Here is a 115,343-nt window from a genome sequence, read left to right on the forward strand (position 1 = left end):
GAGCGTTATAACTTTCCTTACCCTCTGGCAGGAAGCGGGTTGACATTCCTGTCATGATCTCCAGTTCCGTGTTAATGGTTCCTCCGCCAAAAATATGGGTAAGAAGCTCGCCTGACGAATGTTCCTTTGTCAGAGATCTGTAATAAGGAATCGGATCCTCTTCAAATGATAGATTCTTCAACAGTAATGGATCCCAGAACGCTTCCGCGAGGACGACAATTACGTTTGGTTTGAAGTCTTCGTCCACACCTTCCGTTTCAGGCAGGGATTCCACGATCTTATTGATTTCTCGCTTGCTGTATTCAGTCGGATGGACCACTTTTGACTCTTCCTTCAGGTTCAGGAAACCGCCAACCAGCCCAAGTTTCTGGTATTCCTCAACATTGCCGACAGCCGAGGCTCTTATGGAAAATACCGTTGGATTCAACAATATCGCTGCTGTTCCGGCAATCGCGATCACAGAGATCATTAGACGAATTTTCAACTTCAACGGCTCTGTGATTTTCATTAGATAATAGACTGCCCCAAAAATGAAAGCCAAAACAATAATAGCCACCATGGCCATTTTGACTGATAAAAAGCCGTCTAGGACGTTTGCGAAGGCTGCACCTTCCTTTACGAGGCCGAGGTCAGTTGGTGTAAGATAATCCCCTCTAAGCTTGAACTTCTGGTAGCTGCCAAACGCAACGACAGAAAAGAAGGCTAGCTGCAGGATGATGAATGGGATGAATAATTTCTTCGGAATAAACAATACTGTTGAAATAAACAGAAGGAAGAATAAATAGGAAATGACAAATGCTGCACTGCTTTCCTGAATCCATTTTAACGCCGCCGCAAAAGATCCGCGGTGGATCGATTCGATCGCCAATAATGATACGAGCGGGGCGAGCAGCAATAAAAGGATGTACCATATTTTAGCTTTATTAAGATTAAGTCGGTCAAATACTTTTTTCATAGCAAGGTAATCCTTTCTTTCATATTTGTAATCTATTAAATCAATGATAAGTGCAAAACTATATATATTTATCCAAACAGCAACTGGATAAACCGAAAGGACGATAAATATCTATCGTCCTTTGGATGTCTTAATGTTTCAGTTGTTTAAGCCTGTGGAAGGCAAATCCTAAGGCCAGGAAGTAATAGAGCATGAACGTATCATTTTCAAGGATGTTATAGACCAGGCCCCCGACCATCATTGTCACGAAGAAGAAGACAAGGGTAATCGCCAATGGGCGGTCTGACTGCTTATAAATTTTAATAGTAATCAGCAATAAATAACCAATGAAGACAGTCAGGATCAACACGCCGACAATGCCTGTTTCGGCAAGTGTCAGGATATATTGATTATCTGAGTAAAAATTGAAGCCAATTTCATATTCATCATAGATTGGTGATGAGTAAGCAAGTGTCGCTGCTCCTCCGAATGTTCCAAAACCAGTTCCGATAATTGGATGGTCCTTGAAGACTTCAATTGCCTTTGTCACATAATAAATCCTGCCGTCCGCGCTGCTTTTGCCAATTGTATCCTCAGAAAAAGCCTCCTTATAACGGTTGTAGCCTGTTTCCTCTTTGTTTTTGTTAGATGAAGTGTCATCCTCCTCATCAAGACCATCGACGTTATCGACTGCATACAGGACATTGTCCTGATAGAAATCTGCTGTGGCTGTTACTGCATAAAACAAGCCAGCCGATACAAAGGTCACCATCAAAATAGGCACCAATCTCTTCAGGTTACGGAAAAAGACGAAATAAGCAATAACGAACACAAAAAGTGCAAGGAAAGCTCCGCGTGAATAAGTCAGCAGGAATGTTGCACCAATCGTGGACAGGCCAGCTAAAAATAGCCACCTTTTGTTTCCTTTAAAATGATTGAATAAGGCAAGTGAGATCAAAAATGCAATTGCCAGATACAGAGCCAATTCGTTCGGTCCTTTTAGCAGACCATAGACACGGATATGGTTTGTATTCGAGAGGCTCCAATTCTGCCATGCTTCTGGCATGAAAGCTGTCTTATCGGATATCTTTTCCACAAAACCATGAATAGACAGGATCACAGCAGTGACGAATGTCAGCAGGATTGCCCTTTTCTTGAATGCTTCAGTAAGATCCATTCTCTTGATAACATAGTAGACCAGGTAAAACAGGATGTAAGCACGGACCTGCAGGATGATCGCCATCAGTTCGACACCGGTAATCAAAGCGGAAATGATACCCACCGCCAGGAAGGCGAAGAACGCCAGCTCGAACACCTGGAATTGGAATAGGTTTTTCAAGTTTTTCCGATTGTCATAAGCTGTCCAAATCAAGAGGGCAAATATAATTAAGTCACCCGTGATCTTTAGCCCGGAATTCATTTCGATTAAAAAGGGCCTCAATGATACAAATAAAATGAGGAGCAGAAGTCCCGCCTGCCTGTTCATCAAAGTGAAGAGGGCGAGGATGACAGATGCAGCCAACGCAATGTAGGTGTTGCCAACCAAGATGCTAAAAGTAACAAGTAAGACAGACAGCAGCAAAACCAAGCTGTCTTTGCGTAGTATATTCATCATTTACCAACCTCTATATTTATTTAAATATCTGGCTGCGCGGATTGTTCGCTAAGATGTTCACTGTTCCCATTCTGCCATGCTATACCGCAGTTAGCCGGTTTTTTAGTCTTCAGGAAGTGGTGCCATCTGCTGCAATCTTGCATTTTTATACACAGGCAAATATTTTTGGATTTTTCACTTAAACCAGCATCTATGATAACTTTTTTTGTCGAATTAATCAAGATTCGATGACTTCCAATTTTGTGTTAGATTTTTTATTCTCTATTATGTGATTTACATTTAATAGGTAATCATATAGAATACTATCCGTTGAAATCATCTTTACTGAAGGGAAGCATAAGCGAATGCTGTTTAATTCATATACTTTTATTTTCATTTTCCTTCCTATTGTATTTATCGGTTATTTTGCGTTGTTGCGGATCAAGCCGGTCATAGGGAAAGCATTCCTCGTTTTGAGTTCTTTATTCTTTTATGGTTATTGGAATGAATCCTATCTTTTCCTGATCATCGGATCGATTCTTGTAAACTTCTACTTCGGCAAGATCCTGACTCGGGAAAATATCAGTCACATCATCAGGAAGCTTGTTGTTAGTGTCGGAATTGCAATCAATATCGCGCTTCTTGGATATTATAAGTACTCTGACTTTTTTATCGAAAATTTCAATTCGCTGTTCAGCCTTGACCAGAACCTGCTGAACCTTGCGCTGCCGCTTGCAATCAGTTTCTTCACTTTCCAGCAGATTGCCTTCCTTGTGGACAGCTACCGGTTGGAAACGAAGGATTATAACATTCTAGATTATTCTTTGTTCGTTACCTTTTTCCCTCAGTTGATTGCCGGGCCAATTGTCCATCATAGCGAGGTCATGCCCCAATTCAACGATAAGAAAAATTGGAAGCTGAACTATGCGAACATCTCCCGCGGGCTTTATATATTTGGGATAGGTTTGTTCAAGAAAGTCATCATTGCGGACACCTTTGCTCTATGGGCAAATGACGGTTACAGCAATATGGCATCACTGTCACTGTATGACAGCTGGGTTACAACGCTGTCCTACACCTTCCAGCTGTATTTTGATTTCAGCGCTTATTGTGATATGGCAATCGGAATCGGCCTACTTTTCAATGTTGTGCTGCCAATCAATTTCAATTCACCATATAAGTCTTTGAACATCCAGGAATTCTGGAAAAGATGGCATATCACTCTGGGAAGGTTCTTTACTCAATATGTCTATATCCCTCTGGGCGGAAATCGGAAGGGACAGGCTAGGACCTATTTCAATCTGTTTTTGATTTTCTTCATAAGCGGCTTTTGGCATGGGGCAGGCTGGACATTCATTGTCTGGGGAGCGATGCATGGGTTTGCAAGCATTCTGTACAGATGGTGGAGCCGGACAGGTTTTTCTTTCCCAAAAGTGGTATCCTGGTTCATCACCTTCATGTTCGTCCACGTTGCATGGGTGTATTTCAGAGCAATCAGCATTGACCAGGCGAATGTCATGATCAAGAAGATGTTCAGCTTCCATACGTTGACCCTGCCAGAAGGATTGGCTCAATCTGTCCTTAACCTTACTGGGCGGTCTTATCCTGTTGCAACGTACTTCTTCAGCCTTGATCTGGCTATTGTGCTTGCAATAGGGTTGCTTGTCGTTTTCTTTGCAAAAAATTCAATCGAAAAGATGAACCTGTTCCAGCCATCCATTAAACATGCAGTGGCAACAGCGTTTTTCTTTGTCGTATCAGTACTATACCTGAACAGGGTAAGTGAATTCTTGTATTTCAACTTCTAAATTGCACGAGGTGCGAATCATGCGCGAGAAATCTTTTATTAAGCTATTTTTCCTTTGTTCCATACTGTTGGCCTCAATCGTAGCCGTTTTCATTTATATAGTAGACCCTTTATTCTATTATCGGGAGCAAACCCTTTATCGGCCGCAATATCTGGCAACCGAAAGGTACCAGATGCCTGGATTGCTGAAAAATAGGGAGTACGAAACATTGTTCACCTCCACTTCGATGGGTAGGAACTTTGTCGAAAGTCATGCAGATGAAAAAATGGAAACTGTTTCCTTCAACGGTGCTTTGCCGGCATCTACGGCAAGGGAACAAGCGATGGTCGCCGACCTCGCTATCAGGCACCAGGATTTAAAGACGATTATTTGGGAAATCAATTATTATTCTTTTGCCGAAGAACCGGACTGGACCTTGGAACCTGAGAAAAATTCCTTCCCGCACTTTTTATATGATGATTCCAAATGGAACGACATCAAATATCTGTTCAACTCGTATTCCTTTGAAGTGCTGTATGATAACATTTTAGCCAACAAGGAAGGCGACGAACGGAAGAGGGATGTGGAAACATTATATAAATTCGGTGGCGGGGTGCCGCCGCAATCAATTGAAAGCATGGCGGCCAAGCTTGATGGACTGGAGCAAAGCAGCCAATTGCCGAAATATGAACATGTAGAAAATATGATGAAATCGTTTGAAGCGAATGTGATCCCTCTCGTGAAAAATAACCCTGATATCACATTCAAACTGTTCTATGCGCCTTATCCAATTGTCAACCATGTCTCGTTTTACCGGAAAAATCCACAGTATCTTGAGGAGAGGGCAAAATTCAAAGCGGCAGTATTCGAAAAAATAAGCCAGTATGACAACGTCCAGCTTTACGATTTCCAAACAGAATCATCCATTACGTATGTTGCGAAGAACTATATGGACAGTGTCCATTATTACCGCTATATTAACGACTGGATGATTGATTACATGGCAGAATACAATGGTATTTCCTCTAAAGAAGAGAATGATAAAATCATTGAAGAATTCCGGAATCAAATTATCAACTTCGATGTTGCACAGCTAAAGTGAGGTTTTTCAAAGGCCAGTAAATTTTTGCTGGCCTTTTTCTGTGCCAAATTGACTGTATCTCTGTGTCTGATGATGAGAGCATTCCTAGTATCGGCTGAAATGATTGAGTAAGAGATTCAATATTTTTACAGAAAATGACCATTTTCGAGTTTACTTTCAAATTTTGAACTGATATGATTAAATCGTTCAAAAAATGAATGATTAATGACTGATTATATAAATATTAAATTGAGAGGACGATTCGTTTGTATAACTTCTATATTTTAGAAACTATATCCAAATTCCCTGATTTAAGCCAAAAAGCGATAGCGGAAAAATGCAATATTTCAGCTGGGAAGGTAAATTATACGATTAATAAGCTTCTTGCTAACGGATTATTAGACATAAACAAGAACGGCAAGAAGTTTCAATATACAGTCACTGAATCTGGCAAGGAGTATCTTAAACAGGAGCTGGAAGAGTTCCAGTCTACTAAGGTCACTCTTCATACTAGCGGAAAAAAGCGCATCAAAAATGCAGTGATCCTTGCTGCCGGGGCTAAAAACGATTTTCAAGAGCCTGTTTGCCTGGTTCCTATTGATGAGATCACCTTGATTAACAGAACGCTGGATATCCTATCAAGGAATGGTATTGAAAATATTGTCATAGTCACGGGTTACAAAGCCTGGGCATTTGACGCACATCCTTCAATTGCTAATCGCCCTGGTATTCACTTCGTTCATAATGCGGATTATTTATGGACAGGCTCGATGGCTTCTCTTGCTGCGGCAAGGGAATTTATAAATGATGATTTTATATTAATTGAGGATGATATTTTAATAGAAGAAAATGCAATCATTGAGTTGCTCGACCAAAAAGAGAGGGATTGTATCCTCGTTACAAAAGAAAGTGGGTCTGGTGACGAAGCATATATTGAAATCAGGAACGGCTATTTATATAAGATTTCAAAGGACATCCATCAAATGAACCGTATAGATGGAGAGATGATTGGAGTTACGAAGGTCTCAATCGATGTATACAGGGAAATGCTGCGACAGTTTGAATTTAACAAAAATCCTTTCATGAATTACGAATATATGCTCCTTGATATCTCAAGGAAAATAAATATAGGCTTCTTAAAAATCTCAGATATGATCTGGGCTGAGGTTGATAATACAGCTCAGCTGCAAGCTGTGATTGATAAGACTTATCCGATGTTAATAAGGAAGGAAGCGCTGTTTAAAGAATACGAACTACGGCAAACAATTGCTTCAGCACTTGATATGGATGAGAATATCATCACAGAAGTAAAGCCCTTTGGAGGGATGACCAACAAAAACTTCAAAGCCACCATTGGTGATGAAGAGTATGTTGTCAGGGTTTCTGGCGCAGGCACACAGGATATGATAAACAGGATTGAGGAAAAGAAAAATACAGAGTTGGTATCCGCACTCGGAATCAATCCTGAACAGCTATATTTTGATGAAACGACCGGATTGAAGATTGCCCGATTCATTACAGATGCTGAGACGTTGAATCCGAAGACTGCGAAACGGCCTGAAAATATCAGGCAGGTAGCAATGACCTTAAAGAAGCTGCATTCTTCAGGCATTGAAATGGTTAATGAATTTGATACATTCAAAACACTGGCGGTTTATGAACTGCTGACTGATAAAGCTGGCGGAACTTATTTCGAGGATTATGAAGAAGTAAAGGACCAGGTTATTGAGCTTAAAAATTATTATGAAAAAATGCACGTGCAACCTGCACCATGCCATAATGACACGGTTCCAGAGAACTTTGTCAGAAGCACGAATGACACCCTTTATTTAATTGATTGGGAATATAGCGGGATGAATGACCCGCTATGGGATTTGGCTGCTTTCTCAATGGAGTGCGGTTTTGATGAAAAAGAGGAAGAGCTTTTTCTAAAGCAGTATTTTGACGGAACGCCAACCACACAGGAAAGAGAACGAATTATAATAAGCAAGATATTCCAGGATTTCCTGTGGAGTGTTTGGACATTATTGAAGGAAGCATGCGGTGACGATTTTGGGCCGTATGGACTAAACCGTTACAAACGTGCGAAAGAGAACATTCAGCTATTTAAACAAAAGTTCGGGGAGGCAGCCAAAATTGAACAGTAAAACCATCAAGGGAGCATCCCTCGGTATATCGTCTGGTCTTTTTTGGGCTATTGATACGATTTTAATCGGATACATCCTGGCATCGGCGACATTTATGTCTTTTGCAGAAATCGCACTTGCAGCCCCATTGATCAGTACCTTCCTACATGATTTAATGTCTTCCATCTGGATGATGATCCTGCTAGGGGTGAAAGGGGAGCTTGGGTTAACATTCAAGAAACTTAAAACGAGAAGCGGCCTTTTCGTCGTCCTTGCAGCAACTCTTGGCGGACCGGTCGGAATGACCTTTTATGTGCTGTCTGTCCAAAGTATCGGTGCTTCATTCACTGCCACGATTTCATCGATTTACCCAGCAATCGGCGCATTCTTTGCCTTTATCTTGCTGAAGGATAAATTATCCCTGAAGAATTGGGCAGGCTTATTAACAAGTATCTTGTCCATTACCTTGCTAAGTTACTCAGGAAACCTGATCAGCGGCAGCACCGTCTCCATTGGCTTGATTTTTATCCTGCTCTGCGTTTTTGGCTGGGGAATGGAATCCGTAATTGTAGCTTATGGAATGAAAGATGACCAGGTTTCTCCAATTCAGGCTTTATTGATCAGGCAATTCACTTCTGCCGTCATATTTGGTCTCTTGATTATTCCGATTTTCGTCGGTCATTCAGTGACTGGGCAAGTACTCAGCACGAATGCTACTTGGCTGATTGCTTTAATTGCCTTAGCTGGTACGCTTTCTTACATCTTTTATTATCAGGCAATCAATCTTGTCGGGCCTGTACGCGCAATGGGCTTAAACATCTCCTACGCTGCCTGGGCGATCCTGATCGATGTGCTGTTCCTTGGCGGAGACTTCTCGTTCAAGAACATGGTTTTTGCTGCATTAATCATGGTCGGCTCGATCTTCACGGTTATGGAGAATAAAAAGAAGCTCATTCGTGATGATGGAGATTTAATGCGTGGAAATCCTGCCTCGGCTTTTAATAAATAGTAGTTTCGGAGTTACTTTCCATAATATACAGAAATTTTCCATGGATAAAAACATATTGATTCGAGAAGATAGACCTATTGACTGTTTAGGTCTATCTTTATTTTTGAATTTTTAGATAATTACCCTCAAAGTTTTATCTTCTCTAAAACGGGAATTCTATTTGCAATGGATATAACCTGTGTTATAATTCCTCATGATACATTTGTCGATATTAGTCTATTAAAAATTTAATCTATAAAATTAGAAACTTATTTTGTGTTTCATCGTCGAATACTTTGTTGGATTGAATTTACTTGTTTTCTTTATTACGTCTATGGGCAAGATACATTTGAGGAGGATCTTCATGGTTTATGTAACCTTAATAGTATGTTTTATCGCTTCCATCCTTATAACTCCTTTAGTTAAAAAATTGGCTTTGAAAATTGGTGCGACTGATGCACCTAATCAGCGTAAAGTGCACGCAAAAGTAATGCCGCGCCTAGGCGGACTTGCCATATATATAAGCTTTGTAATCGGTCTTTTGATACTTCGTCCAGAGGCCGAGTATAATACAGCCATTATTTTAGGAAGCTTGATCATCATCATCACTGGCGTACTGGATGACATGATGGAACTATCTGCTAAAATCAAGATGCTTGGACAACTTGCCGCAGCAGGCCTTGTAGTAGTCTGGGGCGGAGTGCAAGTTACATTCATCAACATTCCATTCATCGATTCCCAAATTCAATTTGGATTCATGAGCATACCGATCACTATTTTCTGGATTGTTGGTATTACGAATGCGATTAACCTGATTGATGGGTTGGATGGGCTAGCAGCTGGAGTTTCATCTATCGCCTTGATTACCATTTCTGGTATGGCGATCATCATGGGTGACCAGTATACAGTCATGCTTGCATCCATTGTTTTAGCATCAACGCTTGGCTTCTTGATTTATAACTTCCACCCAGCAAAAATATTCATGGGTGATACAGGTGCTTTGTTCCTTGGATACATGATTGCAGTCTTATCATTACTGGGGTTCAAAAACGTAACATTCATTTCGTTCATTGTCCCGGTTATTATACTCGGAGTACCAATTTCTGATACATTTTTTGCGATCATCCGCAGGATTGTCAATAAACAGCCGCTTTCTGCGCCAGATAAATCACATTTGCACCACTGCTTGCTTCGCCTTGGTTATACACATAGACAAACAGTGCTAATGATTTATGCAATGGCTGCATTCTTCGGATTAGCAGCAGTCATCTTTTCACAAGCAAAGCTTTGGGGATCTTTTGTACTGATTGCGATTCTCCTTCTTCTTATTGAGATCATTGCTGAAAGCATTGGACTTGTCGGTAAAAACTACAGACCATTATTAAAAATATTCAGGACAGTGAAATATTCGCAAGCGAGAGACCGCTAAATATGAAATAACCCTTTGCCCCAAGGCAAAGGGTTATTTTTTTAGGTTTGAAATACTAATACAGTGGTAAATGGATTAGAAAGGAGTAACTAATAAAAAAACCCTTCTTAATTAGAAGGGTCTTGTGAAGCAGTTTCGTTTGTATTGATTGATGTCGATTCAATCGCTGATGAATCAGTACCAGCAAGGTTAAGGTGGGTTTGCAGCTTAAGCTTCGTTTCTTGGAGTGCAGCTTCATCAAGTTGATAGTAGTAAGCTCCGCCGAGGGTTAAATCAGAACCTGCAAGTGTTAATGTTTCAGTGTTAAGATTTTTTCCTGCAGTAGCAAACTCAATGAATGACTTCATTTCATCAAAGCTTAAATCGGTGGTCATATTGTCACCGACTGCCTCGATAACATTCGCATATTTTGTAACAGATCCAGCAGATGCAGCTTTAGAAATAATCGCTTTAATAATTTCCTGCTGACGTTTGCCGCGTTCAATATCGTTGTCATAGTGCCTAGTTCTTGCAAGTGCCAATGCTTCTTCGCCATCTAAAGTTTGTAATCCTTCTGTAAGCCTGATTGCTCCGGCACGGTCGTTTGAATCCTGTTCAACAAGGTTGTAAGGAACGTTCACTTCAATACCGTTTAATGCATCAATAACGTCAATGAATGCATTAAAGTTCATTTTTACATAATAATCAATAGGTACATCCAATAAATCTTCCACTGTTTCAAGGGTCAATTCAACTCCGCCATAAGCATGGGCATGGTTGATTCTCGTTTTGTTTGTTCGGCCAGGAATGGATACGTAGGAATCGCGTGGAATGCTCAACAGTTTAATTGACTTGTCATTTTGGTTGAAAGTCGCAAGCATCAATGCATCTGTTCTTGAGCCTTTCTCGAACTTCCTATTCTCGCTGTCATCTACTCCGATAAAGAGAACAGAAATATTCTCTTCGAATGGATCCACATCTGGACGAGTCTTTTCACGTTCAATTGGTTTGTACGATTTTTCCATAACGGTTTCGGCTTTTGTATATAAGAATGCTCCATATCCAGCAGCAGCCACAAAAATCAATAGTATAGGCATCAAAATCCAACGGACAAGTCTTTTTCTCTTCCTTCTCTTGCTATTAAGAGAAGAGCGTCGTTCAGAAACCATGATATTCTCCTTTTCCTTAAATAGGTATATGTGTCTAAAAACTTTGGGAATTATTAATTCGCCTAAACTTCATTTTACAATTTATTTCTTCTATAGTAAATTCAAATTTTTGTCAGAGGTCTTCCTCCATATAAATAACCTCTCCATCATGGATTTCTGCCTGACCATTAGTTAGTTCGACCATCCATTCGGTAAACTCGCTTTTCTTTGCTTCCTCAACATAGGTTTCCAATGTTACTGTATCAATATAATGGATATCTTTTAATTGATAAACTGATGATCGAAGTTCATTTTCCACTTTTCCAAGCAGGGTATAGTCAATCGTCGTGTGCATCACCTGCATCAGCTTCCGTTCAACAATACCCGTTGCAGCAAGTCCCTCGGAGGTTGCTTTCCCATATGCGCGAATCAGACCGCCTGCCCCAAGTTTTATACCGCCGAAATATCTAGTTACGACAACGACCGTATCTTTTAATTGTTTCTTTTTAAGGACTTCGAGAATGGGAACGCCGGCAGTGCCGCTTGGTTCGCCATCATCATTCGCTTTCTGGATTTGATCATTCTCTCCGATCAGATAGGCTGAGCAGTTATGGGTTGCATTCCAGTTCTTCTTTTTTATGTCCATGATAAACTGCTGTGCTTGTTCCTCTGTTTCGGCCCTAGAGATATACGCAATGAACCGAGACTTTTGAATCTCTATTTCGTTGATTCCATGTCCTTTTACAGTAAAGTAGCTAGGAAGCATGTCTCCTGCTCCTCTCTATTAAAAATTTTCCCAATAGATTGCGGCCACCTTCACATCGATTTCTATTTTCCCGAAACGGTGTTAATGCTACAATTCATATAATCATTATAAGTATCAAGTTAGCCACAAACAACATGTCTTATGATTGTAATATAACTTTAATACAGGGCAAGTGTTTGAATGTTATAATAGTTAGTGGTCTGACAGCCTTTCATTGTTGCGGAAACATTATTTGGAAGAAAGTTTTTTGTATGCAATTGGAGGTTTATCTCCTAGAATTATAGGATATAAGACTTAGAATGAAAAATCAAAACTATGTCTTTATGACGATTTTTGTTAAAAATGGCATGATTTTCTTGTTGATATTAGTAACAAATAACTTTTCACGCTAAAATATCATTAAGTGCCACCCGTGGGGGAGTTATTCATGGTGATTAAACAATTCGACAGCAAAACACTGGATATCATTTTGGAAAAAATGATAGAGACTGTCGGTAACAGCAAAGATGAAATCTTCCGAATTGGAGAAGAATGCAGGAATGACTTTGAATCTATCACTCAGGAGCTCCAGGAAATCAAGCGAAAAGTCGCACAGATCATTAATGAGGGCGATAAGCTTGAGGCGCAGGTAAGGTCTGCAAGAAAGCGGCTTTCTGAAGTGAGCAAGCATTTTAAAGATTACACTGAAATACAAGTCAGGGAAGCATATGAAGTTGCTCATAAGCTTCAGATGGACCTGACATTGAACCGACAGACAGAAAAACAGCTCCGTGAAAAACGCGACGATCTAGAGCGGAGATTAATTGGTCTAAACGAAACGATTGAACGGGCAGAACATCTTGTTTCCCAAATCTCTGTAGTCATGAACTATATGATGAGTGATATAAGGAAAATGGGTGAAGCGCTTGAAACCGCAAAAGAAAAGCAGGACTTCGGACTAAAAATCATTGAAGCTCAGGAAGAAGAGCGTAAACGCCTTTCACGTGAGATTCATGACGGTCCAGCACAAATGCTGGCAAATGTGATGATGCGCTCGGATTTGATCGAAAAGGTTTATAAAGAGCGAAGCGCAAACGAAGCAATCAAAGAAATCAAGGATATGAAAAAAATGGTGCGAAGCGCACTATATGAGGTCCGAAGAATCATTTATGACTTAAGGCCAATGGCTCTTGACGACCTCGGTCTTGTTCCTACCCTCAAAAAATATTTACAGACAATCGAAGAGTATCATAGTTCCACAAAAATTGAATTCATAAATATTGGGACCGATCATCGACTCCCTGCTAAGTATGAAGTTGCGCTGTTCCGAATGGTTCAGGAATCGGTTCAAAATGCGCTCAAGCATGCGAATGCACATTTGATCCAGGTGAAGCTGGAGATTAAAAAAGACAATGTTATGGTAGTCATTAAAGACGATGGAAATGGTTTCGATATCAACGACAGAAAACCTGAGTCTTTTGGCATCCTTGGTATCAAGGAAAGAGTCGAACTGCTTGAAGGTGAGCTCGCCATTCATTCAAAAATTAGTGCAGGGACGCTGGTTATTATCCAAATACCATTGAATCATTAAAAAGAGCAATTGCGGCTGTAGCCGCCACTAGAGATAAAAAAATAGAGACAAAAGCCGTAAGGGAGGGCGAATGTATGACAACCAAGATTGTCATTATTGACGACCATCAATTATTCAGAGAAGGGGTAAAACGGATCCTGGATTTTGAACCGTCTTTTGAAGTAGTTGCTGAAGGAGACGATGGCAGCGAAGCAATCCAGCTAGTTGATCAGCATCAGCCGGACGTTGTCATTATGGATATCAACATGCCTAACACAAATGGAGTGGAAGCGACAGCTAACCTGATTGAAAAGTATCCAGAGTCAAAGGTTATCATTCTATCCATCCATGATGATGAAAATTATGTAACCCATGCACTTAGAACTGGCGCAACAGGTTATTTATTAAAAGAAATGGATGCCGACGCATTAGTCGAAGCTGTAAAAGTAGTTGCAGATGGGGGCTCATATCTGCACCCGCGTGTAACCCACAACCTGGTAAAAGAATACCGCCGTCTTTCTGAAGATGAAAACGGACAAGATAAGTATGTTTCCCCTGTGGAAATACGACGTCCGCTTCACCTGCTGACACGCCGTGAGTGTGAAGTCCTCCAGCTTTTAGCCGATGGAAAGAGCAACAGAGGAATTGGTGAAGCGCTGTTTATCAGTGAGAAGACAGTCAAGAACCACGTAAGCAACATCCTGCAAAAAATGAATGTAAACGATCGAACCCAGGCAGTAGTCGTAGCCATCAAAAATGGCTGGGTAGAAGTTCGATAACAAAAGAAACCACATTTGTCGACATGATGAATGTGGTTTTTTGTCGTTTTATGTTGGAAAAATACGACAAAAAAACCGCCAGAGATTTACAAACTCTTAACAAATTCCGATATAATTAGGGAACAGTAAATCGAAGGGGTGGTCAAAATATCTACGCTATTGGACTTAACAGATGAAAAATTACTAGAAGCTTACCAAAAGGCTACTCTGTTAAATTTGGATGTAACCTTTATTGAAATGCTGGCAGAAGAAATTAATAATAGAGGATTGGAAAGTTCAATTCGTTCATATGTCTCTTAAATTTGTAACGCTGCGCAATCGATTGCCAGCGTTTTTTTAATTTTATCAGAAACGGATTTAAGGTGATTGGCCGGTGGAAAGTGATATAGAAGCCTGTAATCCTGATATTTGTTGCAGAACTACTTGAATTTTGGCTGGGAAAAATCAGCTGTTTTTTCCAGTTCGCTATAAAATCGAAAAAGTCGCTATAAAAACAAGAAAGTCGCTATATAAGTGATAAACTCGCTATAAAAACAAGAAAGTCGCTATATAAGTGATAAACTCGCTATAAAAACAAGAAAGTCGCTATATAAGTGATAAACTCGCTATAAAAACAAGAAAGTCGCTATATAAATGATAAACTCGCTATAAAAACAAAAATGTCGGTGTAAAAAATATTTTTCTTTGATAAAATTTTCTGCCACCACTTTTCGTGCGAACCTAATCAAGGGCAACCTGCAGGGAAATGAGTGCAAACGACAAAAAGGTCATATAGAAACAATATGAGACACGAAAACTGCACTATCCAACCAGTTTCCGCACTTCCAAAATTCTTTACCCAAATAGTTTCCCTGAAAGAATGCAATTTGCGGGAAGTTCATATAAAATGGGATTGTACATACTGTAGAGAAAAACATAAGGATGGTAATAAAATAATGAAAACGGCAGTTATCACGGATAGCACTGCTTACATCCCGAAAGAGTTGCGGGAGAAATGGAATATCCACATGATTCCGTTGAGCGTGATTTTCGATCATGAGACATATAGAGAAGAAATAGACATCACCGCTGGAGAGTTTTATGAAGAAGTGAAGCAGCGCGAGCTACCGACGACGTCAATGCCTCCAATCGGCGAGTTCGTCGAGCTTTTTGAAAAATTGGCCAAGGATTACGATTCGGTCATCAGCATCCATTTATCCAGCGGGATCAGCGGCACGTATCAGGGTGCGGTTAGCGCAGGTGAAATGGTTGAGGGGATAAAAGTATATCCGTTCGATTCTGAGATCAGCGCCATGGTTCAGGGATTTTATGCTCTTGAAGCCGCAGAGCTGGCAGAGCAAGGAGTTGAACCTGAGAAAATCATCGAGCGCTTAAATGAAGTGAAAAAATCCATCCGTGCTTACTTTATGGTGGATGATTTAAGCCATCTTCAGCGAGGCGGCCGGTTGTCCAGTGCCCAGGCACTGATTGGAAGCCTGTTGCAGGTGAAGCCTTTGCTCCATTTTGAGGATAAGAAGATTGTTCCGTATGAAAAGGTGCGTACACGTAAAAAAGCAATGAACCGTGTCGTTGAATTGCTTGCGGAAGATGCGAACAGCGGCGGTGAGTATCGTGCGGTCGTCATCCATGCCAATCGTGAAGCAGAAGCACTTGAATGGAAAAGTGAGCTAGAGGCTCAGTTCCCGAATGTCGAATTCATGTTAAGCTACTTTGGCCCAGTCATCGGAACCCATCTTGGAGAAGGATCGATGGGCATGGGCTGGTATAAGAAATAACTACGGAAAAGTTCTAACAACAATGATGAAGCGTCAGATCCGTATGAGGAATTGGCGCTTCTTTTCAGTGTCCAGCTCCAGCGTCTAGCCCCTCGAGTCGCTTCGGTCCGCCCAATGAAGTCAAAGAACGAGTTCAACGGTCGGCCCTCCAGCGCTTGTCGGGGCTGATCAAGGCGCTTGCGCTTTTCTGATTGTCCACATAAAAACAGTAGTTATCAACAAAACGATCCACTTACTAACAGGCATTTTACAAACAACTTCTATTTATCCACAGGGAAAACCGCTTACATTAACTCAAACAGACACTTACCAACAAATTAACCCACATTATCCACATAAAAACCATGTTATCCACATATAAATCCACAAAAGGCTGTGATTAACTTTGACAAAAGTAGAAAGTTTAATCCCCAATACCGATTATTCTGTTGATGAACCGGTATTCACCGATGTGAATACTCCTCAGTTTCCTTCGTTATCCACAAATTGCTCTTTCCACTACAATCCCGAACTGCAAAAAATGCTGGCTGGTAAACAACTGCTCATGGAGGAACTGTCCTTTCCGATGGAGGAAATACAAAACCACCATGAACATGGTTATTTAGCTTACCGCAAGGGAGTCCTCCAGAAGCCACTGTCTTGTACAAGATGTGACACGACAGATCCTTCCTGGTTTTCGGAGTTCCCATGCTCCCGTTGTGGAAAAGTGGAGTTCTATTGCCGAAAGTGTTTGATGATGGGAAGGGTGAGTGAATGCACGCCTCTTATCAGCTGGGCGGGACCGGAACTGGGATTTGATCAAGTGACGGAGCCACTTCAGTGGAAAGGTGAATTGTCAGAAGGGCAGAAGGCTGCTTCCCGGCGAGTTGTGGAAGCTGTGGAAAACTCATCAGAACTGCTTGTCTGGGCAGTTGCCGGGGCAGGTAAAACGGAAGTCTTATTTGCCGGGATTGCGCAGGCTTTATCCACAGGAAAGCGGGTTTGCGTAGCTACTCCTAGGACGGATGTGGTTCATGAGATTGCGCCTCGTTTTCGAAAAGTGTTCCCGGATATTAAAATTGCTGCTCTCTATGGCGGCAGCGATGAACGCCATGAGTATGTACAGCTTTCCATTGCCACCACACATCAGCTTCTTCGCTTTTACAGGGCGTTTGACGTCATGATTGTCGATGAAGTCGATGCCTTCCCATATTCTATTGACGAAACTCTCCAATATGCCGTGCAGCAATCCAGAAAACCAACTTCCTCTTTGATTTACTTAACTGCTACACCTAAAAAAAAGTGGCAGAGAGAGTGCCGACTTGGCAAAAGAGATTATGTCACGATTCCTGCCCGCTTTCATCGGCATCCGCTGCCAGTACCGCAGTTTGTGTGGGCTGGAAACTGGGAGAAGCAACTCAGTAAAGGGAGACTGTCAACACCAATAATAAAATGGATAGAATCCAGATTAGTCAGCAGAAAACAGGCACTGATTTTTGCCCCGAAAATCACCTCCATGGACAAAATCCTCATCATCCTTCAACAATTGCATCCTCTTATTGATTCCGTCCATGCTGAAGATCCTCACAGAAAAGAAAAAGTGATGAAGTTCCGGAACAATGATATCCCTATCTTGCTTACAACAACTATTCTTGAACGCGGTGTTACGATTCCTAATATCGATGTTGCTGTCATTGGATCGGAGGATAAAATTTTTATCGAGAGCGCTCTCGTTCAGATTGCCGGCCGGGCAGGAAGAAGTGCTGGGTATCCGACAGGTGATGTTACGTTTTTTCATTATGGAAAAACAGAAGCGATGCTCAGTGCCCGCAGGCAAATTATGTTGATGAACAAAGAAGGGATCAAGAAGGGACTGATTGATGTATGAAAGGGAGCCATTGTTTGATCTGCCATGAGGAGATAGAAGCTGTATTGTCATGGAATATTCTTTTTGGCAAAGAAAAGACACCAAAGATATGCGGAGAATGCAATGATAATTTTGCTCCTATCACAGGTGAAGTATGTGAGATTTGCGGCAGGCCATTTGCCTTTTTGGAAGCGGAGTATAGAGTGGGTAATCTATGCTTCGATTGCAAGCGATGGGAGGAAGATGAGCACTGGAGTGGGAGCCTCGATCGAAACCGCTCACTTTATCGGTATACCGATTTTACAAAAGATGTGGTGGCGAAATTCAAATTCCGTGGTGACTATGTACTTGGGGAGATTTTTGCGGAAGATATCCGACAGACTTTGCAAGCTTTCCAATATGATTATATTGTCCCTATCCCGCTCAGTGAAGAACGACTCTATGAAAGAGGATTTAACCAGGCGGAAGCCCTAATCACCACTGCTGGTTTCGAACCAACCCAACTGCTCTCCAGAGTCCATACCGAAAAACAGTCAAAAAAATCCCGTTCAGATCGAATTCATCTACAGCAGGTCTTCAAATTCGATTCAGACCTAAATCTAAACAGTAAAACAATTTTGCTGATTGACGATATATATACTACAGGCTCAACGCTGAGGCATGCAGCCAAAATTTTAAAAGAAAACGGAGCTGCCAGGGTGTATTCGTTCACTTTGGCACGCTGATTGAGATAAAATTGGAGGAGGAAGGACCTTGGACCTTCAAAATTGCCCGCAATGCGGCGAAATATATATGGTAAATAAATTTCGGGACGTTTGCGAAAAGTGCTGGAGAAAAGAAGAAGCGGCATATGATACCGTCTCTAAATATATGAGAAAACGTGAAAACCGGGCTGCGACTATGCTGCAAGTGGTTGAAGCGACAGGTGTTTCGGAAAAACTGATCCTGAAGTTCATTAAAAATGGCAAGCTTCAAATCGCGCAATTCCCAAACCTCGGTTATCCTTGTGACAAATGCGGGAAAGTGATAAGGACTGGAAGACTCTGTGAAGGCTGCGCTGATGAACTCAGGACCGATTTAAAACACCTGGAGCGGGAAGAAGAGTTCAAACAAAAGTTGAATAGCCATAAGGCGACTTATTTTACTAAAGAATAAGACTAAAGTCGTTATTTTACATTGTTACTAAATATACCGGGTAAATATCCGATATTAAAGGAGTAGAATCCTCAACTTATTGAAAGCGAGGGATAATTAATGAAAATCAATAATTTTGGAACGAATCGAATCAACCCATATAACCGACAGATTAATAAGATGGATGAACTGAAGAAGACTGAAAAACCAGTTGATAAGGTAGAGATTTCATCAACAGCAAAGGCGATGCAGCAACTGTCAGAAGTTGAACAGCTGCGCCAGAAAAAGGTAGAAGAGCTGAAGGTCCAGGTGGAGAATGGGACTTATAAGCCTAATCCAAAGGATATCGCAAAAAGCATCCTTGATTTTTATGGAAAAAAATAATGCCGGGGGAACACAATGAGCATCCATCTTTTAATTGAGAGCATGCAAAAGCTTTTAAAGCTGCATAAGAGCTTGCTGGAATTATCATTGAAGAAGACGGGGATTTTGGAGACAGAGGATATCCAGGCTCTTACCCAGTTATTAAAAGAAGAGCAGGCTCATATCCTGGCGATTGAGAAAATTGAAGTAGAGCGGAGGAGAGCTGCTTCTGACCGAAATTTAAGTGACCTCCTTGAGGAAATGCCTGAACCCCACAAGGGAATTCTAGAAGGAATTAGCAAGGAACTCCGGGATGTCATAACAAAAATCCAGGAACAGAACGATTTGAACACAAGTCTCATTTCACAATCCCTGAAATTCATCTCTTTTTCAATGAGCATTGTGGAACCGCCGCAGGATGATTATAACTATGGACCGAACGAGACAGGTGGTCAGGGAAAGAGCCTGTTCAGTTCCAAAGCGTAAATTTCACACTGGAGGAAGTCTTACATGCGATCGACCTTTATGGGATTAGAAACAGCAAGGCGCGGAATGTTCACTCAGCAGACCGCTTTACATACGACAGGACATAATATTGCCAATGCGAACACGCCTGGCTACACGAGGCAGCGGGTTAATTTTGCCCAGACGGAACCCTATCCGACGGCCTCCATTAATAGACCCAACATTGCAGGTCAGGTTGGAACAGGTGTAAAAGCTGATTCGGTGCAAAGGATTCGTGAAAGTTTCCTGGATATCCAGTATCGTGGCGAGACGAATAAACTAGGTTACGCATCTTCCAAGGCTGAGTCTTATGCAAAACTGGAGCAGATCATGAATGAACCTTCTGATTCGGGGCTTTCCAATACAATGGATCAGTTCTGGCAGTCATTGCAAGACCTTGCAGTGAATCCGAATAACGAGGGAGCGAGATCAGTTGTCAGACAGCGAGGGGCTGCAGTAGCAGATACATTCAACTATTTGCATAACTCCTTGGTGGCCGTCCAGAAGGACCTTGGCAACCAGATCAATGTGACTGTCGATAAAGTGAACTCTATTTTAAGCCAGATTAACGGCATCAATGATCAAATCGGCGGCGTTGAACCGCACGGTTTTTTGCCAAATGATCTGTATGATGAGCGCGACCGCTTGATTGATGAGCTTTCATCGATTGTGAATATAAAGGTAGATTATGCTGAAAGCGGCGGCAAAGCCCACCCGAATGCCGAGGGGAAGGCGGTCATCAAGCTTGTCAGTGATGATGGCAAGCAGCATGCGCTTCTTGTAGGGGCAGCAGGATATAATAAACTTACTGCCAATAAAGATGGTGCAGGAGGTTCAATCAAATCGGTGACCGTCGGCGAAGTTAAGCTCAATTTTAACGAAATAAAGTCTAGCGGAGAATTACGCGGTCTAATTGATGCCTTTGGCTATGAAAATAAAGATGGTCAAGCGACTGGGATCTATGCAGATATGCTAAAGGAACTTGACAACCTTGCTTTTACATTTGCGAAGGAATTCAATGCGGTACATGAATCGGGTCTTAGCCCGAATGAAATCAAGGATGAAAAGGCAGAAGATATTGCATTTTTTGCTGATTCCGAGTCTAGTGCGATTGATGAACGGGAAGGATTTGCAGGGCGGATTACTGTGGACCAACGAATTCATGACAGCCTTGACAATATTGCATCGGCAACAGGTACGGACCCGAAACTGGCAACAGTGGGTGATGGCACGAATGTCCTGAATCTCGCGAATGTAATCAATAAGCCTTTTGACTATGGGAATAAATCCGAGCTCTCGGACTTCCGCGATTATTATGAGGGAGTCATTGGCGGCATGGCGGTTCAATCACAGGAAGCGAACCGGATGACGATGAACGGCCAGGCACTCCAGCAAGCGGTAGAAAATAAACGCCAGTCAGTAAGCTCCGTTTCCCTCGATGAGGAAATGACGAATATGATCCAGTTCCAACATGCTTATAACGCATCAGCCAGGATGATCAAGCTGCAGGATGAAATGCTTGATAAAATTATCAATGGCATGGGAACAGCCGGAAGGTAAGGTGAAGTAAATGCGGATCACACAATCGATGCTCTCCTCCAACTCGCTTAAGCATCTTAGTGAGAGTTACCGGAGAATGGGACAATATGAGGACCAGCTCGCCACTGGCAAAAAAATCACAAAACCTTCGGACGACCCGGTTGTCGCGATGAAGGGGATGTATTACCGTTCCAACCTGACAGAGGTGGAACAGTATAAACGGAATCTTTCTGAGCTTTATTTATGGATGGATAATTCCGAGGCAGGCATTGACCAGGCGAACAGTGCGCTGCAGCGTGTACGCGAGCTGACGATCCAGGGGCAGAACGATTCGAATAGCCCTGATGATCGCAGAGCGATAGCGCGCGAGGTTGAGCAGTTGAAACAAAGCCTTGCAGCTACAGCGAATACACAGGTTGGCGGTAGGTATATCTTCCACGGCACAGATGTCTTGGAGCCAACCGTTAAAGTTGGGGACAAGATAGAGGTTGCTGAAAATCTGTACAAGGATGAAATCAATAACTATCAAGTTGAAGTTTCCCGCGGCGTATCCATGAAAGCTAATGTCAATCCAGCCAATGTGTTCAACCAGGAAATGTTCGATACAGTCCAGAAAATCCAGGACCAATTGGACAGCGGTAACCCGCAGGAGTTGGACAAGCTGCTGAATGATCTCGATAAGGTGATGAATACCTTGTCAGCAGAACGTTCCGAGCTTGGAGCACGCTACAATCGCCTCGAAATGATGGAAAATCGACTCGGTCAGCAGGAAGTCATGGCAACCAAAATCCTATCTGACAATGAGGATGCCGACATCGAGCGCGTCATCATGGACCTCAAGTCACAGGAAAGCGTCCATCGTGCGGCCCTAAGCGTCAGCGCACGAATCATCCAGCCGACATTGATGGATTTCTTAAGATAACTTAAATGAAGCCTTATCAAGCTATTTGATAAGGCTTTTCTATTAATTTAATAATTTAAATGTTTTAAAATTCGAGAAGTGTCCAGCTCCAGCGCCTAGCCCCTCGAGTCGCTTCGGTCAGCCCGATGAAGTCAAAGAACGACTTCAGCGGTCTGCCCTCCAGCGCTTGTCGGGGCTTACCAAGGCGCTTACGCTTTTCTAATAGGAGGGAACCTATGAATATTCCTCAAATCAGGATGGAATCTACTTTTGCTAGAATTGGCATGGATACCAGCCGTGGTGAAGTGCAAATTGAACAGCGGCATGCGGATATGAGCATTGAACAGCCGCGGCCGGAGATGATGGTAGACCGTCGTCCTCCGAGATTGACGATTGATCAGACGCAAGCCTTTGAGGAAGCGAACCTGAAAAGTGTTTTCAGGATGATTGAAGATACTACAAGACAAGGGTATCAACAGGTGATGAACATGATCGCCACCAAGTCACAGGAAGGCGACGAGCTGATGATGATCGAAAATGGATTCTCGGCTATCAGAAGCCAGGCCGAACGGAACAGCCTGCCGCCACAGTCAGACTTTAATATTGGGTGGATTCCGTCCCATAATAGTGTCAAAATAAATTATGACCCAGGTGAGACAAACATCCGTTGGAATGTTCGCCCGGTGAATATAGAAGTTACACCGAATAAGCCCGTAATCAGCTATTATCCAGGCAAAACAGATATCTTTTTGGCACAAAAAAATTCATTGAATATAGACTTTGAGATTTAAAGGAGATTCTGAGATGAAATTAAACACGAAATACCATAATGAAGTTGAGATAAGAGAAGAAGAAATATTACATTTTGAAAAAGGGATTCCCGGGTTTCCGGATGAAATGAAGTTTGTGATCCTGCCATTGAATGAAGACGGATCATTCTCAGTGTTACAATCGGTTGAAACTACAGAACTGGCATTCGTCATTGCGAGCCCGTTTTCATTTTTCCAGGACTATGACTTTAAATTAGAAGATTCCGTTGTGGAAGAATTAGAATTAAGATCCGAGAACGATGTCACGGTCTATTCAATCCTGACAGTACAAGATCCATTTGAAAAAACAACGGCAAACCTTCAAGCTCCAGTGATCATCAATAAAACCACCAACAAAGCCAAGCAAGTAATCCTTGTCGACGAAAAATACAAAACAAAGCACAACCTGTTCGGCAAAACAGAACTCCACAAGGTAAAGGGGTGACCGGTATGCTAGTACTGACACGCAAAAACGGCGAAACCATCAAAATCGGCGACGACATCGAAATCACCATCGTCTCAGCCAAAAACGACCAAGTCAAAATCGGCATCAAAGCACCCAAAAACATCGAAATCCTGAGGAAAGAAATCTACGAACAAATCCAGGAAGAAAACCAGCAGGCGTCAAAAGATATCTCGAGCCTGCTCATGAATCTAAAGACCCAAAAATAATTTCGAAAAATTTATTTAAAATCTATTAAACAAATAAACCCTCCGACGATATATAAATTGTAAGGGAAAATAAGGACGGCCGCCTTATCAACCCGAACCAATTCAACAGGTTCACAAGGAAGTGAACCTACACATTCAAGGAGGAAATTTATAATGAGAATTAATCACAATATTGCTGCGTTGAATACGCACCGTCAATTAGCTTCTGCTTCTAATGCACAATCTAAATCTATGGAGAAGCTATCTTCGGGTCTACGTATCAACCGTGCTGGGGACGATGCTGCTGGACTTGCTATTTCTGAAAAAATGAGAGGGCAAGTTCGTGGACTAGAACAAGCATCACGTAACTCTCAGGATGGTATCTCGTTAATTCAAACGGCAGAAGGCGCTTTGAACGAAACACATGACATTCTTCAACGTATGCGTGAGTTAGTAGTTCAAGGTGGAAACATGGGAACGAATGAAGGAGAAGACCTTCAAGCTGTTCAAGACGAAATCTCACAATTAGCTGATGAAATCACTAAAATTAGTGAAAGAACTCAATTCAATGGTAAAACATTACTAAATGGAGATTTTACAACTGGTACAGCCGATTTAGTATTCCAGATTGGTGCCAATAATACCCAACAATTAACGCTTAATATTGACGCAATGGATGCAACAACTTTAGGGGTTGATACAGCAGCTATTGATGTAACAGCATTTGCAGCAGGAACAGATACTGATGCTGCGCTAACAGCAATTGACGGTGCAATCGATACTGTTTCTGCTCAACGTTCTTCTTTAGGAGCAACACAGAACCGTTTAGAGCATACAATTAACAACCTAAACAATGCTTCTGAAAACCTAACTGCTGCGGAATCTCGTATCCGTGACGTTGATTATGCTTTAGCTGCCTAAGAGCAGTAACAAGCACAGTCGTCCTGGCTGGTAACGGCCAGAGATCATAATCGGGTGAATTGCTGGAAACCCCTTAGAGCTTTTCTTGCCACAACGTAGTTGGAAACGACAAGCGTGATGGTTAGAAAAAAGAAAAGATTGGGCAATCAGCAGCCAAGCTCCTGTCTCGAAAGAGTGGAGAAGGTTCAACGACTAGGATAGGCCATCTAAGGCGAAAGCTATGATGATGAAATCCGTAGGTGAAACAATGGTCATCAGCATTGTGAATCCGAAGTGCCCGGCCCCTACTAGGATGCTAGAGGGTGAAGATATAGTCTGGTCATTTATGAAAGTAAATGTTCGCACGATGGCGAAGGAAATGATGAACCAAACTAAAAACTCAATTCTTGCTCAAGCATCTCAAGCTATGTTAGCGCAAGCGAATCAGCAACCGCAAGGAGTTCTTCAATTATTACGTTAATCTTAATTAAAATTTAAAAAAGAGATCCTTCTAACGGATCTCTTTTTTAGTAGTTTTTTAGTGGGTCTTTAGACTCAAAAATGATAGAGGATCAAAAAGTAATTTTTTCTCAAGTTGAAAAGTACAGTCTTAAAATTGCAAAATAAAAGGGAACTGTTTCAACAGTCGTTTTTTTAATTATAGATATTCATTCAAAACTCTTAGTAAAAGGGAGGAAGAAAAGTTGCTATTATCTAAGAAAACTATAAAAAAAACAATGATTGTTTTCTTTATTTTTATACTTTGGATTGCTCCTGTTCTAGCCAATGCAACAGATGTTATCATCGAAGGGCCCACGCCCGACACGACAGCACCTGAGCTTAAAAGCTTAGAGATTTCAGCCAACGAAGCAACACCCGAAAATTCTGTGAAACTCATTGCAGAAGTAACTGATGACCTTTCAGGTGTGAGATCAGTCTCAGGATATTATCGTTCCCCGAACAACAATAGTAAGTACTTAACATTTTATTTAAATCAAACTACAAATAAATATGAGGCTACTGTAAGCTTTTCACAATATGATGATCCAGGTGAATGGGAACTAAACTATATTTCTTTATATGATAATAAAGATAATTCGGCTTACGTCTATGATATTAATAGTAGTTATTCCAGTACTCAAAAATTTGATTATGCTCCTTATGTCATTAATGTAAGTGGGGTTACACCTAAACCACCTGAGCCGCCTAAAGAAGATTTCACTCCACCAGTCTTGAATGAAATTGAGGTTATAAATCAAACTGCTGTTAAGGCAAATGAATCTGCTACAATTGTCGCAGATGTAACAGATGATAAATCTGGAGTTTCGAGTGTTTCTGCAAGATTTGTAAAGCCGAGTGGCAGAACGCAAAATGTGTACCTTTACTATAATCAAACATCTCAAAAATTTGAAGGTAAAATACATATTGATACTTTTGAAGAAATAGGAACATGGAAACTTCAATACGTTTATATGTATGACAAAGAGTACAATAGTAAAACAATCTATGATTCTACTTTATACAGTTCTAGCAATTATGAGAAAAGAGATTTTAGTAGCTGCATCTTTGAAGTAGGCGGAACTACTCCAGACCTCATTGGACCAATTTTTAAAGACTTAGCTATTGAGGTAGTACAACTTTCTAAAACAGAAGCATTAGTGAAATATACTGCTGAAATTGTAGACAGCCTTTCCGGAATAAGCAGTGTATATGCAAACTTCAGCAAACCAAGCGGCAGAACGTTTGGTGTGAATTTCAGTAGGCAGTCAGACAAGTATATAGGAACTGTAAAAATTGATAAATTTGATGAACTAGGCCTGTGGAAAATCAATTATTTTAGATTAATCGATAATAAAGAGAATACAAGGTATATTAGACAGTCTGCTATAGGTGCGAATGATGGTGTATGGGACCTGAGTAAGTATTCGTTTAATGTGCGTGGCTTAATAACGATTGCTCCTGTTTCTCCGTCTAGTCTAGAATTATCTCCAAAAGATTTAATTATTGAGCCTGGTGAATCTGTTCAACTTCAATCAGTTCTAAAAATGACGGATGGTTCTTCAAGTGATGTGACTTCCTTAGCTGGAACAACTTACTTATCAACTAATCCAGAGCAGGTACTAGTTGATGAAAATGGGCTAATCACTGTATCTCCAGATGCAGAGCCAGGTTTTGTGTATATTCAAGCACAAAATGGAGCAGTGGAAGATGGTGTGAAAATTACGATACCAGGAGAAATTAGTGAGTCGTTTCTCAGTTTAAAGCCATTTTCATTATCTTTTTCGCCAGGACAATCGAAACAACTTTATGTAGAGGTTTCAGAAAATGGTGTTATAAAAGAAATCACTTCAGGTTCATCGGGTATTAAATATGTAAGTGATAATTCGAGTGTAAGTGTTGGTGAAAATGGTTTGGTTTTTGCTTCACATGAAGCTAACCCTGGTACGGCAACAATTACAATTAACTATAACGGAATACAATCAAAAGCTGCTGTCACAGTAACTGGACCGCCTACCGTTCAGAGTCTTGCCATGTCACCTTCCGAAGGAGCAGTACCTGCAGGAGAAACGATACAATTAATGGTCAGGGCAACGATGTCTGATGGTTCATCCAAGGATGTAACCGATAGCTTAGAGGGAACAACATACGTATCCTCAGATTCCAGCAAAGCAATTGTAAATGAAAGTGGTTTGGTTACTGTACCTGCATCAGCACAAAATGGTGAAGTTATAATTACAGCAAAGAATAATGGGAAAATTGTTAAAAGCACTATCATAGTGAGCAGTCCAGTATTGAAGGAATTAGAAGTTTCCCCTGCCACTAAAGAATTACATCGGGGTGATACTGTATCATTAGCAGTTAAAGGGTGGTTCAGTGACGGAGAAGAAAGAAATATGAAATCAAGCAATTCGGGAACAACATATGTAAGTTCAACTCCGAGTAGGGTTTTAGTGGATCAAAATGGTAATATTAACATTCCTGGCTCAGCTACATATGGTGAAGCTGTTATTACCATTAGGAATGGTACCATAGAAGCCACGGTTATAATTATTGTGAAAGAAGACCCAAGTGAAATTCTTACTGACATAATAACAGAATCAAATAGTTATACAGTGAATGCAGAAGATAAAATTCAACTTGTAATAACTGGAGTATATTTAGATGGGGCAGTAAGAGATATATCATCATCAAAAGAAGGGACTACTTATGGAAGTTCGGTCCCAAGCAGAGCGGTTGTAGATTCCACTGGATTAATTTCCATACCTGCTACCGCAACACCAGGGAATGCGACTATTAATATAACCAATGGTTCTTTAAGGACAACAGTAATTGTCACCGTAGAAGATATTCCCATTAATGAGTTAGTTGAATTAAAAGCTGAAATACCTAATAATTTTTTTCAAATTGGTGATGTCAGTCAGTTAATTATTAGAGGAGTATATTTCGATGGAATGTCAAAGGATGTTACCGAATCAACTGAAGGAACAACGTACACAAGTTCAACACCAAGCCGTGCAGTTGTAGATTCTAATGGAAAAATTACCATACCAGCAAGCGCAACCTATGGGCCTGCCACCATTACTGTAAGGAACGGTGATTTGTCCACGACGATTGTGATCACAGTGGAAGAAGATTTAAGCGGAAAAATAACAGATATCCAGGTTCATTCAGTATCCACAAGTGGATATCGAGGGGAAGAAATACAGCTGAAGGTAACAGGCACTTTAGGAAATGGAGAGACAAAAGACATAACTTCAAGCTTGAACGGAACAACGTACACAAGTTCAACACCAAGCCGTGCGGTAGTAGACTCTAATGGAAAGATTACCATACCAACAAATGCAACCTATGGGCCTGCCACCATTATTGTAAGAAACGGTGATTTGTTCACGACAATTGTGATCACTGTGGAAGAAAATTTAAGCGGAAAATTAATGGATATCCAGGTGGATTCGGCATCCACAAGTGGATATCGAGGGGAAGAAATACAGCTGAAGGTAACAGGCACTTTAGGAAATGGAGAGACAAAAGACTTAACTTCAAGCTCGACCGGAACAACGTACACAAGTTCAACACCAAGCCGTGCAGTAGTAGATTCTAATGGAAAAATTACCATACCAACAAGCGCAACCTATGGGCCTGCCACCATTACAGTAAGGAACGGTGATTTGTCCACGACGATTGTGATCACAGTGGAAGAAGATTTAAACGGAAAAATAACAGATATCCAGGTTGATTCAGTATCCACAAGTGGATATCGAGGGGAAGAAATACAGCTGAAGGTAACAGGCACTTTAGGAAATGGAGAGACAAAAGACTTAACTTCAAGCTTGACCGGAACAACGTACACAAGTTCAACACCAAGTCGTGCAGTAGTAGATTCTAATGGAAAGATTACCATACCAACAAGCGCAACCTATGGGCCTGCCACCATTACAGTAAGGAACGGTGATTTGTCCACGACGATTGTGATCACTGTGGAAGAAGATTTAAACGGAAAAATAACAGATATCCAGGTTGATTCAGTATCCACAAGTGGATATCGAGGGGAAGAAATACAGCTGAAGGTAACAGGCACTTTAGGAAATGGAGAGACAAAAGACTTAACTTCAAGCTCGACCGGAACAACGTACACAAGTTCAACACCAAGTCGTGCAGTAGTAGATTCTAATGGAAAGATTACCATATCAACAAGCGCAACCTATGGTCCTGCCACCATTACTGTAAGGAACGATGACTTGTCCACGACGATTGTGGTCACAGTGGAAGAAGATTTAAGCGGAAAAATAATGGATATCCAGGTTGATTCAGCATCCACAAGAGGATATCGAGGGGAAGAAATACAGCTGAAGGTAACAGGTACTTTAGGAAATGGAGAAACAAAAGACTTAACTTCAAGCTCGACCGGAACAACGTACACAAGTTCAACACCAAGTCGTGCAGTTATAGATCTAAACGGAAAGATAACTATACCGGTGTCTGCCACGTATGGAGATGTTACGATTACAATTAAAAATGGTACAGTATACCAGAAGTTTATCTTAACGGTAGCACAAGATTTGAGCACGTTAATTACCAAAATTAATGTCGATGCAGGGTCTACTTATGTAAATAAAGGGTCCACCAAACAACTAGTGGTTACTGGGATATTTGGCGACGGTGCTCAAAAGGATATTTCACATTCGACTCAGGGAACAACGTATAGTATTTCAACTCCTAGTAGGGCCATTATTGACTCCAACGGTTTAATAACGATACCTACTACAGCAAGTTCGGGGAGTGTTACAATTACAATAAAAAATGGAACGTTAAAAACAACTATTGTTCTAACTGTTATTTAAATCTTAAAGGAGTAACTACTTTGTTACTCCTTTCTTAGTAGAAATAACCGGTTGATAGGAAAATAGTCTTTGTTAATATTGACGTTCTATTTGTTTGCTAATAAAATAGTAGTATATATGAAATATCTAGTGAAAAAGGCAAATCATAGGAAACTATGAGACGCAAAGCCAAGGGCCTGAACCACATATGTGGATGGCAGCCGGTTCCCACAAGGTATTTAGCGGAAGTATGCCTAAATATCTTTAGGCATTTTTTTGTGCCTTTTTCGCGGAAAAGGAGGATGAATATGAACAAACAAACTAGAAGAATCTCTGTATTTATGACTATTTTACTAGTTCTTCAAATGGTCATGCCGTTGTTAAAACCTTTGGCTGAAGAAATTATCCCACAGCCTCAGAATGTCAAAGCTGTCGAATATTCTCCGGCTAACGTTCGGATAACTTGGGACGCAATCTCTGGGGTAAATGCTTATAGAGTATACGAACTGAATAGTGATCAATGGGAAATGATTGATGAGCGTGTAACAACCTCAGCTTACATACGAAATGTACCAGAGGGGAGTTATACTTACGCTGTGACCGCAGTTAAGGGTACTTCTGAATCAACTATCATAGACAGTGTGAGTGTAAATATAACTTATCCAGAGTTGCAATCACCTGATGAGTTAACTGTTAAAGTGTTAAACGGAAATGATCTTCGTTTAAGTTGGTCGTCTGCCCCTAATGCGTCGGAGTATAATATTTATCTAGTGACAGATGGGGTTAGGGAACGTGTTAAAACTCTAGATAGTTCCTATACAAGTTACACAGTTAGGAAGTTATCAGAAGGGAAATATAACTTTGAAGTTACATCTGCGCATCCCTTATTTGGTGAGTCAATCACACCTTCTCAGCTTACTTATGAATTGATTCATCCAGAAATGCAGCCACCGGGTGACTTGATATTCAAAGTTTTAAATGGAAATGACCTTCGTTTAAGTTGGAACGAATCAGAATATGCTTCAGAATATAATGTTTACCAAAAAATAGACGGAAAAAGAGTGCTAGAACGAACAATGGATGGCACCTCTTATACATTCAGAAATCTTCCGGAAGGTAACTATGAATATGAAGTGACTTCAAACAGCGATAGATTTGGTGAGTCTGCAGAGGCATCTAATCTTTCATACACTTTAAAGCATCCGACTATGCAGGCACCAGAAAATCTGTCTTTAAAAGTTTTAAATGGCAATGATCTTCGTCTAACCTGGGAAGAATCAGAATTTGCAGCTGGTTATAATATTTATCAAATTATTGATAACCAAAAAATATTGGTAAAGCCTATTGAAGGTTCCAGCACTGGGTATACGTTCAGAAACATGGTTGAAGGATTGTATGAGTTTGAGGTAACTTCTTACAGTGACCGATTCGGGGAATCTGAGTCTGTCTCTGATTTGACCTATCAACTTATGCATCCTGTAATGGCCCCGCCAGAAAACTTAACTGTTAGGATTCTAAACGGAAATGACATCCGTTTAACTTGGAATGGTTCAGAATTTGCTACAGGGTATAATATTTATCAAGTTATTAGTGGAGAAAAAGAACTTATTCAAACTACAGATGGTACAAGTTATACCTTTAAAAACCTACCTGAAGGTTCTTATGATTATGAGGTGCAATCTCTTAGCGATCGCTTTGGGGAGTCACCTATATCATCAAATATTTCTCACCAATTAGTACATCCAATCATGCAAGCGCCGACTCAGGTAAAAAATACTGTGAGAAATGGTAATGACATCAATGTTAGCTGGGCAGCATCTGAATTTGCAACTGGTTATTACATTTATCAAGTTATTGGAGATCAAAGAACTTTAGTAGATACAGTCATAGGTTCTACATCTCTTACCTTGAGGAATATGCCTGAGGGCGAATATTCTTACGAGGTTTCATCCTACAGCGACCGTTTTGGGGAATCGGTAGAACTAGGTCAAACTAGCTTAACACTCGTTTTCCCGGAAGTGGAAATACCGGTATTAAAACTTAAATCATTAGTTGGACAAACTGCAACATTGACATGGAATGTGATTAATGGCATAACATCATTTAATGTTTATGAAATGAAAGACGGAAATGCTGAGTTTATTGGAAAAACAGATAAAACGTCTTTAGCAATATTTAATATTGATGATGGTACACATAGTTATGTTGTAACAGCAAATCACGATCGATTTGGAGAGTCAAATTACTCCAATGTGGTTCAAGTAGAAATTCAATTGGATAAAATCCCGCCAGTTACAACATCTAATATTCCTTCTGAATGGGTTAAATCTAATTTTAGCCTTCAATTAACTGCGGAAGATGAAAAGAGCGGTGTGAACAAAACCTATTATTCTGTTAACAATGCATCTTTTGCCGAAGGTTCTTCTGCTTCTATTTCACAAGAAGGCACCCACCAGGTTTCTTTTTATAGCACAGATAAGGCAGGGAATGTTGAGCAGGTTAAAACAGAAACAGTGAAAGTAGACAAAACAGCTCCGGTAACATCTGCAGATTTAGAGAGCGGTACGTATAAAGAAGCAAAAGTACTAAATTTATCTGCAGTTGATAATTTTAGTGGAGTGAAAACTACCTATTATTCGATTAACGGATCGGAGTTTACTGAAAGTACAACTATTGAATTAGCTCAAGGTGATAGAAAAGTTTCCTTCTATAGTGTGGATATAGCCGGAAACGAAGAAGAGGTTCAAACAATTGTATTTACAATAGATGAAGCGCCGCCAGTTACTGTTTCAGATATTGAAGAAAAATGGAATCAAGAAAGCGTTGCTGTTAAATTATCTGCAACTGATAATCTAAGTGGAGTTTCACAAACCTTCTATTCTATAAACGGGTTAGAATTTGTAGAAGGAACAGAATTCTCTATTTCAGGTGATGGGCTTCATAATGTTGCCTATTATAGTGTAGACAACGCGGGCAATGAAGAGGAAGTTAAGACAGAAACGGTTAAAATCGACAGTCAGGCACCCCTTACTACATCTAATATTGAAGAAGGTTGGGTAAGTGGAGGTTTTAAAGTTAGTCTTAAAGCCATTGATGAGTTGAGCGGAGTTTCCAAAACCTATTATTCTATTAATGGTGAAGAATTCACGGAAGGCACAAGTGTAGTGTTCCCTGATGATGGAAATTATGAGGTTTCCTATTACAGCATTGATATTGCCGGAAACGAAGAAGGAATTAAAACAGAAAAAGTAAATGTAGACAATCAGGCTCCTGTTACAGTTTCCAACCTTGAAGAGAAATGGTATAAGGATCGTGTTGAAGTTGAATTATCTGCAACAGATAATCTAAGCGGTGTTGAGGCAACTTACTACTCCGTCAACGGTTCGGGTTTCATTGAAGGTAATTCCCTAATGATCAAGGAAAAAGGGAAATATGAAATTTCTTACTATAGTGTCGACAATGCTGGAAATGTAGAAGAAGTGAAAACAGAACTTGTAAAAATGGACAACCAGGCACCGGTGACAACTTCTAATTTCGATGATGAGTGGTATCAGAGTGAGATGAAAGTCGTGCTGACTGCAACTGATGATTTAAGTGGAGTTAAGGCAACTTACTATTCATTAGATGGTGAGAATTTCACTGAAGGAACAGAAATCTCGCTTGAAGCAGACGGTATTTACGAAGTTTTCTATTACAGTGTAGACAAAGCAGGCAACATTGAACAAACTCAAACTGACACTGTTAAAATTGACAGTGAAGCACCTGTGACTTCAGATAATGTTTCAGATATTTGGTACAACACAAGCTTTGAGGTTGTATTGAATGCGGATGACAACTTAAGCAAAGTAGACAAAACATATTATTCAATCAATGGCTCAGAGTTCATTGAAGGTGCAAGCTTCGAGGTATCTGAAGAAGGCATTATTGAGGTTGAATATTACAGCATCGACAAAGCTGGCAATAAAGAAGAAGTTAATAAAACTCAGGTTAAAATCGATAAAACAGCACCAACGATTTCTGTGGATGTGCAGGAAGAGTATAAGCTTGGTTCAGAGTTCGCCATTTCGTATACTGCTGCCGACGGACATTCAGGCATTGCAAGTGAAGAAGTGACCATCAACGGTGTTGCCTACAAAAATGGCGATAAACTGACTCTTGACCAGCCAGGTGTTTACAAACTAAACATTACAGTAACTGACCATGCGGGCTGGATTACTACGGTTAAAAAAGAACTCGTTGTTTACATCCCGGCAACTCTAGAGGTTCTGCCAAAAGTCATTAAAGGCAATAAAGGCATCTTCACTGTAAAGGCGAACCTCCCACGTGAATTTGCGGGTTCTTCATTCGATGTTCCAACAGCGACATTAAATGGAGTGGCTCCTAAGGTTGATAATAACGGCTTGTTTAAACAAGCGGATAAAGGTCATTTCAAATTCGAGCGTGAGGATTTTGACTGGAAGCCAGGTAAAGTAGAATTGGAATTCAGAGCATATCTTGATAATGGTTACCTTGTGATAGGTTCGACTCTTGTCGATGTAAAATAAACAGGTAACAGCAAAGGCTCCTCGGAATGAGGAGCCTTTCTTTTAGTCTTCAGGATACATGATCCTGAAAGCTTCATCATTTAGGTTCATCTGTTCTCGTAAATATATCTTGAGATTTCTGTCATCAAAAATCAACCCAAATGATTGGGCGTCGCGAAGGAATCTTAATCTTGCTTCCGGAGTAGCTGTCTTGAAAAATTCCTCAACCTGCTCTAGTTTTAAATCTCGATCTCTGCTCACTTCCATCACCGGATGGCTGCCGTTGCCGGAAATCGTATTGACAATTCCTATTCCGTCATCAGTTTCAAGGAAAGTCTCTTCCGCTCGTGCCTCTTTCAACCTTTGAAAGTAAGTAAGTAAATCCCCGGTAGGCTCCAAATTGAACGAATCTTTAAAAATGTCCCTTACTTCCTGGGATACTTGATATTCCTCAGCATCCTCTTCGAATCTTTTAAAATCTTCTTCTGCCGTATTCATATCCAGTACTTCCAAAGAGGCAGGATAAGAGTATAAAAGCTTTAAAAAATCATTTAAGTTCCTGGCGACGATTTTTACAGGGTCATCAAAATCCATTGGTGACACGCGGACAATATATGCGTCTTCTAAGTCTGCCGCCATTCCAAAATCAGTTAGGAAGCCAAAGTGGATGCCATCCGATCCCGGACGGGCAAATGAAATTAAATCGATTGGTGTGTTCAAATAACGCTGGTCAATTTCGTCTATTGAAAAGTACAAACCTAATAAATCCCCGTAAGGAAGCATGCCTGATTGTTCAAGTTCCTTTTGCAAACTAATCAGATTTTTTAATGTGTCTGGGACAGGATATTTCCCATAATTACGATTAACCACTTGGCTACACTCCATTAATTCATTTTACCTTTTATTATTCTTCAGATTCTTACCCTTTCCTTCCTGACTGGATCAAAAGATTGCAAACATTCCCAGCAATCTAGTCAAAAAACCTCATTCAAAAAATACCACGCAAGCCGATACAAAGAGTAGATTTATATGTTCGGAGTGTGTTGAGATGATGCAGGTAACAAATCATTCGGTTTCAAGACAGATTAATGAGAGCCAGAATCAGGTTAAGTCTGGGGATGTTACCCCTGTGATGATCAAGGAGAGGTCGGGGGCCAATGAGGCGACGGTGCTTCTGAAGGGTCAGGAATATAAAGCTCAATTTGAAGGCCCTGTTCCTGCTTCTGACCGCATGCTTGCTGAAGTTGTCAGCATGCCAGAGAAAGGGAAGGTTGTTTTGAGACAGGCATCTGCTCCTCCAGCACCTGTTAAAGCACCGGAATCACAGTCCATCGATGCCCGTCTGTCCAGGACCGGAATCGATCCAGCTAAAAACATAGAGTTGAAGAATGCGGTAAAAATTCTTGATGCGAAGTCTATCCCGTTAACGAAAGATAGCCTTCAAGTTTTACAGAAATTCATGAATGAAGCACCTGGTTCAGTTCAGGAAAAAATAGAAACGATAAAAGTGATTGCACAAAAGAATTTGCCTGTGACCACAGAGCATTTAAAATCCATCCACTCAGCGATGCATGGACCTGCATTGAAGGATGCGTTGCAGGAACTTACCGCTGGCAGAGAAATTAAATTCGATGTGCCGCAGCATGTACCGAAGCAAGAAGTAACAAAGGGAGTTCCCGAAAGACAGTCTGTTAGCAGCAACTCTTCTACCCCTTCAACACAAAAAATTGAACAAGTACTCCGGCAGATTAACGATGGAACCGTTTCTTCTGCTGAAATTAAAAAGTTAGTTGCAAGCACCGGAAACACACCGGCAATCCAATCGCTAAAACAGGAAATCCTAAAGGCACTGCAAATTCATGATGCGGGATCAGAACGCATACTACTGGCGAAAGAGAGCGAACCGGCCAAAGCAGCGCAATTAGTGACAGATGGCCAGAAGCTGCAGCAAATATCCGCTGCAAGGCTCGCTCAATCCCTTGCCAGCCTGGCGGACGTTCTCGAATCAGAAATAGATCAAACAGGCCAGGAACTTTTAAAACTGCACTCTATTTTAAAAGATGCTCAAAAAGAATCTGCTGTTGAAAAGATGCTGAAAACGGTTGGGAAGGCTATTGAGAGTTTTGAAGACTCAACCGATCTAGCACAATTAAAGTCTTCTTTTGAAAAAGCACAGCTCCTTTCAGAACAGGGCCGGGAACTTGCAGCCCGCAAAGTGATGGCAGAAGCAGTCAGCCAGCTTGAGAAACAGCACCCGTTTTTACAAAAAAGTGCCGACCCGCTTGCACTTACAGATGCTGAACAGTACGCCATCAATGAGTCATTGCAAACATTGGGACTCCAGTCAAAAGCCATTTTGGTGACGGAAATATCCAAAAAGCTCTCGCAGATGGCGATCGATTTTAAAAAGATCAAACAGGACATCACGAGAAATTTGGACAATGTCTCGAACATGATTGATCAAAGCGGCAGCAAAGCAACTGCCAGGCAGATGCTTGATACCACCATAAACAAGCTCGACAATGCGATACTAAAAAGCAATTTCATGCTTTATACCGATATGCTCACGGAGAAAAAGATGCTGAACGCAAGCTCGCGTTTAAATGAAGCGAGGAACCTCCTGGCAAAAGGTGATTTCACCCAGGCAAGCCAGATTGTCAAAGAGGTCAAAAAGGTTCTCGACCAAATTATTTTTAAGCCTTCGACCACAAGAGTCCAGAATTTTGTCAGTGAACAAAGCTTCTTAAAGTCAGCGCCAACGCTGGATGAGCAGCTGGCCTACGGGATCAAGCAGGCAGTCAGGCCGATGCCTGACCAGGATTATTCGTCTCGCCAGGTGTTTGAATCACTGAAACGATTGGGTCTGACTCATGAAAATGATGCGGCAAACAACCTGGTTTTCGGTTCAAAAGGGGAACGCGATGAACTGAGTCCTAACTTAAAATCTCTGCTGATCAAAATGAGCCAGGAAGGCGAAGGGCAGGCGAAAGCTGAACAGGCTCTCTCTAACCTGACTGGCCAGCAGCTGCTGAATAAACAGGATCCTTCAGGAATGCAGAACCTGTTCATGCAAATGCCTTTCCTCCTGAATCAAAAAATGGAGAATATCAAGGTATTCATCAACTCACAGAAATCGGGAGAGAAAATTGATTGGGAGAATTGCAGCCTTTATTTTGTCCTTGAAACGAAGAAACTCGGTGAGGTAGGTATCCTGGTAACGGCCCAGAATCGCAATATCTCGATCACTTTTAACAGCAATAAGGACGGACTACAGCAAAAATTGGTGCCTTTAACTGAGGTGTCTGCAGAACGCCTACAGGAAATTGGCTATAAACTCGAGGCCTTGAAATCAAAGAAGCTCTCTGAGAACCACAGCGACACAACTGAGGAAGAGAAACAAAGTATAACCCCTGCTTTTACAGAGAAAGGGTATGATTTCTCGATATGAATAATCTTTATTTTAACCAGATCAATCGCAGAGTGACGAACGGGCCTTCTGCGGCTGTCATTAAATACGATGAAGAGCAAGGGAAATCGCCGACGATCGTGGCCCAGGGCAGCGGGCAGGTGGCTGAGAAAATCATTGAACTTGCAAAGAAGAACAATGTACACCTCCAGGAAGATTCTTCTCTGCTGCAGGACCTGCTTGATATCGACCTTGGAGATTCTGTTCCGCCACAACTGTATGGAGTTGTCGCTGAGATTTTCATTTTGCTGGAAGAATTAGAAAAAAACTATTAAACTTCGGCGGGTATTGCCGATAAATTCAGTAGTTACCATTTACGGAGGTATATGATGGAGGCACTGACAAAAGACGTCATCTTCAAGAAAAGCCCCCAGGAATTAACGGCTCTCCTTTATGAAGGAATTATCGATAACCTGGAACAGGCAATTGAGCTGATCAATGAGAAGTCCTATGTGCAGGCAAATGCCAAACTGCAGCGGACAAATGATATTTTACATAGGCTTGGAGTCGGGTTGAAGTATGAAGCTGGTCCAATCGGCCAGCAGCTCGATATGCTATACAACTACATGGCCGATCAGATTGTCCAGGCGAATTTGAGGAAGGACACATCCCTTCTAAAAGAAATGATTAATTTGATCCAGCCAATCGCACAGGCATGGAACGATGTTTTGAAAAAGAAAGTGAATGTATCCCAGTCAAGCACAGTAAGAAAAGTGACTGCCTATGAAAACAGCATCATGAGAGTCCAAAATTAAGAGAGATAGAGGGAGAAGAGAATGAGAATCAACCATAATATTTCTGCACTGAATGCTTACCGCAATCTTGCGGTTAACAATACAAATACAGCAAAGAGCCTTGAAAAATTATCATCAGGCCTTCGCATCAACAAAGCTTCTGACGATGCAGCAGGCCTAGCAATCTCTGAAAAAATGCGCTCACAGATCCGCGGTTTGGAAATGGCTGAAAGAAACGCGCTAGATGGCATTTCTTTGATTCAGACAGCTGAAGGAGCACTATCTTCTTCTCATGAAATTTTACAACGGATGCGTGAATTGGCTGTACAAGCAGCAAATGATTCTTATACAGACACAGATCGTGCGGAGATTCAGAAGGAAGTAAACCAATTAACTTCTGAGCTTAATAGAATCGGGAATGCAACTGAATTCAACAGTGCTTCTCTTTTAGATGGCAGCAGGGTGAATGCTCTCTCAACTAATGGCAAAGCATTCGCAGATGGAGCATCAAGCCAATTTGATGCTGCAACTGGTATGGATTTGACTGTGGGCAGCGAGCTTGAACCTGGCAATTACACAATCAATGTATTCAAGTCACCAGCAGGAGCTTACTTTCCAAATGGAGAAGAATCTCAGGTTGTTGAGCTTTCTACAAGCGACCTGACTGTAACTGGTACAGGGACACTTACGTTTACTAGCAATGGCATCGCTTATGACCGCAGCCAGGGAAATCCTGCTCCAGCTGTGAATGATACAATCACACTTGAAATGCTGGATGCTACTACTTTTAGCGTAAAAGATTCTTCAGGAACAATCAATGATACTTACACAATCGGTGATCAGTATAATAATCACGGGATCACTTTCCGTATGGAAGATGCAGCAGGATTTGTGGCAGGGGACAAAGCGGAGTTCACAATCGATGCTGACTCTGGAACAGCAGGAACACTGCAGCAAGGATTTGCAGCAGGTAATACAGGGAATAATGATGCAGCATTCACGCAACCGATTACTGTTACAACTGCAGCAGAAGCTGGTGATTGGACCCTTACAAGGAATGGTACAGACTGGCAAGTAGAATTCACTCCAGCAGGCGGAAGCACGGCAACTGTCTCAGATACAGTGGGTGAAACAGCACTTTATAACAATCACGGCATCTCATTCCAATTTGCCTCAGTAGATATGGCTGACGGAGATAAAATCACGTTCAGCACACCTGCAGCTGAGCCATTCTACAAGTATTCAATTGAAATGGGCGGCGTGGAGCAAGAAGTAGCAGCGAAGGTTGCAGACGGAGTGGACCCAGTCGTTCTTGCTCTTGATGTAACTGAAGGTTTAAGTATGAATAGCCTTGCTTTGAAGGAAGGGTCTTTCAGCTTTGAAGTGAAGGAAGTGGCAACTGGCAATGACGGTTCACTGAACTTCCAGATCGGTGCGAATGCTGGACAGTCCGTCACTTTGGAAGTTAACGACATGCGTGCACAGGCGTTACAGGTAAGTGCTGACGCTGCCGGAGAAAAATCAGTGACCATGCAGGACGGCACTGTTAAGCAGGTTTGGTATACAGAAGTTCCATCTGTCACAGACGGCGTTTCTGCAAGCAACACAGAATTTGCAGTTGACCTAACATCTCACGAAAAGGCACAGGCAGCAATCACAGTATTCTCTGATGCAATCCAGCAGGTTTCTTCTGAACGTGCCCGTCTTGGTTCAATCCAGAATCGTTTGGAGCACACGGTTAACAACCTGAGAACGATGACTGAAAACGTGACATCTTCCGAATCACGTATCCGCGATCTTGATATGGCGAAGGAAATGTCCACATTCACAAAGAACAACATTCTGAATCAGGCAGCACAGGCGATGCTTTCACAGGCAAACCAGATGCCTCAGGGAGTTCTTCAGCTACTTAAGTAATATCTCATAGGAGAGAGGCAGTAATTGCCTCTCCCTTTTTATGTTAAATATCGGCTATAATGGAATTAATAGATTAGTATAAGGGTGTGTACGATGGATATACAACGTGTTACCAAGGCTTCGGTCAATAAAACCGGCATGAAGGAGCAAGTCGCCAAGGATTCCATCTCATTCAGTGAAGTAGTCAGCCAGCGTCGCAATGATGTTACTTTTGGGCGTTTGAGCAAGAAAATGAAAGAGATTGAGGATCAGGGAAAGAAACTGGTAGATACCAGGTCGGTCGAGAACCTGAAAAAATATAAAAAGCTTGTTAAGGACTTTATGGAGGACGCGGTTAAAAACGGACTTGAGCTGAAAGAGCACCGGGGCTTCAGCCAGCGTGGTTCCTCAAAAATTTACAAGCTAGTAAAAGAAGTGGACAGCAAACTTATAGACTTAACGAACAATATCCTCGATAAAGAAAAAAACGGCCTCGAATTATTGGGACTTGTCGGCGAAATCCAGGGCATGCTTATTAATATTTATACGTAAAGCTTTCTCTATATGAGGAAGCTTGTTTTATTTTCCAGTGATTTGGAAGACGGTGCAATAATGGTGGATTACGGTGCAATTACGAAAGTTAACGGTGCAATAATGGTTGCTTACAGAGCAATTAAGCCTGTTAACGGTGCAATTATGGTCTTCTACCGTGCAATGAAGAGTTCTCGAAGCATTTAAGACCAATTACCGTCCGCAATTATCCAGCATGTTCGTGCAATTAACGACTCAAATGCTAATGAGCCAATTATCACAGTGCATTTACGACAGGTAAATATTACTTTCCGGTCAACCCTTCTTTATTTTTCACAAAAAGTTAAAGAGTTTAAGCAGGCAGACCGATATATTAAATATAATATGAGCTTTAGAGGAGGCAATAGCATGATTAACCGTCTCTCTTCTGATACACCTAGTACATACATCTATGAAACGATTAAGACGAAAATTGATAACATCGGTGCGCAAGCCGAACCCGAAAGGAATCCTAGCCCTGTTCCTGCTGAGGAAGGGTTACAGGCTGTTCCAAAAGAAAAACTCGAAGGCGTAGTAGAGGGACTGAATAAATACCTCCAACAAAGCCAAACTTCATTAAAATTCCAATATCATGAGAAGCTGCAGGAATACTATGTCACTCTCGTGGATGAAAAAACAAAGGAAGTCGTCAGGGAAATCCCGCCGAAGAAAATGCTAGATTTTTACGCGGCGATGACAGAATTCCTGGGACTAATAGTAGATAAAAAGATTTAAAGGCAGGTGCAGAAATTATGGTTAGAATCGGCGGCCTTGCGAGCGGCATGGATATCGACTCGCTTGTTGGCGACTTAATGAAAGCTGAAAGAATCCCATTGAACAAGCTGCATCAGAAGAAACAGATTATTGAATGGCAGCGTGATGATTACCGGGCGATGAATAAATTGCTCGCAGATCTTGATACATCCATTTTTGATGGCGTATTCCGGCAGTCAACGTTTACGAAGAAGAAAGTGACGACTTCGAATGAAGCCGCGGTTTCAGTACGTAACATCAATGCGACTTCAAACCTGAACTCAAGTATTAGTGTAAGCAGGTTAGCTGAATCAGCAAATATGGTTAGCTCGGCAAGAATCGGTAATGCAAGCTTCGACCCTAACGGAAAGCTGGCAGACCAGAAGGATAATTTCAATACTCCTTTTGTGCTGACCGATAATACGATAACAATTGAAGCAATCGGCAAGGATGGCAACATGCCTGCAGCTCCGGTTGAAATCACGATTGATCCAGCTAATGATTCACTGAATTCGATCATTGATAAAATCAATAATTCCAATGCTGGAGTCGTCGCTTTCTACGATTCAGTTGAAGGAAAAGTATCTCTTACTGCTAAAAACTCTGGAGATAACGTAGGAGATGCAGAAATAAAGCTTACTGGCAACTTTTTCACAAATCAGCTTAATCTCGATGCAAATAGTGATCTTGCAGCAGGAGCATCAAGGGGGAAAGCGGGTACAAGTGCTGAATTCACCATCAATGGACTCACCACTACACGTCCAACAAACACCTTCGTCATCAATGGATTCGAATACACCCTGAAGCAAACAACAGGCACAAACACTGTTGCGGTCAACTCAGCCACGGATGAAGAAGCTGTTTTTAAATCAATTACCGATTTTGTGAACAAATACAATGAAACAATTGCAGGGATTAATTCCAAGGTCACCGAGGAACGCTACCGCAAATATCAGCCGCTTTCTGATGAAGAACGGGAAGGGATGACCGAAAAGCAGGCTGAGATGTGGGATGAAAAAGCGAAAAGCGGGATGCTTAGAAACGATTCCATCTTATCTGGCGCTTTAAACAAGATGCGAACCGATCTTTATGGCCGGGTCGGCAATGACACGGACGCTGTGAATGATAATTTTGACCAGTTAGCGGAGATTGGGATTACCACTTCAAAAAACTATCTTGACCGCGGAAAGCTTGTCATTGATCCAAATAAATTGCGTGAAGCCATAAAAAATGATCCGAATGCAATCTACAAACTTTTTACGAACGAAAGCACAGTAGAAAGTGAACAAGGAATCGCAAGAAAGCTGCGAGCGACCATTAAGGATACAATTTCAACAATCGAAGGCCGTGCCGGCAATGCAATGCGTACGAACGCTCAGTTCACACTCGGCCGGAATCTGACTTCGATTGACAAGCAAATCGACCGTTTTGAAGACCGTTTGATAAAAGTCGAAGACCGCTACTGGCGTCAATTTACCGCGATGGAAAAAGCGATCCAGAAGGCAAATGAACAATCGGCTTATCTGATGTCGCAGTTCTATAGCGGCTAATGCTAGAAAGGACGTGGAATGATGGCAATACCAAATCCATATCAATCCTATAAACAAAATTCCGTCAACACTGCCTCACCAGGCGAATTGACTTTGATGCTTTATAACGGATGTTTGAAGTTTATACACCAGGCGAAAAAAGCGATAGGTGATAATAACATCCAGGATAAGAACAATAGTATTTTACGAGCTCAGGACATCATCCGCGAGTTGATGGTCACGCTTAATCCCGATATCGAGGTTGGAAAACAAATGATGAGCATGTACGACTACATGCTTAGAAGGCTTGTTGAAGCAAATATTAAGAATGACCTTGAAATCCTGGATGAAGTGGAAGGCCTGGTGACGGAATTCCGTGATACTTGGAAGCAGGTCATCCAAATCAACAGACAAAAGCAATTCACCCCGGACGGAAGAGTATAATGAGCCCGTTGGTAAGGTTTTACGAAACAACAGCAAAGCTAGTCCAAGTGCTTGAAGGCACATTTGATCGGGATGAGAAAATCCTGCTCCTGGATAAGCTGCTCGCTGAGCGGGATATTTTATTGAAAGAAATTAAACGGCCGAATCCTGAAGAAGCCGAGCTGGCTGAAAAAGTTATCAAACTCAACCAAAAGCTCGATGTGCTTTTAGCAAAAGAAAAAACACTGATCCAAAAGGATTTGAAAGATCTGAAGAACCGTAAGGAAAAATCAGATATGTACCAAAACCCATATGCTTCCGTTTCCGTTGATGGAATGTTCTACGATAAACGCAACTAAACCGCCTATTCGGGCGGTTTTTTTGTATTAGGACAAGTTCCTACAAATTATCCACTATTCCGACGGTAAAAACAGACATAAAAATGTCAAATCTTCAGACTGTTTTTGCAGGAGTTCTTTGGGGTAAAATAGAATTAGTAATACATAGTCATATCCCAAAGGAGGAGTCCACTATGAACTACAACATTCGTGGAGAAAACATTGAGGTAACGCCAGCAATCAGAGAGTATGTAGAGAAAAAGGTTGCGAAGCTTGACCGGTACTTTACCGAGTCACCCAATGCCAATGTGAACGTGAACCTGAAAGTTTACCAGGATAAAAAAGCAAAAGTTGAAATTACGATTCCGATGAAGGACCTTGTGCTTCGCGCAGAGGAGCTTCATGAAGATATGTATGCTGCGATCGATTTGATCACTGATAAGCTTGAGCGTCAAATCCGCAAGCACAAAACAAAGGTCAACCGCAAGTTCCGTGAAAAGGATAGCCTGAAGGATTACGCTCCGATTTTCACAGAAGTCGAGCAGGTGGAAGAAGATGAAGATCTTGAAGTTGTCCGTACTAAGAGCTTCGACCTGAAGCCGATGGACAGCGAAGAAGCGATCCTGCAGATGAACATGCTGGGCCATAGCTTCTACGTGTTCACAAACGCTGAAACAAACCAAACAAACGTTGTTTACAAGCGTAACGATGGCCGTTATGGTTTGATTGAAGCTCAATAATAATCTTAAACTCTACCCACAGTCAGAAATTGGCTGTGGGTTTTAATTTGGTCTTTTGAAGGAAATATTATACCGGGTGCCGAAATAATTTTACAGGAGGCGATACATATGACATTTTCAATCGTAGGTTATGACCCACAGGAAAAAGAGTGGGGAATTGCCGTTCAATCTAAATTTCTTGGAGTAGGGGCAGTTGTTCCGTTTGCGAAGGCGGGAGTTGGTGCAGTGGCGACGCAATCTTATGCGAATACAGCATATGGTCCGCATGCACTTGAGTTGATGGCCCAGGGGAAATCAGCTGAGGAAGTGATGGAGCTGATCACGAAGGATGATCCTGACAAGGAGATGCGCCAGGTTGGCTTGATTGACGCAGAAGGAAACGGTGCAACTTTTACAGGTACATATTGTTATGACTGGGCAGGCGGAGTGACAGGTAAGCACTTTGCGGCGCAGGGTAATATTTTAGTAGATGAAAATACTGTGAAGGCAATGGCAGAGACATTTGAGTCGACAGAAGGCTCGCTCGCGCATCGGCTGCTTCAGGCACTCAACGCCGGACAGCAAGCTGGTGGTGACAGCAGGGGCCAGCAGTCGGCGGCTCTCCTTGTCGTCAAGGAAAAGGGCGGATATGGCGGCTACAACGATCGTTACATCGATCTCCGTGTAGATGATCATCCGGAGCCAATCACTGAATTGATCCGCATCTACGGCTTGCAGCAGCTTTATTTTGCAAAAGCAAAGCCAGAGAATGTAGTGGCAATTGAAGGTGAAATCAGGGAAACAATCGTCCAGCACCTCAAGCGTCTTGATTACCTAAAGGCTGATCCATCTGATGACGAAGAGCTCCACAAAGCGCTCACTGCCTACATCCACACTGAAAACTTCGAAGAGCGCGAGCAGGAGAAGGGCAAAATCGACCTCGAAGTTTTGGAGTTTATGAAAAATCAATAATATATGGTCCCACTGTCAGCCGACAGTGGGACTTTTAACCTTTTCGATTGGTTGTCACCCCCATTTGTAAGTGGTAGAATAGTAAGAAGAAATAAATCGAATTTTTCTAAAAGGGATTCGGTGCGTTTACAGCGAATCTTTTTTCTTTGGGACAATTTTTAACAATCGAAATCAACTAGATTCAATAGATAAAAGGAGCGTCTGTATGGGGATTTTAACGAAAATTTTCGACCAGAATAAACGCGATATCAAGAAATTGACGAAAATGGCGGATCAGATCGATGCGCTTGCAGGCGATATGGAAAAGCTGTCTGATGACCAGCTGAGGGAAAAGACAGAGGAGTTCAAAAGCCGTTACCAGAACGGTGCATCTACTGATGACTTGCTGATTGAAGCTTTTGCTGTCGTACGTGAAGGTGCGAAGCGTGTCCTGGGCCTTTACCCTTATAAAGTTCAGTTGATGGGTGGTATCGCCCTTCATGAGGGGAATATCTCCGAGATGAAGACTGGTGAAGGTAAAACCCTTACAGCGACAATGCCGGTTTACCTGAACGCGATCACTGGTCGCGGCGTGCACGTCATCACGGTCAACGAATACCTCGCAAGCCGTGACGCCGTTGAGATGGGCAAGCTGTATGAATTTCTTGGCCTGTCAGTCGGCCTCAACCTGAACAGCATGACGAAGGAAGAGAAGCAGGAAGCATACCGTGCTGATATCACATATGGTACGAACAATGAGTTTGGCTTTGACTATCTTCGCGACAATATGGTGCTTTACAGTGATCAGAAGGTTCAACGTCCTCTGCACTTCTGTGTCATCGATGAAGTTGACTCCATCTTGATCGATGAAGCGCGTACGCCATTGATCATTTCCGGGTCTGCGCAAAAATCTGCTGCGCTTTACATTCAGGCGAATGCATTCGTTCGCAATTTGAAGCGTGAAGAAGACTACACTTATGATGAAAAAACGAAGGGTGTCCAGCTGACGGAAGAAGGAATCACGAAGTCCGAGAAGGCTTTTGGCATCGAGAACCTTTTTGACATTAAGCATGTGACATTGCTTCACCACATCAACCAGGCGATGAAAGCCCAGGCGAGCATGCACAAGGATGTGGATTATGTCGTACAGGATGGCGAAATCGTCATCGTTGACCAGTTCACTGGTCGTCTGATGAAGGGTCGCCGCTACAGCGAAGGCTTGCATCAGGCAATCGAGGCAAAAGAAGGCCTTGAGATCCAGAACGAGAGCATGACGCTTGCGACAATCACCTTCCAGAACTACTTCCGTATGTACGAAAAGCTGTCCGGTATGACAGGTACAGCGAAGACTGAGGAAGAGGAGTTCCGTAATATCTACAATATGAACGTTGTTGTGATTCCGACGAACCGTCCGATCGCCCGTGACGACCGTCCAGATTTAATTTATGCGAGTATGCAGGGCAAATTCAAGGCAGTGGCCGATGACATCGCCGAGCGTCACAAGGCTGGACAACCTGTTCTTGTTGGTACGGTTGCGATTGAAACGTCGGAAATCATTTCTGCGTTTTTAACGAAAAAGGGAATTAAGCATAATGTATTGAACGCGAAAAACCATGAGCGTGAAGCGGAAATCATCGCTGAAGCAGGCCATCAAGGCTCGGTTACAATCGCGACGAACATGGCAGGCCGTGGTACGGACATCAAGCTTGGCGAGGGCGTCAAAGAAATTGGCGGTCTTGCGGTTATTGGTACGGAGCGTCACGAGAGCCGTCGTATCGACAATCAGCTGCGCGGGCGTTCCGGACGTCAGGGAGACCCAGGTGTGACGCAGTTCTATCTTTCCATGGAAGATGAACTGATGCGCCGCTTCGGTTCTGACAATATGAAAACAATGATGGAGCGTCTTGGTATGGATGATACCCAGCCAATCCAGAGTAAGATGGTGTCAAGAGCCGTTGAATCTGCGCAAAAACGTGTTGAAGGCAACAACTTTGATGCTCGTAAGCAATTGCTTCAGTACGATGATGTTCTTCGCCAGCAGCGTGAAATCATCTACAAGCAGCGTGATGAGGTTCTTGAATCTGAAAACCTCCGTGAAATCGTAGAAAGAATGATCAGATCTGCATTGGAGCGCAATGTCTCTGCCCATACTCCGGCAGGCGAGGATATGGAAAAATGGGACCTGAGCAGCATCATCGACTACGTGAACGGTAACCTGCTACACGAAGGCGACATCACTGCTGAAGACCTTCGCGGCAAAGAAGCAGATGAAATCATTGAAGCCATCATGGCGAAGGTGAAAGAACGCTATAATGAAAAAGAAGAAATGCTGACAGACGAGCAAATGCGCGAGTTTGAGAAAGTTATCGTGCTTCGTTCGGTTGACTCAAAGTGGATGGACCATATCGACCAGATGGACCAGTTGCGACAGGGTATCCACCTGCGTGCGTACGGCCAGATCGATCCACTGCGCGAATACCAGCATGAAGGCTTCGCGATGTTCGAAAACATGGTGCTTTCCATCGAAGACGACGTTGCGAAATATATCATGAAAGCTGAAATCCGCAGCAACCTTGAGCGCCAGGAAGTAGCAAAAGGCCACGCGGTGAATCCGAAGGAAGACGAAGGCGGCAAGGTAAAGAAGAAGCCTGTTGTCAAGTCAATGGATGTTGGCCGTAATGACCCATGCATCTGCGGCAGCGGCAAGAAATACAAGAACTGCTGTGGCAAGGCTGAATAACTTAAGTGAATTTCAATTAAGAGGGCCGGATTTCGGCTCTCTTTTTCCTTGGAACATACAATACGGTATAATGGAAAGTAACTTATTTATGAGGTGAATGATATGGAATTAGCAGATATCAGGAATGAGCTTGAGAAAACAGCTAAGAAATTAGCGGACTTCAGGGGGTCTCTTTGACCTCGAAAATAAAGAAGCGCGAATCGCAGAGCTAGAAGATGGCATGCTTGCGCCGGACTTCTGGGATGACCAGCAGAAGGCACAGGTTGTCATCAATGAAGCAAATGCGCTTAAAGAACAGGTTAATGTTTTTAACGAGCTGAATGAGACTTACGAAAATCTCGATTTGACTTATGAGCTTGTAAAAGAGGAAGATGACGCGGATCTTCGTGAAGAGCTGGAGAAGGAACTTGTCGAGTTCAAGGATCGCATGAGTGAGTTCGAGCTTCAACTATTGTTGAGTGAAGAACATGATAAAAATAATGCCATTCTTGAATTGCACCCAGGCGCTGGCGGAACGGAATCCCAGGACTGGGGCTCTATGCTGTTGCGTATGTATACGCGCTGGGCGGAAAAACGCGGCTTCAAAGTTGAGACGCTGGATTACCTGCCAGGAGATGAAGCGGGAATCAAGAGTGTTACTTTGAAGATTAACGGACACAATGCATACGGTTATCTGAAAGCGGAAAAAGGCGTACACCGTCTCGTACGTATTTCGCCGTTCGACTCTTCAGGCCGACGTCACACTTCATTCGTATCCTGTGAAGTCATGCCGGAATTCAATAACGAAATCGAAATTGAAATCCGTACGGAAGACTTGAAAATCGATACGTACCGTGCAAGCGGTGCCGGCGGTCAGCACATCAACACAACTGACTCAGCCGTGCGAATCACCCACTTACCGACCGGTGTTGTTGTTTCATCACAGGCAGAACGTTCACAGATCAAGAACCGTGAAACATCGATGAAGATGCTGAAAGCAAAGCTTTACCAGCGTGAAATCGAACAGCAGCAAGCCGAGCTGGACGAAATCCGCGGTGAGCAAAAAGAAATCGGATGGGGCAGCCAGATCCGCTCCTACGTATTCCACCCGTACTCCATGGTCAAGGACCACCGCACCGGTGCCGAATCAGGCAACGTACAAGGCGTCATGGATGGGGATATTGATATGTTTATTGATGCTTATTTGAGGTCAAAGTTGAGTTTGAGTGAGTAAACCGAGCTCCATATGAGTTTTAGGAGTCCCCCGCCGGGTTGGCGGGGGACTTTTGTGCTTAATGAGCTGCTAGTTTGTTTGATTATGAGTTAATTGCACGGTCAAACGCCATAATTGCGCGGTAAGCGAAGCTAATTGCACCGTCATCCTAATAATGGAAAAACCTCCTCGCCCAAAGGGAAGAGGAGGGTATAATCATGCTTGATAATATACTCTATTTTTCGTACTTCCTGTATGCTGTAGGCTCATATTCCTCAACAAGATTGTCGAAGTACTCCGTGACGGCAGGCGTAAGAAACCTCTCAATTGCTTATTTGTCATCGTCGGCCCAATCAGTAAAAAATAATCAAGAATAGCCTGTTCATGAACATTAGTTGAAGTGGTGCCACAATGGGGGCAGTACCATTTTCTTGAGATTCTCTCCATGAGAAATTGCTCGCACGTTGGACATTGAATACCGGGGATGATGTCAGACGGGGATAGATTATACTTGCTAATATCAGCTTTCTCTGGCTCGTGGCTTTTCATCAGAAGTTTTGATAATTTTTTTACATCCTTGCTAGAAAGAACTTCTCCTTGATGACGATTTTGAAACTCGTCTACTTTAAAGACCAATTGTCCTCCTTTGCAAACTCGATTATAAATCTCTTGGTTTTTACTGGGGTTTTGAAGAATGGAGCCCTGATTGCTGTAGGTGACGAGGAATTCTAGAGGAAGAGAGTTGATATTGTTTTTCTTCAGCCAGTTCCTGAATTGATAGACTTGTCTTTTTACCTGGTCAACCGGGCAGTCGTATACCTCCGTATTGTCATTATACGTTCGGAAAACTTGTTTGAAGGCAGGATCAAACTCTATTATTCCAGGCATATTCTTATTTTCGATCAGCAGGGCAAATTTGGTTGATAAAAGAAGGAAATCAATTTGGAAGTAGTTAGTGCCAAGTGGAATGCGGAGATCCTGGAGGATGATAAAATCGTTTTCGTTCAAGAGGCTGAGGTAATAATCCATATCCTGTTCGCCTTTGAATCCCGCTTTTTTAATCAGCAAATCTTTAAGAATATCTGGCCTCTTTGGATGGTTTGGAGGAAGTCTGCGCAGCAGTGCTTCATTAACGAGGATTCTCCGTGGGGTCGTTCTGCGTTTAACTATCAAACATTTTCACTCCTTTAGGTTGATGAGTGTATATTCGACATATATCGGTAAAAACCCTGTTAAAGAGTGAGATGTTTTTCCACGTTTATTTTTTTTGTAAAATTTTCCCTACAATTCAAGTTCTCAATTACCTATTTACAACAACCCCAGGAACCCGGAGAGATGAACTGATCCAGATAAGGGCAAGAATTAGCTGGCGAGCCCAAAACAGATAAGGAGTAAAAAGGTAACTTTAAACTAAACAACAGTTCACCCCTTAATTACCTATTTACAACAACCCCAGGCACCCGGAGAGATGACTGATTCAGTAAAGGGAAAGAACTATTAGGCTAGCACGAAACAGATAAGGAGTAAATAAGGTAACTTTTAATTAGTATCTCGATGTTTCCTCTAAAAAACTCTTGAAAACCTACAACGCGCAGTACGTAATTCGTTTTTGTGCAGGGCGAAGGTAGAAACAAGGTCCAAAAAGTAAACTTACTAGTGAAATAGCTGTTTATTGGAGTCAACTTTGCTACTGGAAAAATTATTCTGTTAGTAAAATAAGATAATTGCACCGTTGTTTAATGTAATTGCACCGTTTTTTGAAATAATTGCACGGTCCTCCTAATTAATTGCACCATTAATCGAGATAATTGCACCGTCTTCCTAAATAAGGAAAAATAAGAAAGCAGCCCTCCTAAGAAGGCTGCTCCCACATATTAGATAAACAAATTCAATCCAGAATCCTCTGCATCACCAAGGTAGGCTGCTACGCCGCCGATTTCGACTCCGTCGATGAGTTCTTCTTTTGCGATGCCCATGATGTCCATGCTCATGCCGCAGGCTACTAGCTTGATGCCGGCGTCCATGGCGTTTTTCATCAGGGTTTCTAAGCTGTCGACGTTTTTATTGGCCATGACGGTCTTGATCATCTTGGAACCCATGCCGCCCATGTTCATCTTGGATAGTGGCAGGTCATTTGCGCCCTTGGGCATCATCATGCTGAACATCTTCGCCATCATGTCTTTCTCGGTGGCTGGCGCGTCGCTGCGCTTCAGGATGTTCAGTCCCCAGAAGGTGAAGAACAAAGTTACTTCTTTCCCCATCGCCGCGGCACCGGATGCGATGATGAAAGTTGCGATGGCTTTGTCTAGGTCACCGCTGAACACGACCATAGTCGCACCATTTTTAGCCGGAGCAGCAGTCGGCACGCCAGTCGGGACCTCAACAGGAGCTGCCATCATAGGCACGACCACATTGCCTTTCATGATCTGAGCTTTGAACTTCTTATCCTCAAACTTGTTGCTGATCAGCTTGTTGCCTGTCTTTTCACACCATGCTTTGATGTCCTTCGCGAAGCCTGGATCTGTTGCGTGGACTTCCATCACCTCGCCGTCCTGCAAATCGCCAATTGTCTTATACACCTTCATGATCGGACCTGGGCAAGACAGGCCGCAAGCGTCAAGCGTAGCCTTCACAGTCGGCGGGGCAGCTTCCACGGGAGATACAGCCGAAGCAGGAGCGGTAGGTGCCTGAGCAACAGGGGCCGCCTCAACTGCAAACCCAACACTGGACTGGGCAGCACCCGCAGCAATCTCTTCCATCGCAGCATTACGCTGTGCCACGCCATTGTCGCTGATTGGTGTACCGCAGTTCTCACTCGCATCTGGCTCGAACACACAAGAGTAAGTCTTGTAGCCGCCATCCAGATTACGAACCTTGAATCCAGCCTGCATCAGGATACGGGATGCTAGATAACCACGAAGGCCGACCTGACAATAGACATACACTTCTTTTGTAGGGATTTCGCCAAGTCGTTCGCGAAGTTCCCCAAGAGGGATGTTTACAGAGCCTTCGATCATACCCATGTCGCGTTCAATCGGCTCACGAACGTCAATCAGGTAACCACCATTAGCTAAAATATCATTGATTTCATGCCATTGAACAGTTTCAACTAAACCTTCTGCGATATTCTTCGCTGCGTAGCCAGCCATATTGACAGGGTCTTTTGCAGAAGAGTAAGGTGGTGCGTATGCCAGTTCAAGGTCCGGCAGGTCAAAAATCGTCATGCCACCCTTGATGGCAGTCGCTAGAACGTCGATGCGCTTGTCTGCGCCATCATAAGATACTGCCTGTGCACCAAAGATTTTTCCTGTTTCACGGTCAAAGATCAATTTTAGCGCGATTGGGAACGCGCCAGGGTAGTAACCAGCATGTGAGCTTGGGTGTACGTGCACAACATCATAAGAGATGCCAAGGCGCTTCAGTGTCTTCTCGTTATTTCCGGTTGCTGCAACGGTCATATCGAACACCTTCGCAATGGATGTGCCAAGAGTGCCCTGGTATTTTGAATCGATGCCATTGATATGGTCAGCAACGATGCGTCCCTGGCGGTTGGCCGGCCATGCAAGCGGGATATGAGTCGCCTGTCCGTTGATATAGTCTTTCACTTCGATTGCGTCGCCAATTGCGTAGATGCTTTCGTCAGCTGTCTGCAGGCGCTCATTGACACGGATGGCACCGCGAAGGCCAAGCTCCAGTCCAGCTTCCTTAGCTAATTTATTTTCAGCAGCAACACCAATCGCAAGGATAACGAGATCAGTATCAAGTTGCTTACCGCTGCTGAGGTTAATGATCTTACCATTCTTCTCAAAAGATTTAACGCCATCTTCAAGTACAAGATTCACGCCTTTTTCACGGAGGTGTTGGTGTAAAATAGAAGCCATCTCGAAGTCGATTGGCGCCATGATTTGGTCAGCCATCTCGACGAGTGTCACTTCGACACCACGTTCCCAAAGGTTTTCGGCCATTTCGACGCCGATGAAGCCACCACCGATAACTGTCGCTTTCTTCGGCTGTTGCTCATCAACATATGCCTTGATTTTATCAGTATCAGGAATGTTGCGAAGCGTAAATAAAGCGTCAGCTTCATTAATGCCCGGAATCGCAGGCTTGATTGGGCTCGCACCTGGTGATAAAACAAGCACATCATAGCTTTCCGCATAAGTTTCGCCAGTTTTCAGGTTCTTGATCTCCACCACTTTGCGTTCACGGTCAATGCGTGTGACTTCGCTAAGGTTGCGTATGTCCATGTTGAATTTTTTTGACATACCTTCAACCGTCTGCACAAGCAATGCGTCGCGTTCCTGAATTGCACCGCCAATATAATAAGGAAGGCCGCAGTTTGCAAAAGAAATGTATTCACCGCGCTCGACCATCACGATTTCGGTTTGTTCATCCAATCTTCTTAAACGAGCTGCTGTTGTAGCTCCGCCAGCCACTCCACCTACGATTACCACTTTTTTAGCCATGTTCATTACCCTCTTTCTTAAAAATTTATATAGTTTCGATTTGATTTTTGGTCAATTATTTACATGCTCGGCTTACAATCCGTAATCTCCAGACTGGCCAGATGCTAGGTACGGATATTGTGTAATGGTGAGCATGTAAAATATTAAAAAAATGTATTTTTCTTTTTTACAGGAAAGACTAATCATGTGATCGCCTCCTTATACGTGAAATATATCACAAAGTACGACTAGGGGTAAGGGTATTTGATAAAGCGTCAAAAACTGTTCATAATTTCACAAACTTAACTAAGTCCTGCGATTGTTTGCTTGCAAAATAAGCTGGACGAAATGTTTCTATATTATAGGTTCAGTTTTTAGAACGTAGTGCTAGTAAAGATTCACGGTTTTGTAAGGAGTGTTAGTAAATAGAGGTGAAATTATGCCATAAATACCACCTACACAAAAAAGGATGCAAAACCAACTTTCACCCTTTAACACGGCGCACTGCTAGCGTTTACAGGAAATTCGACACGTGCTATACTCACTGACGGCATTAAAGGAAAAAGGGGATAGGACTGTGAAAAAACGGCGTAATCATACGATAAATCCAACTTTAGAAAAGCTGATTGAATATGTATATGTGTTGATAGGTTCTGGCATTGTGGCCATTTCTTTCAATGTATTCTTGCTGCCAAACCGGGTTGCTTCCGGTGGGGTCAGCGGGATCAGTACGATTTTGGATGCGACGCTCGGCTGGGAGCCGGCGTATGTGCAGTGGGCTTTTAATATCCCTCTGTTTATTGCAGGGGTTGTTTTACTGGGGCGCCAATATGGGTATAAAACTCTTGCAGGGACCATTTTTCTTCCATTTGTCGTGTTTTTGACAAATGACGTAAAGCCTTGGACTCTCGATCCGTTGCTCGGATCGTTGTTCGGCGGAATCGGTGTGGGCCTTGGTCTTGGCATTGTTTTCAGAGGAAATGCATCGACTGGCGGAACCGATTTGGCGGCGCAGATCATCCACAAGTATACGGGGCTCTCACTTGGCACCTGTGTGGCACTCATTGATGGACTGATTGTATTATCTGCAGCGATTGTATTTGATATTGAACGCGGTCTTTACGCTTTGATTGGGCTGTATGTTACTAGTAAAACCATCGACTTAGTGCAGGTCGGAATTGGGCGCTCGAAGATGGCAATGGTCATTACGAACCGCCAGGATGAAGTTCGTGAAGCCATTTTGAATAAAATAGACCGCGGAGTGACAAAACTATCAGCATACGGCGGCTATACCGACCAGGAACGGCCAATTATCATGTGTGTTGTGGATCAAACGGAGTTCACAAAATTGAAACAATTGGTCCAATCCATTGACCCTGCTGCATTTGTCATTGTAATGGATGCTTCAGAGGTATTGGGCGAGGGTTTTAAAAGAGCTTGATATTGGTATAAAATAGTCGTGTATGCAAAATTTTCTTAGGGGGAGTTATGTTGAAGAAGAAATTATTAGCTCTATTAATGGGAACCTCCTTGGCACTGGCAGCTTGCGGTGGCGGCGGTGATGAAGCTGGCGGCGGGGACACAGCTGGTGCGGATCCGGAAAAGCTTTTTAACCAAAAATGTTCAAGTTGCCATGGCGGCAATCTTGAAGGCGGCGTAGGACCAAAATTAAGTGATGTAGGTTCTCGTCTATCTCAGGATGAAATTGAAAGTGTAATTGCGAACGGCCAGGGATCAATGCCTCCGAAACTGCTTGAAGGCGACGATGCATCAGCAGTAGCTGAATGGCTGGCAAACAAAAAATAATACTTATAAGGAAACGTCCTCAATCTCAGGGCGTTTTTTTTTTGCTCTTTTTTCCAATCATACTTAAGCATAATTGCTGTCTTTATGCATTTCTGTAAAATCGCCAAATTATTTAGCAATTCAGCAAGCTTCACAATTTGTACATACAGAGTTTGAAAAAATATCGTTACATATTAGTAATAAAACTAAAAATTCTACTAAATTACAAACAAGATAATATAAGGATTTTCCTTGGTAAATAGCTAGCTTGTAAGGCTATCACACATTCGAACAGCTAGACAGAATAACCTTTTCAGGTATTTAATGGAATAAAAATCTATATTTGAAAAGAAACTGTAATATATAAAAGGGTTTTTTTGATAGATTGAGATGCTATAATAGGTTTGTTACAAATTGTCGAAGTTTAGCCATGTGTTTTAAGACAAACTATCTAAGGTGATACAAAAATGATAGATATGCAAGATGTGTATAAGACCTATTCCAATGGCATCGTAGCTGCTAATGGGATCAATGTTCATATAGATGCAGGTGAATTTTTATACGTAGTAGGGCCCAGCGGTGCTGGGAAATCTACTTTTATCAAAATGATGTACCGTGAAGTTAAGCCTTCACAAGGTTCAATCATTATAAATGGTGTTAATCTGGCAAAGCTAAAGGACAGCAAAGTACCATTGCTGCGCCGCAATATTGGCGTCGTGTTCCAGGATTTTAAATTGTTGAACACTCTTTCAGTCTATGAAAATGTCGCTTTTGCGATGGAAGTGATCGAGGAACAGCCACAGTATATTAAAAAGCGCGTCATGGAAACCCTGGAACTGGTAGGACTTAAGCACAAAGCAAGAGCACTTCCTACTGAGCTGTCAGGCGGGGAGCAGCAGCGTGTTGCTATCGCTCGTTCAATCGTGAACGCACCAAAAGTGGTGATCGCTGATGAGCCTACGGGAAACCTTGATCCGGATACTTCATGGGAAATCATGAACATATTTGAAGAGATCAACATGAGGGGAACCACGATTGTCATGGCCACCCACAACAAAGAAATCGTCAACACAATCAAGCATCGCGTCATCGCGATCGAGAACGGCAGAATTGCCCGTGACGAAATGAAAGGTGAATACGGATATGAAAGCTAGAACATTCCGCCGCCACGTTCGTGAGAGCTTTAAAAGCTTGGGCCGAAACGGCTGGATGACATTCGCATCCGTAAGTGCCGTTACAGTTACCCTGCTTTTGGTCGGTGTCTTTTTCGTCATTATGATGAATTTAAATAAAGTTGCAACCACAATCGAGGAGGATGTTGAAATCCGAGTCCATGTGGATGTAGCAGCGAACGACAAAGATAAAGAGGTATTGGAGCAGCAAATAAACCAGATTTCTGGTATTAAGAATGTAACCTATTCATCAAAGGAACAAGAACTTGAAAGTCTTATAAAAAGTCTTGGAGATGAAGGGGAAGCCTTCCAGCTGTTTGAACAGGACAATCCTTTGAACGATGTGTTCGTCGTAAAGACGAAAAACCCTACTGACACAATGAGAGTTGCCAAGCAAATTGAGAAATTTAATTTTGTCACTTCCGTAAAGTATGGACAAGGCAAGGTTGAAAAATTATTCAGTTTTATAAAAGTAAGCCGTAATGTCGGGCTCGTCCTGATTGTCGGACTACTTTTCACCGCCATGTTCTTAATCTCTAACACAATAAAAATTACGATCATGGCACGAAGACGAGAAATTGAAATTATGAGACTTGTAGGTGCTACGAACGGTTTCATCAGATGGCCATTTTTCCTTGAAGGCCTCTGGCTTGGAATCCTTGGGGCAGTGGTGCCGATCGGAGTAGTTTCCGCAGCCTATTATTATGCTTACGACTTCATTAACGATAAGCTGAAAGACCATTTTATCAAATTGCTTGAATTTAATCCGTTTGTTTACCAGTTATCAGCAATTCTGATCATAATGGGAGCAGCAATTGGAATCTGGGGAAGTCTCATGTCCGTCCGTAAATTCTTGAAAGTGTAATGGGATGAATTTCCGGGTTTTACCTGGAAATTCTTCTAAACACTACATAGCCAATAGACGATAGATAGAAAGACAAAGTTACGAAACTATCATGAGTAAGAGAGGGGAAAGATCTAGTGAAAAAGCAGATACTCTCACTAGCAGTAGTCAGTACTTTAAGCCTGGGTTCTTTGCTTAGCCCATTATCAATAAACCAAGCAACAGCAGCAAGCATTTCGGAAATGCAAAAACAGAAGGAAGAGCTTGAACAAAAGCGTTCAGGCATTTCTTCTGAAATTAATGAGAAGGAATCCAAAATCGGTGAACTGCAAAATGAGCAGCAGGTGTTAAATGACCAAATCAAGAAGCTTGATTTTGCCGTAAATGATGCCGAACAGAAAATTGCAGCAAAGAACGCTGAAATTGCGCAGACAACTGAGGAAATTGAGCAACTAAAAGTTGAGATTGCTGAATTGGTAAAGCGCATTGATCAACGTAACGAACTGTTAAAGGACAAGGCACGCTCTCTTCAGGAAAACGGTGGCTCAGTAAACTATATTGATGTATTGCTAGGAGCAAATAGTTTTAGCGACTTCATTGACCGAGTGAGTGCCGTAACAACTATTGTACAAGCTGACAAAGGTATCCTTGAACAGCATGCAAGGGATAAAGAAGAGCTTGAAGCGAAACAACAAGAAGTTGAAACCAAGCTTAATAGCCTTCAAGAAATGAAAAAAGATCTCGAGGCGTTAAAAGTTAAATTGAATGCGCAAATAGAAGAAAAAAATAAGTTAATGAGTTCGCTTAAACATGAAGAGGAACAGATGCATGCGGAAAAGTTAGACTTGGCAGAAGCTGCGGATGTCTTGGCAGCACAGGAAGCAGCCATGGCTCAGGCAATTAAGTTGGCACAGAAACGTGAAGCTGAAAGACAGGCGGAACTTGAAAGACAAAGAAAAGCAGCAGCAGAGGCGGCGGCGGCACAGAAAAGTAGTGGCGGCAGCACTAGCTCAACTCCAGATCCTGCACCAGCTGTTTCTGCACCATCGTCTGGTGGTATGATTATCATGCCGGCCAGCGGTCGAATCACCTCAGGTCTAGGTGCTCGATGGGGTTCATTCCATGCGGGTATGGATATTGCTAATAGGGCAGCTAATGTGCCAATTTATGCTGCTGCAGATGGCGTCGTTATCCGTTCATATTATTCTTCAAGCTACGGAAACGTAATCTTTGTTGCACACTCCATCAATGGGCAAACATGGACAACTGTTTATGCACATATGAGCTCAAGATTGGCTGGAAACGGTGCAGTCGTTTCTCGCGGGCAACAAATTGGTGTAATGGGCAATACAGGACAATCATATGGCCAGCATTTGCATTTTGAGCTTCACAAAGGCTCTTGGAACGCGTCTAAGTCGAATGCTGTGAATCCACAAGCATATATGTAATAAATCCAGGAAGAGACCTCCAAGTCTCTTCCTTTTTATTTTTCCCGATTAAACCTCTCAGAAACTTGTAAAATATAACCATAATAGCCATGCCTCCAAAATTAATCCTTCATACCCTGTCCCTCTTCGTCATATAATGGGAATCATAGAAATTTTTACGGCGGAGGAGCAGTTGATGCGGTAAACGGGGAGGAGTTTGGCAATGGAACGTAAGTGGATTGCCATTTTGATGGCGGGCTCGCTGCTGACTGGAGCGGGGAGTACATACGCCGGCATGCAATGGTATGAAAGCAAGGCGGGGGTTCTGGAACGCCAAATCGTGCCTCTGAAAAATCAGGTGGGTGCACAGGCTGGCGATGCTAGCAGTCTCGAAAAAGTCGAGCAGGCATACAGTTTAATTTTTAACAGTTACGTTGAAAAGGTGGAAGAAGAAGAGCTGATTGAAGGCGCGATCCAGGGAATGCTTTCAAAGCTGGAGGATCCTTACTCTGTCTATATGGACAAGGAGACGGCCAAACAATTCAATGAGACGCTCGAATCGTCTTTTGAAGGGATTGGTGCAGAGGTCAGTACAGTCGATGGAAAAATCGTGATCGTTTCTCCTTTTAAAAATTCACCCGCAGAGAAGGCGGGACTGAAGCCGAATGATCAGATTTTAAAGGTCGATGGCGAGAGTATCGAGGGATTGGATTTATATGAAGCGACGTTGAAGATTCGCGGTAAAAAAGGGACGCCTGTTATGCTGGAAATCGAGCGTAAAGGCTTGAAGGATCCCCTTATGGTAAAAGTGATTCGCGACGAAATCCCGCAGATTACCGTTCATGCTGACATGAAAAAGGTAAATGGCGAGAAAATTGGCTATATGGAGATTACCTCGTTTTCAGAAGATACCTCCAAGGAGTTCAACAAGGAGCTTAAGGCTTTTGAAAAAGAAGGAATGGATGCGCTGCTGATCGATGTGCGAGGCAATCCTGGGGGGCTGCTCTCCAGTGTCGAAGAAATTCTGCGTGAGCTTATTCCTAAAACGAAACCACTTTATCAAATCGAGGAACGCAGCGGCGATAAGACTCGTTATTTCTCCAATCTGGAAAAAGCGAAACAATATCGTGTTGCGGTGTTGACAGACGATGGCAGTGCATCTGCATCGGAAATTCTGGCTGGGGCTTTGAAGGAAGCAGGCGGCTATCCAGTCATTGGCGAAAAGACATTCGGCAAAGGGACAGTCCAGCAGGCTGTGCCGATGGGGGATGGCAGCAATATCAAGCTGACACTGTTCAAATGGCTTACGCCTGATGGCAACTGGATTCATAAAAAAGGTATCGAGCCGACTGTCGAGGTCAATCAGCCTGCGCTGTATGATACCCATCCTATCCAGGCTGAAAAGCCGCTCAAGCTCGATATGAATAACGAGCAGGTGAAAAACGCGCAGGAAATCCTCGCAGGTCTCGGATTTGAGCCGGGCCGTACTGATGGCTACTACAGTGGCATGACCGAAATTGCCGTCAAAGCATTCCAGCGGAAAAATGACATGACCGTAACAGGTGTCATTGACGCAAAAACAGCCACCTCACTCGAGGATGCAGCGAGAGAAGCGATGAAACAAGAAGAAAACGACTTACAGCTGCAGACCGCATTGAGGCTGCTGGCGAAATGAGCAAAAGAAGCTGTACTCGAGATTAAATCGGGTACAGCTTTTCCTTATTTTGGATGAAGGTGCAATTAATGAAGGTGAAGGCGCAATTACGGTTAGTGAACGCGCAATTATCAGTCGCCTCTGTGCAATTATTAATGATGAGCGTGCAATTATCGGGTTGAACGAACAGAATAATTTTTCCAGTGCATCTTTAAACCCAAATAACACCCTAATCTGATGGGTTTTCGTGAAATCAATGCACTCAAATAAGCGAATTAGACCGAATCTACCTCAATAGAACCTGAATCTACGGCATAATCACCCGCAATAGATCCACAAGAAAAAAATCCCATCAATATTCCTCAACTATTGATAGGTTTTACCATCCAGATTTGATAGAATAAGCTTAATATCATGTAATTTTTGAAGGCTGGTGACATAGGGGTGGCACAGGATTGGTTCATTGAACTTTTGAAAGGGACGGGCAGGCTTCTGCTTCACCCTGTGTTCTATTATTCTTTTATTATAGCGGCGGTCCTTGGTGTTTCGCGTGTGAGGCGGGAGCGGAAGAACTTCACGGTGCGGGCGCAGGATGCTTATTTTGAACTCAGGCAGCTGGTTCCGTTGGGATTGCTGGTGGGTCTCGTTATCTCCATCATCGTCATTGCGGCGGGAATTGCGATTCCGTTCGCAGCCATTGCTTTGGTTGCCACAGCAACTCTCCTGTTGAGTCTGCTAACAAAAGTCAGGCTGCTTACGCCTGCCTATACGATCGGTGCGGCGTTTTTCGCATTAATCTTCCTATCAGGAAAGGAAATCGACCTTCCATTAGCAGGCGATTTATTCTCAACCCTTGATGAAAAAATCTATCCATCGATTGCGATTTTATTAGCATTATTGACGATTGGCGAAGGTTTCCTTATTTTACGAAATGGGAAAAAGGGGACTTCACCTAAATTGAAGAAGAGCAAGCGCGGCCAAACGGTTGGTGTCCACGAGGTTAAACGTCTGTGGGTGATTCCGGCATTCATGCTTGTGCCGGGCAGTGTGCTGACGCTGCCATTCGAGTGGTGGCCGGTGTTCGCCCTCGGAGACAATACATATTCATTGATTCTTGTGCCGTTTGCGATCGGTATGCATCAGCAAGTCCAGGGGATGCTGCCTAAAGAAGCGGTCCAACAGCTGGGCAGCCGTGTAACAGGCCTTGGAATCCTGATTACGCTGGTTGCAGCAGCAGGTTACTGGTATCCAATCGCTTGCGTGGCTGCTGTGTCGCTCGCCATCATCGGGCGAGAAGCCCTGACATTGACACAGCGGATGCAAGAAGAGAGCAGGCCGTTCTATTTTTCGAAAAAGAACCATGGCGTGATGATTCTCGGTATCCTACCAGAATCTCCTGCCGATAAAATGGCTCTTGGTGTAGGCGAGCTTGTCACCAAGGTCAATGGCACGAATGTTCATGATGAACAATCATTTTACGAGGTTTTATCCCGAAACAGGGCGCATTGCAAGCTGGAAGTCCTCGATACGAACGGGCAAATCCGCTTCGTGCAAAGAGCGTTGTATGAAGGCGATCATCACGAATTAGGCATCCTTTTTGTACAGGATGAAAAGAAGTGGGACAGTGAAGTCGTGTAAAGCGGGAGACCTATTAAAGGCCTCCCGCTTTTGCTTTGCATGAATCGTCTACTCCACTACCCCGGTCCTCACAATCTCCAAATCAATCTTCACATTGACTTTGCTTTCGGGATACATCTCATGCCATTTCTCGGCCGTCATGTTTGACTCTCTGACGCTTTTGCGATAAATATCTCCGAAGCCGAAGGGGTCTGTACCGAGTTCTCTTGTTTTTGCGAGGAATTTTCCTAAATCATCTTCCATTTTTTTACTCAGTTCTTTATCGATTTGCTTCAGATTGGCAGGATTCTTGAGATCCACCGCCTGGTTGATTTCCATTAGCCTTGTGTTCAGCTTTATTTTCAATTCAAATTCAAGCTGTTCTTTGTTAATGAGATTGATATGGCTTCTGCTTTTGATCGTATCTAAGACGACGATTAACTTATCAGTTCCTTCCGGTTCCTGAAGATATTGTATTCCTTCATTGCTGATTGGCATTTCAATCGAACCAACAGTATAGCGGTCGTTGATCAATTTTAAATAAAAGGATTCTTCAATGCCGACTTTACCGACCATCTTGTCTCTTTTAATCAGGGCCATGCCGGTGATTTGTATTTCCCCATTGATTGTTTTTAAGGTAGGCATAGATGGATCGATACCTTCAGAATAGTAATCATGCATGACTTCCTGCAGTGTTGCTGAAGGGATGGTTTCGCCTTTTATGTTTTGATCCAATTCTTTATAAATCAGCTGGCTTATATCCGAAAACTTCTTGTTCTCCATATTTAGCATTTTATTCACATTTCCTTCAACAACAGCTAAATAAGTAAGATCGCTGATGGCGGGATCCCGCGCAAGGGTGTCGGCCAGAGTGACAAGGCCTTTCTTGACGACTTCCTCACTGAAAAGGGCAACCCTCAGCTGGCCGGATTGCAACTTTTTCGGGCTCTTCAGGTCAGCCTTAATTCTGGCCCCTTTGGTGGTATCCGCTTTCGTGGTAAGGACAGCAAAATTTTGTGGAGCTTCGGGATCGATCTGAAGCAACACCATTGTAGTCAGGATTTTTCCATTCTCCGTAACGTCATAACCAATGGTTGTTATCAGCCCCATTCGCTCAAGTGTCTTTGGTTCAGCGCAGCCTATGAGCAAAATGGGCACTAGCAGCAAAGCTGTAAGTCTACTGATGATTTTCTGCATTGGCCCCACCCTTTTTTTTGAAAAATTTCTTCTTGACTAAAACAGCTGCATAAAGGAGGAATGGATATCCAAAGATGAGATAAAATGCTCCTTTGGCAAAATAATCATTCATCATGTTGATTTGGGTCCTGTTCAATGGATATACCAGGGTAATATAAATAAGCACCAGCAGGAACCAGCCGACCTTCTTCTCCTTTTTATTCAGCATTCTTGACACTCCGCGTGTTGCAGCCCACAAATACAGCATGAGGTTTGGGAGAATCAGCAAGATCCAGAAGGTGATCGCCACATACTCGAAACGTTCAATAAAAGGGAATCGGACGATTTTAAAAAGGGAAAGTGTGCCCCAAATCGTCCGTTCCAGCTGGCCTCCGCTGAAATAAGCCAGGGAGACGACCATCAGCGCAAGATATAAAACGGTGGTGAATAGCAACCCTAATTGCATATGTTTTTGGACCTTCTCTTTTTCTTTTAAAAAAGGAAAAATCACCAGGATGATCTCAAAACCGATTGCTGTAAAGGTCATTTGTTTTGCTCCCATTGCGATTTCTGTCAGGCTGGATTCCAAAATCGGGAATAAATAATCCCAATTGGCAAACTGAAATGGATAGGCGAGCATGAGGATCAGCCATAAAGATAAAACCACGCTGAAGAAACTGACGCCGACAATTGTCCGCAGCCCGCCGTTCAGGCCGTAATACACAAGATAGACAATTGTAAATGCCAGAAGCCAGTTAGGGACTTCAGGGAAAACCCATGCCTGTATCACTTCGATATAGTTGCGGATGATGATATGGAAGGCGCCAAGAAAGTAAAGGACGAAAAGGAAATTCAGCAAATTGCCGATCCATTTCCCCATTGCATCATATTGAACCCCAAAAAGGTCTGAGGATTCATAGGCAGCCATTATTTTCACCATGACAAAGCCGACTATGGCAGTGGCGATTCCGCCGAGGATAACGGAAATCCAGGCGTCATGCTTTGCTTCCAGATAGATGATTCGCTGGAAGCCTTGAATGCCCACACCAATCTGCATGGAATGGACAATAAAAAACAGCAGGAAAGTATTGACCATTGTATGAGGTTTTGGCTCGATTAACACCTTCATCTGTAACACCACAACTTTACTTTTTATCAGATTCGCGAGCATCGTATTTCAGTTTGTCCTGTGGCCTCGATTGTGCTGGTCTTGTATTTGTCCACCCTATTGGCATGCGGATGATGCTATCCCGCCAATCGGCAAGCCGGGGCGGGTAAAATGGTGCAAGAAATGGGCTGCCTAAGCTTGATTGCCTGATTAAGTGAATCAGAAGGAAGCAGAAGCCGACCATTAGCCCGTAAAAGCCCCAAAATCCTGCAAGGATAATCAATGGGAATCGTAATACCCTGATGACATTGCCCATCATATAACTTGGGGTCGTAAAGGATGCAAGCGCACTAACGGCTATGATGATAATCAGGATATTACTCGTGAAACCAGCGTCCACGGCAGCTGTACCGACAACGATACCGCCTACGATACCCATTGTCTGGCCGACTTTTGTCGGCAAGCGGGCTCCAGCTTCTCTCAAGAGCTCAATCATCGTTTCCAGCAGCAATGCTTCGATTATAGGCGGGAAAGGAACCTTGGACCTTGATTCACCCAGAGGGATTAGCAGGGTCTGGGGGATGATTTCGTAATGGAATGTCAATGAAGCAACGTAAATGGGCGTGAAGAATATAGAAACAATCATTGAAAAAATCCTTAATCCACGAAGGAAGGTAGCGATTTGCCACCGCACACTTTGATCCTCCATGCTTTGGAAAAATTCAATGAAAGAATGGGGCGCTCCAATAACTTGTACGCTTCCGTCCACAAGGACAACTAGTTTACCGTTAAGCAGCCATGCACAGGCGCGGTCAGGCCTTTCTGTCATCAGCATTTGCGGAAAAATGGCCAATGAATTATCCTCTATCAATTGAACCAGGATCGAACTGTCAAGAATGCTGTCAATTTGAATGTTCTTGATTCTTTCACGCATCCTGTCAACCATTTCTTCATCAGCAATTCCTTTCATATAAAGAAGCGAAACTCCTGACCTCGTTTGTTTTCCTACAGTAAAGCTTTCATTGCAGATATTAGGGTTGGTGAGATACCTGCGGATAAGGGAGATATTCGTGGCCATGCTCTCATTAAAGGCGATTTGCGATCCCAATACCTGTGACTCATTTTCTGGCCGCGTCAATGATCGGTTTTCCTGTGTGCCTACCATTGCGGTAATGATGACTGGGTGTCCTGGCGAATGGACGGCCACTGCTCCGTGTAAAATCGAATCAATCACATCTTCTATATATTTCTGTTTGGAAGTGCTGGAAACGGTAATATGCTTAATCGCATCGTTTGGTGAAGCTTGTGCATTCTCGAGACGAGCGAGTACATCTTCATTCATCATCTTCTTATCTGTTAAAGTATCGAAAAAAATCAAAGTATATCCATTCGGGAGTTCCTTAACATTTAAATCCGCACTATCATGGAAGTGCTCCTTCATCTTTTGGGTGAATTCAGCCCCATTTACAGGGATTAATTCCTTGTCTTCGAGGTTTTTTTGATTCATGCTGGTGCTGGCTTCGGCTTTCTTTTTCTTGAAGAACATCAAAAATCCCTCCGATGCAGTCATCTACTCAAAAGGTTTTGCCTTAATGGGAAAAATTATACTTCTGATAGTTTGAATGGCTGCTTGAAGAAAACGTGAACAACATAAGGTGTTCAGAAGGAGGTAGAGTTAAATCTGAGTGGCAAAATGAAAAAAGAAGCTGACGTTTTGTCAGCTTCCTATGTTAAAACTCCCAATGAATCAAGGAATACGATGATGATCACCACAGGTATGACGAATCTCATCACGTTGTACCAGAGGGTAAAGAGCAGGCTGCCTCCTTTTGAATCCTTTAGCAGCTCCTGCCGCAATACTTCTTTTTTGATTTTCAGCGGTACGAAAATCGAAATCAGCAAGACTCCTAGTGGCATTAGGATGTTGCTGACAAGGAAGTCGGCCGTGTCGAAGATGTTTTTCTCGAAAACGGTTGCTTCCGCCAAGGTCCCGAATGACAGGGCTGAAGGGATGCCGAGCAGGAAAATCAAGCCGCCGGCAACCCAGGCAAATCTGGTGCGCTTCCTCGGATCGCCTTTCGCAAGGGTGGCGACGACAATTTCCAGCATTGAAAATGCCGAGGTCAGGGTCGCGAACAGGAATAATGCTAGGAACAGCAGCAGGAAAAGTTCACCTAGGAACATTTTTTCAAAAACAGCTGGAAGGACGACGAACAGCAATCCAGGTCCTTCCGCCGGTTCAAATCCGAGCGAAAATACAGCAGGGAAGATTGCCAGCCCGGCAAGCAGTGCTATGAACAGGTTCATCCCGACAACTGACAGAGCAGGCTGGACAATGCTGCCTTTCTTCGGCAGGTATGAGCTATAAGTGACCATTACGGATACACCGACACTCAGGGAGAAAAATGATTGTCCCATCGCGAACAGGATGCTTTCCGACGTAATGCTTGAAAAATCTGGCGCAAGGAAAAATTTCACGCCTTGAAGCGCGTTTTCCAGTGTCAGTGAGCGGATGATCAGAATGATGAAAAGCAGGAACAACGCCGGCATCAGGATTTTGCTTGCTTTTTCGATCCCGGATTGAACTCCTTTGGCAACAACAATAATCGTGATCAATAAGAAGGCAGCCTGGGCAGCGAGCACGCTCCATGGACTGCTGATCGTCTGTCCGAACAAGCTTCCATAATCAGCACCTTCTTCGATCACACCGCCAGCAAGTCCTTTTACAAAATAAAGGCTGATCCAGCCGCCGACTACACTGTAGAAGCTTAGCAGCACGAAGCTGGTGACAACACCAAGTATCCCGATCAAATACCATTTGCTTTTCGGCGCGATTTCCAGGTAGGCACGGATTGCTTCCTTTCCAGTGCTGCGGCCGATGACAAACTCCGCAAGCAATAATGGCAACCCGATGAATAATGAAAATAAGATAAACATCAGGAAAAATGCTCCGCCGCCGCTCACTCCCGTTACATAAGGCAGCTTCCAGATTGCTCCGATGCCAATCGCTGACCCTGCTGCGGCCAGTATGAACCCGATTTTCGATGACCATTGTTCTTTCTCCATGTGTATTCTCCCTTTTTCTCTCTATTTCAGCTGATGATGATAGAGGATTGGGCAAAATAAAAAGCCACGCCTCTATCCATCAATCTGGATAGGGACGTGGCTGAACACGCGGTACCACCCTATTTGGAAGCAAGCTGCTTCCCGCTCAAGTTACTGGATAACGGACCAAACCGTTCCTTTTTAATGCTCTTTTCACCGATGCGAAAACAGCTATTTTTAAAAGGAAAAGCTCCAAGAACGAAATTCACCATGTCTTTGTATCAGTTTCCACCAACCACTGATTCTCTATTAACAGGGAGACCGGCTTAATAGACTCTCTTCAACGCTTCAACTTATTAAAATATATTACTAGAAATTATAGTGTGATAATGAAGGGGTGTCAAGAATAGTTTTTTTATGCTACCCAACAAGCGATTGCCTGGTCCTATAAGAAATAACTGAAAAATGCCCAGGCCATGGCCGTGAATAAACCTATGAACCCGGACGTGTAACCAAGCATCTTCAAGGACGTGTGTTTTTTTTCAAGAAGGTACTGTCTGTAACTCAGGTCTCCATTAGCAAATTTAAGACCCAATTCATCGGGCTCCACAGTGAATTGTTTTCCAGCTTTTGTTTGTAATATAACCTCCTTGATCAATGGGATATTCTCAACTTCTTGAATCTTAGTTTTTAAGGAGGTCTTCAGGTCACTTTCAATAAAAGTGCCGCCGACAAAATCGACGCGCACAACTTTGTATGTGGGGCAATCCAGGATCTTTTCGAAATAATGGCAGGCCTGAAGTTCAATTGCATTATTTGATACACACATCATATCCGCCTCCTCGCCTTCGCTGTTCATTATATGCTAAAAGTGTTGTGATGCTGCTGTTCCAATGCCTCCATTCCTTTCTGGGTGATCATGGTTCCGCTTCTGCCGCGGCGGACGGTGACCAAGCCTTGTTGTTCGAGTTCTTTTAAGCGCAGCCGAATTTGCTGTTGAGTAAGCGGACTGCTCGTGTTCGACATCATAAGGCTTAGCTGCGGCCTCCCAGCGCTTTTTCCTGCCGAGTTCAATTCTTTTATGAACTGAAGAAGTGTTTTGTACTCTTCGGCCTTCTTATAACCGGTGAGTCCTGTCTCGCCAGTGCTGCTCTTTTCCTGCTGATCGACAGGGAGGTCTTCTGTAGAGATGGTGTCGCCTTCGGAAACAGCGAGCATGTAGAGCAAAGTATTTTTCAGTTCGCGGATATTGCCCTTCCATTCCAATCCTGTCAATTTTAAAATGGCGTCTCTTTCGATTTGCGCCTTAGGCTTATGGCTTTCATAGATGAAATGCTGAACCAATAATGGAATGTCTTCCTTTCGTTCCCGGAGAGGAGGCAGGCTGAGTGACAAAACCTTCAAGCGGTGATAGAGGTCCTCACGGAATTCACCTTTCTCGATCATTTCCTTGAGGTTCTTGTTCGTGGCCGCGATGATCCGTACATCGACAGGGATGTTCCTGGTGCCTCCTATCCGCCGAATCTCTTGTTCTTGCAGAACACGCAAAAGCCTCGCTTGAAGCTTCATGCTGATATCCCCAATTTCATCGAGAAACAGGGTGCCGCCATCCGCCTGTTCGAATACGCCTTTTTTGCCTCCTTTTCTTGCACCTGTAAAAGAGCCTTCTTCATACCCGAACAATTCGCTTTCCAGCAGATCTTCCGGCAGTGCATTGCAGTTGATTGCCAGGTATGGAGCGTCCCTGCGGCTCGATACCATATGGATGGCGCTTGCGAAAAGCTCTTTCCCTGTCCCGCTTTCTCCCTGGATGAGGATTGGCAGGTGGGTCCTCGCCAGCTTGCGGGCAATTTTCTTCGTCTCTTTGATTGTTTTGCTTTTACCAAGGATATTTTCAAAAGTATGCTTCGCTATATATCCTTTCTTCTGTAACTCTAACCTGACCGCTTTCTCCATTTCGATTGTTTCATCCATATTCTTGAATGTGGCCACAACCGTCTTTTCCTGGTCAATAGGCATCCGGTGGACCATGACATTCGTTTTTCGTACGAGGAATGGATAGGGTACCTCTTCACCTGCTTCTTTTAGGAGGAAGTGAAGAAGCTCAGGGTTATGGAAAACTTCATTCACCTTCCTGTTCAGGGCCCTTTCCTTTGGGATGCCTGTGATTTTTTCCAGAACATCATTGAAGACCGTAATGCTGCCTGTGGAATCCAGGGCCAGAATGCCATCATTGACACCATCGACTACATGTTTCAAGTACTGATTCAACTTAACGGCTTCCTCTTTTAGGAAAGACAGTTTTTGGCTTAGTTCAATGATCCTCCTCGTATATCTGTCAGCGACCTGAATCCCTAGGGCCTCAGGCAAGCCGAGGCGGTCAACGATTTTCATGATCGTATGGATATCGATCAGCCGGACGCCGAGATTGATCTTGGTAGTGATTGTATCGGGAATCAGCTCCATTTCCCCGGGGGTGACGGCAATATCGATGGTTTGGGGGTATTTTATTCCTGGAAAAAAGGGATGGTAATGTAAGTGATCGATACCTAGTGCTTTTAAGGTGTGAATGGAGTCATTCACGCTCTCAGGAAAGTCATTCACATAGAGGACATTTGTGCCGGCGGGGAGGCTGAACAGCCTGTCGATATACTGATGGTTAATGGTCCTGTTCGAGATAATCACCTCACAGCCTTCACCAATGACATGCTTGACTTCTTCCTCAATCAGATAGGATGAATAAATGACAATTTTATCAGAAATCCTTTCCGGCAATGCTTCCTCTGAAGAATGACTCATGATTGATACATAATTTCCTAGTATGCTTTCTAGTTGGTCATGTAGCGCCAATCTTGTTTCTCTTGTTCCGGCTAAAAGAATGACTTGTTTTTTCATTTTAATTGGTTCCTTTTGGTTGTGTCTTGGATTTATTATATCATTTAAACAACCAATTAGAACCAATTCAAGTCTGGTTTTCAGCAAGGATGTGTGATTTTTCAAAGGTGTAGGGGGTTTTTAAACATTGGCATGAAAATTGCAAAAACTTATAATGAGCAATTTTTTATTATTTCAAGGGGGTTTTAGGATTGGGAAATAAAGTATGGAAGGTACCGCACACATTTGTAATCGTGTTTTTCGTTGTCATGCTTGCGGCCATCGTGACGTATTTTGTGCCGGTTGGCCAATTCGAAACAAAGGAAATCACCTATAGTGACAATGGTGAGGAAAAAACGAAGACTGTATTGGATCCTGAAAGTTTTCAGATTGTAAAAGATGAACAGGGAAATCCAGTCCATAAAGGAACCGATTTGTTTGAAGCAGGCGGTGAAGCAGGCTTCCTGAACTTTGTCTTTGAAGGGTTGGTTTCTGGTGATAAATGGGGCTCTGCTGTCGGAGTTGTCGCCTTTATTTTAATCATTGGCGGGGCTTTTGGCATCATCATGAGAACAAGGGCGATTGAGGAAGGAATCCTCAATGTCATCGATAAGACAAAGGGCAGGGAAATCCTGATCATCCCGATCATGTTTTTCTTATTCTCACTTGGCGGAGCTGTTTTTGGAATGGGTGAGGAAGCGATCGCCTTCGCGATGATCCTCGTACCTCTGATGGTGGCGCTTGGATATGACGCCATTACAGGAGTGATGATCACTTATGTGGCAACGCAGATAGGATTCGCGACATCCTGGATGAATCCGTTCGGTGTCGCAATCGCACAGGGGATTTCTGGTGTGCCTGTTTTGTCCGAGTCTCCGTTCCGTATGGCGATGTGGGCGGTGTTCACGCTGCTCGGGATCATCTACACATGGCGTTATGCTTCAAGCATCAAGAAGGACCCGGTGAAATCCCTGTCATACGGCAGCGACGACTATTTCCGCAAGGATATGAGTAATCATAATTTGAATGTGAAGTTCACTCTGGGGCACAGCCTCGTGATATTGACAATTGCTGCTGGCATCGCCTGGATTGTCTGGGGAGTCATTGAGCATGCATACTATATTCCGGAGATTGCTTCACAGTTCTTCACCATCGGGCTTGTTGCCGGAATCATTGGGGTCATTTTCAAACTGAACAATATGAAAGTGAATGATATTGCAGATGGGTTCATTGACGGAGCGAAGGACTTATTGCCAGCTGCCTTAGTCGTCGGCATGGCGAAAGGAATTGTCATCATCCTTGGCGGCGACAGCCCTGATGCACCGTCCGTGCTTAACACGATGCTCTATGGTGCAGGCCAGGCGATTGGTGACCTGCCGGCATCGGTTTCGGCGGTGTTTATGTACTTATTCCAGTCTATTTTCAACTTTTTCGTCGTTTCGGGGTCGGGCCAGGCTGCATTGACGATGCCATTAATGGCTCCGCTAGCCGATATCGCCGGAGTTTCCCGCCAGGTTGCTGTACTGGCCTTCCAGCTTGGTGACGGCTTGACAAACATCATCGTTCCGACTTCAGCTGCACTAATCGGTACGCTGGGAGCAGCTCGGATTGACTGGGGAGTATGGGCAAAATTCATCGGCAAGTTCATGCTTCTGTTAATAGCAGTATCCATCATATTTATTATCATTGCTGTATCCATTGGTTTATAATGGGAAAAAGAATTGCAGGAGGGGACCCTAGTGCTGACGTTAATCAAAAATGGAGACATTTACGCACCAGATTACCTGGGAAAGAAAGATATATTGCTTGTGGATCGTAAAATCGGCTTTATCGAGGATGAAATTGAAGTCCCGGAAAACTTCGTTGATATGAAGGTGATCGATGCAACCGGCAAAAGGATTGTTCCGGGTTTCATCGATTCCCATGTCCATCTGATTGGCGGGGGCGGTGAAGGCGGGTTCCGGACGAGGACGCCGGAAATCCAGCTGACACAGGCAACGACTGCAGGGATTACGACGCTCGTCGGTGTGCTCGGCACCGACGGGACGACACGGACGATGTCAAACCTCATTGCCAAAGCTCGCGGGCTTGAGGAAGAAGGGATTACCACCTATGTACAGACAGGTTCCTATCAGGTCCCGGTCAAAACACTGACCGGGAAAATCGAGGACGATATCATTTTAATAGATAAAATTATCGGCGCAGGAGAGATTGCGATTGCTGACCATCGCTCATCGCAGCCGACAGCTGAAGAATTGGCGAAGATCGCTTCGGCAGCTCGCATTGGCGGAATGCTTTCAGGCAAGAGCGGCATCGTCAATGTCCATGTTGGTGACAGCTATGACCATTTACAGCTGATTGAGGAGGTTATCGAAAATACCGATATCCCAATTAGGCAGTTTTATCCTACCCATATCAACCGCAACCCGCATTTGTTCGAGGCTGGTATTGAGTATGCGAAAAAAGGCGGCTGGGTTGATTTTACAACAAGTTCAATTCCGAAGTTTTTAGAGGAGGGCGAGGTAAAATGCAGCGTTGCTTTGAAACGCATGCTGGATGCCGGAGTAGGAATCGGCCAAATCACTTTTACATCTGACGGACAGGCCAGCCTGCCGGATTTCGATGAAAATGGTGAATTGGTCGGCCTGCAGATTGGACAAGTTTCTTCTTTGTACGAAGCGGTCAAGGATGCTGTCTTAGGGGAAGGGATTCCGCTCGAAGTGGCCATCCGCGTCATCACCTCGAACCCGGCGACGATTCTAAAGCTTTCGCAAAAAGGGTGTATCGAAACAGGTCGTGACGCAGACCTTGTGCTGCTGGATGCAAACCTAGAGATTGACACTGTGATTGCGATGGGGAAGGCCATGGTAGAAAACGCTGTACCAGTTGTGAAGGGAACATTTGAATAAATTAGAAAAACCTTGACCGCGGTCAAGGTTTTTTTACTCTATGCAAGTGTTGTTTGGACACTTGGTCGATATATTCAAAAATTTGGTCGATATAATTAAAAATCCGCTGATAAATTCAAAAATGTGGTCGATATATTCGAAAATCCGCTGATATATTTAAATATGTGGTCGAAAAAACCTTATTCCATCAATAAACTGAAGGTTTGAAGCGGCAATGATTGTGCTAATCCAAAAATAACTACGTCAATCAGCAAAAACTGACCTGAATTTTTAAAAAATCATATACAGAATCCACCCGCCAACAGCCCCGGTCACAACGACAATCCACGGTGCAAGCTTCCAGTAGACGAGCATGCTGAAAAGCACGGCCGCGAACACAAAATCAATTGGCTCGAGGATGGAACTCGTCCAGATTGGGTGGTAAAACGCCGCAATCAGGATGCCGACGACCGCTGCGTTAACACCCATCAATGCACGGCTGATCTTACTATTTCTTCTCAATGTGTCCCAGAATGGGAGGGTACCAAGAATAAGCAGGAATGCAGGCAAAAAGATTGCCACAGTAGCGAGCAATCCGCCCTGCCAGCCGTCAATGATCGCCCCGAGATAGGCAGCGAATGTGAACAATGGACCTGGAACTGCCTGGGCAGCACCATAACCTGCAAGGAAGGCTTCCTCGCTCAGCCAGCCTGTCGGCACGAATTCACGTTCAAGCAATGGCAGGACAACGTGGCCGCCGCCAAACACGAGTGAGCCTGATCGGTAAAAGCTGTCAAACATTGCAATCCAATTCAATGAAGTCGCTTCACGTAATATCGGCAGGAGGATCAATAAGCCGAAAAACAATCCCAGGCTGACATAGCCGACAGTGTTGGAAATTGAAAAAGTCATTCTTTTATCATCTGTTGCAGTGTGAGACTTGAAAAATACATATCCTAAAACACCAGCGACGATAATGACGCCGATTTGCGTGAAAGCGGTCTGCCAAAGCAGCGTTGCAGCGAGTGCCATTAAAGCAATCGTTTTCCGTGGCAAATCGGGAGTCAGTTTCTGCGCCATTCCCAGGATCGCATGGGCAACGACTGCGACGGCGACAATTTTCAGTCCGTGAATCCAGCCGGCATCCCCAACATCAAATCCCTGCAAAATGATGGCGAAAATGATCAACGCTAAAACCGAAGGCAGTGTGAATCCCAGGAAGGCGAACAGGCCCCCGAGCAATCCGCCGCGCATCAATCCAACACCAATTCCAACCTGGCTGCTAGCTGGACCAGGCAGGAATTGGCATAATGCCACCAAGTCTGCATAAGTTTTTTCGTCCATCCACTTTCTGCGGCGGACATATTCTTCATGGAAGTAGCCGAGGTGGGCAACAGGCCCCCCAAACGACGTCAGACCAAGTCTGGTCGAAACCATTAAAATTTCCAGCAGAGACTGGAAGGTAACGCTTTTTTTCTCTGTCATTTCTTTTTCTCCTTCATAACTAATTGTAATCGTTCATTGAAAAAAGATTTATAGGCCAGCTGCAAATAGAGAATCACCGTCAGTGATACGCTCCCCACAATCCCTAGCATGATCGCGATCTGGTATTCCACCGCCAGGATTGGCGACGTTCCGGACAGGATTTGCCCTGTCATCATCCCGGGCAGGAAAATGATCCCCATACCGACCATCGAGTTGATTGTGGGCAGCATAGCGGCATCAAAGGCCTGGTTGACCACTTTCTTTGCTGCCTGCTTGGGCGTAGCCCCGAGCATAAGGGCACCCTCGATTTGAGCTTTGTTCGCTGCGAAGCCTGAAATCAGATTGTTCACGCCTAGGGACACGCCTGTCATCGAGTTCCCGATGATAATTCCGGCAATCGGGATGAAATAACGCGGCTCGTACCATGGAGTAACGTTAAGGACGACGAGAATGAAAAAGAACAGACTCGTCAAGATACCGATTGCCATCGCAAAGGCAATATGTTTTTTCATCGCTGCGCCGAGTGGATGCTTTGTCCGTTTGTAGACATTATGAATCGCAAAAATCTGCATGATGGCAATGATCAACAGGGTATAAAACGGACTCGGGTTATTAAACAGGTAGACAAGCAAATAACCGACTAGTATAAGCTGCAAAGACATTCGGGCAGTTGCCAGCAGGATTTCTTTTTCGCGGGGAATCCCACGGACCCTGACAATAACGATCAAAATCAGGATGAAAATATACGCAGCGGAGAGCTGCCAAAACGCCAGGTCCATTACGTTTTCCATCAGCATTGCCTCCCTTCAGAGTAGGAATTCTTCCTTACAATCAGAAGACGGTCAATCCGCCTTGATCCCCGCTGAATAACGCGATACATCTATGGTATTTTCTGCGACCAGCTCAGCAAGCTCGTGCGAATGGGTGATCATGATGACTGTCTTGGATTTCTCCCTGACATGGTCGCGGAACCTTAATAACACATTTCTTGCGGTCTCCTCATCAAGCGCAGAGGTCGGCTCGTCCAGCAAAAAGACTTCAGGATCAAGCAGCATCGCCCTTGCCCAGGAAAGCCGCTGTTTCTCGCCTCCGGAAAGGTGTTCTGCATCTTCGTCAAGACGTTTATTAAGCATGAACAATTCAAGCAAATCATCCATTTCCTTTGCACTGGCCGGCTCCTTCTCTGAAAAAGTACGGCCAATCTGCAGGTTGTCTTCAATGGTCCCGTCAAAAATGACCGGCGCCTGCGAAACCATCACGACGGATCTTCTTAGTTGAAGGGGATCCATGCTGCTAATGGACTTATTTTTAAAAAGGATCTCTCCATGATCCGGGCTCGACAGGTTATTCAATAATCTCAATAAAGTTGATTTCCCACTGCCGCTCGGGCCAACAATGCAGGTAATTTGATTGGCTGGAATGCTCAACTCATCGATATGAAGTATCCCGTCCACTTTGACATTCATAAGTTGGAACAAGCTGATTTCCTCCCCTCAATTTTGACTTAATCCTTGATTTCCCTGAACAATTCGAAGGCCTTTTTACGTGCTTCCTCCAGCACGTTATTGCCTTTATCTGTTGTCCGATAGTATTTCCGGATTTTCCCTTCAACATTTCTTTCTTCTTTTAAAAGAAGACCGTCCGATTCCATACTGTGGAGAATCGGGTATAGTGTGCCTGCACTAATGGAATAGCCATGCTCCTTAAGCTCCTCTAGCATCCACAGCCCAAAAATCGGTTCTTCCTTTGCATGATGCAAAATATGAATCTGGATGAAGCCGAGAAATAGTTTCCTGAGGACTTTATCCTCCATAAAAAATTCCTTCTTTCGTTGATATCGAAATTCAATAACGAAACTCGATATCATTCTAACGTATCTGAGAGATTAATCAACTATTTAACTTTATCCTTGCTCTCTGAAAAAACAAAAATAAATTCTACTTCAGAAATTTGCAGATTTTATCGATTTCATAAAGTTGTTAAACCTTTCATCGAAAAACTGTAGTTTGTGATGAAGTTAACATTTCCAGTGAGATTTAGCGGATTATCATAACGGTAGATTTCGATAAAGGAGGGCTCATGATGAGTCGTTTAAATGTAAAAATGATTAGTATCCTTGCATCTGTTGGAATAGTTCTGGCGGGGTGTGGATCGGATACTGCTACTAGGGTTGAGGAGAAGCCGGCAGTAAAAGCGGCCAAACAGGAACAAATCCTCGATAGATATTTTTTCACCGCAAATGAGGGCGGTACTATCAGTAAGGTCAGTGTAAAAGACAATAAAGTGGCTGAAACCATCCAGGCTGACGGTGTCGTTCACAATATCCAGCTTTCACCTGATGGAAAAGTAGTTGCCGTAACACTTATTCCAGGTTCCGGGCATGGCCATGGTGATCATGGAGAAGGTTCACCTGGAAGAGTATTATTCTATGATGCCCTAACTAGTGAACTTTTGAAAGAAGTGGTGGTAGGGAATCACCCGGCGCATGTTGTCTATTCAGGGGATGGCAAATATGTATTGGCAACAAACAATGAAGACGACAACGTTTCAGTCATAGACGCAGCAACCTATGAAGTTGTCAAAACCATACCAACAGGCAATGGCCCCCACGGATTCAGGATTTCAGCGGACAGCAAATTTGCCTATATCGCCAATATGGGTGAGGATACAGTTAGTGCTATCAATCTGAAAACATTCAATGAAGAAAGAATTAAAATAGGCAATACACCTGTCACAACTGGAGTGACAAAGGACGGGGAGACCCTGGTAGTAACCCTTTTCTCAGAAAATTCACTGGCCATAGTTGACCTGGAAACGAAGCAAGTGGACAAGGTAGGAGTTGGTACAGGGCCTGCGCAGGTCTATATTGGGCCTGACAGCAAATACGCGTATGTCGCCAATCAGGGAACCGAGGAATCACCGTCAAATTCAATGACAATAGTAGACCTTGAGACGAAGAAGGTTGTCGATGAAATCCAAACAGGGAATGGGGCGCATGGTGTAACTGTGAGCGAAGACGGGAAGCTCGCCTATGTAACCAATATGTTTGATAACACCGTCAGCATTATTGACCTTGAAAGCAAGAAAGTAGAAACGATTGGCGTTGGTGAAATTCCTAATGGAATCACGATAATGGACTGACGAAATTGATTTTCTCTCAAAAACTCCATACATTCTCCACTTTTTCACGGTATGATAGAATTAATTTTCAGAAAATGAGGTGGAAGGGGGGAGAATATAATTGGAAGCGACTGAAAAAACCATCAAGCTGGCTGTTAACGGCGGGATAGATTTCGGTTCCAAGCTGAATGCCAAACAACTAATCGTCCTGGCAAAATATCTGGAAGAAGATCAGGAGCTGGAGCTGACAACGTTTCAACAGCTGTATATAGATATTCCTGAAAGCAGGAAAGAGGAGGCACTAGCAGAGTTTGCACAGGCGGGACTTAGCTGCTATCCAGTCGGTAGTTTCGTGAAAAGCCTCCGCACATGCAATTTTTGCAAAGGAGCAGAGGAGGAAGGGATGCCTGTTGCAATTGAACTGAACAAAAGGATTGCCGGCAAACCTGTTCCTTTTACCCTGAAACCAGCCTATACCGGCTGCCCGGTCGGCTGCGGTGAACCGCTCATCAACGATATTGGCATCATGAAAGTGAAAGACGGGTATAGCCTGTATGCTGGAGGAAAATCAAAGGGGCAGGATGCCAGACCGGGAACACTGTTATATGAACAGCTTACTCAGGATGAGCTTTATCAAAAAGTTGACCTGCTCATAGACATATATAATGAGAATGGGAAAAAGCGCGAGCCGGTTCATAAATTCATTGCCCGATTTGGCAAAAGCGAACTGTTGGAGAGGATAAATACAGTATTTCAAAGCAAAAAACAAGATGATCTCTGATTCCGCTATCCGAGAATGAAGAAATCCAGTTTTCTGGAGGTTGGGTTTAAAATAAGCATAAGGACCAAACAAGTGGGTTTGGTCCTTATGCTTATTCATTTTTATAATAAAGAATGGGTTTTGGGGTATAGGATAAAATAGTATGACAAGGAGTGAAGCGGAGTGTCCAAAAATGCTTTGTCAAAATGGATCAAATTTGGTGGTTACACCGTTATTGCAATCTTTGCAGGATTATTTATCCTAGGCTTTATGACCGGTGAAACAGACTTGATGAGCGAGCTTTTAGAAAAGGGCGGAACGATAGCTGAAATAGGGGCAATCACTGCGTTTGCCTTATGGATTGTCAGATTGTTATTCTTGCAGCTGAAAAAACGGAATTTTGTTTTTGTGAAGTGGATTCAGCTAGCTTTCAAGCTGTTAAGGGAGCACCATACACTGATAGGCTGGGCTGCATTTTCTGCCGCACTCGCCCATGGGTCTTACTTTTTTCTGCAGACAAATGAAGAATGGGAAAGCATCTACAGCGGATTAGCAACATTGATAGGGTTTGCTTTCCTCGTAATCTTTGGCTTGACCCTGGACAAGTGGGTTAAGGGGAAGAAGTATCTCACCTATAAAAAAATCCACCAGGCAATCGCGATTGTATTTGGGCTTGCCTTAGGGGTTCATCTCCTGTTTGGTTAAGGGGACTAAAAAAAAGACTCCAGGAATGACGGAGTCTTACTCTTCTACCGTAAACTGTCCCATCATCCCGGCATCTTCATGCTCAAGGATATGGCAGTGGTACATGAATAATCCTTTATGGTCGAACGTTGCGATTGCCCTCACTTTTTCACCTGGCTCGACTAATATTGTATCTTTCCATCCGCGCTCATTTGGCGGCGGCGGATTGCCGTCTCGGTCGAGAATCAGGAATTGGGTGCCGTGTCCGTGGAATGGATGGGCCATGCCCATGTTATTGCCCATCATTCCCATTCCCTCGTTTGAAATCTCCCAGATCTCTGTGTCATGGAGTTTCAGCTGCTCGTCAATCCTGTCCATGTCCATCTGTTTGCCGTTGATCGTAACGTTCCGGCCCATCCCTGACATGACAAACTCCCTTGTTCTTGCAGCCATCGATTCATTCACTACTGGTATGTCTACTAGTTGGGAAGGGATTTCTTTCGGTCCAATCTCCTCGCCGCTGACGACAAATTTCATGAATGCCATTCCCTGGTCGGTCAGTTCAACGGTTTCTCCCTTTTCATAGCCAGAAAAATCGACGATCAGTTCGGCCCGCTCCGCCGAACTCAACACCAGGCTATTCATCTTTACCGGCTCTGCCAACAGCCCGCCGTCTGTCCCAATCTGGTGAAATTCCTGTCCATTGCTTAAAGCGAATTGATAGATCCGCGCATTTGACCCATTCAGCAGCCGGAAGCGAACCTTGCCTTTTGGAACCTCAACATAGGGGTTGATGGCTCCATTGACCATGATCGTGTCACCTTGGAGACCCATCATCACATCATGCATACTCAAATCATATTCAAACTGTCCGTTTTCATCGAGCTGCTTATCCTGGACTATGAGCGGAATATCATTCACGCCATATTCGTCAGGCAGATCAAGCTTCTCACTTTCCTCATCATCAATTAAAAATAAACCAGCAAGTCCTTTATAAACATGTTCGCCGGTTTCATGGAGAAGATGGGGATGGTACCACAATGTTGCCGCGTGTTGTTCGATCGTAAACTCCGGATTCCAAGTGGTACCCGGCTGGATTCCGGAATGCGGACCGCCATCATCCTCGCCATCTACTTCGAGCCCATGCCAGTGAAGCGTCGTAGCTTCGTCCAACTCATTTTTTACCTTGACGGAGACATCGTCACCCTTCTTTACGCGGATGACTGGTCCCAAATAGTTCCCATTGTACCCAAACGTATCGGTTGCTTTACCTTCTAAAAATTCCATAGATCCTTGTTTGGCAACAAGGGTGTATTCTGCTTTGTCAGGGTCGGGGTTCTCATCTTCAAGGATTGGCGGGATCGGCAGAGGTTTGTCTGCCTCTCCTAAAGAGTCATTCCGCATATCCTCCACCGAACCGGAACCGCCGCCCATCATGCCTCCATCGCCCATGCCCATGCCGCCGTTCATCATGCCGCCGCCCTGGCCCGCCATATTGCCGCCTGCGCCACCCATGCTTCTCATGAAAAACCAGCCGCCGGCTATGACTAATACAAGAATGATTATTGCTGCTATGACTACCTTTTTCACTTTTACGCCTCCTTAGAAGTCCTCTTGTCCTTGTGATGTTTCATGAATTCCACATTATATATACCTCATTAAGTATTTTATAAGCGCATAATTTCTATTGCAAACATAATAGACCCTATCAGCTAAATATGCATTTTCTGTGGAGTTTAGGCCTCCCTGAAAGTGGTAGTTGTTATTTGAGACAACCAAAATAAGGAGGAAATTATTATGTTACTTCCCGCATCAGATTTAGGTTTGATTACGACTCACTTACCCGCCCATGACGGCATGATCATGAAGGTGAAGCTTTTGGCAAAAGAAGCAAAGGATGAAACATTACTTGAGTTACTTAATAAGAAAGTAGGAATCATGAGAAGTCATGTGCGCATCATGCTGGACATGCTTGATCCAGATAAGAGCGATTTCGAGGAGCTGCCGAACCTTGATGAAATCCCGGAGGACCAATTAGAAACAACAACGAGAGGAACGCAGAAGATGGACAGGCATATCGCAATGGAAATCAAGGCTTCAACAGAGGCAATGGCCAAAGATAATTTCGTTTCAGCTTTAAAAATGAAAGATCCAAAGGTCAAGCAAACACATGTTGAAATGGCACTACAACAAGTACAGCTCCTCAATATGATTACAGGGTACCTTAAAGAAAACGAAGCGGATGTAACGCCTCTTGGTACATCGGATGAACAAAAGAAAGTGGTGAATCATTTCAGCCATATGATGGAAGAATAAATTTTAAGAATGGAGGCAGAGAAGATGAAACGTGAAGAGGAACATGGAAGTGGCATACACCACGGCTCCTTGCATGAGGACGGTTTAACTGGAGAAAGCAGACCGGCTGATGGCACCTCACAAGACAGCCATGCCTTCCACCAGGATCGTAACGTGCATGATGCCCATGCCCCCGAACAGGAGGGTCATGGCATGCATGATAACCATGCCCCCAAACAGGATCATGGCATGCGTGCTTCTCATGCCGGGCATCACAGACACGGTCAGCTTTCAGGCGAGCAAAATGCAGCAAAAGTCCAGGTGGAATGGAAGTCAAATCCTGAACCAATTGAAAGTGATCGGGAAACGGAGATATTCCTTGATATCAAGGATGCATCGGGAAAGGCTTTTGAATCGTTTACCACTGTCCATGAGAAAGAGATGCATCTCCTGGCTATTAAAAAGGATTTATCTGTATTCCAGCATCTTCACCCTGATTACCTGGGAAAAGGGAGATTCCAGATTAAAACGACCTTCCCACAGGCTGGCAGGTATAAACTGTATGCCGATTTCCTGCCGGAAGGTGCGAATCAACAGCTGGCCACACATGAGCTTGTGGTCACTGGACATGAAGCCAATGATGAAATCGAAGCAGATAAAGTCTTGAGGAAAACAGTCGACGACCTTGAAATCGAGCTGATCCTTCCTTCAGCCAAGGTGGATGAACCGGTAAAGCTGATTTTCGAACTTCGTGATCAGGTTGGAGAGCCTGTTACTGATTTGGAGCCCTATCTTGGTTCTGCAGGGCATGTTGTGATTGTCAGCGAGGACATGAGTGAATTCCTCCATGTCCATCCTGCCGATGAAAACACGAAAGGTCCAAAAGTTGAGTATATGACAAGCTTCCCAAGGGAAGGTTTGTTTAAAATATGGGGACAGTTCAAGCATAAAGGCAAGCTCTATACCGTTTCATTTGTGATTGGAGTAGAGTAGGCTGAACAATTCATTAGCACACTATGATGGTGTGCTAATCGTTTGAATTTTTCAGTAAAGGAGGCAGGATATGTGAAGGATGAAGTCATTGAAGGAAAAATCAGCATGCCGCAAACGAATAGAGGGCGGCTGAAAATCATTACTGTGCTCGCCATTCCGGCGGTCATCGAAAATTTTTTCCAGACAATCCTCGGATTTGTTGATACGTACTTTGTCTCGAAAATTGGCCTGGCCGAAGTTTCAGCTGTAGGGGTGACCAATGCCGTCCTGGCTATTTATTTTGCTTTGTTCATGGCAATCGGTGTAGCAGCCAATGTGCGGATTGCGAACTTCCTGGGTGCAAATCTCCCCGAAAAAGCAAGGCATATTTCACAGCAATCCATCGTTCTCGCAGCGTTCTTTGGAATCTTAACGGGCGTCATAACCTTGATTTTTGCAGAACCGCTCCTGAAGCTGATGGGCATAGAAGCGGAAGTACTCGAGGCAGGAGCCCTCTATTTCAGGATTGTCGGAATTCCGTCCATTGTAATGAGCTTTATGTTTGTTTTAAGCGCAATCCTGCGCGGGGCAGGCGACACTAAATCTCCGATGAAGGTCAGTATTGTCATCAATATTATCAATGCTGTTTTGGATTACGTCCTCATCTTCGGGTTCTTGTTCATACCGGAAATGGGAATTGTCGGAGCTGCATTGGCAACGGTGTTCTCTCGGCTGATTGGCAGCATTGCATTATTTTACTATGTGAATCGCACTGAAACCCTTACCTTCCGCAAGGATTATTGGAGCATTGACAAGACACATTTAAAGGAGCTTACGACGCTTGGTGCTCCCGCAGCAGGCGAGAGACTGGTCATGCGCGCGGGCCAAATCGTTTATTTTGGTTTCGTCGTTGCTCTCGGAACGAATGCATTTGCGGCACATCAGATTGCCGGGAATGTGGAGGTATTTTCTTATATGATTGGTTACGGCTTCGCCACTGCGGCAACCATCCTCGTCGGACAGCAAATTGGTGCGGGAAACCTTGAAGAGGCCAAGCATTATGCCAGATTATCGACCTATCTCACAGTTGGTTCAATGACCGTGCTCGGAGCGTTGCTCTTCTTTCTCGGCGACTGGGCCGGAAGCTTTTTTACAGAAGATCAACAGGTTGTTGACAACATCGGCACAGCACTGAAAATCTCGGGAGTATTCCAGCCATTCCTTGCAGTATTGATGGTGCTGACAGGCGCATTTCAAGGCGCGAACAACACCAAGTTCCCGATGTACCTGACAGGGTTCGGGATGTGGGCTGTACGGACGGTGCTGGTCTATCTCCTCGGAATCAAGCTTGGCTGGGGCCTTGCCGGTGTTTGGATCGCGATTGGCGCTGATATTGCTTTCCGTGCCATTGTCCTGGCGATCCAGTTCAAGCGCGGAAAATGGATGGCGCTCGAAAAAGCCCCGGACCCGGAATCCCACTGCCACCCGCAAACGGCAAAAGAAAACATGTCCGCCTGTGCGAACAATTATTGAACACAAGCATACAGTTCCTGCTGTATGCTTTATTAAATTTAAATGGTTAGGAAGCATGAAGATGGACAAAGTAAGGATAGAGAAAATGAATTTTTTATAAGGATGTTACTATGGCTCTCTCGATTTATATCACTATAACCATATTGCTGCTCCATTTCGCTTATCATGTGCAAAAACGGCTGAACTTCTTGCAGAATGCGCTGATTTTCATGGTGATTGCCATCATAACGCGACAATGTGTGACGCTTTTGGCGCTGGAATGGCACTTTTTAAAAATGACCGAGGATCATTGGCTGTTCATTTGTTTGCTTCTATGCAGGGATATCCTGACACCGATGGTCACTGTACTTTTTGCTAATTATTATGTGCGAGCCAATAAGCCTTTTTATAAAATGGCAGCTTTTTTGATTGCATTGGGAGTCCTGCTTGCCGCACATAAGCTGGCAGTGCATTTTCATATCCTGACCTATCTCAAGTGGAATTTTTTCTATACGACTTTATTGAATGCCGGTTTCCTGCTTGCAACGCTAGGTGTCTTAAAGCTGGCAACATTTTTACAAACATTGGAGAGTCGCCAAAATGAAAGTTTATGATACTGCGTTCAATGCAAATGAATGGTTCGTGATCATCAGCATGATCGTCATGAATCTGGCAATATGGTTTGCACCGAAGTTATTCAGCAAGCTGGAGAGCGTTGGTTATTATATTTTCGGCATTTATATCGGCTTATTTTATGATCATACCCTCTCAATCAAGCCCTGGGACTATTATGATGTCAACGATAACTCGTCTTATCAGTTCATCGATTTCATGAGCTATATCATGTATGGTCCATACAGCTACTTCTTTCTTTATTTTTACGTAAAATGGGACATCAGAAAGCTCAGAATCATTCCCTACATCCTGATTTGGTCGGCGTTATCGATGCTGCTGGAGTGGATCGGCCTGAAGGTAGGCCTGTTCCATTTCGACAAAGGCTACAAAATGTACTGGTCGTTCCCAATCTATCTGCTTTCCCAGACGATGATCATTTTCTTCTACTACTTAAGTACCCTATATGAAAAAACTGGAAATGGAAAGAGAAGTGAATTATAATTTGAGGGACTAAGGGTAGAGGGGATTTTTCATGGTTAAAAGCAGTACAATGCGTTTCATAAGACTTGTTTTGCAGTACATAGCAGGGGTATTTTTGTTTATTATCATTGGAAGCCTGCCCGTCCTCTTACGGAATTTGACATTTGACACGGAGGGCTATTTTAACAGTGTGAAAGATTTGACCGTTAAAGTTTTCACATTAAGCAATTTGACATATGATGGACAACACGAAATGCTGCCGGCGGTGTTGGGCCGTTTTTTCTATTCGATGAAGACATTGGGCATGGGACTGTTTGCAGCGACAGTGATGGCGTTCCTGCTATCCTATGTACTTGTCCTCTTTTTTGACAAGAAAAAAGACTATATTCTAAGCTTCATAGAAATCATCCGATCCATTCCTGATGTACTGTGGATGTTCCTGCTGCAGGCCGGGGTGGTTTGGATTTTTAAGACCTTTGGGGTGAAATTTATCCAGACGACCTCGCTCGGCAGCGATCACCAGGCTGTCCTGCTGCCGCTCATCAGCCTGAGCCTGCCGATTTTTCTGTTTTTGACGCAGATTATCGTTTTAAAAATCTTTGAAGAGCTGGATAAGCCATACATTTTATTGGCGAAAGCTAAAGGGCTTTCCTATTTTTACATGCTGAATATCCACGTGGTCCGCAATATCAGCCAGGATTTGAAGGAACACTTCAAGACGATTGTCTGGATGATGCTTTCGACGCTGGTCATGGTGGAATATATCTTTAACTTAAATGGGTTGATGCTGTTCAATATCAAGTATGTTTCAGTCGAACTGTTCGTGTTCAGCTGCATCCTGTTCTTTACGCCATTTTTCCTGATTTACAGACTAATAGATTTTAGAAGGTTATCGCTATGATCAGATTGCTGAAAACGAAAAAATTCATATTTGGGACTGGATTCTTGATCATCCTCCTGACACTGAGCATTTTGAACACCGTGGTGAACGACGGGAAAATCAGGCAGGTTCCATTCATCTACAATGAAGATGGGACATTGGAAAAAGCGCCGCCATATCCGCCGTTTGATGTTTTTCTGTTTGGCTCCGATATGTACGGCTATGATATGCTCCATACCGTAATCGAGGGGGCGAAATACTCCATTGGCATCGTGTTGATTGTCGCCTTGCTAAGGATGCTCTTATCGATTATATTCAGTTATTTTCTATTCCGGGTCCCGGATCGCATCTTCAAAGGGATAAAAGCGATCTCTGAACCGTTATCCTTTTTTCCGCAGACGCTGATTGCCTTCTTCCTGCTGGTCACAGTCGTCATGTACACGATCCACGGCTTCCATCACTCGCTATGGGTAAGAGCTTTGTATGAATTCATCATTTTGGTATTGATCGCACTTCCGTCTCTAACGGTTCAGCTGATCGAACAGAAGCGCCGTGTTTGGAAGGAAGAATTCATTGAATCGGCGGTTACGCTTGGCGGAAGCAAGCGCCATATTTACTTTAAGCATGTCCTGCCGCAGCTGTACGAAGAATGGGTGTTGATGTTTGGCCAGCAGTTTTTGCAGGTATTGACGCTGCTTGTGCATCTTGGCGTCTTGCACGTCCTGTTTGGAGGCACGATTACCGGCGAAGGTCCACCTTCATCGGTAACACATGAATGGTCAGGACTGATTGGTCTCAACAAACGATTCATGCTTGCTTATGAATGGATTGTCTATGTGCCGATCCTGTTTTTCGCCTTGACCGCCTTGAGCGTGGCGATGATCAACAAAGCTTTGAGCGACTTCTTCAAGCATAAAGACATGGTGAGGAAGAATCGGGAGGTATAACACTTTCGTACTATAAAAATACCCCGTTTGATGAATAGTCTGCATGCAAAAATTTTGCCATAATAGTTTTCAACAAAACTCTTTATGAGTTTGGCCCATTCATTGGCTAGTGGTATCCCCATTTGGCCAGTGAGTGGGTTTTATTTGTCTTTTATGGGCATGAGCGATAAAATTAATTAACTGAAAATTCTAAACATAGAGGAGGTGCTGTGCTTGGACATGAAGCTTTCACAAAAAAGGGAAAGGTACGCAAAGCTGTTAATGAACTCAGTTTCCCTGACTGGATGGGTGCTCATCCTTTTTTCCTTTGTAAAAATAGAAACGCGTGCTGAACCGGTTGTTTTGGCGCTATTATTCTTATTCCTGCTTATAAGCGAGTACTATCCGATGCCGGTTTGGAGAGGCCAGACGGCCATCACATTCCCGGTAGTCTACGTGTTATTTTTACTGTATGGATTTTCGTACACTGCGATTGCCTATGCAGGCGCTGTCCTGATTGTTAACCTCATCCATAGAAGGCCGCTGCGGACGGTGTTGTTCAACCCCGCTCAGCTGGTGCTTAGCTTTTACGCTGCCGCCATGCTGCTCCCTTTAATGGAAACCCTTCTGGGCAAGCTTGCACTCACACCGCTGATCCAGGGCATATTAAGTTATCTTTTCCTGCTGGCTGTCTATGTTCTGGTCAATAACTTGATTGTCGACCTCGTACTTTATATCAGGCCGCAGCACTATTCTTTTAAAATGTGGAAGCAAAAGACGCTCACTGAATTGAACAGTGCGGCAATTTCCTTGATTTACGGTATTACCCTGTATGTCGTTGGCAGCCAAAATCGCGGTGAAATCGACGTATTTGCATACTTCTTCTTTTTCTCGCCGCTTGTCGGGATATCCCTGCTGAGTGCGACGATTGCCAGGCTGAAAAGAGAAAAGAATCGTTTGAAGCTGCTTTTCTCAATCACTTCAGAGTTGAACCAGATGCTTCCTTCACAGGACTGGCTTTCAGCTTTAAGAGGAAGCTTCAATGAATTGATTGGTGCAGAGGCGAGTTTATTATGGATCAAAAGGGATGGTGAGTGGGAGCTTAGCTTCAAAGATGGCAGTACAAAATTGAACTGTGAGCTACCAACAGAAGCATTTGTAGAATTTGACGGTATGCGTCGTCCAGTGGTCTATAATGACCGCAAAAAGGAAGGCGGTGTTGCAACTGGATGCTTTGAAGATGACGTAAAGGCATTCGTCTACTCGCCGCTTGTCATCGAGAACGAAACGATCGGGATGTTCATCATTGCCAGGAGCCGGACGAAAAGCTTCGAGGACCACGATGTCCAATCCATTGCGACGCTTGCCAACCAGCTGGCAGTTATCATCAAGACAAGGATGCTTTTTACTGAGAAAGAAAAGGTGATTGTCCTTGAGGAAAGAAACCGGATTGCCCGCGATATTCATGATGGTGTCGCCCAGACACTTGCAGGGGCTGTCATGAAGCTGGATACGGCGGGAAAGAAGTTCAATAAAAATCCCGAAGAAACAAGGAAGCTTCTGGATGAAAGCGTCAGCGGCCTCAGGGAAAGCCTGAAGGAAGTGCGCGAGTCGATTTATGCGCTGCGCCCATACCCAACTCAAAAAGCAACACTAGCAGAAGCGATTCTAAGAAAAATCGAAGCTGTCCAGAAGGAATACCAGCAGGATATCGAATTCGAAATCAGGGGGCAGGAGCAGGAGCTTAGCCCGATGGTCGAAAAGGTTCTTTTTGACACTTTCCAGGAAAGTCTTCACAATGCCATCAAGCATTCGCAGGCTATGAAAGTAGAAGTTCTTTTAAGCTACCAAACTGAGCATATTCTATTAAAGGTCAAGGATGAAGGGAAAGGATTCTCGCTGTTCCAGGCGATGCTCAAGGCGAGGAACCAGCCGCATTTCGGCATTCTGCAAATGAACGATGCCGCCGAAAAAATCAATGCATCCTTGCAGATCGATAGCAAGGAGGGCTCAGGAACGGAAGTCAGCATCACCGTTCCTAGAATGGGAATCGAGGGGGAAACCACGAATGATCAGGCTCATGCTAGTGGATGACCATGCCGTGCTCCGCGACGGGCTGCGGAATATCATATCTGTTGAAGAAGATATCGAAGTCGTCGGTGAAGCCGTTTCTGGCGACGATGCCCTGCTGCAAGTGGAAAAATGCAAGCCGGATATGATTCTGATGGATATCAATATGCCGATGAAAAATGGCGTCGAAGTCACAGGCATTCTAAAAAAGAAATACCCGCATATCAAAGTCCTTGTGCTGACGATGCACAGCCATGAGGAGTATTTCATGTCGGCGATCCGCGAAGGAGCGGACGGCTATTTATTGAAGGACGCGCCATCCGACCAGGTCGTCGAGGCCATCCGGACCGTCGCCCGCGGAGAATCGGTCATCCATCCGTCGATGACGAGGAAGCTGCTCGCCTTTCACCAGCAAAAACAAACACAGCAGGAGGACACAACACTGACCGAGCGGGAAAAAGAGGTGCTGCTTTGCCTGGTCGAAGGGCTCAGCAACAAGGAAATTGCCGACCGCCTGTTCATCAGCGACAAAACCGTCAAAATCCATGTCAGCAAGATTTTCAAAAAGCTGAACGTCAAAAGCCGCTCGCAGGTCGTCATCCATGCCGTCCAGCACCAGCTCGTACCAATTCCGCCGACATCGAGCGGGGTATAAGGAGAGTCCTCTTAAGGAGGGCTCTTTTATTTTAATATATAGAATTGGAAAAATGATACTCCCCGCAATAATGACACTCACCTTTCCCATCTTTAATCAATACCGGATAACAGCATAATGAACACTGAATATATTCGCCTGTGGTTTGTTTATTTGCTCTTTCAATATCCTTTTGCAGAGATTCCTGTCTGGTTGTATAGGCCCCTTTTACTAAATTTCTGCTTCCGCATACCTGACACTTCGATGCTGAGTTGCTGCATAAAGAGTGGCAATCATCGCATTGCTTCATTTTCACTGGCATTTTTATCAGACTCCAATTTGTTTTGTTTTTATTACGAGACTAAACCGGAAAAAGTTCCAACTCAGAAGAGAATACTACTTTAGTAGTAACCAAGATTAGTACAGAGGTTATTATTTTTTAATTCCAATGCAGAATAGTTTCGATGTAAATATTGTGGGAATATTAAGAAAAATAATGAAGGAGCTGAAAATTTGAATGAAGTTTAAAGCTGCATTTTTATCTTTTATCCTGATGGCCGCAACGGTCTTTGCCTCGCTCGTGCCCGGGACGGCGACAAAGGCAGTGGAGCCTGTCAAAGCCGTGGTAGACGCCGATTTGACGAAAAGACTTTTGACAGCCATCGCCCCTGTCGAAGCAATCGTCACTTTTAAAAGTGATGAGGGTGTCTTGCCGGAGCATGTAAACCTTCTTAAGACACTTGGCATCTCGAAAGGGCTGACACTGAACGAACTGCCGATCGCAGGGGTATTGGCTACAAAAGCACAGATTGATCATCTTGCACAAAGTGATCAGGTCGTCTCCATCTATTTGAACAAAAAGCTGGAATATGAGAATGCGGAAGCAACGGACATCACCGGAGTGGATCAAGTCCGGACGGATGACACAATGAGAAAATTGAATGGCGGCTTGCCAGTGAGCGGAAAGGGAATTGGTGTCGTCATCAATGACAGCGGGGTTGACGGTACGCACCGCGACCTTGAGTTTGGCAGCCATCTTGTCCAAAATGTGTTGGGTTCGACAAACCTCAATGCACTCAGCACACTATTACCAGTTTCTTATGTTGAAAATGTCCCGAACACCGATTCAAGCTCAGGCCATGGGACGCATGTGGCTGGTATTGTTGGCGGAACTGGTGAAATGTCAGGAGGCAAATATGAAGGAGTCGCCCCTGGCGCGAACCTGATTGGCTACGGATCGGGTGCGGCGGTCGCGATGCTTGATACTATTGGCGGTTTTGATTATGCGCTGACCCATCAGCAGGAATACAACATTCGCGTAATTACGAATTCATGGGGAGACACAGGTGATGCAGGTACAGACTTCGATCCATACAACCCTATTAATATTGCAACTAAGAAACTCTATGACCGCGGAATCGTGACGGTTTTCTCGGCAGGGAATTCAGGTCCTGATGCAAAAACGATCTCTGGTAATTATAAAAAAGCTCCGTGGGTAGTAACCGTTGCTGCTGGGGATAAAACTGGAAAGCTCGCCGACTTTTCATCACGCGGCGAAGAGGGACGTGGCGGAACGGTAACAGTCGATGGCCAAACATGGAAATGGACTGACCAGCCTACAGTGACATCACCTGGTGTCGACATCATTTCAACAAGAGTCATCAGCCCGCTCGTGGCGCTTGGTGCAACAGCTGATGCTGAATATATTGAGCCGGCATACCTGCCTTACTACACGACGATGAGCGGAACATCCATGGCTGCACCGCATGTCGCCGGCATCATCGCCCTGATGCTTGAAGCGAATCCATTGCTGTCGCCTGCCGATGTAAAAGCAATCCTTGAAAACACCGCGACTTCCATGCAGGATTACACGGAGTGGGAAGTCGGGGCTGGCTATGTGAATGCTTATAAAGCCGTAGATGCAGCTTTTAAAAAGAAGAAATAACAATTAGTTGATCTCCCTTGCTTCGGCAAGGGAGATTTTTACTCCGCCACGCAGGATTTTTGCCATGCTGAAGTGAAAAACGAGCAAATTAAGCGGGAAGCAGGTTTTTTTAGGGGAGATTGCCTCGGTAAAAGATAGAAATAGACCTAGAATACTGCTCCTTACCTGACTGGAAAATTTATTCTCTTGCTCAGTGGAGCTAATTGCACGGAACTTTAGTGGAATCGAGCGATTAAGGACGTTAATTGCATCATCTTTGTCATTAATTGCACGAAGAAACCTGATAATTGCACCGTCATCCAAATTATGGAAAAAACAAATCAAAAAACGGAAATTCTAATCAAAAAAACATCAGCACTACCCATCTATAACTTTTGTACGATGCCAGAATAGATATTCCGGAATCCGATTTTATAACCTTTGAAGAATAGTTTTCCAGCGAAGAATTCCAGATAATTAAGATAGGAATTTTTAAAATTTTTATAGAATGAGAGGAGAATACCATGAAACGTTTTATGTATTTGCTGTTTGCTTTATTGCTCATTTTTCCGGTATTTGCTGCACCACAGGGAAAGGCGAGCAGCCTGGCTGTTATCGATCCGCTTGTCAGCAAGGAACTTGATACGGCAAGTTCGCTTGAAGTCATCGTCACGTTTAAAGGAGACAGCGCTCCAACCAGCTCGCAATTATCACTGTTAAAAACGCTCGGTATTGAAACAGGGATCAGCATGAAATCCTTGCCGATTGCCGGTGTGATCGCGACAAAGGAGCAAATCGAAAAGCTTGCGGCCAATCCGGAAGTACAATCGATCTACATGAACAGAAAACTTACTTACTTCAATGCGGATGCCACCGCCATCACTGGCGTCGATAAAGCGAGGACAGACGACAGTTTCCGCAAAGCAAACGGCGGCCTGCCTGTTTCAGGAAAAGGAATCGGTGTCGTCGTGAACGATAGTGGCGTTGACGGTACACATAAGGACCATGAGCTTGGCAAAAACCTTGTCCAGAATGTCATGGGTTCCACCAACCTGAATGCACTTGCACCAGGATTGCTGCCAATCACCTATCAAGAAAACGTACCGAATACTGATACAAATTCAGGCCATGGCACGCATGTAGCCGGCACAGTCGGCGGGACTGGCGCCATGTCCGGCGGCAAATATGAAGGTGCTGCCCCAGGTGCAGATTTGATTGGCTACGGTTCAGGAGCGGCATTGTTCGTCCTTGATGGCATCGGTGGTTTTGACTATGCGATTACACATCAGTCACAGTACAATATCCGCGTCATCACGAACTCATGGGGTTCTTCAGGAGACTTTGACCCGAACGACCCAATCAATATTGCCAGCAAAAAAGCGCACGACCGCGGAATTACAGTTCTTTTTGCAGCAGGGAATGAAGGACCTGGGGAAAACACGCATAACCCTTACGCAAAAGCTCCATGGGTCATTTCTGTAGCTGCTGGAGTCAAAGATGGGACGCTGGCAGATTTCTCATCAAGAGGCACGAAGGGTGTAGGCGGAACTTTTACAATGGATGGAAAGGAATGGACGTGGAAGGATGAACCGACCGTTACGGCTCCAGGTGTAGATATCGTTTCAACTCGGGTACTTGCACCAGTATCAAGCCTGTCTGCCGACCAGGATGCGCAAACAATAGAAGCGGCGTACCTGCCATACTATACAACGATGAGCGGTACATCGATGGCGACTCCGCATGTGGCAGGAATCGTAGCGTTAATGCTTGAGGCAAACCCACTGTTGTCACCTGATGAAATCAAGTCGATTCTGGAACAGACAGCTACGAATATGCCAGGATATGAAACATGGGAAGTGGGCGCTGGCTATGTGAATGCCTATGCTGCTATTGATAAAGTATTCAATGACACGGCTTACGGATCTACGCTGAATTCGACCCAGACATTCTACAGCAATGTTGAATCATCAACAGAACGGAAGGAATTTTCGGTTGACTACAATCCGCTTACATTTATATCCGACAATCAATATGAATTCACAGTCGAAGAAGGAATGTCCAGTCTTGTGGCAAAAGTGGACGGCGCGGGTCTCATCGAACAGACCGGAAATCCGATCAACCTTGTGCTGATCGCTCCGGATGGCACAGAATACAGCTCTGGCGTCAGCCTGCTGTTCCCGCTTTATTATGATCGCACCGTATCGGTGACTTCTCCGGCACCAGGTGCATGGAAGGCTGAAATCCGCGGGCTTCGCGGCGCTGATGCCAATCCGCTGGGCTTGGCTTTGCCGGAAAGTGTAAAAGGGGAAATGGCCTTCACGAAGGTCAGTGGTTTCTCCGGGTTGAACGACATTGCCGGCCACCTGGCAGCAGATGCAATTAAAATGGGTGTGAGTGAACGATTATTCGACGGCTTCTCCAACGGAGCCTTCAAGCCGGATGCACTTTTAACAAGAGCAGAGCTGGCAAAATACCTGGTGATGGGCGCTGAAATCAAGCAATCTTTGCCTGCATCGCCAAGTTTCTCAGATGTCTCAAGCTCTGATCTTTCATTTGTTGAAGCAGCAACAGCAAAAGGAGCTTCATTCCGCGACCAGGAGCACATCCAGAATGGAGTTATCCTTCCGAAGGCAAACGGGAAATTCGCACCTAAGGATGGTGTGACCCGCGCAGAGCTGGCCTATTCATTGGTTCAATCATTAGGTCTGCAAAAAGAAGCAGAGGAATTCGAAGGTCAGCTGACGGTCCAGTATAATGGCGAAAGAATCGCGATTTCAGATGCACCAGAAGTTCCTGAACATCTGAAAGGCTATGTCCAGATGGCACTTGACCTGAATATCCTCAATGCTAAATTCGCCGTCACGCAGGGTCCATATGATTTGAAACCAAAGGTAACAGCGAGCTTCAACCCATCTGTAAAAAATACACGCGGTGACTTCGCGGTTGCCATGACGCGGTACTATAACGCTTTTCTAAAATAAGGTAAAATGAGAACAGGCTGAGCTGGCCTGTTCTTTTGTGTAAAAGGGGGAGTTTGTATGAGGAAAATAGATGCAATATTTTTTGACCTTGATGGTACCTTGCTGGACCGCGATGCCTCTCTAATAAAATTCATTAATGATCAGTACGACCGTTTCAAAAGCGAACTATACTTGATAGATAAACGTTATTACATGAATAGATTCATAGAACTGGACGCCCGTGGTTATGTGTGGAAGGACAAAGTATACAGCCAGCTTTTACAAGAGTTGAACATAACGGCCCTGACATGGGAAGAGCTGCTAGAAGACTACATAACGAATTTCAAGCATTCGTGTAGAGGTTTTCAAAACCTGCATGAAGTTCTCGGAAAACTAAAGCAATTAGAGATCAAACTGGGTATCATTTCGAATGGCAAAACCCACTTCCAGATGGACAACATAAATGCTTTGGGAATCGAGGGTTACTTCGATACCATCCTGATCTCGGAGGAAGTGGAATTGAGGAAGCCTGATTCCCGCATCTTCCGTATGGGGATGGAGAATCTTGCTGTATCAGCTTCTCACAGTATATTTGTAGGCGACCATCCTGAAAATGATGTGGCAGCGTCCAAAATGGCTGGAATGATTGGCATATGGAAGCGAGATGTCTACTGGCATAGCGCGGCGGCAGATTATATCATCGAGGAACTGGAAGAATTGTTAACTATTATTCAAATAGGAGCTGAAGAACATGACTGATTTTAATATCTCCTATAATCCTCCAAGACCTTCAGAATATATCAATCTACGTCTTGAAGCAGGGATGAGCGAGAAATCGCAGGAGGCAGCACGAATCGGATTGAAGAATTCATTGTTTGCTGTCACGGTTTATGATGAGTCGGCCATCGTGGCAATGGGCAGGATCATAGGGGATGGCGGATCCTTTTTTCAAGTAGTCGATATCGCCGTTAAGCCTGACTATCAAGGGAAGGGGCTTGGGAAACTGGTGATGGGGAAGATTATGGAATACCTTGATAAACATACATATGACGGTTCTTATGTCAGCCTGATTGCGGATGCCCCGGCAAACAAGCTGTATGAACAATTTGGTTTTGACTATACTTATCCGAATTCATATGGGATGTATCGAAAGTACTAACTTGATATAACAGGAAGAAAATACCTGGTTTATTAATTGTTGGGAAAGTAGTTTTTATACCGTTGTTGGTATTCTAACAGGACTTTAAATGTGCTTTAATTAGCTAAAGAAAAAAGTAATGTTAGATTGAAGGGTTGAGACCAGATGAAATACTCACCTAAAGATATACAACTGATCAAAGACCAGCTAGGCAGCCAATCGTTAACGACCATTGCCCGAAAGTTGAATCGAAGTATTACGGCCCTTGAATTGAAAATTACCAGAATGGGGCTTTCCCATACGAAATCCTGCACAGGAATGCTGACCGCCGGCGAACTCGCTAAAATCCTCAAAGTTGACCGAAACACCGTTATGCAGTGGATTCATAACCATGAATTGGGCTATCATCAGCGAATTACCCGGAATAAAAAGAGATTTACGTTTATCAACATAGATGAATTTTGGATATGGGCAGAAAAAAACAGGCATAAAATCGACTTTTCCAAGCTCGAGCCTGATGAACTGCCGCCTGAACCAGGATGGGTTGCAAAAGAACGCACCATAGCACGGCAAACCACGAATTATAAAGCATGGACCACGCACGAAGAAAAGCAGGTCCTCGAATGGTACTGCTGCGGAAAAACACTTTCTGAAATCTCTGAGATGCTTGGACGGACACGAGAGTCCAACCGCAAGAAAATTAAACGCCTCACAGAATAAACTTCTATGTAAAAAAGCCTACAATTTATGGTAATTACTATTTACTATTGTAATACTTGTAAAATAATAGTATATTTTTCCTGCAATAGTATTGTTTAATATTTACAGATTGTTCTATGTCCCCAGGAGGATTGTATATGGATATTTATGTTGCCAGGCAGCCTATATTCGATATGAACGAGAAGACTGTTGCTTATGAATTATTATATAGGAACAGCTCGGTCAATAATTATCAGCATACTGATGGGGATCAGGCCACAACAGATGTGATTGTGAATAGTTTCTTGAATATTGGTGTCAAAGACTTATCAAACGGCAAGCCTTGTTTTATTAATTTTACTGAAAAATTATTGAAACTGGGTGTTCCATCCTATTTCAATCCATTATCCATCGTGGTGGAGATTCTCGAGACAGTAGAACTGAATGAAGATATTCTCGGGATCTGCAAAGAGTTGAAGGCACATGGATATACCATAGCGCTTGACGATTTTTTTGTTTCGCAGTGGAATGAATTGACGGTCCAGCTATTGGATTATATTGATATCATCAAGATTGATTTCCGTTCGACGAAACGAGCGGACAGGCAGGAAATGATTCGGTTTATCAGTGGCCGGGACATAAAGTTTCTCGCTGAAAAAGTTGAAACGATTGAAGAATATATAGAGGCGAAAGAAGACGGATTTGTCTACTTCCAGGGATTTTATTTCAGTAAACCTGTCATCCTGAACAGCTATGATATTCCATCATACTATCATTCGTATTTTCAGATTTTAAAAGAAATCGAGAGTCCTGAGCCTGATCTTGAGAAGATTAAAGATGTGATTGAAAGGGATATCTCCCTTTCCTATAAATTGTTAAGACTGATTAATAATCCGGTTTTCAGGCCAAGGAATGAGGTTTCTTCCATTAAGCAAGCCATCATACTGCTAGGCTTGAATGAAATCAAAAAATGGATTTATGTTCTGGCGATCAGGGGAGCAGACAAAGACTCAGGCGGTTCAAAGGAACGGGAAATCATTGAACTATCACTGAAGCGCGGGAAGCTGGGGGAATTGATCGGCAGGAAGGTCGGCAGAGAAGTGCTGGCCTCAAAATACTTCCTTCTCGGAATGTTTTCTTTGATGGATTCCTTATTGCATCATCCGATGGAGGATCTTCTTGAAGACTTGCCGCTAAGCAATGAGCTGAAGGCTGCCTTATCAGGTGAAAAGAACGACGAATACATGATGCTAGAATTTTTAAAGGAAATCGAACTCGCTTTCCACGAGGATCTCGAGCTGACGTTTAATCCTACCAAAATGACAATGGAGGAACTGTTCAGGCTCTATGGTGAAGCGAGCGACTGGGCTACAAAGGTCTTAAGTGAAGTGAATCCTTAACATGGAGCATGCCGGCGCATGCTTTTTCTTTTTGCAGCTATAAAGGTTGGATAAGATAGAAGGGCCGCTGCTGATATAATATAAGCGCGATAAGCTTTATATGAGGAAGATTCTTGTAACCAGCCTCCAAACAAGTTATATTTTTAATAGGATATTTAAAATTTCGTTAATTCTCTGAATGAGGTGTTTAATCCATTGGTGCTGAAATATTTGTCCGCACTGTTGCTGCCTGGTTTCATGGTTGTTTTTTTTACCAGGGTTGCCTATAATCACATCCTTGCGCTTGTGTTGACAGTCGCTTTGATTGCGGCTTCTGTTTATAAAGGGTACACAGATTCTTTTCTGCTGATTGTCGTTGATGCTTTTTCATTGACGTTGGGCTTTTTTCTGGCGAACCAGATGATGAAGCGCAACAAAAAGCAGTCATAAATTAAAAGTAAGCCTGTCGAATTCTGTTCGGCGGGTTTTTCTTGTTTTACAAGGGATTTACCTGATTTAATCAAACGTTTGATGAACAAACATTCGACTTACTACTACAATCTTATTAAAAACTATGAAGTTGATTCGAATGTTTGTTCGCTTTTTGTTGGTTTGTTTTACCTTCTTTGTGGTAGAATGAGGATATGACTTTTTGACAGCTATGTAAGGCTTATATAGATGAAGCTCTTTTCGATATAGTTACTGATTCAATGAATCTGAATTGTTTACGAAAAGTGCCTAGAAATTTCAAATTACAGGAGGCTTTTCTGTGAAGGACCAATTTGAATTAGTCTCGAAGTATTCTCCGCAGGGAGACCAGCCTGCCGCCATTAAAGAACTGGTGCAGGGAATCCGCGATAACAAGAAGCACCAGACGTTGCTTGGCGCGACAGGAACGGGCAAGACATTCACGATTTCCAATGTGATCAAGGAAGTGAACAAGCCGACGCTTGTCATCGCCCACAACAAGACATTGGCCGGGCAGCTCTACAGCGAGTTCAAGGAATTTTTCCCGAACAATGCGGTTGAGTATTTCGTCAGTTACTATGATTATTATCAGCCAGAAGCTTATGTGCCGCAGACGGATACATTCATTGAGAAGGATGCGAGCATCAATGATGAGATTGACAAGTTGCGTCACTCTGCTACATCTTCTTTATTTGAGCGTAAAGATGTCATCATCATTGCCAGTGTATCCTGCATATACGGCCTCGGTAATCCAGATGAATACCGTGACATGGTCGTGTCACTCCGGACAGGGATGGAAATTGAGCGGAACAAGCTGCTCCACAAGCTGGTCGATATCCAGTATGAACGGAATGACATTGACTTTAAGCGCGGGACGTTCCGTGTCCGCGGCGATGTAGTCGAGATTTTTCCGGCATCCCGTGATGAACACTGCATGAGGGTCGAGTTTTTTGGCGATGAGATTGACCGGATTCGCGAGGTCGACGCGCTGACTGGCGAGATCATTGGCGAACGTGATCATGTCGCGATTTTCCCGGCGTCCCACTTCGTTACACGTGAAGAAAAAATGCGGGTTGCCATCGAGAACATCGAAAAGGAATTGGAAGAACGCCTGGAGGTACTTCGTGCCGAGGAAAAACTTCTTGAGGCGCAAAGGCTCGAGCAGCGGACAAGATATGATCTTGAGATGATGCGTGAGATGGGCTTCTGCTCCGGCATCGAAAACTATTCACGCCACCTGACGTTGAGACCGGCCGGTGCGACTCCATATACTTTACTAGATTACTTCCCGGACGATTTTATGATCGTTGTTGATGAGTCACATGTTACATTGCCGCAAATACGGGGAATGTTTAATGGTGACCAGGCACGTAAACAGGTGCTGGTTGACCACGGTTTCCGCCTGCCGTCAGCGATGGATAACCGCCCGCTGACATTTGCAGAATTCGAGAAACATGTCAAACAGGCCGTGTTCGTATCGGCGACTCCAGGTCCGTATGAACTGGAGCATACTCCAGAGATGGTCCAGCAGATCATCCGCCCGACAGGATTGCTTGACCCGACAATCGATGTAAGGCCGATTGAGGGCCAAATAGATGACCTGATCGGCGAAATCCAGGAGCGGACGAAGCGGAATGAGCGTGTCCTCGTAACGACGTTGACGAAAAAGATGTCCGAAGACCTGACGGATTACCTGAAGGAGATCGGCATCAAGGTCCAGTACCTGCACTCTGAGGTCAAGACGCTCGAGCGGATTGAAATCATCCGTGAGCTCCGTCTTGGGAAATATGATGTGCTCATCGGGATCAATCTATTGAGGGAAGGCCTTGATATTCCTGAGGTTTCCCTGGTCACCATTCTCGATGCTGATAAGGAAGGCTTCCTTCGTTCCGAAAGGTCGCTGATCCAGACGATTGGCCGTGCGGCGAGGAATGCCAGCGGACATGTCATCATGTATGCAGACAAGATGACCGATTCGATGGAAAAGGCGATCAGTGAAACAAAGCGTCGCCGTGAGATCCAGGAAGAATATAACCTAAAGCATGGCATCACACCGCAAACGATCCAGAAGAGTATCCGCGATGTGATCAGGGCGACGATTGCTGCCGAGGAGCAGGAAGAGTACAGCCCGGCAGAAGGCCTGAAGAAATTGACGAAGAAAGATCGCGAGCAAGTGATTTTAAATATGGAAAAAGAAATGAAGGAAGCGGCAAAGGCTCTCAATTTCGAACGGGCAGCTGAGCTGCGTGACCTCATTCTTGAGTTAAAAGCGGAAGGATGACGATAATATGGCTATGGATAAACTGATTGTCAAAGGCGCCAGGGCCCATAATTTGAAAAATATAGATGTCACCATTCCGAGAGACAAGCTTGTTGTACTGACAGGACTTTCCGGTTCAGGAAAGTCCTCGCTTGCATTCGATACCATCTATGCTGAAGGACAGCGCCGCTATGTGGAATCTTTGTCTGCATATGCGCGCCAGTTCCTGGGTCAAATGGACAAGCCGGATGTTGACTCGATCGAAGGATTATCCCCGGCGATTTCCATCGACCAGAAAACAACGAGCCGTAATCCGCGTTCGACGGTTGGAACGGTGACAGAGATATATGATTATTTACGATTGTTATTTGCAAGGGTGGGCCGTCCAACCTGCCCGATTCACAATATAGAGATTTCTTCACAGACAATTGAGCAGATGGTCGACCGTGTGCTTGAATATCCGGAAAGGACCAAGCTGCAGATTCTTGCGCCCCTCGTATCCGGAAGAAAGGGTACGCATGCCAAAGTCCTCGAAGATGTGAAAAAGCAAGGCTATGTCCGTGTCCGTATTGACGGCGAGATGCATGACCTTGGAGACGAAATCGAACTCGAGAAAAACAAAAAGCATTCGATTGAAGTCGTCATCGACCGTATTGTCGTCAAGGAAGGCATTGCTGCACGTCTGGCGGACTCTATGGAAGCTGCGCTTAAGCTAGGCGAAGGAAATGTTCTCATCGACGTAATCGGAGAAGAAGAGCTGATGTTCAGTGAGAACCATGCCTGTCCGATCTGCGGTTTTTCAATCGGCGAGCTTGAGCCTAGGATGTTCTCTTTTAACAGTCCATTTGGTGCTTGTCCTGAATGTGACGGACTTGGTGCGAAGCTGGAGGTTGATGTTGACCTCGTCGTTCCAAACAAGGAGCTATCATTGAAGCAGCATGCAATCGCTCCGTGGGAACCAACAAGTTCTCAGTATTATCCGCAGCTGCTTGAAGCGGTCTGTAATCATTATGGAATCGACATGGACGTACCGGTGAAAGATCTGCCTGACCATGAGATGGACAAGATTCTCTATGGCTCAGATAAGGATCGTATCTATTTCCGCTATGAAAATGACTGGGGCCAGGTCAGGGAAAACTATATTGTTTTTGAGGGCGTCTTGAAAAATATCGAGCGCCGCTATAAGGAAACAGGCTCTGATTATATCCGTGAACAGATGGAAAAGTATATGGGTGAGCATGCCTGCCCGACTTGTAAAGGGTATAGGCTTAAGCGTGAAACGCTGGCTGTTCTTGTAGACGGCCGCCATATCGGTGAAGTGACGGCATTATCGGTAGAGGATGCCCATCAATTCTTTCAGAACCTTGAGCTTTCGGAAAAAGAAATGAAGATTGCTAATATGATTTTCCGCGAGATTACGGAACGTCTTGGCTTCCTGATCAATGTCGGATTGGATTACCTCACAATGAGCCGTTCTGCTGGGACACTTTCCGGTGGGGAGGCACAGCGTATCAGGCTCGCAACCCAGATTGGCTCTCGTCTCACAGGTGTCCTGTATATTCTCGATGAGCCTTCCATCGGTTTGCATCAGCGCGACAATGACAGACTGATCGATACGCTGAAAAACATGCGCGATATCGGCAATACGCTGATTGTCGTCGAGCACGATGAAGACACGATGCTCGCAGCGGACCATCTGATCGATATCGGTCCTGGAGCGGGTGTCCATGGCGGTGAAATCATTTCGCAGGGAACGCCTGCAGAAGTCATGAATGATCCAAACTCACTGACAGGGAAGTACCTTTCTGGTAAAAAGTTCATCCCGCTGCCGATCGAGCGCCGTAAACCAGATGGCCGCTATATCGAAATCAAGGGTGCAAAGGAAAACAACCTGAAAAACGTCAGCGTGAAGTTCCCGCTTGGAACCTTCATGGCGGTGACAGGCGTTTCCGGTTCTGGTAAAAGTACGCTGATCAATGAAATCCTGCACAAATCGCTGGCAATGCAGCTGCACCGAGCAAAAAGTAAACCAGGCGAATTCAGGGAAATCAAAGGTGTCGAGCATCTCGATAAGGTCATCGATATTGACCAATCGCCAATCGGCCGGACACCAAGATCGAACCCGGCTACTTACACCGGCGTGTTCGATGATATCCGTGATGTGTTTGCAACAACAAATGAAGCAAAGGTTCGCGGCTATAAAAAAGGCCGTTTCAGCTTCAATGTAAAAGGCGGACGCTGTGAAGCCTGCCGAGGCGACGGCATCATCAAAATCGAAATGCACTTCCTTCCAGACGTTTACGTGCCATGTGAAGTCTGCCACGGCAAACGATACAACCGCGAGACATTGGAAGTGAAATATAAAGGAAAGAATATTTCCGATATCCTTGATATGACGGTTGAAGCAGCGGTGGAATTCTTCGCGAACATTCCGAAGATCGCCCGCAAGCTGCAGACGATTTATGATGTCGGACTAGGCTATATCACTCTCGGCCAGCCAGCGACGACCCTTTCCGGAGGGGAAGCGCAGCGCGTCAAGTTGGCTTCTGAGCTTCATCGCCGTTCCACCGGCCGTTCGCTGTATATCCTGGATGAGCCCACAACAGGCTTGCATGTCGATGATATTTCCCGCCTGCTTGTTGTCCTTCAGCGTCTTGTTGAAAATGGTGACACCGTGCTTGTGATCGAGCACAACCTCGATGTCATCAAAGCTGCGGACTATATTGTCGACCTCGGACCTGAAGGAGGAGACCGCGGCGGTACAATCCTTGCCACCGGAACACCAGAAAAGATTGCCGAAGTGGAAGAATCCTATACCGGCAGATACCTGAAGCCGATTCTGGAACGCGACAGGCTGAGGATGAAAGAGCAAATTGTGGAAAAAGAAAAAAGCACAAGCAATGCATAATAGAATTTTTCGCCCTTCCGTTTGAGGAAGGGTTTTTTGTTTTATAAAAAGACTTTGATTTTACAAAATTAGGATGATGGTGCAATTATGGCCTGTAAGCGTGCAATTATCACCGATCATCGTGCAATTACGATGAGTATCCGCGCAATTAAGCATTGCGAGTAAGAGAATAATTTTTCCAGTTAAAGAAATCAGCGAAATATCCTGTAAAAAACTGCTCAAGTAGCACCAAAACTGCTCAAGTATCACGAAAACTACTCAAGTAGCATGAAATCTACAAGGAAATCCCCTATAAAAGGCATTCACACAACTTTCACGAGCCTTTATGCGTTATAAACAAGGGATAAATCACAATTTGTCGAACTATTTTCATAAAGATATGAAACTTCCAGGATTCCCGAGCGTATTAATTTCTAAGGAGATGAAGAGGATGGATACGAAAAGGATTCTGTCTGCTTTGTGCTATTTCAGTGTTATGTTTGCCGGGATATTGTTTCCGCTCGTTGCTTATTTGGCATCCGAGGATGAAGATGTAAAGTTTCATGCGAAGAAGGCATTGCTGTCGCATCTCATTCCATTGATCCCGCTGCCGCTTATTGTGGTAGCAGCTTTAGTCGATTTTACAGGAGGGACAGGGGAATTCCCTGTGTTCATGTTCAGCAGCGCTATTTTAATGGTCATACTGAGTCTGATCGTGTTGATCTGGAATCTGGTCAAAGGGATAAAAGTGCTTAATATAAATTGAGGAGGATGGAAATGATGAAGGAAGAACGTAAACGGATTCTCAAGTTAGTTGAGGAAGGGAAAATGACAGTTGAGGAAGCTTTATTCCTGATCGAGCAAATGGAACAGGGGAACGCGCAAAGCCAATCAACGGCACTATCTACCGACGTAAAGGTTGATGAAAGCAAGAAGGATGAGTTTAAGAAGGAAGACTACACTACTTATAAATTCAATACTGTGAAAGACAAGGTGCTCGACTTTGTCGATTCAGCATTCAAAAAAATAAAAGACTTCGATTTGGATCTTAATTTCGGCCAGTCTATCGATATCACGCATATTTTTCAGCAGGGTGATGCCTATCTGAATCAGGTGGATATTGATATGGCAAATGGATCTGTAAAGGTTGTGCCATGGGAGCAAAAAGATGTGCGTATCGAGTGCAGCGCAAAAGTATACAGAGTGGAAAACCAGGATGAGGCGCGCAGGAAGTTTTTAGAGGACGCGATTTTCACAATTGAAAACCAGAAGCTCCGTTTCTCGGTCCAGCAGAAGTGGATGAAGGTTGATGCGGTCATCCATATCCCCAAAGAAGAGTATGAAACTGTTCGAATTCGTTTGTTTAATGGCTCCATCGAAGGTGAAAACTTAGCAATAAAGGATTTTCGCGCAAAAACTGCGAACGGAAAAGTTTTGCTTGGAAATCTTGAGTGCGGCAAGCTCGAGACAGAAACAGCAAATGGACAAATCAACGTATCCAGAAGCGCAATCAAAGAGTTTGAAGCTGAAACAATTAATGGCGCGATCAAGGCAGATGGCTTTTTTGACCAAGTCGATCTTCAATCTTTCAATGGCAATGTCACATGTACGGTGAAAAACCAGGATTGCGAAAGTGTGGAAGTGAAGGCGACTACCGGAAGCATCGACGTATTCTTGCCAGAGAAAACGCCAGCCAGCGGGGAGTTGAAATCAAATCTTGGCGGTTTTACAATTGAACTCGACGGCATTCAAGTCGTTGAGGAGAAAAGCGATATGGTCCAAAAGAATTTGCGTTTCAAGCCTGCCGACAGTGGACAGAAAGCTGTCAGGCTCTATGCGGATACAAAAACCGGCTCCATCGCAGTGAAGAAATTAATCCAATAGTTTTTTGTAACAGGAAGGGTGAACGAAATGAAATTAACCCGCTCACGGAAAAATCGAATGCTGGCAGGGGTGCTCGGCGGCATGGCTGAGTCCTTTGGAATGAGTGCGGCACTCATACGGATATTATTTGTGATCTTGACGTTCAGTACTGCATTCTTTCCAATGGCTATGATCTATCTTGTGCTAGTGTTCGTATTGCCAAACAAGGAAGGCTATTAAAGATGAGATGGCTGTTAGGAATTGTCATTAACGCTGTTCTCTTCATGGCTCTTGCTGGCTACTTCGAGGATGCTATTTATCTTTCAGGATTTGGTGCCGCTTTGGGAGCAAGCTTCATTCTATCGATCCTGAATGTACTTGTTAAGCCAATCTTGATTCTGCTGACGCTCCCTGTGACAGTGCTCAGCCTAGGGCTTTTCTTGTTTGTCATCAATGCCGTCACGCTGATGCTGACGGATAGTTTGATGGGAAGTTCCTTCGAGATTTCCAGCTTCGGCATGGCGCTGCTCACGGCCATAATTATGTCAATCGCGAACCTGATTATCCAGAACACGTTCTTAAGTAAATCAAAAGAGTAGAGAAAAGGCCGGCACCAATGTGTCGGCCTTTTAATTATTCTTTGTCGATATAGACATCAAAGCCCGCTTTTCTTAATCGCTCAGCAAGCTCTTTAGCGTTTTGTTCATTATCGAACGCTCCAGCCTGGACTTTAAACAGCCCTTCTCTCTTGGCAGGGGCATTGGCTTTTGCGGGAGGCGGAGCTGGCACTGGTGCAGGAGCATTGGCTTTGCGCTGCAGCTTGAACTGCTCAGCCAATGCCTTCACGATGCCTTCTGCAATCGTTCTGCGGTAAGTTTCTGAACGCAGTAATTGTATTTCATTGCGGTTTGTCATGAAGCCGCACTCCACCAGCACGGCGTCCATTTCTGTTTCCCTCAGGACATGGAAGTCTGCTGTTTTTACACCACGGTTTTCGAGACCCGTCGAGACCACAAGGATACGTTGGATTTTTTGGGCCAGTTGATAAGCCACAGGAGGCCTTGTTGGATAGACAAATGTTTCGATTCCGCCAACATTGCTCCAGCCTCCGGTGCCAAAAGCATTGGCATGTATTGAAACAAATATATCTACATTCAAGTTGTTTGCCTTATCTGTCCTAGCCTTCAATGATACATCCTTCTGATCAGAATGAGAAAAATACACGGTGACATTCTTATAGTTGGCCAGCAGCTGTCTGGCATAATTAGCAACAGCTCTGTTGAACTCATATTCTCTCATGCCATCAGGACTTCGCTTACCCGGGGTGTTGTAGCCATGCCCAGCATCAAGCATGATTTTCAAAATGATCACACCTTCCGATAAAAAGATTTCCTCATCAGTATATATATGACCAAAGGCTGGAAAAGGACATAGTGACACAGGATAAAACTGGACTCAAAGTGAATGTTGCTCTTTTAGTCTCGTTCGGAGACTTGCACCTTCCTCATAACAGTCACTATTTATTCAATTCAAAAATGTCCTCAACCCTCTGTGAGATAAATTCATGGGCGTCCTGGATTCCGATGTTATAAAAGTGTGGTGCAAGCTTATCAGCAACGAACTCTAGGATCAGCAAGGCAGCCAAATCGCCTAGTTCCTCTCCGCGTTCTTCTAGGAAATATCTCTTGATTTCGTCCGTCATCTGGGTCTTCGCGTGATCATCGATCTTGAAGTTCTTCAACATGTTATCTACTCCTTGTTTTATGTATTACCCTAATTGTAAGCGAGTCAGACAAATATTTCGACAGAAGGGTTCGATTATTTCCGTGGAAATAAGCATTCCTTTTTCGACATTCTGTAAAAATAAGCTTTCGTTAAAATATAAGGCTGTTTTCGTAAACTCTGTTGTCCTGGATGAAAAGCAGGTTTAACTTCGAAAAAGACCTATAGAGTGCAGCCTTTTGAAAGAGTAAAAAATATAAGGGGAAGTTTTCCGGTTATTTTTAAAATAGAGCTATTTTAAGCTGAAATAAGCGAAGTTTTTCCGTCTATTCAATTAAAAGTCCTCAATTTCTGTTGTTTAAAATCCAATAGGCGGAATTTCTCCGTCTATTCCCGCAAATTTTTAACTAGTGTCCTAAATAGGCGGAATTCCTCAGGCTATTTGTTCAGAACAAATCATAAAAAGATAGAACTAAATAACAGTGCCTCAGGAAAGAGTCAAATAAAAAGAGACCCAAAATGGATCTCTGAAAATACTCATCCACGCTGCATGGTGTGGACGAATTTATATCGGTCGGCACGATAGGCAGACTTAACGAATTCGAATGGTGTGCCATCTTTCAAATGTGAAGTCCTGAGGATCAGCAGGACAGGGGAGCCTTTTTCGATTTCGAGGAGGCGCAATTCCTGTTCCTTAGCGATCGACGCTTCTATCTGCTGTATGGCTTCGTGGATGGTCAGTGATAATTTTTCTTCGATATACTGGTAAAGCGACTGGTTGATAATGTCTTCTGTCAATCCTTTGACCAGGTTGGCTGGCAGATAGGTGGTCTCAAGGGCCATTGGTACATTGTCTGCTAGCCTGACACGTTTGATTTCATATACTGGAGTGTTTTCATTTACCTTGAGGCGCTCGGCAATTTCCCGTCCGGATGGAATGATTTCAAACGAAACGAGTTTGCTTCCCGGAGTGAAGCCTCGTTCTTTCATGTCTTCCGTGAAACTTGTCAATCCCTGCAGGCGTTGTTCGACCTTCTTTTTATTCACGAATGTGCCTTTGCCTTTTTGTCGGTACAAATATCCGTCATTTACAAGATTCGTCAACGCCTGCCTGATGGTCATCCTGCTGATTTGGAACATATCTGCATAGACCCGTTCAGAAGGAATCGTTTCATCTGGCTGGAGTTCGCCGCTGTCAATCTGGGCTTTGATATATTCCTCTAGTTGGTGGTAAATAGGTATGGGTGAACTTTTATCAATCATAAGTCATTCTCCTGACTGCTTGCATTTTTCCGTCTTCTGTCTCCGGAATAATCGCCTATCTTCAGAGGCTATTTCTGCATTGCTTGCATTTTTTAGACGCTGTTCCTGTTTGTCTTCTAACACTACTTCTATAAGCGGCGCTGCTCATTTCGTGCGAAGGGTTACGGCTATGAAAAGAGCTTTCTTTTTAAAAAATTTTAAAGCAATGCTGTCGCTTCTTTATCGGCGAATATCGTGACATTAGGATGTTTTTGAAGCACCGAAGCAGGGAATTGCTCGCTGACATCGCCATTCATCAAACGGGCGAGTGCTTTTGCCTTGGAGGAACCCGACACAAGCAGAAAGATTTCTTTGCTATCCATGATTGAGGCAATTCCCATCGTGATCGCTTGCTTAGGGACGTCCTCCAATGATTCAAAGAATCTTGAGTTTGCTTTTCGCGTGCTTTCTGCCAGGTCGATGACATGCGTCCTGCTATCAAAGGGAGTTCCAGGTTCGTTAAAACCAATATGGCCGTTCTGCCCGATTCCAAGGATCTGCAGGTCGATGCCGCCATGCTCTTCAATGAACTGTTCATAGCGTATGCATTCCTCATCGAGATCCTTCGCAGTGCCATCCGGGATATGAGTTTGATCCAGCGGGATATCGATGTGCTCAAATAAATGTTCACACATGAAGTAGTGATAGCTTTTACGATCTTTTTTCGGAATGCCCATGTACTCGTCCAGATTGAATGTATTAATATCTTTATAGGAAGTCTGGTTCTGCTTATGATCCCTGATGAGCTCCTGATAGAGACCAGTTGGCGTACTCCCGGTAGCAAGTCCAAGGTTCAGCGATGGGTTTCTCTGGATTCGTGAGATGATTTCCTCTGCAGCTTTCTGGCTAAGCTCCTCGTAATTTGAAGTTGTAATCAGTTTCAATGTCATCACCTCTTTCATGGCTGTTTTTAACGAGTGTAGCTGGCGACTCCACGACAAAATGTCATGGCGACCTCATGGTTATTGTCCAGGACGACAAGATCGGCGTCTTTGCCTGGAGCAATGCTGCCTTTCCGGTCAAAAATATTCAGCTGCCTGGCAGGGTTTTCGCTGGCAAGCTTGACGGCTTCTTCGAGGCTGATGCCGGTGAATTGCATCATGTTTTGCAATGAATCTTTCATTTTTAAAATACTGCCAGCAAGTGTGCCATCCGCTAGTAGTGCTTTTCCGTCGGCGACGTTAACTTCCTGTCCGCCAAGATCATAACTGCCGTTTTTTAGGCATTTTGCTCTCATTGAATCGGTGATTAGGATGACTCCATCCGTTCCTTTGGCGCGAATCGATAGATCGAGCATTTCGGGAACGACATGGATGCCGTCTGCAATCATTTCAATCTTCAACTCTTCAAAAAGAAGGGCGGCACCGGCGACACCTGGATCCCGGTGGTGCATGCCGCGCATGCCGTTGAACAAGTGCGTCACATGAGTGGCTCCAGCTTTCACGGCTTCTGCCATCTGTGCGTAGGTGGCATCCGAGTGGCCAATCGAGGCTATGACACCATTTTCAGCAAGATAGGCAATAAGAAGATTGCCGTTTTCTTTTTCGGGAGCGAGTGTCACAAGCCTGATATTGTTTCCGGAAGCCTCCTGCATTTTCGCGAAAAGGTCGATATCTGGTGTGATGATATGCTGTGAAGGCTGTGCTCCTTTCCGAGCTTCATTGATGAAAGGTCCTTCCAAATGAAGCCCAAGCACCTCCGCTTTACCAGGATGGTTATGATGGCTGATATATTCAGCGACATTTTCCAATGCTTTCATTATGGCGTCTTGATTCTGGGTGATGGTCGTCGCCAGGAAGCTTGTTGTGCCTTCCTCAGGCAAAACCGATGCCATCGTCGTGATTGCTTCGGTGGTTCCATCCATCGTATCGGCTCCGCCAGCACCGTGGATGTGCACATCGATAAACCCTGGTACAATCGTGCTGTCCTCAGGAAGTTCGATGACCTCGGCTTGATGTTGGGGGAGGGAGGTTATCGGGTCTGTTTCGATAATCTTTCCGTCCTTTATAGAAATGAATCCTTTTTCAATCATGCCATCTTGTGTCAATACAGAGGCGTTGGTAAGCAATAAATCTTTCATTTTATATCACCTGAAAGTTATGTCCTGTTCTTTTTTCTTTACCCTTTGTCCCTCTTATTATACAAATATACGCTAGTGGTTGTCTATACCACGTTAAAGATATAGTGAAAAAATAATAATGGTATAGACAAGTCTACCTGTCACTATTTTTATAAAAATCGCTGATGGCGTTCCTCAGGTAGCCTTCATGCTTTTCCAATAGTTCTTTTGCTTCTGTGCCCCTGAGTCCAGTCGTGACTTGGAGGATCGCCGCTTTCGTGTGATAGTTTTGCTCCTTGATGGCCACTCTTGCTTCTTCATCAGAAGCACCGGTTGCCATTTTTACGATATTGACAGCGCGGTTATGTAATTTTTCATTCGTCATCTGCACATCGACCATCAGGTTGCCATATACTTTGCCCAGTTTGATCATCGAAGCAGTTGAGAGCATGTTCAAAACCAGTTTTTGGGCAGTACCTGCTTTCATCCTCGTGGAACCTGTGATCACTTCTGGTCCGACAACTGCGGCTATCGTGTGGTCGGAGATTTTCTCCATTTCGGAATCCTTGCTGCAGACGACAGAAACTGTAGTAGCACCAAGCTCCTTAGCGTATTCCAAAGCACCGATCGTATATGGTGTGCGCCCGCTGGCAGCGATCCCGACAACAATATCATCAGGTGTCAGGTTGATGTTTACCAAATCAGCTTTGCCCTGGTCTTTGTCATCCTCGACACCTTCGAGCGCTTCAGTCATCGCTTCCTTGCCGCCAGCGATGATTCCAATGACAAGTCCAGGGTCCGTTCCGAAAGTCGGAGGGCATTCGGAAGCATCGATGATTCCGAGTCGTCCGGAAGTCCCGGCACCAATATAGATCAGTCGGCCACCGTTTTTAAAGGCAGCGACAATCTTGTCGACGACTTCCGAAATGTTCGGAACCTGCCTTGCGAGCACGTTCGGAACGATGGTGTCCTCCTGGTTAATGACGGTGATGATTTCCTCTGTCGACATCAAGTCGATATTCATTGTTTTCGGGTTCTGCTGTTCTGTATTAAGCTTTGCGATTTCCATGTCTATCCCTCACAATAAATTGAAATTTTTGTCCTGCCTTGATCTCATCAAGCAATGGCAGGTCTTCATGTATTACTTTACCAATGCAATTCACTTTTTCATCCTGTGGCAGGTCATTGATGGCGATTTGCAATTCGCCTGCATACCGGCCGTAAAGCTCATTATCGATGGTGATTGTTCCGCGCTGTCTTTCGTGCAGATTGCGAGGTGGAATCTTTTTTTCACCTATCGAGGCAAAGGACCGTGATTCAACCGCCCTGATGACATCGCGGGCAGGATCCATTCGGTTCGTCAGCGGCTTGCTCAATAGTTCGGAATGCTCCTGACTTCCGCTATCAATCCTGAGAGGAATGACTTTTTTACCCAGGAATGACAATAACTCCAGCTGTTCGTCTGTTACAGAGTGATCCCCAATCAGCACCTTATCGGTAAAACAAGAACCCATCAGTTCTGCGACAGCTATATGCGGAAGCTGACACCGATGTTTTTCAAGGGTAGGAAGCCCGGAAAAAACAGGCCCGCGCAGATCCTGATTCCCAGGAACGAAAGCCATCGTTGTAATGCCGAAAGAACGGAACATTAGATTCCTTTCCAACAGGAAGTCCTTGTCCAATCCAGTTTCAGGCCTTGGGTAAAAATTATGCCATGCTTCGACGTTCCTGGTATTCAAACCTGCATCCTGCCATGCATCTAGTTCCTCTCTCGATACCGTGCTGGCGTTGATTCCTATCTTCATTTTATGCGAAAGCTCCACAATTTGCTGTGTTGTAAATCCATAATCAGCCCTGATTCCAGTTAGCCCCCAATGAAGCAGTTCATCATAATGCTCCCAGTCCAGCCCAAGGTAATCCAATGAGCGTGGGGACACATCGGCCATCAGCTCCATTTGGTACTTTTTCGCCAATGAGCCAAGCTCTTGTAAAAGCTCTTTATACTCAGCTGGATTATCTTCCGGTATATGTAAGGAAGTGAAGATGGAATTCAGTCCGTATCGAGCTGATTTTTCAATCCAAGCAGCATTTTGTGCCATCAAATCCTTTTTCAGATATACGGAAATGCCAAGCATGACAATCACTCCTCCAATCAAAAAATGTTTGTTAGATGACTCGAAGTGACTATTGAAAAACGCAAAAGCCACTAGAAAAGAAGAAAGGAGGAAAATTGCTCTCCTCCTTTTTCTGTATTTGCCTGTTAGATGCCTTTAGCCATTTCTTCTTTGAAGCCAAACGTCCAAGTGAAGATGAACCCGAATACGTAGGCAAGCAGAAGTCCAACCAAGTAGAGCAGAATTTGATTGGTATGGACAAGGAATGCAAGCGGGATACCGGAAACGCCGATAGCAATCGTTGCGATCTTAAAGAATGCCTGGAATGCTCCGCCGACTGCTGCGCCAAGGCAGGCAGTGATGAATGGACGGCCAAGCGGCAGGGTGACACCGAAAATCAGCGGTTCGCCAATGCCAAGCATACCAACAGGCAGTCCGCCCTTGATGACCTTTTTAAGTCTCTCATTCTTCGTTTTAAAGTAAATTGCGAATGCTGCACCAACCTGGCCTGCGCCACCCATTGCGAGGATTGGCAGCAACGGGTCGTCGCCGATCGTGTTGATTAATTCCATATGCACAGGAGTCAAGCCCTGGTGCAAACCTGTAACTACAAGAGGAAGGAATGTTCCTGCAAGGACAAGACCTGCAAGGATGCCGCCGACATCAAGAAGGCCAAGCAAGCCCTTTGTGATCAAATCGGAAATCCATCCGCCAACAGGCTGGAGCACGAATAATGTAGCAACACCAGTAATCAATAATGATAGAGTAGGAGTAATGATGATATCCAAAGAAGATGGAACGAATTTGCGAATCCGCTTTTCAAGCAATGCAATGAAAGCTGCAGCCAGCATAACGCCGATCAATCCGCCGCGGCCTGGAACGAGCGCTTCACCAAACAAAGTGATGTTCGCAAGACCCGGGTTGATGATCAAGATACCAGCAGCACCGCCAAGAGCAGGCGAGCCCCCAAATTCACGAGCCGTGTTGATACCGACAAATACACCGAGGTAACTGAAGATACCCCAGCCAATCAGGTTAAGAAACTGAATAAGCGTCGATTCGGGATCAGCACCGGAGCGGATGATGACATTTGTCAGTCCTGCAATCAAACCGGATGCGACAATTGCCGGAATCAGCGGAATGAAGATGCTGGCGATCCTTCTTAGGAATAGCTTGAATGGAGTCGCGTTTTTCTTGTTAAGTTCGTCCTTCGTACGGCCGGCAAGGCCCGCAAAAGGATCCGGATCGGACTCGTCTACTGAACTGGCAGTCTTGCCGGTGATTTCTGAAACCTCGTTCGCTACCTTAGTGACAATTCCAGGTCCAAGGATAATTTGCAATGTCTCTGCTTCCACGACACCGAGCACGCCATCTACTTTCTTGATGCCGTCAAGATTGACTTTGCCGTAGTCCGCCGGCTTGACACGCAGGCGGGTCATGCACGAGGCAACATCAGCAATATTATCCGCGCCGCCAAGCTGTGCAAGTATTTCCCTTGCCAGGCGTTCTTCATTACGCATGGTATTTCCCCCTCTTAATGTAAATTAATAAAAAATAATGAATTCGCTTACAAAACGATGATAACAAGTCTACTGTATAGTTGTCTATACCTTTTTTTAAAAAATGAGTAGTTGGTATTAACATAAAGGGGTGGATAATACCAATTTGGAAGTTTCCCTGCGTTGATGGTGTTTTTTATTTGCTTATATTTGGTTCTTCATGAAAAAGTGCTAAAATAAAAGGTATTGTGATCATGTGGGAATTTACACTCATATAAAGGAGGAACTTCTTTGCCGAAAGTCCGTACGAAAGACCTCATCAAGAAATTCGACATGGAATTGATAAGTGGAGAGGAAGGAATCAACCGTCCGATCACCACTACTGACATTTCAAGACCAGGGCTAGAAATCGCTGGCTATTTTGAATATTATCCTGCAGAGCGCCTGCAGCTTCTTGGAAAAACAGAACTGACCTTCTTTGAAAAATTGGCTCCCCGTGAAAGGGAGGAGCGGATGCAAAAGCTTTGTACCGATATTACTCCGTGTATTATTGTTACAAGAGACATGGAGGTTCCTGCCGAACTGGTCGAGGCGGCTGAACGAGAATCGGTTCCGCTTTTGCGTTCAAAGCAAAAAACTACAAGGCTCTCCAGTCACCTGACAAACTATCTGGAAAGCAAGCTGGCACCGACGACTGCTGTCCACGGTGTACTGGTCGATTTGTATGGAATCGGCGTCCTGATCACTGGGAAAAGCGGTGTAGGTAAAAGTGAAACAGCGCTTGAATTGGTCAAAAGGGGACACCGTCTCGTAGCTGATGATTGCGTTGAAATCCGCCAGGAGGATATCGGGACACTTGTCGGG

At 43.9% G+C, this 115,343-nt stretch carries 97 protein-coding genes, 1 pseudogene, 1 riboswitch and 1 other annotated feature (2 of these 100 cut by a window edge); of the genes and pseudogenes, 71 read left to right on the forward strand and 27 right to left on the reverse strand.

Annotation, left to right across the window (positions count from 1 at the left end; translation table 11 throughout):
- A protein-coding gene (locus tag AB5I83_RS09185) for an LTA synthase family protein (RefSeq protein ID WP_448974714.1) crosses the window boundary here: on the reverse strand, positions 1-955 show its beginning. It extends 1,121 nt beyond the left edge of the window; 955 of the gene's 2,076 nt are visible here — the first part of the coding sequence; the start codon lies at positions 953-955; its stop codon lies beyond the left edge, outside the window.
- A 130-nt stretch (positions 956-1,085) separates the two neighbouring features.
- Entirely contained in the window at positions 1,086-2,549 is a 1,464-nt protein-coding gene (locus tag AB5I83_RS09190; RefSeq protein WP_448974716.1) for an O-antigen ligase family protein, read from the reverse strand.
- Between the two features lie 344 nt (positions 2,550-2,893).
- Between AB5I83_RS09190 and AB5I83_RS09195 the strand changes: the two genes are divergently transcribed.
- From AB5I83_RS09195 to AB5I83_RS09215, 5 genes are all read left to right on the forward strand, one after another.
- Positions 2,894-4,336, forward strand: a complete 1,443-nt coding sequence (locus AB5I83_RS09195; protein ID WP_448974717.1) for an MBOAT family O-acyltransferase — start codon at positions 2,894-2,896, stop codon at positions 4,334-4,336.
- 19 nt (positions 4,337-4,355) lie between these two features.
- On the forward strand, positions 4,356-5,417 hold the full coding sequence (locus AB5I83_RS09200) for a hypothetical protein (RefSeq protein WP_448974719.1): 1,062 nt from the start codon (positions 4,356-4,358) through the stop codon (positions 5,415-5,417).
- A 245-nt stretch (positions 5,418-5,662) separates the two neighbouring features.
- Positions 5,663-7,543: a phosphotransferase gene (locus AB5I83_RS09205; protein WP_448974721.1), complete on the forward strand. Its 1,881-nt coding sequence runs from the start codon at positions 5,663-5,665 to the stop codon at positions 7,541-7,543.
- Positions 7,533-8,531: a DMT family transporter gene (locus AB5I83_RS09210; RefSeq protein ID WP_448974723.1), complete on the forward strand. Its 999-nt coding sequence runs from the start codon at positions 7,533-7,535 to the stop codon at positions 8,529-8,531. Before AB5I83_RS09205 ends, AB5I83_RS09210 begins: the two co-directional genes overlap by 11 nt.
- Positions 8,532-8,874: 343 nt before the next feature.
- Positions 8,875-9,939, forward strand: a complete 1,065-nt coding sequence (locus tag AB5I83_RS09215; protein WP_448974725.1) for a glycosyltransferase family 4 protein — start codon at positions 8,875-8,877, stop codon at positions 9,937-9,939.
- A 107-nt stretch (positions 9,940-10,046) separates the two neighbouring features.
- On the opposite strand, the gene AB5I83_RS09220 is transcribed toward AB5I83_RS09215, so the two are convergent.
- A complete protein-coding gene (locus AB5I83_RS09220) occupies positions 10,047-11,087 on the reverse strand; it encodes an LCP family protein (protein WP_448974726.1) in 1,041 nt (346 codons plus the stop codon).
- A gap of 112 nt (positions 11,088-11,199) precedes the next feature.
- Entirely contained in the window at positions 11,200-11,832 is a 633-nt protein-coding gene (locus tag AB5I83_RS09225; RefSeq protein WP_448974728.1) for a YigZ family protein, read from the reverse strand.
- A gap of 427 nt (positions 11,833-12,259) precedes the next feature.
- Here AB5I83_RS09225 and AB5I83_RS09230 point away from each other — a divergent pair, with 427 nt between their 5' ends.
- The 18 genes and pseudogenes from AB5I83_RS09230 (at position 12,260) to AB5I83_RS09315 (ending at position 34,447) form a co-directional block, all read left to right on the forward strand.
- The gene (locus AB5I83_RS09230; RefSeq protein ID WP_448974730.1) at positions 12,260-13,402 is read left to right on the forward strand and encodes a sensor histidine kinase; all 1,143 of its coding nucleotides are present in this window, start codon (positions 12,260-12,262) and stop codon (positions 13,400-13,402) included.
- A gap of 74 nt (positions 13,403-13,476) precedes the next feature.
- Positions 13,477-14,160, forward strand: coding sequence for a response regulator (locus AB5I83_RS09235; protein WP_167833218.1), 684 nt, complete (start codon positions 13,477-13,479; stop codon positions 14,158-14,160).
- Between the two features lie 138 nt (positions 14,161-14,298).
- The gene (gene sda, locus AB5I83_RS09240) at positions 14,299-14,460 is read left to right on the forward strand and encodes a sporulation histidine kinase inhibitor Sda (protein WP_448974733.1); all 162 of its coding nucleotides are present in this window, start codon (positions 14,299-14,301) and stop codon (positions 14,458-14,460) included.
- Positions 14,461-15,095: 635 nt separating this feature from the next.
- Positions 15,096-15,935: a DegV family protein gene (locus tag AB5I83_RS09245; RefSeq protein WP_448974735.1), complete on the forward strand. Its 840-nt coding sequence runs from the start codon at positions 15,096-15,098 to the stop codon at positions 15,933-15,935.
- 520 nt (positions 15,936-16,455) lie between these two features.
- Positions 16,456-17,802 carry a DEAD/DEAH box helicase gene (locus AB5I83_RS09250; protein ID WP_448975270.1) on the forward strand — a complete coding sequence of 449 codons (1,347 nt, stop codon included), beginning with the start codon at positions 16,456-16,458 and terminating at the stop codon, positions 17,800-17,802.
- A gap of 14 nt (positions 17,803-17,816) precedes the next feature.
- Positions 17,817-18,506 (forward strand): ComF family protein, encoded by a 690-nt coding sequence (locus AB5I83_RS09255; protein ID WP_448974737.1) that lies wholly within the window; start codon positions 17,817-17,819, stop codon positions 18,504-18,506.
- Between the two features lie 28 nt (positions 18,507-18,534).
- The gene (locus AB5I83_RS09260) at positions 18,535-18,936 is read left to right on the forward strand and encodes a TIGR03826 family flagellar region protein (protein ID WP_448974739.1); all 402 of its coding nucleotides are present in this window, start codon (positions 18,535-18,537) and stop codon (positions 18,934-18,936) included.
- Positions 18,937-19,035: 99 nt separating this feature from the next.
- Positions 19,036-19,299, forward strand: coding sequence for a flagellar biosynthesis anti-sigma factor FlgM (gene flgM / locus AB5I83_RS09265; protein ID WP_448974741.1), 264 nt, complete (start codon positions 19,036-19,038; stop codon positions 19,297-19,299).
- Positions 19,300-19,314: 15 nt separating this feature from the next.
- Positions 19,315-19,764, forward strand: a complete 450-nt coding sequence (locus AB5I83_RS09270) for a flagellar protein FlgN (protein WP_448974743.1) — start codon at positions 19,315-19,317, stop codon at positions 19,762-19,764.
- Positions 19,765-19,788: 24 nt separating this feature from the next.
- On the forward strand, positions 19,789-21,342 hold the full coding sequence (flgK, locus tag AB5I83_RS09275; RefSeq protein ID WP_448974745.1) for a flagellar hook-associated protein FlgK: 1,554 nt from the start codon (positions 19,789-19,791) through the stop codon (positions 21,340-21,342).
- Between the two features lie 10 nt (positions 21,343-21,352).
- Positions 21,353-22,243 (forward strand): flagellar hook-associated protein FlgL, encoded by an 891-nt coding sequence (gene flgL / locus AB5I83_RS09280; protein ID WP_448974747.1) that lies wholly within the window; start codon positions 21,353-21,355, stop codon positions 22,241-22,243.
- A gap of 215 nt (positions 22,244-22,458) precedes the next feature.
- Complete coding sequence (locus AB5I83_RS09285; protein ID WP_448974749.1) at positions 22,459-23,013, forward strand: DUF6470 family protein; 555 nt, start codon at positions 22,459-22,461, stop codon at positions 23,011-23,013.
- Positions 23,014-23,026: 13 nt separating this feature from the next.
- Entirely contained in the window at positions 23,027-23,476 is a 450-nt protein-coding gene (fliW, locus tag AB5I83_RS09290) for a flagellar assembly protein FliW (RefSeq protein WP_448974751.1), read from the forward strand.
- A gap of 5 nt (positions 23,477-23,481) precedes the next feature.
- Positions 23,482-23,703, forward strand: a complete 222-nt coding sequence (gene csrA / locus AB5I83_RS09295) for a carbon storage regulator CsrA (RefSeq protein ID WP_448974753.1) — start codon at positions 23,482-23,484, stop codon at positions 23,701-23,703.
- Positions 23,704-23,856: 153 nt separating this feature from the next.
- Entirely contained in the window at positions 23,857-24,603 is a 747-nt protein-coding gene (hag, locus tag AB5I83_RS09300; protein WP_448974755.1) for a flagellin Hag, read from the forward strand.
- 346 nt (positions 24,604-24,949) lie between these two features.
- Positions 24,950-25,063: pseudogene (locus AB5I83_RS09305) on the forward strand (flagellin); the annotation flags it as partial.
- A 223-nt stretch (positions 25,064-25,286) separates the two neighbouring features.
- Positions 25,287-29,924, forward strand: a complete 4,638-nt coding sequence (locus tag AB5I83_RS09310; RefSeq protein ID WP_448974757.1) for a hypothetical protein — start codon at positions 25,287-25,289, stop codon at positions 29,922-29,924.
- 127 nt (positions 29,925-30,051) lie between these two features.
- Positions 30,052-30,136, forward strand: a riboswitch (cyclic di-GMP riboswitch).
- Between the two features lie 75 nt (positions 30,137-30,211).
- Entirely contained in the window at positions 30,212-34,447 is a 4,236-nt protein-coding gene (locus tag AB5I83_RS09315; protein WP_448974759.1) for an OmpL47-type beta-barrel domain-containing protein, read from the forward strand.
- Between the two features lie 42 nt (positions 34,448-34,489).
- On the opposite strand, the gene AB5I83_RS09320 is transcribed toward AB5I83_RS09315, so the two are convergent.
- A complete protein-coding gene (locus AB5I83_RS09320) occupies positions 34,490-35,296 on the reverse strand; it encodes a hypothetical protein (protein WP_448974761.1) in 807 nt (268 codons plus the stop codon).
- A 178-nt stretch (positions 35,297-35,474) separates the two neighbouring features.
- Here AB5I83_RS09320 and AB5I83_RS09325 point away from each other — a divergent pair, with 178 nt between their 5' ends.
- The 13 genes from AB5I83_RS09325 (at position 35,475) to prfB (ending at position 49,758) form a co-directional block, all read left to right on the forward strand.
- Positions 35,475-37,874 carry a hypothetical protein gene (locus AB5I83_RS09325; protein WP_448974763.1) on the forward strand — a complete coding sequence of 800 codons (2,400 nt, stop codon included), beginning with the start codon at positions 35,475-35,477 and terminating at the stop codon, positions 37,872-37,874.
- A complete protein-coding gene (locus AB5I83_RS09330) occupies positions 37,871-38,167 on the forward strand; it encodes an EscU/YscU/HrcU family type III secretion system export apparatus switch protein (RefSeq protein WP_448974765.1) in 297 nt (98 codons plus the stop codon). Before AB5I83_RS09325 ends, AB5I83_RS09330 begins: the two co-directional genes overlap by 4 nt.
- A gap of 51 nt (positions 38,168-38,218) precedes the next feature.
- Positions 38,219-38,647, forward strand: a complete 429-nt coding sequence (gene fliS, locus AB5I83_RS09335; RefSeq protein WP_448974767.1) for a flagellar export chaperone FliS — start codon at positions 38,219-38,221, stop codon at positions 38,645-38,647.
- A gap of 21 nt (positions 38,648-38,668) precedes the next feature.
- The gene (locus AB5I83_RS09340) at positions 38,669-40,543 is read left to right on the forward strand and encodes a flagellin N-terminal helical domain-containing protein (protein WP_448974769.1); all 1,875 of its coding nucleotides are present in this window, start codon (positions 38,669-38,671) and stop codon (positions 40,541-40,543) included.
- A 93-nt stretch (positions 40,544-40,636) separates the two neighbouring features.
- A complete protein-coding gene (locus tag AB5I83_RS09345) occupies positions 40,637-41,074 on the forward strand; it encodes a YaaR family protein (RefSeq protein WP_448974771.1) in 438 nt (145 codons plus the stop codon).
- A gap of 387 nt (positions 41,075-41,461) precedes the next feature.
- A complete protein-coding gene (gene flaG / locus AB5I83_RS09350) occupies positions 41,462-41,827 on the forward strand; it encodes a flagellar protein FlaG (protein WP_167833202.1) in 366 nt (121 codons plus the stop codon).
- A gap of 17 nt (positions 41,828-41,844) precedes the next feature.
- Positions 41,845-43,395, forward strand: a complete 1,551-nt coding sequence (locus AB5I83_RS09355; protein WP_448974773.1) for a flagellar hook-associated protein 2 — start codon at positions 41,845-41,847, stop codon at positions 43,393-43,395.
- 21 nt (positions 43,396-43,416) lie between these two features.
- The gene (gene fliS, locus AB5I83_RS09360) at positions 43,417-43,818 is read left to right on the forward strand and encodes a flagellar export chaperone FliS (RefSeq protein ID WP_448975272.1); all 402 of its coding nucleotides are present in this window, start codon (positions 43,417-43,419) and stop codon (positions 43,816-43,818) included.
- A complete protein-coding gene (locus AB5I83_RS09365; RefSeq protein WP_448974775.1) occupies positions 43,818-44,156 on the forward strand; it encodes a flagellar protein FliT in 339 nt (112 codons plus the stop codon). The genes fliS (AB5I83_RS09360) and AB5I83_RS09365 overlap by 1 nt, the downstream gene beginning before the upstream one ends.
- Positions 44,157-44,329: 173 nt before the next feature.
- Positions 44,330-44,875 (forward strand): ribosome hibernation-promoting factor, HPF/YfiA family, encoded by a 546-nt coding sequence (gene hpf / locus AB5I83_RS09370; RefSeq protein WP_167833199.1) that lies wholly within the window; start codon positions 44,330-44,332, stop codon positions 44,873-44,875.
- Positions 44,876-44,983: 108 nt separating this feature from the next.
- Entirely contained in the window at positions 44,984-45,826 is an 843-nt protein-coding gene (locus AB5I83_RS09375; protein ID WP_448974777.1) for a DUF1028 domain-containing protein, read from the forward strand.
- A gap of 205 nt (positions 45,827-46,031) precedes the next feature.
- Entirely contained in the window at positions 46,032-48,545 is a 2,514-nt protein-coding gene (secA, locus tag AB5I83_RS09380; RefSeq protein WP_448974779.1) for a preprotein translocase subunit SecA, read from the forward strand.
- A 102-nt stretch (positions 48,546-48,647) separates the two neighbouring features.
- Positions 48,648-49,758, forward strand: a protein-coding gene (prfB, locus tag AB5I83_RS09385; protein ID WP_448974781.1) for a peptide chain release factor 2 whose coding sequence is annotated in 2 segments (ribosomal slippage) — positions 48,648-48,719 and positions 48,721-49,758 — 1,110 coding nt in all. Because the reading frame shifts where the segments join, the coding sequence is not laid out codon by codon here.
- 195 nt (positions 49,759-49,953) lie between these two features.
- Here prfB and AB5I83_RS09390 read toward each other — a convergent pair.
- Positions 49,954-50,910, reverse strand: coding sequence for a nuclease-related domain-containing protein (locus AB5I83_RS09390; protein ID WP_448974783.1), 957 nt, complete (start codon positions 50,908-50,910; stop codon positions 49,954-49,956).
- A 701-nt stretch (positions 50,911-51,611) separates the two neighbouring features.
- On the reverse strand, positions 51,612-54,203 hold the full coding sequence (locus tag AB5I83_RS09395) for a CoA-disulfide reductase (protein ID WP_448974785.1): 2,592 nt from the start codon (positions 54,201-54,203) through the stop codon (positions 51,612-51,614).
- A 556-nt stretch (positions 54,204-54,759) separates the two neighbouring features.
- On the opposite strand from AB5I83_RS09395, the gene AB5I83_RS09400 reads away from it, so the two are divergent.
- The 7 genes from AB5I83_RS09400 to AB5I83_RS09430 all read left to right on the forward strand — a co-directional run bounded on the left by AB5I83_RS09400 (position 54,760) and on the right by AB5I83_RS09430 (position 62,702).
- Positions 54,760-55,623, forward strand: coding sequence for a YitT family protein (locus AB5I83_RS09400; protein ID WP_167833193.1), 864 nt, complete (start codon positions 54,760-54,762; stop codon positions 55,621-55,623).
- A gap of 50 nt (positions 55,624-55,673) precedes the next feature.
- Positions 55,674-55,988: a cytochrome c551 gene (gene cccB, locus AB5I83_RS09405; RefSeq protein WP_167833192.1), complete on the forward strand. Its 315-nt coding sequence runs from the start codon at positions 55,674-55,676 to the stop codon at positions 55,986-55,988.
- A gap of 446 nt (positions 55,989-56,434) precedes the next feature.
- On the forward strand, positions 56,435-57,121 hold the full coding sequence (gene ftsE / locus AB5I83_RS09410) for a cell division ATP-binding protein FtsE (protein ID WP_448974787.1): 687 nt from the start codon (positions 56,435-56,437) through the stop codon (positions 57,119-57,121).
- Positions 57,111-58,004: a permease-like cell division protein FtsX gene (gene ftsX, locus AB5I83_RS09415; RefSeq protein ID WP_448974789.1), complete on the forward strand. Its 894-nt coding sequence runs from the start codon at positions 57,111-57,113 to the stop codon at positions 58,002-58,004. Before ftsE ends, ftsX begins: the two co-directional genes overlap by 11 nt.
- 116 nt (positions 58,005-58,120) lie before the next feature.
- Positions 58,121-59,431: a murein hydrolase activator EnvC family protein gene (locus AB5I83_RS09420; RefSeq protein ID WP_448974791.1), complete on the forward strand. Its 1,311-nt coding sequence runs from the start codon at positions 58,121-58,123 to the stop codon at positions 59,429-59,431.
- Positions 59,432-59,633: 202 nt separating this feature from the next.
- Complete coding sequence (locus AB5I83_RS09425; RefSeq protein WP_448974793.1) at positions 59,634-61,085, forward strand: S41 family peptidase; 1,452 nt, start codon at positions 59,634-59,636, stop codon at positions 61,083-61,085.
- A gap of 423 nt (positions 61,086-61,508) precedes the next feature.
- Complete coding sequence (locus AB5I83_RS09430; RefSeq protein ID WP_448974795.1) at positions 61,509-62,702, forward strand: PDZ domain-containing protein; 1,194 nt, start codon at positions 61,509-61,511, stop codon at positions 62,700-62,702.
- Positions 62,703-62,750: 48 nt separating this feature from the next.
- Here AB5I83_RS09430 and AB5I83_RS09435 read toward each other — a convergent pair whose 3' ends face one another.
- The 6 genes from AB5I83_RS09435 to AB5I83_RS09460 all read right to left on the reverse strand — a co-directional run bounded on the left by AB5I83_RS09435 (position 62,751) and on the right by AB5I83_RS09460 (position 70,905).
- Complete coding sequence (locus AB5I83_RS09435; RefSeq protein ID WP_448974798.1) at positions 62,751-63,878, reverse strand: Ger(x)C family spore germination protein; 1,128 nt, start codon at positions 63,876-63,878, stop codon at positions 62,751-62,753.
- Complete coding sequence (locus AB5I83_RS09440; protein WP_448974800.1) at positions 63,859-64,986, reverse strand: GerAB/ArcD/ProY family transporter; 1,128 nt, start codon at positions 64,984-64,986, stop codon at positions 63,859-63,861. Before AB5I83_RS09440 ends, AB5I83_RS09435 begins: the two co-directional genes overlap by 20 nt.
- Before the next feature lie 16 nt (positions 64,987-65,002).
- Complete coding sequence (locus AB5I83_RS09445) at positions 65,003-66,511, reverse strand: spore germination protein (RefSeq protein ID WP_448974802.1); 1,509 nt, start codon at positions 66,509-66,511, stop codon at positions 65,003-65,005.
- A 179-nt stretch (positions 66,512-66,690) separates the two neighbouring features.
- On the reverse strand, positions 66,691-68,031 hold the full coding sequence (locus AB5I83_RS09450) for a sodium-dependent transporter (protein ID WP_448974804.1): 1,341 nt from the start codon (positions 68,029-68,031) through the stop codon (positions 66,691-66,693).
- 87 nt (positions 68,032-68,118) lie between these two features.
- Positions 68,119-68,363, reverse strand: a binding site (T-box leader).
- A 92-nt stretch (positions 68,364-68,455) separates the two neighbouring features.
- Complete coding sequence (locus AB5I83_RS09455) at positions 68,456-68,842, reverse strand: hypothetical protein (protein ID WP_448974806.1); 387 nt, start codon at positions 68,840-68,842, stop codon at positions 68,456-68,458.
- A 26-nt stretch (positions 68,843-68,868) separates the two neighbouring features.
- On the reverse strand, positions 68,869-70,905 hold the full coding sequence (locus tag AB5I83_RS09460; protein WP_448974808.1) for a sigma-54 interaction domain-containing protein: 2,037 nt from the start codon (positions 70,903-70,905) through the stop codon (positions 68,869-68,871).
- 191 nt (positions 70,906-71,096) lie between these two features.
- Between AB5I83_RS09460 and yfcC the strand changes: the two genes are divergently transcribed.
- Positions 71,097-72,593 carry a putative basic amino acid antiporter YfcC gene (gene yfcC / locus AB5I83_RS09465; protein WP_448974810.1) on the forward strand — a complete coding sequence of 499 codons (1,497 nt, stop codon included), beginning with the start codon at positions 71,097-71,099 and terminating at the stop codon, positions 72,591-72,593.
- A gap of 30 nt (positions 72,594-72,623) precedes the next feature.
- Positions 72,624-73,793: a beta-aspartyl-peptidase gene (gene iadA, locus AB5I83_RS09470; protein WP_448974812.1), complete on the forward strand. Its 1,170-nt coding sequence runs from the start codon at positions 72,624-72,626 to the stop codon at positions 73,791-73,793.
- Positions 73,794-74,063: 270 nt separating this feature from the next.
- On the opposite strand, the gene chrA is transcribed toward iadA, so the two are convergent.
- Genes chrA through AB5I83_RS09490 form a run of 4 tightly spaced genes read right to left on the reverse strand, consistent with a single transcriptional unit; the run spans position 74,064 to position 77,070 of the window.
- Positions 74,064-75,257, reverse strand: coding sequence for a chromate efflux transporter (gene chrA / locus AB5I83_RS09475; protein WP_448974814.1), 1,194 nt, complete (start codon positions 75,255-75,257; stop codon positions 74,064-74,066).
- Positions 75,254-76,048: an ABC transporter permease gene (locus AB5I83_RS09480; protein ID WP_448974816.1), complete on the reverse strand. Its 795-nt coding sequence runs from the start codon at positions 76,046-76,048 to the stop codon at positions 75,254-75,256. The genes chrA and AB5I83_RS09480 overlap by 4 nt, the downstream gene beginning before the upstream one ends.
- Positions 76,049-76,099: 51 nt before the next feature.
- Positions 76,100-76,735, reverse strand: a complete 636-nt coding sequence (locus AB5I83_RS09485) for an ABC transporter ATP-binding protein (protein ID WP_448974818.1) — start codon at positions 76,733-76,735, stop codon at positions 76,100-76,102.
- Between the two features lie 26 nt (positions 76,736-76,761).
- Entirely contained in the window at positions 76,762-77,070 is a 309-nt protein-coding gene (locus AB5I83_RS09490) for a PadR family transcriptional regulator (RefSeq protein WP_167833176.1), read from the reverse strand.
- A 269-nt stretch (positions 77,071-77,339) separates the two neighbouring features.
- Here AB5I83_RS09490 and AB5I83_RS09495 point away from each other — a divergent pair, with 269 nt between their 5' ends.
- The 3 genes from AB5I83_RS09495 (at position 77,340) to AB5I83_RS09505 (ending at position 79,842) form a co-directional block, all read left to right on the forward strand.
- Positions 77,340-78,398, forward strand: coding sequence for a YncE family protein (locus tag AB5I83_RS09495; protein ID WP_448975274.1), 1,059 nt, complete (start codon positions 77,340-77,342; stop codon positions 78,396-78,398).
- Between the two features lie 100 nt (positions 78,399-78,498).
- Positions 78,499-79,158 (forward strand): nitrite reductase, encoded by a 660-nt coding sequence (locus tag AB5I83_RS09500; protein ID WP_448974820.1) that lies wholly within the window; start codon positions 78,499-78,501, stop codon positions 79,156-79,158.
- Positions 79,159-79,320: 162 nt separating this feature from the next.
- Entirely contained in the window at positions 79,321-79,842 is a 522-nt protein-coding gene (locus AB5I83_RS09505) for a hypothetical protein (protein WP_448974821.1), read from the forward strand.
- 36 nt (positions 79,843-79,878) lie between these two features.
- On the opposite strand, the gene AB5I83_RS09510 is transcribed toward AB5I83_RS09505, so the two are convergent.
- Positions 79,879-81,411 (reverse strand): multicopper oxidase family protein, encoded by a 1,533-nt coding sequence (locus AB5I83_RS09510; protein ID WP_448974823.1) that lies wholly within the window; start codon positions 81,409-81,411, stop codon positions 79,879-79,881.
- Between the two features lie 207 nt (positions 81,412-81,618).
- Between AB5I83_RS09510 and AB5I83_RS09515 the strand changes: the two genes are divergently transcribed.
- The 10 genes from AB5I83_RS09515 to AB5I83_RS09560 all read left to right on the forward strand — a co-directional run bounded on the left by AB5I83_RS09515 (position 81,619) and on the right by AB5I83_RS09560 (position 92,150).
- Positions 81,619-82,137 (forward strand): hypothetical protein, encoded by a 519-nt coding sequence (locus AB5I83_RS09515; protein ID WP_448974825.1) that lies wholly within the window; start codon positions 81,619-81,621, stop codon positions 82,135-82,137.
- 24 nt (positions 82,138-82,161) lie between these two features.
- Positions 82,162-83,109, forward strand: coding sequence for a hypothetical protein (locus AB5I83_RS09520; RefSeq protein WP_448974827.1), 948 nt, complete (start codon positions 82,162-82,164; stop codon positions 83,107-83,109).
- 72 nt (positions 83,110-83,181) lie between these two features.
- Positions 83,182-84,621 carry an MATE family efflux transporter gene (locus tag AB5I83_RS09525; RefSeq protein WP_448974828.1) on the forward strand — a complete coding sequence of 480 codons (1,440 nt, stop codon included), beginning with the start codon at positions 83,182-83,184 and terminating at the stop codon, positions 84,619-84,621.
- Positions 84,622-84,731: 110 nt separating this feature from the next.
- A complete protein-coding gene (locus AB5I83_RS09530) occupies positions 84,732-85,214 on the forward strand; it encodes a hypothetical protein (protein ID WP_448974829.1) in 483 nt (160 codons plus the stop codon).
- Positions 85,201-85,716 (forward strand): hypothetical protein, encoded by a 516-nt coding sequence (locus tag AB5I83_RS09535; RefSeq protein WP_448974831.1) that lies wholly within the window; start codon positions 85,201-85,203, stop codon positions 85,714-85,716. The genes AB5I83_RS09530 and AB5I83_RS09535 overlap by 14 nt, the downstream gene beginning before the upstream one ends.
- Positions 85,717-85,747: 31 nt before the next feature.
- Entirely contained in the window at positions 85,748-86,596 is an 849-nt protein-coding gene (locus AB5I83_RS09540; RefSeq protein ID WP_448974833.1) for an ABC transporter permease subunit, read from the forward strand.
- Positions 86,593-87,522: a peptide ABC transporter permease gene (locus AB5I83_RS09545; protein WP_448974835.1), complete on the forward strand. Its 930-nt coding sequence runs from the start codon at positions 86,593-86,595 to the stop codon at positions 87,520-87,522. Before AB5I83_RS09540 ends, AB5I83_RS09545 begins: the two co-directional genes overlap by 4 nt.
- A 219-nt stretch (positions 87,523-87,741) precedes the next feature.
- Positions 87,742-89,595, forward strand: a complete 1,854-nt coding sequence (locus AB5I83_RS09550) for a GAF domain-containing sensor histidine kinase (RefSeq protein WP_448975276.1) — start codon at positions 87,742-87,744, stop codon at positions 89,593-89,595.
- Positions 89,570-90,226 carry a response regulator gene (locus AB5I83_RS09555; protein WP_226085868.1) on the forward strand — a complete coding sequence of 219 codons (657 nt, stop codon included), beginning with the start codon at positions 89,570-89,572 and terminating at the stop codon, positions 90,224-90,226. Before AB5I83_RS09550 ends, AB5I83_RS09555 begins: the two co-directional genes overlap by 26 nt.
- 496 nt (positions 90,227-90,722) lie before the next feature.
- A complete protein-coding gene (locus AB5I83_RS09560; RefSeq protein WP_448974837.1) occupies positions 90,723-92,150 on the forward strand; it encodes a S8 family serine peptidase in 1,428 nt (475 codons plus the stop codon).
- Between the two features lie 3 nt (positions 92,151-92,153).
- Here AB5I83_RS09560 and AB5I83_RS09565 read toward each other — a convergent pair whose 3' ends face one another.
- On the reverse strand, positions 92,154-92,474 hold the full coding sequence (locus AB5I83_RS09565) for a hypothetical protein (RefSeq protein WP_448974839.1): 321 nt from the start codon (positions 92,472-92,474) through the stop codon (positions 92,154-92,156).
- Positions 92,475-92,653: 179 nt separating this feature from the next.
- On the opposite strand from AB5I83_RS09565, the gene AB5I83_RS09570 reads away from it, so the two are divergent.
- From AB5I83_RS09570 to AB5I83_RS09625, 12 genes are all read left to right on the forward strand, one after another.
- Positions 92,654-95,110: a S8 family serine peptidase gene (locus AB5I83_RS09570; protein WP_448974841.1), complete on the forward strand. Its 2,457-nt coding sequence runs from the start codon at positions 92,654-92,656 to the stop codon at positions 95,108-95,110.
- 57 nt (positions 95,111-95,167) lie between these two features.
- A complete protein-coding gene (locus AB5I83_RS09575; protein ID WP_448974843.1) occupies positions 95,168-95,848 on the forward strand; it encodes an HAD family hydrolase in 681 nt (226 codons plus the stop codon).
- Positions 95,841-96,248 (forward strand): GNAT family N-acetyltransferase, encoded by a 408-nt coding sequence (locus tag AB5I83_RS09580; protein ID WP_448974845.1) that lies wholly within the window; start codon positions 95,841-95,843, stop codon positions 96,246-96,248. The genes AB5I83_RS09575 and AB5I83_RS09580 overlap by 8 nt, the downstream gene beginning before the upstream one ends.
- A 144-nt stretch (positions 96,249-96,392) precedes the next feature.
- Positions 96,393-96,947, forward strand: a complete 555-nt coding sequence (locus tag AB5I83_RS09585; protein ID WP_448974847.1) for a helix-turn-helix domain-containing protein — start codon at positions 96,393-96,395, stop codon at positions 96,945-96,947.
- 137 nt (positions 96,948-97,084) lie between these two features.
- Entirely contained in the window at positions 97,085-98,326 is a 1,242-nt protein-coding gene (locus AB5I83_RS09590) for an EAL and HDOD domain-containing protein (RefSeq protein ID WP_448974849.1), read from the forward strand.
- A gap of 195 nt (positions 98,327-98,521) precedes the next feature.
- A complete protein-coding gene (locus tag AB5I83_RS09595; RefSeq protein WP_448974851.1) occupies positions 98,522-98,755 on the forward strand; it encodes a CsbA family protein in 234 nt (77 codons plus the stop codon).
- A gap of 319 nt (positions 98,756-99,074) precedes the next feature.
- Positions 99,075-101,054 (forward strand): excinuclease ABC subunit UvrB, encoded by a 1,980-nt coding sequence (uvrB, locus tag AB5I83_RS09600; protein WP_448974853.1) that lies wholly within the window; start codon positions 99,075-99,077, stop codon positions 101,052-101,054.
- Positions 101,055-101,061: 7 nt separating this feature from the next.
- Positions 101,062-103,941, forward strand: coding sequence for an excinuclease ABC subunit UvrA (gene uvrA / locus AB5I83_RS09605; RefSeq protein ID WP_448974855.1), 2,880 nt, complete (start codon positions 101,062-101,064; stop codon positions 103,939-103,941).
- A gap of 430 nt (positions 103,942-104,371) precedes the next feature.
- On the forward strand, positions 104,372-104,686 hold the full coding sequence (locus AB5I83_RS09610; protein WP_448974857.1) for a DUF4870 domain-containing protein: 315 nt from the start codon (positions 104,372-104,374) through the stop codon (positions 104,684-104,686).
- 11 nt (positions 104,687-104,697) lie between these two features.
- The gene (locus tag AB5I83_RS09615; protein WP_448974859.1) at positions 104,698-105,804 is read left to right on the forward strand and encodes a DUF4097 family beta strand repeat-containing protein; all 1,107 of its coding nucleotides are present in this window, start codon (positions 104,698-104,700) and stop codon (positions 105,802-105,804) included.
- 27 nt (positions 105,805-105,831) lie between these two features.
- Complete coding sequence (locus tag AB5I83_RS09620; RefSeq protein ID WP_226085859.1) at positions 105,832-106,023, forward strand: PspC domain-containing protein; 192 nt, start codon at positions 105,832-105,834, stop codon at positions 106,021-106,023.
- Positions 106,024-106,025: 2 nt separating this feature from the next.
- Complete coding sequence (locus AB5I83_RS09625) at positions 106,026-106,382, forward strand: phage holin family protein (RefSeq protein WP_448974862.1); 357 nt, start codon at positions 106,026-106,028, stop codon at positions 106,380-106,382.
- 34 nt (positions 106,383-106,416) lie between these two features.
- Here the strand turns inward: AB5I83_RS09625 and AB5I83_RS09630 are convergent, their stop codons facing one another.
- The 8 genes from AB5I83_RS09630 to AB5I83_RS09665 all read right to left on the reverse strand — a co-directional run bounded on the left by AB5I83_RS09630 (position 106,417) and on the right by AB5I83_RS09665 (position 114,500).
- Positions 106,417-107,136, reverse strand: a complete 720-nt coding sequence (locus AB5I83_RS09630) for an N-acetylmuramoyl-L-alanine amidase (RefSeq protein WP_448975278.1) — start codon at positions 107,134-107,136, stop codon at positions 106,417-106,419.
- Between the two features lie 163 nt (positions 107,137-107,299).
- A complete protein-coding gene (locus AB5I83_RS09635) occupies positions 107,300-107,527 on the reverse strand; it encodes a DUF2164 domain-containing protein (RefSeq protein ID WP_226643323.1) in 228 nt (75 codons plus the stop codon).
- A 515-nt stretch (positions 107,528-108,042) separates the two neighbouring features.
- Positions 108,043-108,768, reverse strand: a complete 726-nt coding sequence (locus AB5I83_RS09640; protein ID WP_448974864.1) for a GntR family transcriptional regulator — start codon at positions 108,766-108,768, stop codon at positions 108,043-108,045.
- Between the two features lie 197 nt (positions 108,769-108,965).
- Complete coding sequence (gene nagB / locus AB5I83_RS09645) at positions 108,966-109,691, reverse strand: glucosamine-6-phosphate deaminase (protein ID WP_448974866.1); 726 nt, start codon at positions 109,689-109,691, stop codon at positions 108,966-108,968.
- A gap of 26 nt (positions 109,692-109,717) precedes the next feature.
- Positions 109,718-110,887, reverse strand: a complete 1,170-nt coding sequence (gene nagA, locus AB5I83_RS09650; RefSeq protein ID WP_448974868.1) for an N-acetylglucosamine-6-phosphate deacetylase — start codon at positions 110,885-110,887, stop codon at positions 109,718-109,720.
- 133 nt (positions 110,888-111,020) lie between these two features.
- Positions 111,021-111,935, reverse strand: coding sequence for an N-acetylmuramic acid 6-phosphate etherase (gene murQ / locus AB5I83_RS09655; RefSeq protein ID WP_448974870.1), 915 nt, complete (start codon positions 111,933-111,935; stop codon positions 111,021-111,023).
- Positions 111,916-113,001, reverse strand: coding sequence for a DUF871 domain-containing protein (locus AB5I83_RS09660; protein WP_448974872.1), 1,086 nt, complete (start codon positions 112,999-113,001; stop codon positions 111,916-111,918). The genes murQ and AB5I83_RS09660 overlap by 20 nt, the downstream gene beginning before the upstream one ends.
- 125 nt (positions 113,002-113,126) lie before the next feature.
- Positions 113,127-114,500 (reverse strand): PTS transporter subunit EIIC, encoded by a 1,374-nt coding sequence (locus AB5I83_RS09665; protein WP_448974874.1) that lies wholly within the window; start codon positions 114,498-114,500, stop codon positions 113,127-113,129.
- A 270-nt stretch (positions 114,501-114,770) separates the two neighbouring features.
- Between AB5I83_RS09665 and hprK the strand changes: the two genes are divergently transcribed.
- On the forward strand, positions 114,771-115,343 hold the 5' portion of the coding sequence (gene hprK, locus AB5I83_RS09670; protein WP_448974876.1) for an HPr(Ser) kinase/phosphatase. 363 nt of this gene lie beyond the right edge of the window; the window shows 573 of its 936 coding nt (coding positions 1-573); it begins with the start codon at positions 114,771-114,773; its stop codon lies beyond the right edge, outside the window.

This window comes from Mesobacillus sp. LC4 (genome assembly GCF_053543455.1).

Excerpts from the sequence above, each read along its gene's own strand:
- AB5I83_RS09215 (WP_448974725.1), top strand. The coding sequence starts at position 8,875 with ATGGTTTATGTAACCTTAATAGTATGTTTTATCGCTTCCATCCTTATA.
- AB5I83_RS09340 (WP_448974769.1), top strand. The coding sequence starts at position 38,669 with ATGAGAATCAACCATAATATTTCTGCACTGAATGCTTACCGCAATCTT.
- AB5I83_RS09355 (WP_448974773.1), top strand. The coding sequence starts at position 41,845 with ATGGTTAGAATCGGCGGCCTTGCGAGCGGCATGGATATCGACTCGCTT.
- AB5I83_RS09580 (WP_448974845.1), top strand. The coding sequence starts at position 95,841 with ATGACTGATTTTAATATCTCCTATAATCCTCCAAGACCTTCAGAATAT.
- AB5I83_RS09615 (WP_448974859.1), top strand. The coding sequence starts at position 104,698 with ATGATGAAGGAAGAACGTAAACGGATTCTCAAGTTAGTTGAGGAAGGG.
- AB5I83_RS09535 (WP_448974831.1), top strand. The coding sequence starts at position 85,201 with ATGAAAGTTTATGATACTGCGTTCAATGCAAATGAATGGTTCGTGATC.
- AB5I83_RS09455 (WP_448974806.1), bottom strand. The coding sequence starts at position 68,842 with ATGATGTGTGTATCAAATAATGCAATTGAACTTCAGGCCTGCCATTAT.
- AB5I83_RS09345 (WP_448974771.1), top strand. The coding sequence starts at position 40,637 with ATGGATATACAACGTGTTACCAAGGCTTCGGTCAATAAAACCGGCATG.
- AB5I83_RS09325 (WP_448974763.1), top strand. The coding sequence starts at position 35,475 with ATGATGCAGGTAACAAATCATTCGGTTTCAAGACAGATTAATGAGAGC.
- nagA (WP_448974868.1), bottom strand. The coding sequence starts at position 110,887 with ATGAAAGATTTATTGCTTACCAACGCCTCTGTATTGACACAAGATGGC.
- AB5I83_RS09365 (WP_448974775.1), top strand. The coding sequence starts at position 43,818 with ATGAGCCCGTTGGTAAGGTTTTACGAAACAACAGCAAAGCTAGTCCAA.
- AB5I83_RS09625 (WP_448974862.1), top strand. The coding sequence starts at position 106,026 with ATGAGATGGCTGTTAGGAATTGTCATTAACGCTGTTCTCTTCATGGCT.
- AB5I83_RS09590 (WP_448974849.1), top strand. The coding sequence starts at position 97,085 with ATGGATATTTATGTTGCCAGGCAGCCTATATTCGATATGAACGAGAAG.
- AB5I83_RS09560 (WP_448974837.1), top strand. The coding sequence starts at position 90,723 with ATGAAGTTTAAAGCTGCATTTTTATCTTTTATCCTGATGGCCGCAACG.
- AB5I83_RS09250 (WP_448975270.1), top strand. The coding sequence starts at position 16,456 with ATGCTGGCTGGTAAACAACTGCTCATGGAGGAACTGTCCTTTCCGATG.
- AB5I83_RS09270 (WP_448974743.1), top strand. The coding sequence starts at position 19,315 with ATGAGCATCCATCTTTTAATTGAGAGCATGCAAAAGCTTTTAAAGCTG.
- AB5I83_RS09515 (WP_448974825.1), top strand. The coding sequence starts at position 81,619 with ATGTTACTTCCCGCATCAGATTTAGGTTTGATTACGACTCACTTACCC.
- AB5I83_RS09530 (WP_448974829.1), top strand. The coding sequence starts at position 84,732 with ATGGCTCTCTCGATTTATATCACTATAACCATATTGCTGCTCCATTTC.
- murQ (WP_448974870.1), bottom strand. The coding sequence starts at position 111,935 with ATGGAAATCGCAAAGCTTAATACAGAACAGCAGAACCCGAAAACAATG.
- AB5I83_RS09660 (WP_448974872.1), bottom strand. The coding sequence starts at position 113,001 with ATGCTTGGCATTTCCGTATATCTGAAAAAGGATTTGATGGCACAAAAT.
- AB5I83_RS09495 (WP_448975274.1), top strand. The coding sequence starts at position 77,340 with ATGAGTCGTTTAAATGTAAAAATGATTAGTATCCTTGCATCTGTTGGA.
- AB5I83_RS09620 (WP_226085859.1), top strand. The coding sequence starts at position 105,832 with ATGAAATTAACCCGCTCACGGAAAAATCGAATGCTGGCAGGGGTGCTC.
- csrA (WP_448974753.1), top strand. The coding sequence starts at position 23,482 with ATGCTAGTACTGACACGCAAAAACGGCGAAACCATCAAAATCGGCGAC.
- AB5I83_RS09540 (WP_448974833.1), top strand. The coding sequence starts at position 85,748 with ATGGTTAAAAGCAGTACAATGCGTTTCATAAGACTTGTTTTGCAGTAC.
- AB5I83_RS09575 (WP_448974843.1), top strand. The coding sequence starts at position 95,168 with ATGAGGAAAATAGATGCAATATTTTTTGACCTTGATGGTACCTTGCTG.
- chrA (WP_448974814.1), bottom strand. The coding sequence starts at position 75,257 with ATGACAGAGAAAAAAAGCGTTACCTTCCAGTCTCTGCTGGAAATTTTA.
- AB5I83_RS09195 (WP_448974717.1), top strand. The coding sequence starts at position 2,894 with ATGCTGTTTAATTCATATACTTTTATTTTCATTTTCCTTCCTATTGTA.
- AB5I83_RS09220 (WP_448974726.1), bottom strand. The coding sequence starts at position 11,087 with ATGGTTTCTGAACGACGCTCTTCTCTTAATAGCAAGAGAAGGAAGAGA.
- AB5I83_RS09635 (WP_226643323.1), bottom strand. The coding sequence starts at position 107,527 with ATGTTGAAGAACTTCAAGATCGATGATCACGCGAAGACCCAGATGACG.
- AB5I83_RS09230 (WP_448974730.1), top strand. The coding sequence starts at position 12,260 with ATGGTGATTAAACAATTCGACAGCAAAACACTGGATATCATTTTGGAA.
- AB5I83_RS09200 (WP_448974719.1), top strand. The coding sequence starts at position 4,356 with ATGCGCGAGAAATCTTTTATTAAGCTATTTTTCCTTTGTTCCATACTG.
- AB5I83_RS09555 (WP_226085868.1), top strand. The coding sequence starts at position 89,570 with ATGATCAGGCTCATGCTAGTGGATGACCATGCCGTGCTCCGCGACGGG.
- AB5I83_RS09520 (WP_448974827.1), top strand. The coding sequence starts at position 82,162 with ATGAAACGTGAAGAGGAACATGGAAGTGGCATACACCACGGCTCCTTG.
- AB5I83_RS09585 (WP_448974847.1), top strand. The coding sequence starts at position 96,393 with ATGAAATACTCACCTAAAGATATACAACTGATCAAAGACCAGCTAGGC.
- fliS (WP_448974767.1), top strand. The coding sequence starts at position 38,219 with ATGATGGAGGCACTGACAAAAGACGTCATCTTCAAGAAAAGCCCCCAG.
- AB5I83_RS09285 (WP_448974749.1), top strand. The coding sequence starts at position 22,459 with ATGAATATTCCTCAAATCAGGATGGAATCTACTTTTGCTAGAATTGGC.
- flgK (WP_448974745.1), top strand. The coding sequence starts at position 19,789 with ATGCGATCGACCTTTATGGGATTAGAAACAGCAAGGCGCGGAATGTTC.
- AB5I83_RS09190 (WP_448974716.1), bottom strand. The coding sequence starts at position 2,549 with ATGATGAATATACTACGCAAAGACAGCTTGGTTTTGCTGCTGTCTGTC.
- AB5I83_RS09440 (WP_448974800.1), bottom strand. The coding sequence starts at position 64,986 with ATGAAGGTGTTAATCGAGCCAAAACCTCATACAATGGTCAATACTTTC.
- AB5I83_RS09570 (WP_448974841.1), top strand. The coding sequence starts at position 92,654 with ATGAAACGTTTTATGTATTTGCTGTTTGCTTTATTGCTCATTTTTCCG.
- ftsX (WP_448974789.1), top strand. The coding sequence starts at position 57,111 with ATGAAAGCTAGAACATTCCGCCGCCACGTTCGTGAGAGCTTTAAAAGC.
- AB5I83_RS09445 (WP_448974802.1), bottom strand. The coding sequence starts at position 66,511 with ATGTTCTTCAAGAAAAAGAAAGCCGAAGCCAGCACCAGCATGAATCAA.
- AB5I83_RS09630 (WP_448975278.1), bottom strand. The coding sequence starts at position 107,136 with ATGCTTGATGCTGGGCATGGCTACAACACCCCGGGTAAGCGAAGTCCT.
- hpf (WP_167833199.1), top strand. The coding sequence starts at position 44,330 with ATGAACTACAACATTCGTGGAGAAAACATTGAGGTAACGCCAGCAATC.
- flaG (WP_167833202.1), top strand. The coding sequence starts at position 41,462 with ATGATTAACCGTCTCTCTTCTGATACACCTAGTACATACATCTATGAA.
- AB5I83_RS09225 (WP_448974728.1), bottom strand. The coding sequence starts at position 11,832 with ATGCTTCCTAGCTACTTTACTGTAAAAGGACATGGAATCAACGAAATA.
- AB5I83_RS09235 (WP_167833218.1), top strand. The coding sequence starts at position 13,477 with ATGACAACCAAGATTGTCATTATTGACGACCATCAATTATTCAGAGAA.
- hag (WP_448974755.1), top strand. The coding sequence starts at position 23,857 with ATGAGAATTAATCACAATATTGCTGCGTTGAATACGCACCGTCAATTA.
- AB5I83_RS09315 (WP_448974759.1), top strand. The coding sequence starts at position 30,212 with ATGAACAAACAAACTAGAAGAATCTCTGTATTTATGACTATTTTACTA.
- AB5I83_RS09375 (WP_448974777.1), top strand. The coding sequence starts at position 44,984 with ATGACATTTTCAATCGTAGGTTATGACCCACAGGAAAAAGAGTGGGGA.
- AB5I83_RS09425 (WP_448974793.1), top strand. The coding sequence starts at position 59,634 with ATGGAACGTAAGTGGATTGCCATTTTGATGGCGGGCTCGCTGCTGACT.
- ftsE (WP_448974787.1), top strand. The coding sequence starts at position 56,435 with ATGATAGATATGCAAGATGTGTATAAGACCTATTCCAATGGCATCGTA.
- AB5I83_RS09330 (WP_448974765.1), top strand. The coding sequence starts at position 37,871 with ATGAATAATCTTTATTTTAACCAGATCAATCGCAGAGTGACGAACGGG.
- AB5I83_RS09665 (WP_448974874.1), bottom strand. The coding sequence starts at position 114,500 with ATGCGTAATGAAGAACGCCTGGCAAGGGAAATACTTGCACAGCTTGGC.
- uvrA (WP_448974855.1), top strand. The coding sequence starts at position 101,062 with ATGGCTATGGATAAACTGATTGTCAAAGGCGCCAGGGCCCATAATTTG.
- AB5I83_RS09245 (WP_448974735.1), top strand. The coding sequence starts at position 15,096 with ATGAAAACGGCAGTTATCACGGATAGCACTGCTTACATCCCGAAAGAG.
- secA (WP_448974779.1), top strand. The coding sequence starts at position 46,032 with ATGGGGATTTTAACGAAAATTTTCGACCAGAATAAACGCGATATCAAG.
- flgL (WP_448974747.1), top strand. The coding sequence starts at position 21,353 with ATGCGGATCACACAATCGATGCTCTCCTCCAACTCGCTTAAGCATCTT.
- AB5I83_RS09435 (WP_448974798.1), bottom strand. The coding sequence starts at position 63,878 with ATGCAGAAAATCATCAGTAGACTTACAGCTTTGCTGCTAGTGCCCATT.
- AB5I83_RS09395 (WP_448974785.1), bottom strand. The coding sequence starts at position 54,203 with ATGGCTAAAAAAGTGGTAATCGTAGGTGGAGTGGCTGGCGGAGCTACA.
- AB5I83_RS09640 (WP_448974864.1), bottom strand. The coding sequence starts at position 108,768 with ATGATTGATAAAAGTTCACCCATACCTATTTACCACCAACTAGAGGAA.
- fliW (WP_448974751.1), top strand. The coding sequence starts at position 23,027 with ATGAAATTAAACACGAAATACCATAATGAAGTTGAGATAAGAGAAGAA.
- AB5I83_RS09550 (WP_448975276.1), top strand. The coding sequence starts at position 87,742 with ATGAAGCTTTCACAAAAAAGGGAAAGGTACGCAAAGCTGTTAATGAAC.
- fliS (WP_448975272.1), top strand. The coding sequence starts at position 43,417 with ATGGCAATACCAAATCCATATCAATCCTATAAACAAAATTCCGTCAAC.
- flgM (WP_448974741.1), top strand. The coding sequence starts at position 19,036 with ATGAAAATCAATAATTTTGGAACGAATCGAATCAACCCATATAACCGA.
- AB5I83_RS09545 (WP_448974835.1), top strand. The coding sequence starts at position 86,593 with ATGATCAGATTGCTGAAAACGAAAAAATTCATATTTGGGACTGGATTC.
- AB5I83_RS09450 (WP_448974804.1), bottom strand. The coding sequence starts at position 68,031 with ATGGAGAAAGAACAATGGTCATCGAAAATCGGGTTCATACTGGCCGCA.
- AB5I83_RS09610 (WP_448974857.1), top strand. The coding sequence starts at position 104,372 with ATGGATACGAAAAGGATTCTGTCTGCTTTGTGCTATTTCAGTGTTATG.
- AB5I83_RS09480 (WP_448974816.1), bottom strand. The coding sequence starts at position 76,048 with ATGGAAAACGTAATGGACCTGGCGTTTTGGCAGCTCTCCGCTGCGTAT.
- AB5I83_RS09490 (WP_167833176.1), bottom strand. The coding sequence starts at position 77,070 with ATGGAGGATAAAGTCCTCAGGAAACTATTTCTCGGCTTCATCCAGATT.
- AB5I83_RS09460 (WP_448974808.1), bottom strand. The coding sequence starts at position 70,905 with ATGAAAAAACAAGTCATTCTTTTAGCCGGAACAAGAGAAACAAGATTG.